General features: G+C 63.9%; 98 protein-coding genes, 1 tRNA gene and 1 pseudogene (1 of these 100 only partly in view). 57 read left to right on the plus strand and 43 right to left on the minus strand.

The window, feature by feature from the left end:
* On the plus strand, positions 1–636 hold the 3' portion of the coding sequence (locus PD284_RS10120; protein WP_274630599.1) for a L,D-transpeptidase. It extends 18 nt beyond the left edge of the window; 636 of the gene's 654 nt are visible here — the last part of the coding sequence; the start codon falls outside the window, past its left edge; it ends in the stop codon at positions 634–636.
* Positions 637–684: 48 nt separating this feature from the next.
* On the plus strand, positions 685–1,017 hold the full coding sequence (locus tag PD284_RS10125) for a hypothetical protein (RefSeq protein ID WP_274628073.1): 333 nt from the start codon (positions 685–687) through the stop codon (positions 1,015–1,017).
* 203 nt (positions 1,018–1,220) lie between these two features.
* Here the strand turns inward: PD284_RS10125 and PD284_RS10130 are convergent, their stop codons facing one another.
* Positions 1,221–1,442 carry a cysteine rich repeat-containing protein gene (locus PD284_RS10130; RefSeq protein WP_274628074.1) on the minus strand — a complete coding sequence of 74 codons (222 nt, stop codon included), beginning with the start codon at positions 1,440–1,442 and terminating at the stop codon, positions 1,221–1,223.
* Positions 1,443–1,535: 93 nt separating this feature from the next.
* Here PD284_RS10130 and PD284_RS10135 point away from each other — a divergent pair, with 93 nt between their 5' ends.
* The 3 genes from PD284_RS10135 to PD284_RS10145 all read left to right on the plus strand — a co-directional run bounded on the left by PD284_RS10135 (position 1,536) and on the right by PD284_RS10145 (position 10,243).
* Positions 1,536–2,708, plus strand: coding sequence for an efflux RND transporter periplasmic adaptor subunit (locus tag PD284_RS10135; RefSeq protein WP_274628075.1), 1,173 nt, complete (start codon positions 1,536–1,538; stop codon positions 2,706–2,708).
* Entirely contained in the window at positions 2,705–5,860 is a 3,156-nt protein-coding gene (locus PD284_RS10140) for an efflux RND transporter permease subunit (RefSeq protein WP_274628076.1), read from the plus strand. Before PD284_RS10135 ends, PD284_RS10140 begins: the two co-directional genes overlap by 4 nt.
* Positions 5,861–6,250: 390 nt before the next feature.
* The gene (locus PD284_RS10145; protein ID WP_274628077.1) at positions 6,251–10,243 is read left to right on the plus strand and encodes an NACHT domain-containing protein; all 3,993 of its coding nucleotides are present in this window, start codon (positions 6,251–6,253) and stop codon (positions 10,241–10,243) included.
* A gap of 417 nt (positions 10,244–10,660) precedes the next feature.
* On the opposite strand, the gene PD284_RS10150 is transcribed toward PD284_RS10145, so the two are convergent.
* From PD284_RS10150 to PD284_RS10175, 6 genes are all read right to left on the minus strand, one after another.
* On the minus strand, positions 10,661–12,559 hold the full coding sequence (locus PD284_RS10150; RefSeq protein ID WP_274628078.1) for a CHASE2 domain-containing protein: 1,899 nt from the start codon (positions 12,557–12,559) through the stop codon (positions 10,661–10,663).
* Positions 12,560–12,565: 6 nt separating this feature from the next.
* Entirely contained in the window at positions 12,566–13,099 is a 534-nt protein-coding gene (locus PD284_RS10155) for a FecR domain-containing protein (RefSeq protein WP_274628079.1), read from the minus strand.
* A 126-nt stretch (positions 13,100–13,225) separates the two neighbouring features.
* Complete coding sequence (locus PD284_RS10160; RefSeq protein ID WP_274628080.1) at positions 13,226–13,825, minus strand: DUF6969 family protein; 600 nt, start codon at positions 13,823–13,825, stop codon at positions 13,226–13,228.
* A 381-nt stretch (positions 13,826–14,206) separates the two neighbouring features.
* Positions 14,207–15,421 (minus strand): YeeE/YedE family protein, encoded by a 1,215-nt coding sequence (locus PD284_RS10165; protein WP_274628081.1) that lies wholly within the window; start codon positions 15,419–15,421, stop codon positions 14,207–14,209.
* A 125-nt stretch (positions 15,422–15,546) separates the two neighbouring features.
* The gene (locus tag PD284_RS10170; protein ID WP_274628082.1) at positions 15,547–16,467 is read right to left on the minus strand and encodes a sulfurtransferase; all 921 of its coding nucleotides are present in this window, start codon (positions 16,465–16,467) and stop codon (positions 15,547–15,549) included.
* Positions 16,468–16,641: 174 nt separating this feature from the next.
* Complete coding sequence (locus PD284_RS10175; protein WP_274628083.1) at positions 16,642–17,217, minus strand: nitroreductase family protein; 576 nt, start codon at positions 17,215–17,217, stop codon at positions 16,642–16,644.
* 161 nt (positions 17,218–17,378) lie between these two features.
* On the opposite strand from PD284_RS10175, the gene PD284_RS10180 reads away from it, so the two are divergent.
* Positions 17,379–17,993 (plus strand): hypothetical protein, encoded by a 615-nt coding sequence (locus tag PD284_RS10180; protein ID WP_274628084.1) that lies wholly within the window; start codon positions 17,379–17,381, stop codon positions 17,991–17,993.
* A 74-nt stretch (positions 17,994–18,067) separates the two neighbouring features.
* On the opposite strand, the gene PD284_RS10185 is transcribed toward PD284_RS10180, so the two are convergent.
* Entirely contained in the window at positions 18,068–19,231 is a 1,164-nt protein-coding gene (locus tag PD284_RS10185) for a porin (RefSeq protein WP_274628085.1), read from the minus strand.
* Between the two features lie 337 nt (positions 19,232–19,568).
* On the opposite strand from PD284_RS10185, the gene PD284_RS10190 reads away from it, so the two are divergent.
* A complete protein-coding gene (locus PD284_RS10190) occupies positions 19,569–19,757 on the plus strand; it encodes a hypothetical protein (RefSeq protein WP_274628086.1) in 189 nt (62 codons plus the stop codon).
* A gap of 127 nt (positions 19,758–19,884) precedes the next feature.
* A complete protein-coding gene (ypfJ, locus tag PD284_RS10195) occupies positions 19,885–20,811 on the plus strand; it encodes a KPN_02809 family neutral zinc metallopeptidase (protein WP_274628087.1) in 927 nt (308 codons plus the stop codon).
* 265 nt (positions 20,812–21,076) lie between these two features.
* Here ypfJ and PD284_RS10200 read toward each other — a convergent pair whose 3' ends face one another.
* The gene (locus PD284_RS10200; RefSeq protein WP_274628088.1) at positions 21,077–22,687 is read right to left on the minus strand and encodes an ABC-F family ATP-binding cassette domain-containing protein; all 1,611 of its coding nucleotides are present in this window, start codon (positions 22,685–22,687) and stop codon (positions 21,077–21,079) included.
* Between the two features lie 251 nt (positions 22,688–22,938).
* Here PD284_RS10200 and PD284_RS10205 point away from each other — a divergent pair, with 251 nt between their 5' ends.
* Positions 22,939–23,931, plus strand: coding sequence for a YihY/virulence factor BrkB family protein (locus PD284_RS10205; RefSeq protein ID WP_274628089.1), 993 nt, complete (start codon positions 22,939–22,941; stop codon positions 23,929–23,931).
* 75 nt (positions 23,932–24,006) lie between these two features.
* Here PD284_RS10205 and carA read toward each other — a convergent pair whose 3' ends face one another.
* Positions 24,007–25,209, minus strand: coding sequence for a glutamine-hydrolyzing carbamoyl-phosphate synthase small subunit (gene carA, locus PD284_RS10210; protein ID WP_274628090.1), 1,203 nt, complete (start codon positions 25,207–25,209; stop codon positions 24,007–24,009).
* A gap of 289 nt (positions 25,210–25,498) precedes the next feature.
* Between carA and PD284_RS10215 the strand changes: the two genes are divergently transcribed.
* From PD284_RS10215 to PD284_RS10225, 3 genes are all read left to right on the plus strand, one after another.
* Complete coding sequence (locus tag PD284_RS10215) at positions 25,499–25,948, plus strand: GatB/YqeY domain-containing protein (protein ID WP_274628091.1); 450 nt, start codon at positions 25,499–25,501, stop codon at positions 25,946–25,948.
* 191 nt (positions 25,949–26,139) lie between these two features.
* Positions 26,140–27,348: an MFS transporter gene (locus tag PD284_RS10220; protein ID WP_274628092.1), complete on the plus strand. Its 1,209-nt coding sequence runs from the start codon at positions 26,140–26,142 to the stop codon at positions 27,346–27,348.
* A gap of 172 nt (positions 27,349–27,520) precedes the next feature.
* Positions 27,521–28,696 (plus strand): AI-2E family transporter, encoded by a 1,176-nt coding sequence (locus PD284_RS10225; RefSeq protein ID WP_274628093.1) that lies wholly within the window; start codon positions 27,521–27,523, stop codon positions 28,694–28,696.
* A gap of 106 nt (positions 28,697–28,802) precedes the next feature.
* On the opposite strand, the gene PD284_RS10230 is transcribed toward PD284_RS10225, so the two are convergent.
* Positions 28,803–30,467, minus strand: a complete 1,665-nt coding sequence (locus tag PD284_RS10230; protein WP_274628094.1) for a Na/Pi cotransporter family protein — start codon at positions 30,465–30,467, stop codon at positions 28,803–28,805.
* A gap of 378 nt (positions 30,468–30,845) precedes the next feature.
* Between PD284_RS10230 and PD284_RS10235 the strand changes: the two genes are divergently transcribed.
* Positions 30,846–31,250 carry an RcnB family protein gene (locus PD284_RS10235; protein WP_274628095.1) on the plus strand — a complete coding sequence of 135 codons (405 nt, stop codon included), beginning with the start codon at positions 30,846–30,848 and terminating at the stop codon, positions 31,248–31,250.
* Positions 31,251–31,303: 53 nt separating this feature from the next.
* Here PD284_RS10235 and PD284_RS10240 read toward each other — a convergent pair whose 3' ends face one another.
* The gene (locus PD284_RS10240; protein ID WP_274628096.1) at positions 31,304–32,512 is read right to left on the minus strand and encodes an MFS transporter; all 1,209 of its coding nucleotides are present in this window, start codon (positions 32,510–32,512) and stop codon (positions 31,304–31,306) included.
* A gap of 612 nt (positions 32,513–33,124) precedes the next feature.
* Here PD284_RS10240 and dnaG point away from each other — a divergent pair.
* From dnaG to PD284_RS10275, 7 genes are all read left to right on the plus strand, one after another.
* Entirely contained in the window at positions 33,125–35,044 is a 1,920-nt protein-coding gene (gene dnaG / locus PD284_RS10245; protein WP_274628097.1) for a DNA primase, read from the plus strand.
* Between the two features lie 431 nt (positions 35,045–35,475).
* Positions 35,476–37,497, plus strand: coding sequence for an RNA polymerase sigma factor RpoD (gene rpoD / locus PD284_RS10250; RefSeq protein WP_274628098.1), 2,022 nt, complete (start codon positions 35,476–35,478; stop codon positions 37,495–37,497).
* A gap of 184 nt (positions 37,498–37,681) precedes the next feature.
* Positions 37,682–37,975 carry a GYD domain-containing protein gene (locus PD284_RS10255; RefSeq protein ID WP_274628099.1) on the plus strand — a complete coding sequence of 98 codons (294 nt, stop codon included), beginning with the start codon at positions 37,682–37,684 and terminating at the stop codon, positions 37,973–37,975.
* Positions 37,976–38,058: 83 nt separating this feature from the next.
* A complete protein-coding gene (locus PD284_RS10260) occupies positions 38,059–38,667 on the plus strand; it encodes a Uma2 family endonuclease (RefSeq protein WP_274628100.1) in 609 nt (202 codons plus the stop codon).
* A 177-nt stretch (positions 38,668–38,844) separates the two neighbouring features.
* The gene (locus PD284_RS10265; RefSeq protein ID WP_274628101.1) at positions 38,845–39,456 is read left to right on the plus strand and encodes a LysE family translocator; all 612 of its coding nucleotides are present in this window, start codon (positions 38,845–38,847) and stop codon (positions 39,454–39,456) included.
* 67 nt (positions 39,457–39,523) lie between these two features.
* Positions 39,524–39,946 (plus strand): secondary thiamine-phosphate synthase enzyme YjbQ, encoded by a 423-nt coding sequence (locus PD284_RS10270; RefSeq protein WP_274628102.1) that lies wholly within the window; start codon positions 39,524–39,526, stop codon positions 39,944–39,946.
* A gap of 71 nt (positions 39,947–40,017) precedes the next feature.
* Positions 40,018–40,320 (plus strand): HlyU family transcriptional regulator, encoded by a 303-nt coding sequence (locus PD284_RS10275; RefSeq protein ID WP_274628103.1) that lies wholly within the window; start codon positions 40,018–40,020, stop codon positions 40,318–40,320.
* 22 nt (positions 40,321–40,342) lie between these two features.
* On the opposite strand, the gene PD284_RS10280 is transcribed toward PD284_RS10275, so the two are convergent.
* The gene (locus PD284_RS10280; protein ID WP_274628104.1) at positions 40,343–40,942 is read right to left on the minus strand and encodes a TetR/AcrR family transcriptional regulator; all 600 of its coding nucleotides are present in this window, start codon (positions 40,940–40,942) and stop codon (positions 40,343–40,345) included.
* Positions 40,943–41,012: 70 nt separating this feature from the next.
* Here PD284_RS10280 and PD284_RS10285 point away from each other — a divergent pair, with 70 nt between their 5' ends.
* Positions 41,013–41,438, plus strand: coding sequence for a VOC family protein (locus PD284_RS10285; RefSeq protein ID WP_274628105.1), 426 nt, complete (start codon positions 41,013–41,015; stop codon positions 41,436–41,438).
* Between the two features lie 30 nt (positions 41,439–41,468).
* Here the strand turns inward: PD284_RS10285 and PD284_RS10290 are convergent, their stop codons facing one another.
* The 3 genes from PD284_RS10290 to PD284_RS10300 form a co-directional block, all read right to left on the minus strand.
* On the minus strand, positions 41,469–41,840 hold the full coding sequence (locus tag PD284_RS10290) for a type II toxin-antitoxin system VapC family toxin (RefSeq protein ID WP_274628106.1): 372 nt from the start codon (positions 41,838–41,840) through the stop codon (positions 41,469–41,471).
* The gene (locus tag PD284_RS10295; RefSeq protein WP_274628107.1) at positions 41,837–42,100 is read right to left on the minus strand and encodes a type II toxin-antitoxin system VapB family antitoxin; all 264 of its coding nucleotides are present in this window, start codon (positions 42,098–42,100) and stop codon (positions 41,837–41,839) included. Before PD284_RS10295 ends, PD284_RS10290 begins: the two co-directional genes overlap by 4 nt.
* A 97-nt stretch (positions 42,101–42,197) precedes the next feature.
* Positions 42,198–43,151, minus strand: coding sequence for a S1C family serine protease (locus PD284_RS10300; protein ID WP_274628108.1), 954 nt, complete (start codon positions 43,149–43,151; stop codon positions 42,198–42,200).
* A 264-nt stretch (positions 43,152–43,415) separates the two neighbouring features.
* On the opposite strand from PD284_RS10300, the gene PD284_RS10305 reads away from it, so the two are divergent.
* From PD284_RS10305 to PD284_RS10315, 3 genes are all read left to right on the plus strand, one after another.
* Positions 43,416–44,285: a S1C family serine protease gene (locus tag PD284_RS10305; RefSeq protein ID WP_274628109.1), complete on the plus strand. Its 870-nt coding sequence runs from the start codon at positions 43,416–43,418 to the stop codon at positions 44,283–44,285.
* Between the two features lie 7 nt (positions 44,286–44,292).
* The gene (locus tag PD284_RS10310; protein WP_274628110.1) at positions 44,293–44,850 is read left to right on the plus strand and encodes a helix-turn-helix transcriptional regulator; all 558 of its coding nucleotides are present in this window, start codon (positions 44,293–44,295) and stop codon (positions 44,848–44,850) included.
* Between the two features lie 81 nt (positions 44,851–44,931).
* Entirely contained in the window at positions 44,932–45,798 is an 867-nt protein-coding gene (locus PD284_RS10315; RefSeq protein WP_274628111.1) for an SDR family oxidoreductase, read from the plus strand.
* Positions 45,799–45,843: 45 nt separating this feature from the next.
* Here the strand turns inward: PD284_RS10315 and PD284_RS10320 are convergent, their stop codons facing one another.
* Together PD284_RS10320 and PD284_RS10325 are read right to left on the minus strand one after the other, a co-directional pair.
* Positions 45,844–46,377, minus strand: coding sequence for a TIGR00645 family protein (locus PD284_RS10320; RefSeq protein WP_274628112.1), 534 nt, complete (start codon positions 46,375–46,377; stop codon positions 45,844–45,846).
* 158 nt (positions 46,378–46,535) lie between these two features.
* Positions 46,536–48,506, minus strand: a complete 1,971-nt coding sequence (locus tag PD284_RS10325; protein ID WP_274628113.1) for an OmpA family protein — start codon at positions 48,504–48,506, stop codon at positions 46,536–46,538.
* 193 nt (positions 48,507–48,699) lie between these two features.
* Here PD284_RS10325 and PD284_RS10330 point away from each other — a divergent pair, with 193 nt between their 5' ends.
* From PD284_RS10330 to PD284_RS10340, 3 genes are all read left to right on the plus strand, one after another.
* Entirely contained in the window at positions 48,700–49,146 is a 447-nt protein-coding gene (locus PD284_RS10330) for a YcgN family cysteine cluster protein (protein WP_274628114.1), read from the plus strand.
* Between the two features lie 137 nt (positions 49,147–49,283).
* On the plus strand, positions 49,284–49,655 hold the full coding sequence (locus PD284_RS10335; RefSeq protein ID WP_274628115.1) for a hypothetical protein: 372 nt from the start codon (positions 49,284–49,286) through the stop codon (positions 49,653–49,655).
* A 221-nt stretch (positions 49,656–49,876) separates the two neighbouring features.
* Positions 49,877–50,206: a helix-turn-helix domain-containing protein gene (locus tag PD284_RS10340; RefSeq protein WP_274628116.1), complete on the plus strand. Its 330-nt coding sequence runs from the start codon at positions 49,877–49,879 to the stop codon at positions 50,204–50,206.
* 365 nt (positions 50,207–50,571) lie between these two features.
* Here the strand turns inward: PD284_RS10340 and PD284_RS10345 are convergent, their stop codons facing one another.
* The gene (locus PD284_RS10345; RefSeq protein WP_274628117.1) at positions 50,572–51,282 is read right to left on the minus strand and encodes an SIMPL domain-containing protein; all 711 of its coding nucleotides are present in this window, start codon (positions 51,280–51,282) and stop codon (positions 50,572–50,574) included.
* A 131-nt stretch (positions 51,283–51,413) separates the two neighbouring features.
* Between PD284_RS10345 and PD284_RS10350 the strand changes: the two genes are divergently transcribed.
* Positions 51,414–51,489, plus strand: a tRNA-Ile gene (locus PD284_RS10350).
* 93 nt (positions 51,490–51,582) lie between these two features.
* Here PD284_RS10350 and PD284_RS10355 read toward each other — a convergent pair.
* Genes PD284_RS10355 through PD284_RS10365 form a run of 3 tightly spaced genes read right to left on the minus strand, consistent with a single transcriptional unit; the run spans position 51,583 to position 53,562 of the window.
* On the minus strand, positions 51,583–52,620 hold the full coding sequence (locus PD284_RS10355) for a tyrosine-type recombinase/integrase (protein ID WP_274628118.1): 1,038 nt from the start codon (positions 52,618–52,620) through the stop codon (positions 51,583–51,585).
* Complete coding sequence (locus PD284_RS10360) at positions 52,613–52,819, minus strand: hypothetical protein (RefSeq protein ID WP_274628119.1); 207 nt, start codon at positions 52,817–52,819, stop codon at positions 52,613–52,615. The genes PD284_RS10355 and PD284_RS10360 overlap by 8 nt, the downstream gene beginning before the upstream one ends.
* Positions 52,819–53,562: a hypothetical protein gene (locus PD284_RS10365; protein ID WP_274628120.1), complete on the minus strand. Its 744-nt coding sequence runs from the start codon at positions 53,560–53,562 to the stop codon at positions 52,819–52,821. The genes PD284_RS10360 and PD284_RS10365 overlap by 1 nt, the downstream gene beginning before the upstream one ends.
* 73 nt (positions 53,563–53,635) lie before the next feature.
* On the opposite strand from PD284_RS10365, the gene PD284_RS10370 reads away from it, so the two are divergent.
* On the plus strand, positions 53,636–54,013 hold the full coding sequence (locus PD284_RS10370; protein ID WP_274628121.1) for an Arc family DNA-binding protein: 378 nt from the start codon (positions 53,636–53,638) through the stop codon (positions 54,011–54,013).
* A 218-nt stretch (positions 54,014–54,231) separates the two neighbouring features.
* Positions 54,232–54,885, plus strand: a complete 654-nt coding sequence (locus tag PD284_RS10375; RefSeq protein WP_274628122.1) for a hypothetical protein — start codon at positions 54,232–54,234, stop codon at positions 54,883–54,885.
* 55 nt (positions 54,886–54,940) lie between these two features.
* Here PD284_RS10375 and PD284_RS10380 read toward each other — a convergent pair whose 3' ends face one another.
* The 4 genes from PD284_RS10380 to PD284_RS10395 form a co-directional block, all read right to left on the minus strand.
* Positions 54,941–55,891, minus strand: coding sequence for a hypothetical protein (locus PD284_RS10380; protein ID WP_274628123.1), 951 nt, complete (start codon positions 55,889–55,891; stop codon positions 54,941–54,943).
* 16 nt (positions 55,892–55,907) lie between these two features.
* The gene (locus tag PD284_RS10385; RefSeq protein WP_274628124.1) at positions 55,908–56,804 is read right to left on the minus strand and encodes a hypothetical protein; all 897 of its coding nucleotides are present in this window, start codon (positions 56,802–56,804) and stop codon (positions 55,908–55,910) included.
* A 232-nt stretch (positions 56,805–57,036) separates the two neighbouring features.
* On the minus strand, positions 57,037–57,570 hold the full coding sequence (locus PD284_RS10390; RefSeq protein ID WP_274628125.1) for a hypothetical protein: 534 nt from the start codon (positions 57,568–57,570) through the stop codon (positions 57,037–57,039).
* Between the two features lies 1 nt (position 57,571).
* Positions 57,572–58,387 carry a hypothetical protein gene (locus PD284_RS10395; RefSeq protein ID WP_274628126.1) on the minus strand — a complete coding sequence of 272 codons (816 nt, stop codon included), beginning with the start codon at positions 58,385–58,387 and terminating at the stop codon, positions 57,572–57,574.
* A gap of 297 nt (positions 58,388–58,684) precedes the next feature.
* On the opposite strand from PD284_RS10395, the gene PD284_RS10400 reads away from it, so the two are divergent.
* Positions 58,685–59,836: an MrcB family domain-containing protein gene (locus PD284_RS10400; protein ID WP_274628127.1), complete on the plus strand. Its 1,152-nt coding sequence runs from the start codon at positions 58,685–58,687 to the stop codon at positions 59,834–59,836.
* On the opposite strand, the gene PD284_RS10405 is transcribed toward PD284_RS10400, so the two are convergent.
* Positions 59,831–60,787, minus strand: coding sequence for a site-specific integrase (locus PD284_RS10405; RefSeq protein ID WP_274628128.1), 957 nt, complete (start codon positions 60,785–60,787; stop codon positions 59,831–59,833). The two genes, PD284_RS10400 and PD284_RS10405, sit on opposite strands and share 6 nt — an antisense overlap.
* Positions 60,777–61,847 carry a hypothetical protein gene (locus PD284_RS10410; RefSeq protein ID WP_274628129.1) on the minus strand — a complete coding sequence of 357 codons (1,071 nt, stop codon included), beginning with the start codon at positions 61,845–61,847 and terminating at the stop codon, positions 60,777–60,779. Before PD284_RS10410 ends, PD284_RS10405 begins: the two co-directional genes overlap by 11 nt.
* 283 nt (positions 61,848–62,130) lie before the next feature.
* Here PD284_RS10410 and PD284_RS10415 point away from each other — a divergent pair, with 283 nt between their 5' ends.
* Together PD284_RS10415 and PD284_RS10420 are read left to right on the plus strand one after the other, a co-directional pair.
* Positions 62,131–62,451 carry a hypothetical protein gene (locus PD284_RS10415; protein ID WP_274628130.1) on the plus strand — a complete coding sequence of 107 codons (321 nt, stop codon included), beginning with the start codon at positions 62,131–62,133 and terminating at the stop codon, positions 62,449–62,451.
* Between the two features lie 346 nt (positions 62,452–62,797).
* Positions 62,798–63,376, plus strand: a complete 579-nt coding sequence (locus tag PD284_RS10420; protein WP_274628131.1) for a hypothetical protein — start codon at positions 62,798–62,800, stop codon at positions 63,374–63,376.
* Between the two features lie 368 nt (positions 63,377–63,744).
* Here the strand turns inward: PD284_RS10420 and PD284_RS10425 are convergent, their stop codons facing one another.
* Positions 63,745–64,881, minus strand: coding sequence for a hypothetical protein (locus tag PD284_RS10425; protein ID WP_274628132.1), 1,137 nt, complete (start codon positions 64,879–64,881; stop codon positions 63,745–63,747).
* Between the two features lie 1,074 nt (positions 64,882–65,955).
* On the opposite strand from PD284_RS10425, the gene PD284_RS10430 reads away from it, so the two are divergent.
* Entirely contained in the window at positions 65,956–66,759 is an 804-nt protein-coding gene (locus tag PD284_RS10430; protein WP_274628133.1) for a MipA/OmpV family protein, read from the plus strand.
* A gap of 517 nt (positions 66,760–67,276) precedes the next feature.
* Complete coding sequence (locus tag PD284_RS10435) at positions 67,277–68,734, plus strand: amidase (protein ID WP_274628134.1); 1,458 nt, start codon at positions 67,277–67,279, stop codon at positions 68,732–68,734.
* Here PD284_RS10435 and PD284_RS10440 read toward each other — a convergent pair.
* The gene (locus PD284_RS10440) at positions 68,713–70,383 is read right to left on the minus strand and encodes an amidohydrolase (protein ID WP_274628135.1); all 1,671 of its coding nucleotides are present in this window, start codon (positions 70,381–70,383) and stop codon (positions 68,713–68,715) included. The two genes, PD284_RS10435 and PD284_RS10440, sit on opposite strands and share 22 nt — an antisense overlap.
* Before the next feature lie 140 nt (positions 70,384–70,523).
* On the opposite strand from PD284_RS10440, the gene PD284_RS10445 reads away from it, so the two are divergent.
* From PD284_RS10445 to PD284_RS10460, 4 genes are read left to right on the plus strand one after another with little or no spacing between them, the layout of a single operon-like run.
* Positions 70,524–71,630 carry an ABC transporter ATP-binding protein gene (locus tag PD284_RS10445; RefSeq protein WP_274628136.1) on the plus strand — a complete coding sequence of 369 codons (1,107 nt, stop codon included), beginning with the start codon at positions 70,524–70,526 and terminating at the stop codon, positions 71,628–71,630.
* A 2-nt stretch (positions 71,631–71,632) separates the two neighbouring features.
* The gene (locus tag PD284_RS10450) at positions 71,633–72,556 is read left to right on the plus strand and encodes an ABC transporter permease (RefSeq protein ID WP_274628137.1); all 924 of its coding nucleotides are present in this window, start codon (positions 71,633–71,635) and stop codon (positions 72,554–72,556) included.
* Positions 72,549–73,352 (plus strand): ABC transporter permease, encoded by an 804-nt coding sequence (locus PD284_RS10455; protein ID WP_274628138.1) that lies wholly within the window; start codon positions 72,549–72,551, stop codon positions 73,350–73,352. Before PD284_RS10450 ends, PD284_RS10455 begins: the two co-directional genes overlap by 8 nt.
* Before the next feature lie 23 nt (positions 73,353–73,375).
* Complete coding sequence (locus PD284_RS10460) at positions 73,376–74,410, plus strand: extracellular solute-binding protein (RefSeq protein ID WP_274628139.1); 1,035 nt, start codon at positions 73,376–73,378, stop codon at positions 74,408–74,410.
* 120 nt (positions 74,411–74,530) lie between these two features.
* Here the strand turns inward: PD284_RS10460 and PD284_RS10465 are convergent, their stop codons facing one another.
* Positions 74,531–75,607: a vanadium-dependent haloperoxidase gene (locus PD284_RS10465; RefSeq protein ID WP_274628140.1), complete on the minus strand. Its 1,077-nt coding sequence runs from the start codon at positions 75,605–75,607 to the stop codon at positions 74,531–74,533.
* A 351-nt stretch (positions 75,608–75,958) separates the two neighbouring features.
* On the opposite strand from PD284_RS10465, the gene PD284_RS10470 reads away from it, so the two are divergent.
* Entirely contained in the window at positions 75,959–79,096 is a 3,138-nt protein-coding gene (locus PD284_RS10470) for an ATP-binding protein (RefSeq protein WP_274628141.1), read from the plus strand.
* 42 nt (positions 79,097–79,138) lie between these two features.
* Here the strand turns inward: PD284_RS10470 and PD284_RS10475 are convergent, their stop codons facing one another.
* Together PD284_RS10475 and PD284_RS10480 are read right to left on the minus strand one after the other, a co-directional pair.
* Positions 79,139–80,083, minus strand: a complete 945-nt coding sequence (locus PD284_RS10475; RefSeq protein ID WP_274628142.1) for a hypothetical protein — start codon at positions 80,081–80,083, stop codon at positions 79,139–79,141.
* Positions 80,084–81,152: 1,069 nt separating this feature from the next.
* Positions 81,153–81,368: pseudogene (locus PD284_RS10480) on the minus strand (tyrosine-type recombinase/integrase); the annotation flags it as partial.
* 156 nt (positions 81,369–81,524) lie between these two features.
* Between PD284_RS10480 and PD284_RS10485 the strand changes: the two are divergent.
* Entirely contained in the window at positions 81,525–82,217 is a 693-nt protein-coding gene (locus PD284_RS10485; RefSeq protein WP_274628143.1) for a class I SAM-dependent methyltransferase, read from the plus strand.
* A gap of 208 nt (positions 82,218–82,425) precedes the next feature.
* Here the strand turns inward: PD284_RS10485 and PD284_RS10490 are convergent, their stop codons facing one another.
* Positions 82,426–86,016 (minus strand): beta strand repeat-containing protein, encoded by a 3,591-nt coding sequence (locus PD284_RS10490; protein ID WP_274628144.1) that lies wholly within the window; start codon positions 86,014–86,016, stop codon positions 82,426–82,428.
* Between the two features lie 327 nt (positions 86,017–86,343).
* Between PD284_RS10490 and PD284_RS26880 the strand changes: the two genes are divergently transcribed.
* From PD284_RS26880 to PD284_RS10510, 4 genes are all read left to right on the plus strand, one after another.
* Positions 86,344–86,508 (plus strand): hypothetical protein, encoded by a 165-nt coding sequence (locus PD284_RS26880; protein ID WP_338036646.1) that lies wholly within the window; start codon positions 86,344–86,346, stop codon positions 86,506–86,508.
* A 694-nt stretch (positions 86,509–87,202) separates the two neighbouring features.
* Positions 87,203–88,753: an AbgT family transporter gene (locus tag PD284_RS10500; RefSeq protein ID WP_274628145.1), complete on the plus strand. Its 1,551-nt coding sequence runs from the start codon at positions 87,203–87,205 to the stop codon at positions 88,751–88,753.
* A 46-nt stretch (positions 88,754–88,799) separates the two neighbouring features.
* Positions 88,800–90,002, plus strand: a complete 1,203-nt coding sequence (locus PD284_RS10505; protein WP_411956192.1) for a M20/M25/M40 family metallo-hydrolase — start codon at positions 88,800–88,802, stop codon at positions 90,000–90,002.
* A 118-nt stretch (positions 90,003–90,120) separates the two neighbouring features.
* Positions 90,121–91,950, plus strand: a complete 1,830-nt coding sequence (locus PD284_RS10510; RefSeq protein ID WP_274628147.1) for an SLC13 family permease — start codon at positions 90,121–90,123, stop codon at positions 91,948–91,950.
* Between the two features lie 190 nt (positions 91,951–92,140).
* On the opposite strand, the gene PD284_RS10515 is transcribed toward PD284_RS10510, so the two are convergent.
* The gene (locus tag PD284_RS10515; protein WP_274628148.1) at positions 92,141–92,638 is read right to left on the minus strand and encodes a MarR family winged helix-turn-helix transcriptional regulator; all 498 of its coding nucleotides are present in this window, start codon (positions 92,636–92,638) and stop codon (positions 92,141–92,143) included.
* A gap of 44 nt (positions 92,639–92,682) precedes the next feature.
* Here PD284_RS10515 and PD284_RS10520 point away from each other — a divergent pair, with 44 nt between their 5' ends.
* The 12 genes from PD284_RS10520 to PD284_RS10575 all read left to right on the plus strand — a co-directional run bounded on the left by PD284_RS10520 (position 92,683) and on the right by PD284_RS10575 (position 106,723).
* A complete protein-coding gene (locus PD284_RS10520; RefSeq protein ID WP_274628149.1) occupies positions 92,683–94,203 on the plus strand; it encodes an FAD-dependent oxidoreductase in 1,521 nt (506 codons plus the stop codon).
* Between the two features lie 8 nt (positions 94,204–94,211).
* Entirely contained in the window at positions 94,212–95,453 is a 1,242-nt protein-coding gene (locus PD284_RS10525; protein ID WP_274628150.1) for an MFS transporter, read from the plus strand.
* 306 nt (positions 95,454–95,759) lie between these two features.
* On the plus strand, positions 95,760–97,340 hold the full coding sequence (locus PD284_RS10530) for an arylsulfatase (RefSeq protein ID WP_411956193.1): 1,581 nt from the start codon (positions 95,760–95,762) through the stop codon (positions 97,338–97,340).
* A gap of 105 nt (positions 97,341–97,445) precedes the next feature.
* Positions 97,446–97,715 carry a hypothetical protein gene (locus tag PD284_RS10535; RefSeq protein WP_274628151.1) on the plus strand — a complete coding sequence of 90 codons (270 nt, stop codon included), beginning with the start codon at positions 97,446–97,448 and terminating at the stop codon, positions 97,713–97,715.
* Positions 97,716–97,718: 3 nt separating this feature from the next.
* Entirely contained in the window at positions 97,719–98,627 is a 909-nt protein-coding gene (locus tag PD284_RS10540) for a polyphosphate kinase 2 family protein (RefSeq protein WP_274628152.1), read from the plus strand.
* 36 nt (positions 98,628–98,663) lie between these two features.
* On the plus strand, positions 98,664–99,641 hold the full coding sequence (locus PD284_RS10545) for an AAA family ATPase (protein WP_274628153.1): 978 nt from the start codon (positions 98,664–98,666) through the stop codon (positions 99,639–99,641).
* Between the two features lie 11 nt (positions 99,642–99,652).
* A complete protein-coding gene (locus PD284_RS10550; RefSeq protein ID WP_274628154.1) occupies positions 99,653–100,654 on the plus strand; it encodes a DUF58 domain-containing protein in 1,002 nt (333 codons plus the stop codon).
* A gap of 3 nt (positions 100,655–100,657) precedes the next feature.
* On the plus strand, positions 100,658–101,176 hold the full coding sequence (locus PD284_RS10555; protein WP_274628155.1) for a DUF4381 domain-containing protein: 519 nt from the start codon (positions 100,658–100,660) through the stop codon (positions 101,174–101,176).
* On the plus strand, positions 101,163–102,164 hold the full coding sequence (locus PD284_RS10560) for a vWA domain-containing protein (RefSeq protein ID WP_274628156.1): 1,002 nt from the start codon (positions 101,163–101,165) through the stop codon (positions 102,162–102,164). Before PD284_RS10555 ends, PD284_RS10560 begins: the two co-directional genes overlap by 14 nt.
* Positions 102,161–103,732 (plus strand): VWA domain-containing protein, encoded by a 1,572-nt coding sequence (locus PD284_RS10565; protein ID WP_274628157.1) that lies wholly within the window; start codon positions 102,161–102,163, stop codon positions 103,730–103,732. Before PD284_RS10560 ends, PD284_RS10565 begins: the two co-directional genes overlap by 4 nt.
* Positions 103,729–105,057: a BatD family protein gene (locus PD284_RS10570; RefSeq protein WP_274628158.1), complete on the plus strand. Its 1,329-nt coding sequence runs from the start codon at positions 103,729–103,731 to the stop codon at positions 105,055–105,057. The genes PD284_RS10565 and PD284_RS10570 overlap by 4 nt, the downstream gene beginning before the upstream one ends.
* Before the next feature lie 22 nt (positions 105,058–105,079).
* Positions 105,080–106,723, plus strand: coding sequence for a GGDEF domain-containing protein (locus PD284_RS10575; RefSeq protein WP_274628159.1), 1,644 nt, complete (start codon positions 105,080–105,082; stop codon positions 106,721–106,723).
* 120 nt (positions 106,724–106,843) lie between these two features.
* Here PD284_RS10575 and PD284_RS10580 read toward each other — a convergent pair whose 3' ends face one another.
* From PD284_RS10580 to PD284_RS10615, 8 genes are read right to left on the minus strand one after another with little or no spacing between them, the layout of a single operon-like run.
* Positions 106,844–107,974: a P1 family peptidase gene (locus PD284_RS10580; protein ID WP_274628160.1), complete on the minus strand. Its 1,131-nt coding sequence runs from the start codon at positions 107,972–107,974 to the stop codon at positions 106,844–106,846.
* A 49-nt stretch (positions 107,975–108,023) separates the two neighbouring features.
* Positions 108,024–109,400: an amidase gene (locus PD284_RS10585; protein WP_274628161.1), complete on the minus strand. Its 1,377-nt coding sequence runs from the start codon at positions 109,398–109,400 to the stop codon at positions 108,024–108,026.
* 11 nt (positions 109,401–109,411) lie between these two features.
* Complete coding sequence (locus tag PD284_RS10590) at positions 109,412–110,167, minus strand: SDR family NAD(P)-dependent oxidoreductase (RefSeq protein ID WP_274628162.1); 756 nt, start codon at positions 110,165–110,167, stop codon at positions 109,412–109,414.
* An 11-nt stretch (positions 110,168–110,178) separates the two neighbouring features.
* Positions 110,179–110,931, minus strand: coding sequence for an SDR family NAD(P)-dependent oxidoreductase (locus PD284_RS10595; protein ID WP_274628163.1), 753 nt, complete (start codon positions 110,929–110,931; stop codon positions 110,179–110,181).
* Positions 110,928–111,749: a polysaccharide deacetylase family protein gene (locus PD284_RS10600; RefSeq protein WP_274628164.1), complete on the minus strand. Its 822-nt coding sequence runs from the start codon at positions 111,747–111,749 to the stop codon at positions 110,928–110,930. The genes PD284_RS10595 and PD284_RS10600 overlap by 4 nt, the downstream gene beginning before the upstream one ends.
* A gap of 11 nt (positions 111,750–111,760) precedes the next feature.
* A complete protein-coding gene (locus tag PD284_RS10605) occupies positions 111,761–112,549 on the minus strand; it encodes an ABC transporter permease (protein ID WP_274628165.1) in 789 nt (262 codons plus the stop codon).
* Positions 112,546–113,397 (minus strand): ABC transporter permease, encoded by an 852-nt coding sequence (locus PD284_RS10610; RefSeq protein WP_274628166.1) that lies wholly within the window; start codon positions 113,395–113,397, stop codon positions 112,546–112,548. The genes PD284_RS10605 and PD284_RS10610 overlap by 4 nt, the downstream gene beginning before the upstream one ends.
* Positions 113,394–114,461 carry an ABC transporter ATP-binding protein gene (locus PD284_RS10615; RefSeq protein WP_274628167.1) on the minus strand — a complete coding sequence of 356 codons (1,068 nt, stop codon included), beginning with the start codon at positions 114,459–114,461 and terminating at the stop codon, positions 113,394–113,396. Before PD284_RS10615 ends, PD284_RS10610 begins: the two co-directional genes overlap by 4 nt.
* Between the last annotated feature and the right edge of the window lie 108 nt (positions 114,462–114,569).

Consider the following 114,569-nt stretch of genomic DNA (forward strand, 5'->3'; position numbering starts at 1 on the left):
GCGCTGCTCGCCCTCAGCCTCGCCGCCTCGACGATCGCGGCGCTGGCCGCGGGCACGCAGGTGTACGATCCGAAGACCCGCAAGTGGATCGACTACGACCGCACCAAGGCCTACCAGTACTACCGCAAGAACAAGCAGGTGCCGGAATCCTTCCGCAGGCAGGTGGTGAAATTCCGCACCGCGGAACGGCCGGGCACGATCATCATCGACGGCAACCAGCACTTTCTCTATCTCGTGCAGCCGGGTCAGACGGCGATCCGCTATGGCATCGGCGTGGGCCGCGAGGGATTCGGCTGGGCCGGCATCGTGCGCGTGGGGCGCACGGCGGAATGGCCGACCTGGACGCCGCCGGCGGAAATGGTCGCCCGGGATCCGAACGCACGCAAGTGGGCCGGCGGCCAGCCCGGCGGGCCCGACAACCCGCTCGGCGCAAGGGCGCTCTACCTCTACGAAGGCGACCAGGACACGATCTACCGCATCCATGGCACGCCCGAGCCGTGGACGATCGGGCTCAACGTGTCGTCCGGCTGCATCCGGATGAACAACGACGATATCGTCGACCTCGCCTCGCGCATCGAGATCGGGGCCAAGGTGATCGTGCTCATGCAGGGCGCTGCTCTTTACAAAGGCGTTTGATTTTCCGGGCGGACGCCATCGTCCGCCGACAATCGGAGAGGGTGGAACATGCACAGGGACAACGCGCCTGCCGCTCGCGGCGGGAAGGGTCTTGCGGTGACGGCCATTCTGCTTGCAACGGGGCTGGCCGCGTGCAGCAGCACGTCGCCAACGCAGGACCAGATGTCGAGGACGACACTGGAGACGGCTCCTGCCGACCTGCAGCTCATCTGCGCAGGACAGGCGGCGAAGACGAGCGGCGTCGAGAGCGCCAAGGTGCTGCCGACAAGCTCGCGCAAGCTCGACGCCAGGAACTATCAGGTGGACCTCAACGCCGGCGGAACCGCAATGCGCTGCGTGGTGGACGCGGACGGCAAGATCGTCTCCGTCCAGGCGGCGTAAGCCAGGCGCCGGCTGCCGGCTAGCGGAGGTGGCGCGCCAGCGCCGGTCGTCTAATCCCTGCTTGTACCTGACCCGTAGGGGGAACCTGCACTCCGGATAACCGTGTCCGTCGCGGCGGACCGACGTATGGCCGTCATGCGCCGCGGCCGTGCCCGGCAGCGGGCAGGCGCGGGCGGCGCAAGCCGACGGGGCGGCCCGATGACCTACTTCGGCATGTGCGCCTTGACGACTTTCTGGCAGTCCGGCGTGAGATCGTTCAAGTGTTTGGAAAGACACTCGATGATGCGGCCGCCGCCTGCCTGCACGCCGGGGCAGAACTTCTCAAAGTCGGCCTGGCATGCGGCGCGATCCGCGGCTGTCTGTGCTGCCGCGATGTCGATGAGTGGCAAGGTCGCAAGGAAAGCTATGCTCAGCACGGCGCGCATGAAGAATCCTCCGATTGTATCGGACCAAAGTATCTCCGCGCTTCCACGATAGCATGATCTGAACTATGGTTTCAGCCGTACGGAGGGGTCCAGATGCGGTTTGTATCGGGTACGTCCTGGGCGGTCGCCTGCGTGTTCGCTATTGCAGCATTGCTGTCGGCATGCAGCAAGGAGAACTCCTATGTACCGCCGCCGCCTCCAAAAGTGGAAGTTGCGCTGCCGCTCAAGGAGACGGTGACGCCCTATCTCTACGCGACCGGCAACACGACTGCGGTGAACTCGACGCCGCTCGTGGCCCGGGTGTCGGGCTTTATCCAGGAGATCGACTACAAGGACGGCGCAGCGGTCAAGGCCGGCACCCGGCTGTTCCTGATCGAGCCTGAGCCCTACGAGCTGGCGCTGGAGCAGGCCGAGGCCGGGCAGGCTTCGTCCGCCGCATCGGCCAAGCAGTCCGCCACCGAGATGAAGCGGCAGCAGGACCTGCTCGCGCAGAAAGTGGTCTCCGCGTCGAGCTTCGACCAGGCCTCCGCCGCAGCCGCGGTCGACGTCGCCAAGCAGCAGCAGTCGGCCGTCGACGTCAAGCAGGCCCAACTCAATTTGAGCTACACCGAGGTGAAGGCGCCGTTCGACGGCATCGTCACGGCCCGCCAGGTGTCGATCGGACAGCTGGTCGGCGGGGCCGATCCCACCACGCTCGCAACGATCGTCCAGCTCGATCCGATCTACGTCAACTTCAACGTCAGCGAACAGGACGTGCTGCGCGTGCGCGCCGACCTCGCCAAGCGAGGGCTCGCCATGCCCGACCTGACCAAGACAAAGGTCGACGTCGAGGTGGGACTGCAGACCGAGACCGGATTTCCGCACAAGGGAACGCTGGACTACGCCGCGCCAGAGGTAAACGCGTCCACCGGCACGCTGGCCGTGCGCGCGGTGTTCGAGAACGCGGCTCGCATGCTCCTGCCGGGCTATTTCGTCCGCGTGCGGGTGCCGCTGCTCAAGGAGCCGGACATGCTGCTCGTCCCCGACCGGGCGATCGGCAGCGACCAGAGCGGCCGCTACGTGCTGGTGGCCGGCAAGGACGACGTCGTCGAGCAGCGCACCGTCGAGATCGGCCAGCTCGTCGGCAACCTCAGGGTGATCATGTCGGGCATCAAGGAGGACGACCGCGTGGTCATCTCCGGACTGCTCACCGCCGTGCCCGGCCAGAAGATCGAGCCGCAGACGAAGACGCTCGAGACGGCCGCCGCGGACGGCGCCGCGCAATGATCTCCAAATTCTTCATCGAGCGTCCCGTCCTGGCGAACGTCATCGCCATCCTGATGGTCGTCATCGGCATCGTATCGCTGATTTCGCTACCGGTGGCGCAGTATCCGAACGTCGTGCCGCCGACCGTCTCGGTGACCACCCGCTATCCGGGGGCCAGCGCGCGCACCGTGATCGACACCGTCGCGCTGCCGATCGAGCAGCAGGTCAACGGCGTCGAGGACATGATCTACATGCAGTCGTTCGGCGCGTCGGACGGCAGCTACAGCCTGACCGTGACCTTCGCCATCGGCACCGACCTCGACAAGGCCCAGGTGCTGGTGCAGAACCGGGTGTCCGCCGCCATGGCGGGATTGCCGCAATCCGTGCAGGTGCAGGGCGTCAACGTCCAGAAGCGATCGAACGCGATCCTGGAAATCGTGACGCTGACCTCGCCGGACGGGAAGTATGACAGTCTCTATCTCAGCAACTACGCGACGATACGCCTGAAGGACGAGATCGCGCGCGTGCCGGGCGTCGGCAGCGTCACGGTGTTCGGCGCCGGGCAGTATTCGATGCGCATCTGGCTCGACCCGGAGAAGATGCAGGCGCGCGGGCTCACCGTGCAGGACGTGATGCAGGCGCTGAGCCAGCAGAGCGAGCAGGTGACCGCAGGGCAGGTCGGGGCGCCGCCGACGCCGAACGGCCAGTCGTTCCAGTACACGATCGAGGTTTCGAGCCGGCTCGACGACCCCGAACAGTTCAGCAACGTGATCGTGAAGACCGGCGCGGACGGCGCGCTGACGCGCGTGCGCGACGTCGGCCGCGTGGAACTTGGCGCGCAGACCTACGGGCAGTACTTCAACCTCGACGGCCAGCAGGCGGCGGGCATGGCCATTTTCCTCGCGCCGGGGGCCAATGCGCTGGAGGTGGCGGAAAGGGTCGCGGCGCGAATGGAGCCGCTGGCGCGCGAGTTCCCGCAGGGCGTGACCTACTCGATCCCGTTCGACACCACGATCTTCGTCGGCCAGGCGATCCACGAGGTCTACAAGACGCTGATCGAAGCGGCCGTGCTGGTGCTGATCGTCATCCTCGTCTTCCTGCAGGACTGGCGGGCGATGCTGGTGCCGGCGACGACGGTGCCGGTGACCATCATCGGCGCGTTCGCCGCGATGGCCGCACTCGGGTTCTCGGTCAACCTGTCGACCCTGTTCGCCATCGTGCTCGCCATCGGCATCGTCGTCGACGACGCCATCGTGGTGGTCGAGGGCGCCGCCCACAACATGGAAAAGGGCATGTCCGGCCACGACGCCGCGATCGCCGCCATGAACGTGCTGTTCGGGCCGATCGTCGGCATCACGCTGGTGCTGATGGCGGTGTTCCTGCCGGCCGCCTTCCTGCCCGGCCTGACGGGCCAGATGTATGCGCAGTTTGCGCTGGTGATCGCCGCGACCGCACTGATCAGCGCCATCAACGCGGCGACGCTGAAGCCGACGCAATGCGCGATGTGGCTGCGGCCGCCCGTGCCGCCTGACCAGCGCAACATCTTCTCGCGCGGCTTCAATGCCGTCTACCAGCGCTGCGAGAACGGCTATGCGCGGCTGATCGGGGCGATGGTGCGCCGCAGCGGCGTCATGGTCCTGATCGCGCTGGCGATCATCGGCGCGGCCGGCTACGGCATATCGCGCGTGCCGACCGGCTTCATCCCGGTCGAGGACCAGGGATATATGCTCGCCACCGTCCAGCTGCCGGACGCCGCCGCGCTGGAGCGCACGCAGGCGACGCTGCAGGAGGTGACGAAGATCGCCAAGGCGACGCCGGGGGTCGACCAGGTGGTGACGATCGCCGGCGTCTCGCCGCTCGACAACAACGCGCCGCTGGCCAACGCGGGCGTCGCCTACATCGTCCTCAAGGACTGGTCGGAGCGCGGCGAGGGCGAGGACCTGCTGTCGCTCTATACGGCGCTGAACAGGAGCATGTCCGACCTGCCGGACGGGCGCGTGCTGGTGCTGCCGCCGCCGCCGATCCAGGGCATCGGCAACGCCGCCGGCTTCTCGATGGTGATCGAGGTGCGCGACGGCAGCTTCGATCTCGCCAAGCTGCAGAGCGCGGTCAACGCGGTGGTGAAGACGGCCGAGACGCAGTCGGGCATCCAGCGCGTGTCGGCTCCGTTCCGCGCCGGCGTCCCGCAATACCAGGTCGAGATCGATCGCGAAAAGGTCCAGCGCGTCGGCCTCACCACGGACGAGGTGTTCCAGACCCTGGCCGGCTATCTGGGCTCCAGCTATGTCAGCCAGTTCAACAAGTTCGGGCGCGTGTTCCAGATCTATGTGCAGGGCGACGCCCAGTTCCGCCTGACGCCCGACGACATCACCCGTCTCACCGTGCGCAACCAGAACGGCGACATGATCCCGCTCGGGACGCTGCTGACGATCACCCCGGCGGTCGGGCCATCGGTGATCAGCCTTTACAACCTCTACCCATCGGCTTCGATCAGCGGCGTGCAGTCAGCCGGGTTTTCCTCGGGCGACGCGATCAAGCTGATGGAGGAGGTGGCGGACGACGTGCTGCCGCCCGGAACCGGCTTCGACTGGACGGCGCTGACTTTTCAGGAAAAACTCGTCGCCAACCAGATCTACTTCGTGTTCGGCATGGCGTTGCTGCTCGTCTACCTGGTGCTGGCCGGGCAATACGAGAGCTGGCTCGCCCCGATCTCGATCCTGCTTGCGGCGCCGCTTTCGCTGGTCGGGCCGACGCTGGTGCTCACCGGGGTGGGCCTCGACAACAACCTCTATGTCCAGATCGGCCTCATCCTGCTCATCGCCCTGTCGGCGAAGAACGCCATCCTCATCGTCGAGGTGGCGCGCGAGATGCGCGCCGCCGGCAAGCCGATCATCGAGTCGGCGATCGAGGCGGCGCGCTCCCGCTTCCGGCCGATCCTGATGACCTCGTTCGCCTTCATCCTCGGCGTCTTTCCGCTGGTGGTGGCGACGGGCGCCGGCGCCAGCGCCCGCAAGTCGATCGGCGTCACGGTGTTTTCCGGCATGATCGCCTCGACCTGCCTCGCCGTGCTGTTCGTGCCGTCGTTCTTCGTCGTCATGCAGCGCTTCGAGGAGTGGCGCGCGGAGCGAGCCGGAAAGCGGAAAGCCGCGGGCGCGATGCCTCCTGCAGAATAGGCCGTAAACTCCCTAATGCGGAATGACCAGGATGGGGTGGGAAGCGGGCTGGCAGGTTCGGGCGGCTGAGTTGGGAACCGGCCATTTAGGTGGCCGCCGCACTTGGACCGCAACGCGCCCCCATTCCGGTCGTTGCTAGGCAGACTGATCGCTCTCGAAACGTGCCGTTCATTCACCTGCCCGGTGAACTCTCCCGATCGTACAACATAGCCCGTTTGAGACCATCTCGACACTGGCGCTGGATGATTTGGGTGCCCAGATGGGAAACTAAGAAGCCGCTTGAGGCCCATCGCGCCCATTGGTGGCGTGATGTCATCCCATCCGAAAATGCTCGGGAAAAGCTGAGTTACCTGTGGAGACGCCCCGTTACCGCATTTATGCTTTTCCACCATGGAGCAAGGCTACATAGAGCGCAGTCTACAACTCGGTGACACGATCATCTCCGAGGAAGATTTGCTGTCGAAATACGAAATCGTCCTTGTCCTGGCCGAGCCTGGTGCCGGGAAATCCGAGCTTCTCCGCAGCCTAGCAGCCCGAACGGGCACCGCGCCAATCCGGGCGAGTTTGTTTCGGCACCGCGAAATTCTGGCGGGCGTCCCTGCACTCGTGATCGATGCCCTCGACGAACTCGCAAAGATCGATCAATCGGCCATCGATCAGGTAATCGAGAAAGCCCGGGCGACAGGTGGCAGCCGCGTTGTCATGGCCTCACGGTCGAGCGAGTGGGACACGCAGCGCACGCACCTTCTCAAGGAAGCCTTTGGCATAGAACCTGCCGTCATCCGGCTACAGCCATTCACACGAGAAGAGCAAAAAGCCCTCTTCGGGCAGCACGTTCCCGGAGAGGACTTTGCCTGTTTTAGCGAGGAAGTCGAGCGGTTCGAGTTGTCGCCGCTCTTGGGCAACCCGCAGTTTTTGAAGCTGTTCGCAGATGCCTATGTCAGGCGCGGGAGACAGCTCGTCTCTAAACGGCAAATCTTTGTGGACGCCATCGAGAAGCTCGCATCCGAGTCCAGCTCGTCGGAATGGCAAAGAAGCCGTCCACCTATCGAAAACATCCTCACCATCGCCGAGGAACTCTTTGCGAAGACGATGCTCGCTGGAGCCAGCGGACTCTCCGTTGCAGACAGCAATGATCGGGATTTTCCCTACCTGTTTTCGCTCAGCGCGGCAAATACAGGTACGGTGACTCTCGCACTCAATACGCGCCTCTTCAAACCCACAAACGAAGTGACCAACCACGAGCCGGTGCACCGGATCGTCGCCGAATACTGCGCCGCCAGATATCTGGTCCGCCGCGCAGAGGATAAGGCCGACAATCTCATGCTCAGCCGCGTCTTGTCAGTCGTTGCTCCCAGCAATGTCGTCCGTGACGAACTTCGCGGACTGCTTGGTTGGATGGCCTCGCTCGGCAATCCGCAGACACAGGAAGCCTGCATACGGATCGACCCCTATGCGGTGTTGGCCAACGGGGACCCGTCGCAGCTTTCCTCCTCCTCTAAACGCCTTTTGCTGAAGGAGCTTCAGGAACTGTCCGAAGTCGACCCGTATTTTCGGCGAAGTGACGCATGGCGTCGTTTCAGCGTGGCCGGACTGCTTACCCCGGAAATCGTGGTGGACGTTCGAACGGCACTGTCGGGGAGTGGAACTTCATCGGATCTTCGCAACCTCCTTCTGGAGTTGCTGGACGGATCGGCGATTGCATCGCAATTGGCCGATACCCTTCGCGATATCGTTCTTGATCCGAGCATGAACGTATACACCCGCATCAGGGCGCAGCGTATCCTGGTCGGTTTTGAATCCTACAACCACACCTCGCTTACCGAGGCGCTGGTGGGCAAAGGCGATTCCCCCTCGCTGCGCATCGCTGTCGAAAGCGTCGAAATTCTCTGGAAATCGATTGAACTGCCGACGATCATCGCCCTCCTGAGGGGGGTCGGTAAAAAGACATCCAAGAGGACGCACGAGGACAGCGACTCCCGATTCAACCTTCGCTATCAGACGAAGCAGATGATAGCCGGGTTTGATCTGGCGACCACAGTCGCGCTACTCGATGACCTGACGAACGATCTGCAATGCACATGCGGCAAGTCGCGATCTTACCAATGCGAGTGCCGACCTGGCCCGAGCAAGATCGTCGGATCGCTGCTCGATCGATATTTCGAGTTGGCTGACGGCCCCTACGATCCACAGCGTGTGTGGCGCTGGACGCAGCACCTCATCTTTCCCGATCACCAGTCGCCCGAGAATTGCACTGCGATCAAGCGCCTTCAGGAGGAGGACGGGTTGCGACGCGCCATCTACCTTATCGCGATGACCGAACTCCCCGACAAACAAGCGGTTTGGGAGGCGCGCACGCGCTTTTGGAGCAACGTTGGCCATGCCGGACTCCGGATGAAATCGGAAGACCTGTTTGCGATCACGTCGGAAGCATTTGCGGCCGGAAATCTGGCTCTCTGGGCTGGTTTCTACGCAAGTCACAATGCCTGGTCGGAAAACAAGGAACCCGATCCACTTAGGGCTCATCTGCGCAATCACGCACGCAGCGATCCGCGATTCTTAAGAATCTGGGCGGACCTTGAAAGATGCTCACGCAAGCATCGTTCCGAGCAGCAGGATCGATGGCCCCGTCGGCAGCGTCGCTGGCAACTTCGGGAAAGCGCCGCGAAAGAAAACAGGGCCAACTTCTTCCGCGAAAACAGAGCGCGTATCGAAGCCGGACAGCATTGGGGCGCGCTTCGTGACATCGCCGATTGCTACATGCTCGAACCGGACAAGCTGGCAGAGTTTCTCGATGATGCTGGAACGGCGGATATTGCGCTTTGCAACGCGTTTCCCCTGTTGGCTCCGGATACGCCAACCCTGGCGACGCTCAGTGCAGACCGACTGGTGGTGACACGCGTGCTTCATGCTGCGTGCCTTGCGACTTTCCGCAGAGACCGGACTTTGGAACGCGTCGATCTCGATGGCCTGAGGGCAGTCAAAACTGATGTGGGCGGTTATCAGGGCTATCGCGATGGCGAGGGCGATGCGTTCGAGGCTGAAATCGATCGCCTGATATTTTCAGGCGATGGCGATGTAGAGGCGTTTGTGCGCGCCTTCATCGAGCCCCAGCTATCACATTCACCGGATGCCGCCACGGATGTTGGCTGGCTGAACCACAAAGCGGCATTCCGAACGCTCCGATCGTATTTGCCGCTTGAGTGGCTGACGCGATTTCCGTCCATGCCGCACAACGCACGCGACACGTTATTTAATCTTGCCGCCGAGCATGGCGACCGAGTTGCTCTCAACGCGCTTATTTTGTCGCGATGTGAAGAGGTTCAGTTAGAGCATCGCGATGAGAACGGCGACCGCCACGGACCCAGCGCATTCTGGTTGCTGCGAGGCTTCTTCTTCCTCTCTGATCCTCCCGAGCCAATCTGGGCATATATGAGGAGCGACCCCAATGTCCTCCTGTCCATCGAGCACTTCGCCGGACGAATGTCACGCGACGAGCATCGCGGCTGGCCGACGCTCTCGGCGAACAAGGTATTCGGCATCCTTGATATCTTTATCGCTGCGTGGCCCAAGGTGCATCTGCCCAGCAGTTGGGGTTCTTGCTCGCCGGACGGAGAAAGAGCATATCGCTTTCTCACTGAAGTGATCTATACCATCAGCCGCGACGAACCGCAGAACGCGCTTGCCGCGCTCGACGGAATTCTGGCTGATCCAAGATTCACGGCATTTCATGCCGAGGCGAAAAGCCTTAAGGCCGCCGCCCTGCGCAAGAGAGCACTCCAGGCCTTCGAGCCACCTTCGGTCGCTGCGGTGAATGAGTTGCTCAATCATAATCGCATCGCAACTGTGGAGGACCTTAGGACGGTGCTCGGGGAGGATTTTTCAGATTATCAGGCATGGCTTCGGCATGCTGAAACTAATCCACTTTCCGTGTTTCATCCGGGGGGAAACCGACTTGACGAGAACGGCTGCCGCGATCGTATCGTAGACCACCTCAATGCCCAGATGCGCGCGCGGAATCTGTCGGTGGTGATCGAGCAGCATTTCGCGGATTCAAACAGATGCGACATTACGGCGGCTGCGATGATCGATGGAGCGCGGCACTTGCTCGTTGTCGAGGTCAAAGGTCAATGGCATCGCGAACTCTTCACCGCTGCGTCGGCGCAACTGCATGAGCGCTACAGCAGCCATCCCGATGCCGCACAACAGGGCATCTATCTCGTGCTGTGGTTCGGGCCTGCGGAATCCTTGGCGGGTCGTCAGACGCACGAAGTGAAATCACCGGCCGAACTGAAGGACATTATCGAGGAGAGAATTCCGCTCGACATCCGAGCTCTAATCGATGTGGTCGTGCTCGACCTTTCACTAAAATCACGGGCTTAATTCTGCTGGGCCGCTGATACAAACGCAGGCAGAACGATGATATATCCCTAGCACAATATTCGCCCCTAAACGCGAAGAGCACTACCGCTCCAGTGACAGAAACGACGCACTTTCCCGCGAGGCCGTCCGGCAGTTGCGAGCCTCTGACAAATTTTCTCTGGCGAGAAAGAAGCTGTGATTCAAGCAGCATCTTGATAGCGACGGCAGGTTTCAGCTTCCGGCACAATCGAACGAACGGCGGGGTGGGGGCGAAAGCAGACCAGGGAAACTTTGCCCGATCACGCAGATCCAGAATCTGATTCAGCGTTGGCATGAGCCGATATGATCTGGCTGACGTCGAATGGTGAGCGATCCAGCCGATATGGCCCAAGCAAAATGGTCCAGCGGGCCTCGGGATCGCGACACCGGCAGACCTGCTCAGGCAGGCGGAAGATCTGCACCCGACGGCTGCGGCGAGGCGGGGCAGGCGCTCCAGAGCCAGACGGAAAGGGAGCCGGAGCGGCCGCGGATGTCGGTCTCGACCGGACCTTGCAGGCGACCCGCCGCGAACCGGGGCGCGTCGCATCCCGTCGCCTGGAACATCTCGTCGCTCATCGCCATGTCCGCCCCATGCGCGGCGGCGATCTCCATCAGGCGGCTGGCGACGTTGACGGTGTCGCCGGTCGCGGTGACGTGCTGGTGCGTGGCGCCGCCGAGCCGCGAGGCAACGATCGTTCCGTAGTGGGCTCCGATCTTGAACCCCAGCCGCGACGACACGGATGCCGGCCACGCGGCCAGCCAGTCCCGGGTTCGGTCCGCGAGCTTCATGCCGCACTCCGCCGCGCTGCAGGCGTCCTTCTCGGCGGGCTCCGGCAACCCGAACAGGATCATGGCTCCGTCGCCCATGAAGCTGCAGACGATGCCGCCGCAACGCGTGACCTCCTCGTCGACCAGCCGGTGAAAGCTGCTCAACATCTCGCGCGTAGGGCCCGGTCCCAGGGCTTCGCTGATGCCGGTGAAGCCCGACAGGTCGATGAAGACGACGGCGGCGTTCTCCTCGACGGGTTCGGCGAGGAAGTCGCGATGCCCGGCCAGCCAGGCGCCCAGGCCCGGGGCCTGCACACGCTGGAGCAACTCGCTCTCGGTGGCGAAACGGCGGGCGCGATTGCGGTCGAGCCACATTTGCGCTGCTCCGAACAGGATCGCCGGCGGGGCCGCGGCCGCTACGGGCAACGTCGCGCTGAGCCAGATGCCGTTCGCGAAAGCAACGACGTTGAGAACGAGCCATCCCGCCACCACGGCGACCACGGCAGCGAGGCCGAGCGCGCTGCGCCGCCATGCGATCAGCGCCACGATGACCATCGGCAGGACGACGGCGATGCCGGCATCGGCAAGACGGGTGCGGCGGTCGCGCACCAGCCCGCCGTCGGTCATCAGGTTCGAGATCGAGGTGGCGACGACCTCGACGCCGGGCAGCACCGCGTCGAAGGGCGTGGGAAACACGTCGCCGCCGCCCGTCACCGTGGAGCCGATGACGACGACGTGGTTGCGCAGGGGATCGGCTTCCATGCGGCCGGACAGGAGTGTCGCCGCACTGACGGTCCGGATCGTGCCGCTCGGCCCGTAGAAATCGATCGGAAGAAGATGGCCGCGGTCGGTGGCGATGGTCCGGCCGGCGAGCGTGAGGCGATTGGGCTCGATCTGCGGGTCGGCGCCGCTCGCCATGGCGGCGACGCGCAGGGGGAGGGAGGCTTCCAGCCGGTCGCCGGCCCGAAAGAACAGGGGCAGGAACCTGGGCGTTCCGGTCGGGTCCGTCGCCACATTGACGACGCCGACGGCGGCGGAAGCGGAGAAGATGTCGAGCGGCAGCAGGAACCGCTCTGCTTCCGGAAGTTCTGAAGTGAGATCGTCCACGTCGGCGGACACCGCCTCGGTTCCGCCGGCAAAGACGGCTGCCGCCGCGATGACGGCGGGGCTCCCGGCCAGCGCCCTCGCAAGCTCGGCGTCCTTCCCATCCGCGCCTGAATCGAGCAGCAAGAGATCCACGGCGATCGCCTTTGGCGCCTGCCGATCGATCTCCGCCACCAGCCGGGCAAGCACGCCCCGCGGAAGCGGATACTGCCCCGCCTTGCCGGCGGTGTCGTCATCTATGGCGACGATGGTGACGAATTGCGGGGGCGGCTTAGGACCGCGGATCACCGTGCGCACGTCGGCCATGGCCGCCTCGACGCGGTCGAGAAAGCCAAGCTCGCCGCGCAGATACAGCACGCCCAGAGCGACGCCCCACACGCCCGCCAGCAAAAGGGCGGCAAGCGTCTGGAGCGCCCGGCTGGCCATCGCCGATCACTGGCCGAACCGGGCCAGCAATGCGGAGACGCGCGGCTGCGGCCAGCGCTTCACGACGAGGGGGGCGGCGTCCATCTCGACATCGACGCCCTGGCCCGGGCCAAGCGAGACGCCGGCTCCCGTGCCCGGCCGGCCGACATCCACCCGGCCGTTGACGACGAAGACAGAGGTCCTGCGGGCCTGCGCATCGACCGCCCACTTCGTGCCGCGCACCGCGGCAATGGCCTGGGGCGTGACGACGACGAAGCCGGAACCGGAGAGCGTGCGCGACACGTCGAGCAGCAACGCCTTGCGCCTCAGGCGGACGCCGTCAGCGATGCTGTCCCGATCGCGGTCGAGCAGCGAGTATCGGGCGCCGTTCTCGACGATGATCGTCACGCCTCTCTGGCAGCGCAGCACCTGTTGCGTTCCGCCCGAGGCCCGCTGCATCGTGCAGCCGTATCCGGCGGTCTGCGATGTTGCAGAATTCGGCCAGAACAGGATGACAGAAGCGATTGCGGCAGAAATCAGCGATCTGGAGATTTCATGCATGGAACTCTCCCTCATCTGCGCGAGATGCTTCTTTTTCTTAACAGCAGACAAGATGTTCGTGAACCGTGCAGGCTCACGCGGAGAAGCATCTCTTCGGGACGAGCAATCGCCGCCGAGAGGCGAAAGTCACGCGACGCCGGCTTCGGCCTGGCGGATGAGCAGTTCGGAGGTGACCTCGAGCCCGTGGTCGTCGCGCGCGGCGGGGAGCCCGGCGGGGTGCGCGGCAAGCGTCAAGTCGCGGGCGCGGATCAGCTGGGCGATCTCGGTTTCGTATGCGGCGAAAACCGCAGTCAGCCAGCGGTTGACGAGGTAGGACGGGCGCGGCATCTCGACGTCGAAGCGGGGCAGCAGCGCGATCGTCGCCTCGGCGTCCAGCCAGTCGTCGCCGACCACCCACTGGTTGACCGTAAAGAGCCGCGTGATCCCGCCATAGGCGTCGACGCCGATGGCCGCGAGGTGGTGGATGGGACCGTCCGGGCCTTCGGGCCGCAGGAAGCAGTGGAAGTGGCCATGCTCCGGCGCGTCCTCCTCGGCCGGATGGCAATGATAGAACCATTGCGCCCCGCTCGCCGGATCGAAGATGTCGCCGGCCGGGTAGTGGTCCCACGCCTTGATCTCGGCAGTGTCGCGGAACGTCTCCGACAGGACGTTCAGCCCGGCCTTGCGCAACACGTTCTCGCAGAATGCGATCTCGGCCAGCGCTCGGCTCCTGGCGTCCTCGGCCATCGGGCTACCCCTGTCCCTCGGGCCGCTGCTTCGGCGGCGGCGGCGGCGCGAGCTTCGGCTTTGCCGGCGGCGGAGGCGGCGCGAGCTTTGCCGGGGCAGCGGCCGCGCAGGGCGCGCCGGCGGCGCATGGGGCTGCAGCGGGCGGTGGCGGCGGGGCAAGTTTCGCCGGAGTGGCAGCGCACGGAGCGCCGGCTGCGCAGGGCGCCGCCGCGGGGGCGGCGGCCGCGCAGGGCGCTGCAGCGGCACAGGGCGCGCTGCCCCCTGAAGCGGGGGCGGCAGCCTGCGACGCCGGGCGCGGGACCGGATGGTGGTAGTGGTCGACGGCGACCGCGGCCGTTGCTGCGGCGAGTGCTGCGCCGAACAGGAAGGTGTTGCGCGCGCTCATTTCTTTGCGAATCCGTCGAGGCCGAAGAAGGGACGCAGCCAGATGCCGGCCAGCGAGCCGACGAAGGCGGCGGCAAACCACAGCCAGCCATGCAGGCTGCCCGAGGCGATGCCCGAGAACAGCGCGCCGATGTTGCAGCCGAAGGAGAGGCGCGCGCCGTAACCCATCAGGATGCCGCCGACGGCGGCCGCGAGCAGCGAGCCGAGCGGCAGCGCTGCCTTGGGCGCGAATTTCCCGGCGAGGCTGGCGGCCAGGCCGGCGCCGAGGATGATGCCGAAATTCATGACCGAGGTGACGTCGGCGAGCACGCTGGAGTTCAGCGCCTTCTGCGGGCCGGGCCAGTTCCAGAAGGCCCAGGTCTCGACCGGGATGCCGGCGACCTGCGCAGCCTTTGCGCCCCACAGGCCGAAGCCGAAGGTGACGGACCAGGGATGGCCGGCAAGGAGCAGCGTGGCGATGTTGAGGATCGCCATGAGCAGGCCTGCGCCGACCAGCGGCCAGGGGCCGTAGAGGAGCCAGCTCCAGCCCGGGCGCTTCGGCGCGGGCTCGGTCTCGAGGTCGCCGTGGACACGCCGTTCGATCAGTGCGGTGACCAGGGCGACGAGGCCGAGGGCGGCGATCGTCGCCAGGAGGGCAGCGGGCACGCCAAGCTCGCGGCCGAGGTCGATGGAGGGCAAGGAGGGCAGCGCGAGCCACCAGGGCAGGTGGGCGGTGCCGATGACGGCGCCGACGATGAAGAAGAGCAGCGTCACCAGCATGCGCGAGGAACCGCCGCCAACCGTAAAGAGTGTGCCCGATCCGCAGCCGCCTCCGAGCTGCATGCCGAGGCCGAAGATTGCCGCGCCGACGAGCACCGAGACGCCGACCGGGGCGAGCGCGCCCACCAGCGCCTGGCCGCCGAGGCTGCCGGCCGCCAGCAACGGGATCATGGCGATTGCGGCGACGCCGATCATCAGCATCTGGGCGCGGATGCCGCGGCCGCGCTTCTCGACGGCCATGCGACGCCAGCCGCCGGTGAAGCCGAAGGAGCCGTGATGGAGGGCTGCGCCGAGCAACCCGCCGACGAGGAAGAGGGCGGCCTGGCGGAGATCGACCAGGCCGGCGATGACGAGGAAGCCGACGACGAGCGCGCCGCCGGCGACGAGGGCCGGCGCGCGGTCCGTCGCGACGGGCGGCAGGTAGTTCGGTCTTGGAAGGGTCAGGTCAGTCATTGCCGGATTTCGAGGCCGCAAGGCGCGCCTTTTGGAGTTTCAGTTGGATGTCCGAAAACGAGGATGCCCGGAAGGGTTTCCGGACATCCTCGGCTCGGGAGATGCGGGGCCCGTGCCCCGGAGGATCAGGTGCCCGAACGGTTCTCGATCGGGCGCGCCGGGTCGGCCGCCCACTCGGCCATCGAGCCGTCGTACATGCTCGTCTTCTTGTTGCCGAGGACCTCGCTCAAGCCGAACCAGGCGACGGAAGCCCAATGGCCGGTGTTGCAGAAGGCGATGTTCTCCTGATCGGCGGCAAGGCCGACCGCCTCCGACAGGGCTTTCACCGTCTCGGGTCGGGCGAAGGATGCGTACTCGCCGCTGTAGAGGTCGCTGTGCTTGATGTTCACGGCGCCGGGGATGGTGCCTTCGACGCGCACGACGGGGCTCTTCGACTTGCCCTCGAATTGCTCCGCAGGGCGGCCGTCGACGAGCTTGACGCCTGATTTCAGCGCCGCCTCGACCTCGGCCGTCGTCGCAAGCAGGTCTTCCTGAAGCTCATAGGCGAAGGTCGCCGGCTCCGGCTTGGCCGGCTCCGCCACGCGCTCGCCGCCCGCGGCGTCGTACTGGCGCCAGCCGCCATCGAGGATCGAGACCTCGTCGTGGCCGAGATACTTGAACGTCCAGTAGACGCGGGTGGCGCCGCCGAACTCGGAGGAGTCTGTGCCCCAAGGCACGATGACGACGTGGTCGTCATTGTCGATGCCGAGGTCGGCGATCAGCTTGGTGATCTGCTCCAGCGGCGGCAGCATGCCGGGAATGCCCTTCACCTCCGTGCGCCAGCCGGCCGTCGCATAGGGCGCGACCACAGATCCGGTGATGTAGGGCTTGTCGCCGAGATCGGTCTCCGCAATCTTGTCGCGGATGTCGAGGACGACGACGTTCTCCTTGCCGAGGTTGGACTTCACCCACTCCGCGTCGACGAGTGGCGTGATGTCGGCCGACTGGGCGAAAGCCGGCGCGGCAATGCTCGCCGCCAGCGCGAATGCAATGTGCGCGATGCGCATGTTGGACTGCTCCCTGCTCGAATATTCTGCCGTGTTTCTAGCCTTCCGGGCGGGAACAGTCACAGCATGCCGGCCCGGGCGGGGAGAGCTGAATAGAAAAGTGTTCCGATATCCGGTCGTATCGCAGAAAAGGATTTCAATCGGGTCTGAACTCGGGCGGGGACGATCGCGACCTCAACGCGGCGCGACGCTCCCGCCTGTCCAAACGATTTTTGGCCGAGCGCGCGCGCGACCATCGCCGACGGCAGCGGGATAGCCGAGCGTCAACACTGCGAATGGGTCGTAGCCATCGGGCATGCCGAGCAGCTCTCTCGCCGTCTCACTGCGGACCCACAGCATCGGCGCGCCGACCCAGCATGCGCCAAGCCTCCGCGCATGCGCGGAGAGCATGAGATTCTGCCCGGCGCGCGTGCAATCCTGCAGGGCCTGGCCGTGGCTGTCGATCCACCCGCAGACCACTACGACAACGGGGGCATTGAAGAAGACCGAGAAACCGGGCCGGTCCACCCAATCGTAGCCGGGGCCGGGCGGACGGTGATCCTTGGCGTACTGGAGGGCGCTTGCGCCGTAGCCGGCGATCCGTTCGGCCCCTTCGACGACAACGAAGGCAAAAGGCTCTTCGCCACTGGCAGGGGTGGTGGGCGCCTGCGCCGCGTCCCACAGGATGTCTTCCACGAGGCTGCGCTCGACAGTTCGAGGCAGGTAGTCACGGATCGAGCGCCGCGTGTGTATCGCCGTGATGGCGTCCATGATCCTGATCCCGAACCGCCGGCGCGATGATAGCACGGGAAATGCGGAGGGATGAGGAACTGCCGGACCCGCGCGACGCCTTTCTGGTGCTCGTCCCGGCGCGTCCAATTGTCGGGCATCGCGCAGTGTGACAAAACAGGCGCGAAAAGGAGGCGGCGCCAATGCGGCGCTTCGCACTTCATACGCTGCTTGCAGCGGTCACCGTTTTCGCAGGCGGACCTGCCGCAGCCTGGCGCATCTATCCGCCCGACGACCGGCCGGACGAACTCATCGTCGAACTGGACTGGGCCGTCGCGGAGACCGTGCCCCTGAAGTCGCTGCCGGGGCCGTTTGACCGCGCGCTGCGCGATGCGGCCGTGGCGCAAAAACTCTCCTATCGATGGCGATACGACAAGGACGCCGAGGGGCGGGCGGCGTTGGTCGTGGACGCGGCGGGCAGGGCGGCGATCCGGTTCGACTTCGCGGCAAGGGAGCCGTTGGACGGACTGCGCTACGGCGCGGCGGTGGTGCTGATGGGCAGCGACAGCCAGCCGCTCCACACCTTCTATGCGCGTGCGGACACGATGGCGCCGGAGGCGCACAGCCGCTACCTTCAGCGAAGCGTGACGCTCGACCTCGCCCGTGCGCCTGCCTGGTGGCGGGACGTCTCCGCGATCGCCTTTTTTCGTATGAGCTACCACCCCTCGCAGAAGCTTGACGACCGCGAGGTGTGGGACGCCATGCGACGGGCCGTCTGGCATCTGACCAAGGGGCGCGGCAGCGAGCAGAGAGGGTAGGCGTTCCGCGAGGCAGGCACAAAAAAAACCCGGCGGTTGCCCGCCGGGTTCTCACTAACGATCAGCTCAGCCGATCAGAAGCTGCGCTGGAAGCGGACGATACCGCCGAAAGCGTCGTCGCCGGCGCCGTTGTCGTAGTAGTTGACTTCAGGCGTGACCTTGAAGCCCGGGACCAGCTCGTAAGCGACGTTGGCCGCAGCGGCGAAAGCCTCGGAGTCGTCGTAGGCGAGCTGCACGTTGACAGCAGCCTTGTCGGAGACCTGAGCGGTCATGCCGCCCCAGATCGCCCACTCGCCGCCCCACGGCTTGTAGAAGTTGGCGCCCGTCGTGGCGACCAGCAGGTTGCCGGCCGCATCGCGACCGACGACCTCGTCGGCGCTGTCGTCGCCGTAGCCGGCCATGACGAAGAACGTCAGCGAGTCGGTGGCCTTGACGTCCAGGCGAGCCTTGACGGACCAAGCCTCGTGGATGCTGTCGTAGCCGCCGACGAGGCCGACGCTGCCCCAGCCCTGCGTGAACTTCGCACCGGCAACCACGTGCGGGACGTAGCTGTCGATCGAGTAGTCATGGCCGAAGGAATCGTCCGAGCCGGTTTCGAGGGCGACGAGGGCCGAGAAGCCGTTGCCGCCGTTGAAGGTGTAGCTGATCAGGTTCGTGTCGTAGGGAGCGAAGCCGATCATGTCGTCGGCGATGACGCCGCCGGCGTAGTCGAGGAAGGTCGCGAAGGCCGACTCGTCCTTGCCGACGCGGAAGCCGCCGAGCTCGACCCAGGCGAAGTTCAGCGAGACGGAGGTGCCGTCATAGCCGTTGCTGCCGCCGGGCACCAGGTTACCGTTGCCGTCCGGGAAGATCGCCGGGCCGCTCGTGCCGCCGTTGCCCCAGGTGAAGCGGGTCTCGGTGAACGTGCGGAGGGTGCCGAGCTCAGTCTCGGTGCCGGTCCAGGTCTGCAGCGACAGACGCGCGTACTTGTCCCAGGTCTGGCCTGCGGAACCGTCCTTGTGCTCGACCGTGGAACGCTCCCAGAGGTCGCCGCCGGCGGCCTGGTAACGGACGTAGCCGCCGATGCGCAGGCAGGTCTCGGTGCCCGGGATGTAGAAGTAGCCGCTGCCGTACACGTCGCAAACGCGAACGTATTCAACGGGCTCCGGCTCGGCGATGACGATTGCGTCTGCAGCGCGCGCGCCGGACACTGCCACGAGAGCCGCGGCTGAGCCGAGAAGAAGGCTCTTGATGTTCATTCTCTGGGATCTCCTAAAACTATGCATGCTTGCAGGCGCCTGTCTTCGCCTCCTCCCAAGAATGACGAATCAAATCCTACGTGCGACTAACCCCGCACGGGCCGACTAGCAGCCTTGAGCGGGGAGCGGGCAACAAATCGGTGCCCGGCGGTCAGGTTTTCGTGTGCCGTGGCCAAAGGGGCACAGTGTTCATATCGCTTGAGCGATGACGCCGCCGGAGGGTTGAAGGGCCTGCTGCATGCCCCTGCGCGATGCGCAAAATCGGCAGTTCCGGGGAACGGCGGCACTTCGACTGCGTTGTTGAGCACACACATCCATCCGAGAGCGGAGACACGCCATGGGCATCGAGCAGGCACCGACGAAGACGGGCAAGGAGGCGGCCCGGGACCTCAGGAAGTCGACCGCGCAAGAGGAGCGGAAGGTGGAAGCCCGGAAGGGCAGCGACCTGAAGAAAGGGGAACAGCGCTTCGAGGAGCGCGCGAAGAGTTCGGACGGCCGCAGCGCGGGCGCCAAACAGCGCGACTAGCGAGCCGACTGCCCGGGTTCGGTCTCATACCAGTTTTCCTGTGACTTGATCCGACCCATCCTGTATTTATCGGGCATTCGTGCCGGCGAACCGCCGGCCGAATGCCAGCGTTTTGAGGGATGCTACGATGCTTTGGAAGGGTCGCCGTCAGAGTTCCAACATCGAGGACCAGCGTGGCCGGAGCGGTGGCGGTTTTCCCGGGGGGTTCCCCGGCGGCGGGCCGGGCAGGGTGCGCATCCCGATCGGGCGCAGCGCCGGAGGCGGCGGACTCGGCACCATCGTCATCCTGGTCGTCCTGTTCTTTGCCCTGCGCGCCTGCGGCATAGATCCCCTCGACATGCTGGCTGGCGGCGGTGCGCCTGGCGGCGGCGGGCAGATAACGGATAACCGGACAAGTCCCGGCGGGACGCAAAGCGCCGACGAGATGAAGCAGTTCGTGTCGACGGTGCTGGCCGAGACGGAAGACGTCTGGAACGGCATCTTCCAGGCCGAAGGCGAAACCTACCGCGAGCCCACGCTGACGCTGTTTTCGGACCAAATCCGCTCGGCTTGCGGCTTCGCGTCGTCCGCGTCGGGGCCGTTCTACTGCCCTGGCGACCAGAAGGTCTATCTCGACACCAGCTTCTTCGCCCAGCTCGACCAGCAGTTCGGCGCGTCCGGCGACTTCGCGCAGGCCTACGTCATTGCGCACGAGGTGGGCCACCACGTGCAGAACCTGATCGGCGTGCTGCCCAAGTTCAACCAGATGCGGCAAAGCATGAACGAGGTCGAGGCCAACCAGATGTCGATGCGCGTCGAGCTGCAGGCAGACTGCTTCGCGGGCGTCTGGGGCCACTTCACGGCGCAGAAGGGTCTGCTCGAAGAGGGTGACGTCGAAGAGGCGCTGAACGCCGCCCAGCAGATCGGCGACGACACGCTGCAGAAGCGCACGCAGGGCTATGTCGTGCCGGAGAGCTTCAATCACGGCACATCCGAGCAGCGCCAGACCTGGTTCGCGCGCGGCTTCAGGAGCGGCAAGCTCGCCGACTGCGATACGTTCAACAACCCGATCTGATGGATTCGCATGAGGCCGGTCTGCAAATGGCGTCGTCCTGTGGTCCGGTGCTCACGGACCTGATGTCCGCTCCGCTCCGGTCCTCGAACGCCACCATTTTCGACACGGCCTGATGCGAATCCGCGTCGCGCCCGGCGGTCTGCAAATGGCGTCGTCCTGCGGTCCGGTGCTCACGGACCTGATGTCCGCTCCGCTCCGGTCCTCGAACGCCACCATTTTCGACGCGGCCTGATGCGAATCCGCGTCGCGCCGGGCGGTCTGCCGATCAAGTTGCCGGCCTCGCTCCATATCCGGACAATGGCAGTTCCAGACGGCGCGTGATGCCGATGGCCTGCAGGAACGCCTCGTCATGGCTGACGGCCAGGAGGGCGCCGTCATAGGCTCTCAGCCCTGCCTCGACTGCTTCGATCGCATCGATGTCGAGGTGGTTCGTGGGCTCGTCCAGGACAAGCAGTTTCGGCGGCGCGGCTCCGCCGATCACGCAGGCGAGTGCTGCGCGCAGCAACTGTCCGCCGCTGAGCGTCGAGACAGTCTGAAGCGCTGCGTCGGCGCGGAACATGAAGCGGGCAAGAGCGGCCCGGCAGTCATTTTCGCTCGCACCAGGGTTCAGGCGAAGGAAATTGTCACGGATTGTGGACGCGGACTCGAGCAAGCTCGCGCGCTGGTCGAGCATGGCGAACGGCACGCCGCGCCGGATGGAGCCCGACCAGGGCTGCAACTGACCGGTCGCCAGCGCGAGCAGCGTGGTCTTGCCCGAACCATTGGGGCCGATGACCGCGACTCGTTCGGGACCGGTTATCGTGAAGGACAGGTCGCGAAGGATCGGCCGGCGGGGCTCGTAGCCCGCGGTCACGGTGTCGAAGGCAAGCACCATCCTGCCGGCCGGGAGATCGGTCGGCGGCAACGCGAACGACAGCGGCTGGAGGACCTCGATGCGTCGGCGCGCGGCTTCCGCCGCTTCCATCGCCTGGTTGCGCCTGTCTTCGGCCAGCCGGGCGCTGGCGCCGCTCGTATTCTCGCTGCGGTTCTTCAGCCCGCCGATCATGATGCGGGGAATGTCGCCCTTGCGTGCCTTCCTCTGGCCGGCTGCGTCGTTGCGGGCCTTGCGTTCCGCCCTCTGCTGCGCGCTGCGCTGAACCTCTGCGACCTGTCGCTCCGCATCCGACAAGTCGTGCCGTGCAGCGGCGAGCTCCAGCGCCTTGCGTTCTCGGTAGCAGCTCCAGTTGCCGCCGTAACGCGTGGCGCCGAGCGTCGTCAGCTCGACGATGGCATCCATCGTGTCGAGCAGATCGCGGTCATGGCTGACGACGATGGCGCCGGCGCGCCAGCCTGCGAGAAGCTCGATCACGGCCTGCCGGCCCTCGCGGTCGAGATTGTTGGTCGGCTCGTCGAGCAGCAGGAAATCGGGTTCGGAGAAGACGAGTGCGGCCAGGCCCGCGCGCGTGCGCTGGCCGCCGGAGAGTTCGATCAGCGGCGTCTCGGGGCGAACGTCAAGGCCGAGGCGGGCCAGCGCGGCGGCAAGGCGCGTCTCGAGCGTCCAGTCGGCATGTGAAAGTTCGTCCAAGGTTGCTTCGCCGCTGTCGGCACGGCGCAGGAGCGCCAAGCCTTCGACAACGCCGAAAAGATCGGCGACGGTCTCGTCCGGCTCGACCTGCACGGTCTGGCGCAAAACGCCCAGCGTAGCGTCCGTGGAGACCGCCCCGGAGAGCGGCGCCAACTCGCCCGCGATGATCCTGAGGAGTGTCGTCTTGCCGACGCCGTTGCGTCCGACGAGTCCCGCGCGTTCGCGGCCGAAGCTCAGGTCGAGATTGGAGAAGAGGGGGCGGCCCTCAGGCGTGGACCAGGCAAGACTGGAAAGGGTGATGGAAGCAGGCATGGATATGGAGTTCCCCGGCGGCAAGGCGAAGTGGCGTTGCGGTCGGGTTGAAATCCATTGCTGTGCGCATCCTGTTGGTCTGGCTGTTCGGCGAGATAAAGGCTCGAAGCCCGAATTTCAACCGTCGGCTGTTCTGCCGCCGAGGCGGGCGCTGGAACACGGTGGTCGCCGGCAGTGCGGGCTCCGGCTTCCGTCTTGAACCAAATGCGCACGCCGGCGTTCGTGTCAAAGAGCGAGCATGGGCAGCGGCAATGGACGAGAAAAAGACGATCGATCCCAGAACGTCGCGTGTGGATTGGGGCGATGGCGCGCCAGGGCGGAAGGCGCGGCGGCCGGGGGAACTGTCGGGGCGCGCCTGGTGGCGCATCCTGAAACGGGTCTGGAACGAGGTGAATGACGACCGCGTGCTGTTGATCGCAGCGGGCGCCACCTACTATCTGCTGCTTGCCCTGTTTCCGGCGCTGGCGGCTTTCGTGTCGATCTACGGATTCGTCGCGGATCCGCGCACCATCGCGGAGCATGTCGCCTTCCTGGGAGGCATGCTGCCGCGCGGCGGACTGGACATCATCAGCAACCAGCTCAACGCACTGGCTTCACAGGACCGGGAGGCGCTCAGCATCGGCTTTGTCAGCGGTCTCGTCATCGCGCTGTGGAGCGCCAACAGCGGCGTGAAGGCGCTCTTCGACGCGATGAACATCGCCTATGACGAAACCGAGAAGCGCGGGTTCATCCGGCTGAATCTCTGGTCGGGCTTCTTCACGCTCGGCGCGATCCTCATTGGCGTGGTGCTGATGGTCTCGGTCGGCGTGGTGCCTGCGGTGCTCGCGCTGCTCAGGCTCGGTCCCTGGACCGAAACGATCATCTCGCTGGCGCGGTGGCCGCTGATGCTCGTCTTCATCTGGCTCGGCATCGCGCTGATGTACCGGTACGGCCCCTCGCGGGAGCGGGCCAAGTGGCGTTGGCTCACCTGGGGCGCGACGCTCGCCACGGTCGTCTGGGTGGTCGTGTCGGCGGGCTTTTCCTACTACCTGCAGAACTTTGCGGACTACAACGCCACCTACGGATCGCTGGGGGCCGTCATCGGCTTCATGATCTGGGTGTGGCTGTCGGTCACCATCCTCATCGTGGGCGCGGAGCTGAACTCCGAGATGGAGCACCAGACCGCGGTCGATTCCACCACGGGCCCGCCGCAGCCGATGGGCGAGCGGGGCGCGCACATGGCGGATCATGTGGCGAAGAGTTGACGACAGCGTGCGCGACGACGCATTCCGACCGGCGGCATCAGCGCCGGTCAGGAGACGGGCATGCGGCGCCGGAGACTACCGCTCGGCCAGTGCGGGCTCGCCCTTCTTCTCGCGGATGAGATTGACGAAACGCTTGAAGAGGTAGTGCGAATCCTGGGGGCCGGGCGAAGCCTCGGGATGGTGCTGGACCGAGAAGACGGGCCTGCCCTTGAGCGCGATACCGCAATTCGAGCCGTCGAACAGCGAAACGTGAGTCTCCTCAACGCCTTCCGGCAGCGATTTCGAGTCCACCGCGAAGCCGTGGTTCATCGAGACGATCTCGACCTTGCCGGTGGTGTGGTCCTTCACCGGATGGTTGGCGCCGTGATGACCCTGGTGCATCTTCACCGTCTTGCCGCCGAGCGCCCGCGCCAGCATCTGGTGGCCGAGGCAGATGCCGAAGACGGGGATGTCGGTCTTGAGCAGGTCCTTGATCACCGGCTCGGCATATTCGCCGGTGGCGGCCGGGTCGCCGGGGCCGTTGGACAGGAAGATGCCGTCGGGCTGCATGGCGAGGATCTGGTCAGCGCCGGTGCTGGCCGGGACCACGGTCACCTTGGCGCCAAGGCCGGTGAGCAGGCGCAGGATGTTGCGCTTGACGCCATAGTCGATCGCCACGACGTGCATGGAAGCCTGTTCCTGCGTGGAGTAGCCCTCGTTCCAGACCCATGGCGTTTCCGTCCACTGCGAGGACTGGCCGGACGTGACCTCCTTGGCCAGGTCGAGGCCGACGAGGCCCGACCAGGCTTTCGCCTGGCGCTTCAGGTCCTCGACATCGAACTTGCCGTCGGGCGCATGCGCGATGACGGCATTCGCCGCGCCCTTCTCGCGGATCAGGGCGGTCAGCGCGCGCGTGTCGATGCCCGACATGGCGATGACGCCGCGGCGCTTCAGCCACTGGTCCAGGTGGCCGGCGGCGCGGTAGTTCGACGGGTCGGTGACGTTCGCCTTGAACACGGCGCCGACGGCGCCGAAGCGCGCGGCGGGCGTCAGGTCCTCGATGTCCTCGTCATTGGCGCCGACATTGCCGATGTGGGGAAAGGTGAAGGTGACGATCTGGCCTGCATAGGACGGGTCGGTCAGGATTTCCTGATACCCGGTCAGCGCCGTGTTGAAGCAAACCTCGGCCACGGCCGTTCCCGCAGCGCCAAGTCCGCGCCCCTCGATGACCGTGCCGTCAGCCAGGACCAGCAGTGCGGTCGGCTTCTCGATCTCCCAGGCGGGTGTCTTAGCGGTCAAGGTCGTGCTCCATCGGTGGCGCGCCGCGCCCCTTGAACACAGGTCCGTCCAGGGCCATATGGCGCAGCGAAAAGCACGGGTTGCCGCCATCCGGCGACCTCCCATGCGCGAAAACATAGTCCATGCAAGGCGCGGAACATAGGGTATGGCCGGTGACGGGTCAACTGTCCCATCGTCTCCGCAGGCAAAATAGTTTCATCAACGAATCCAATGGCTTGAAGTCGGGCAGCCGAATTGCTTCGGCAGTGCGGCAAGGCTATTCTGATAGACGCTGCGACAGGAGACCAAGATGCGCGAGCAAATTTCCGAGGCCTTGAAGACGGCCATCCGGACACAGGACAAGAAACGGACAGGGACGCTGCGGCTGATCAATGCCGCAATCCAGGACCGCGACATCGCCAATCGCGGGCAGGGAAAGGACCAGGTCAACGACGACGAGATCCTGCAGATCCTGACCAAGATGGTGAAGCAGCGCGAGGAATCCGCCAAGGCCTTCGAAGAGGGCAACCGCGTCGAACTCGCCGAACAGGAGCGCGACGAGATCGCGATCATCCGCGACTTCATGCCGAAGCAGCTCGGCGACGACCAGGTGCGCAACGCCTGCCAGCAGGTGATCAAGGAAGTCGGCGCCGACGGCCTGCGCGACATGGGCAAATGCATGAACGCGCTGAAGGAAAAGTTTCCCGGCCAGATGGATTTCGGCAAGGCGAGCGGCATCGTGAAGGGAATGCTCCAGTAGAGTCCGGGTACATTCCCAGAGCAGTCTGAGGCGACGTTCGGCGGGGTTCCGATGGTCGGGGTGGACGTGAATCGCATCTTGATTGGAACGGGCGCCGGCCCGGACGGCCCGGGCTGGGGCGCAATTAGCCTCCGGCCCGAGCCGCCAGTCGAATCCGCCATCGCCAGGGCCGCGCGCCGCCAGAGTGCAGCGTGAAGCCTGCCGCAGGGGGCGGGGGCTGGTTCATAAGCGCCCTTGGCGCAGCGCAGCTATGCTCGTGGGGGACGCTGTTCTACGGCTTTCCCCTGATCGCCGAGGCGATGCGTGCGGAGCTCGGCTGGTCGAAGGCGACGCTCTACGGGGCGGCGACGCTCGGCATGCTTCTGGCCGGCCTTGCGGCATATCCAGTAGGGGCGGCGATCGACCGGGGCCATGGTCGGATCTTGATGTCGGGCGCATCCGTGCTTGCAGGCCTGCTACTCGTCGCCTGGTCGCAGGTCGATGGCCTGGTCTCCTTCTATGCGGTTCTGGCTGTCCTCGGCTGCATGCAAGCTGCCACACTCTACGAGCCGGCCTTCGCCGTCGTCGCCCGTCGCGTGGGGGCCGCCAATGCGCGCCGCGGCATCACGGCGCTGACGCTGTGGGGCGGCTTCGCCAGCACAGTCTTCATTCCGATCATCCAGTTCCTGATCGAAACCCAGGGGTGGCGCGGGGCGCTGCTGGCCATGGCGGCCGTCAATGTGATCGTCTGCGGCGGCCTGAACTTCCTCGCCATCGATCAGCCTCGTGATGTCCCCGTCCGCGCTGCGGAGCCCGGCGAGCCGCTGCCGGTCGCCGGCCGCGCGGCAGTCGCAGCTGCCATGCGCAGACCGTCCTTCTGGGGCCTGATGCTGGCCTTCGTCTCCTACGCATTCGCGTTCTCGTCGCTGACGTATCATTTCTTCCCGCTGCTGCTCGAGCGGGGCCTCGATTCGACGGGCGCGGTCGCGGTGCTGACCGTCATCGGGCCGGCGCAGGTGGCAGGCCGCTTCCTGATCGGGGCTTTCGCCCCGGACGCGCCCCTGCGTTGGTTGGGATCGGCCATCGTCGTGGTGTTTCCGTTTGCCGTGATCGGCTTTGCTCTGGCGCCACCCGACGTGCTGGTGATCGCCGCCGTCGCGGTGTTCTACGGGGCGGCCAACGGCATGATCACCATCGTGCGCGGCATGGCCGTGCCCGAAATGGTGTCGCGCGACGGCTATGGGGCGATCAACGGGTCGCTCGTCGCCCCGATGAACGTGATGACGGCGCTGGCGCCGCTGGGGGCCGCGCTGCTTTGGCAGGCGAGTGGCGGCTACGGCGCGGTGCTCGGCGCCATCTTCGCCGGATCGCTGACGCTTTGCGCCGGTTTCTGGTTTGCGGCGTGGAAGGCGAGAGTGTGAGGCGCGGAAGCATGCCCAGCCTGCCGAAAGTCGCCGACCGACGCTGCGGCAAGGGGGCTTGAACTCGAAGATGGCAAAACAAGACGCCACGGCAACCATTGCGCACCGCGCAAAGTTCTTGCCAATATTCGGGTGCGGGGCGTAGTCACTCCGCAACAGTCGAGGACCGCAGTTGAACGAAATCGAGCGACCCAAGAAGCGTGCGCCGCAGTGGCTGGGCAATTCCGCGCCCGGCACGGCGCTCATATCGCCCGTTTCAGCGGCGCGATGGCTGCTCGTCCTCGTCTTCGCAGCGGGCATCTATTTCTTCCACGGCTTCCTGGTGCCTGTTCTGGCGGCGCTGGTCATCGCCTTCGCCAGCTGGCCGATCTACCAGGACCTCCTGCGCCGCGTCGGCGGCAACCGGACCACCGCCGCATCGGTCGCCATCCTCCTGATCCTCGGCTTCCTCGTCCTGCCGGTCATCGTCGCCGTCAGCTATACGGTCGACGAGATCACCCAGTGGTTCAACTGGGCCGTGGAGACCAATCGTACCGGCGCGATCACGCCTGACTGGATCACAGCGCTGCCGATCGTGGGGACGTGGCTCGACGAACAGTGGCTGCGCTACATCGGGCATCCCGGCGCGGTCGGGGAACTCGTGCAACTGATCAGCGGCGCCAATATCGGCAGCATCTACCGCGGGCTGCTGGCGGCGGGCACAGGCGTCTTCGACCTATTCCTGACCCTGCTGTTCATGCTGATCGCGCTGTTCTTCGTCTATCGCGACGGCGCCGGCTTCGCCGCGCAGATCGACACGATCGGCGAGCGCGTGTTCCCGGAGCGTTGGGAGCGCATCTCCCGCATCGTGCCGGCGACCATCAGCTCGACCGTCATGGGCATGACGCTGATCGCCATCGGCGAGGGCATCGTGCTCGGCGTCGCCTACTGGATCGCCGGCGTGCCGTCACCAGTGACGCTCGGGGTGCTGACGGGCATCATGGCGCTGATACCGGGCGGCGCGCCGCTGTCCTTCAGCCTTGTCTCGGTCTATCTCATCGCCAGCGGGTCGCCGATCGCCGGCATCGGCCTGTTCGCCTGGGGCTCGATCGAGCTTTTCATCGTCGACAAGACGCTGCGGCCGAGGCTGGTCGGCGGTCCCATTAAACTGCCCTTCCTGCCGACCTTCTTCGGGCTCATCGGCGGGGTGAAGACCATGGGCTTCCTGGGATTGTTCGTCGGACCGGTGCTGATGGCGCTGCTCGTCGCGATCTGGCGGGAATGGGTGCGTGAAGTCGATCAGTCGAACCAGGCGCTCGCGGCAGCGGCGCTGCCGGGGCGCGAGGGCAATCTTCCACGCCAGCGCTGACCTGGAGCCGCGGTCTGTCGAATGCCAGTCCGCCGCTCCATCTGTTCTACAGTCGCATTTGTGCGACGCCAGACGGTTTCGTCTGGCTGCAAAATGCTCGAAGGGCTCACTCCGCCTGGAGCCGCGACCCGCGCAGCAGGCCCTGCTGCTCGAGAACCGGGTACGCGATGGAGGCGAGCAGGGAATTTATCTGCTTGAGATCGCGAATGGTGTCGAGATGGATCGAGCTTGTCTCGACGCTCCTCTCCGAGCCTTCGCCGAGGCGGGAGAAGTGGCTGCGGCTCGCTGCCTTCTCGAGGTCGCGCAGGCGATCCTTCTCCTGGACGAGCAGGCGCGCCGCGCCGGTATCGCGTGAAACGACCACGTTGAAGGCAAGACGCGCGTTGGCGAGAACCGCCGCGTGGAAGGCCGACAGTTCGCGCCAGCCCTGGTCGGTGAAGGTGAGGCCGCGCTTCAGCTTCTTGCGGACGTGGACGAGCATGTTGCGGACGATGATGTCGCCGACCTGCTCGAGCTTCACACATGCGTCGATCAGTTCGAGGCAGCGGACCGCGTCATCCTCCGACAGCGCGTTCTGGTTGATCTTGGCAAGGTAGAGCTTGATGGCCGCATACAGGCGGTCGACCCGGTCGTCCAGCGCCGCCAGCGCCTTGATCCTGTCCTCGTCCGCGCTCTCGTACAGCTCCATGATGCGGCTCAGCATGATCTCGATGGTCTCGCAGACGCGCACGACCTCGCGCGTGGCGTTGGCGAGCGCGAGGGTGGGAGTCCCCAGGGCGCCCGGGTCGAGGGCGCTGAGTTCGGCAGTCTCGAGGGATTCCGATGTGGATGCGGGGCCGCCGAGCGCCACGGCCTTTTCTGCCAGGCGGCTGACCAGGCCGGCGAGCGGGATGCCTATCACGGCAAGAGCGACGTTGAACGCGATATGCGCATGGACGATCTGGAGCGCGGGCGAGGTACCGAGCAAGGTGGCGTCGGGGGCAAGGAAGACGAAGGCGATCAGGGCGATGATCGCGCCGCTGCCGCGCAGGATGAGGTTGCCGAGAGGGACGGTGCGCGCCATCGGCGGCATGGTGCGTGACAGCATGACGGCGATGAGCGCGCCGCCGATGTTGGCACCGAGGACAAGCACGATGCCAAGCTCCGCCGGAACGAGGCCCCGGGCTGCAAGCGCGACGACGAGCAGGATGGCCGCGACGCTGGAGTGGAACAGCCAGGTCATGATCGCGGCGACCAGGAAGGCCGTTGCCGGATCCCCCGCCAGATAGTTCACGATGACCGGCAGAAGCCGGCTTTCGCGAAGCGGTTCAGAGGCTTCGCCGATAAGGCGCAGAGACAGAATCAACAGGCCGATGCCGATGAGGATGCGGCCGACTTGCAACAGGTCGCGGCGGCTGGTCGACATGAAGAGGATGGTGCCGGCGACGAGGCAGACAGGAACCAGCAGGCTGAGGTTGAAACTGAGCAGCTTGACGACAAGCGCTGAGCCGACGTCGGCGCCCAGTACGGCGAGAAGGCCAGCCTGTCCGCTGACGATACCGGACCCGGCGAAGGAGCCGACGATCAGCGCCACTGCCGTCGCGCTCTGCAGGGCGATGGCGAGGGCCGCTCCGGCTCCGACCGCCATCAGCGGATTCCTGAGGATCGAGCGGAGCTTCAGCCGGAGCACGTCGCCATAGGCGCGCTCGACACCGGTGCGCACCATGCGGGTGGCGAACAGCAGCAGGGCGACTGCGCCGGCAAGGTTGAGCAGGACGATGGAGCCGCTCATCGCGAGGCCGCCAAAGCGCTGCCGGGACCGCATGCGCGCGATCGCCGGGGCACAAAATCAGGGGTGCGAATCAGGTTCATTTGGATCGGAGTATCTTAGCCGGATAATGTTTCGGGTCCATGCCGCGCGCGGTCCCCCGAGCGAAGGGCAGGGTCGGCGGACGTGTCTTCCGCAGCGCCCGAGAGTGCACGGGGCGCCACGCCATCAATATAGGTACTCGGGCGTGCAAAGGAGCGGGCTGCTTTGCACGACGATTCCGGCGTTCATCAATCAACCGTCGCAAGATGCTGGAATCATTACGCAACGTTAATGTCGACGTTCAGCTTCGGTTCACATCGCGAACGATACTCCTCAGGCGTCAGAACGAAGGAGTATTTCATGAAACGTCTCGCTCTCGTTGCCGTCGCGCTTTCCATGCTGGCGCCCGCGGTGCAGGCGCAAGCCGCGCCCTCCCATGCGCCGCAGGCCAGCGTCGAATATGTCTCCGACAGGCACGGGCCGCAGCGGCACGACTCCCGCAGGCACGAGCGCCGGGAGTACGACGCCCGGGATCGCCGCCATCAGAGCAAAAAGTATGAAACGCGCCGGGACTACGAACGCAGGCACCACTGGAAGCGCGGCCACAAGTATTCGGACTGGAAGCGCCATCGCGCGGTGCGAAACTGGCACCATCACGGCCTGAGGCGGCCGGGACACGGCCAGCACTGGATCAAGGTCGACAACGACTATCTGCTGGTCGGGATCGCCTCGGGCCTGATCGCCGGCATCGTCGCCGGACGCTAAGCCGAGTTGAAACCGGGAATGCGAAGGCGGCCAGAACTGGCCGCCTTCTTCATTCATGCAGCCTGGGCGCATCGGTTGGATCGCGCCATGTCCAGGCGCGGCGGCACGGCGCCGCTACGGCGCTCGAAGTGATAGGAGAGCAGGGCGACGAGCGACGCCAGCAGCATCGCGCCGACGCCGAGCAGCGGAAGGCTGCGATAGCCGTGGCCTGCGTTGAGGATCATCGCGCCGACCGATGCGGCCAGGGCGATGCCGATATTGAAGCCCGACGGGATCATCGAGGATGCGAGGTTGGGGGCGTCGGCGGTCCAGCGGAGAATGCGGGTCTGGACGGGCGTGCCGATGGCGAAGCTGAGGCAGCCCCAGACCGAAATCACGCCGACCATGGGAATCGGGTAGGGGCTCGCCAGATACATCGCCGCAAGCACGACCGCCTGCATCGCCGTCAGAGCAATGAGGGAGGGCATAAGCTTCCAGTCTGCAAGCTTTCCGCCAAGGAAGACACCCAGCGTCGCGCCGACGCCGTTGAGCAGCAGCACCCACGGCACGAACGCGGCATCGAGCCCGGTGACCTCCTGAAGCATGGGGGCGATATAGGTGAACGGCACGAACTGGCCGATCATCAGCATCAGCATGAGGATGAGGGAGGTCCAGACCTGCTGGCGGCCGAGGACGCGCACCTCGCGTCTGAAGCCGGCAGGACGGTCCGACGATCCCGTGTTGCGGGGCAGGAGAAGCAGCATGGCGGCAGTGGCAAGAAGGCCGAGGCCGAACATCGCCCAGAACGTGGCGCGCCAACTCCAGAGATTGCCGATTGCAGTGCCGGCGGGGACGCCGACGATGTTGGAGATGGTCAGGCCGGCGAGGACCAGCGCGACGGCCGTGCCGCGCTGGTCCTCGCGCACCAGCCCCACGGCCACCACCATGGCCACGCCGAAATAAGCGCCGTGCGCGATCGCCACGGCGACGCGGATCGCCAGCATGGACGCGAAGTCGGGCGCAAGCGCGCAGGCGAGCTGGCCGAGGGTGAAGGCGATCGCCAGCCCGACCAGCAGCGTCTTGCGCGAAAGCCGTGCGGTCGCGAGCGTCAGCAGCGGGCCGCCCACGGCGATGCCGATCGCATAGCCGGAGACGAGATAGCCCGCCGTGGGGATGGACACGTCGAGGCCTTGCGCCACCTGCGGCAGGACGCCGGCGATGACGAACTCCGTGGTGCCGAAGGCGAAGGCGGCGATGAACAGGGCGAGAAGCGGGAGAGACATGGGCCGACCGGTGAGTTGGGTGGCCGTCAAATCATGGGTCGCGCGATACGGCAACCGAGAGTTTGTGAGGCGGGGTTCAGCTTTTCTTGATGCCAGCCGAGAGTTGCACGGCTCGCGCGCTTGGTCGTGAACTGCGGCCGGGCCGTGACATTGCGCGTTCGCGCAAGTTGAGACGAACGCGTGCGGCCATCAGAATGCAAGGCGAAGGCGGAAGCAGCAAGCGCGGAGCCAGCCCGCGCCATCGGAGGGGATCGGCCGCTCCGACCGTGGCGACGGCCTCGCCTTCAACGGAGGTAGTGCTATGTGGCGATCGCCATTCGGCATTACCCTTAGAATCACAAGGACCCGGACGGGCTGGACAATCTCGTTCCGGGTCCAAGTGATCATCTAAGGAAAGGATCGGCGGAGCAATCCGCCGATCCGCTCCGGAAACATAGGCGATTTCCGAGGTTTTTCCAATATGCCTGCTACAGGCGCGTCGTACAGCCGGCGCGCCTGCCCTCGCTTTCAGCAAAAACTCGACGGGCCTGTGAATCGCGGGTATGCGTGCCCTGCACCGGTCGCGCGCCAGGCACTCCGCGCCTATATGTATCGGCAACCGACAGCGAGGCCATGCGCTTTTCACCCAACTTCCTTGACGAGATTCGCGACCGCGTGCCGATTTCATCGGTCATCGGCGCGCGCGTGTCGTGGGATCGCAGGAAGACCAATGCCGCCAAGGGCGACTGGTGGGCGTGTTGCCCGTTCCACGGCGAGAAGAGCCCGAGCTTCCACTGCGAGGACAAGAAGGGCCGCTACCATTGCTTCGGCTGCGGCGTTTCGGGTGACCATTTCCGGTTCCTGACAGAGCTGGATGGCCTGAGCTTCCCGGAAGCCGTGGAGCGGATGGCCGACATGGCCGGAGTGCCGATGCCGGCGCGAGACGTTCATGAGGAAAGGCGCGAGAAGGAGCGCGCCAGCCTGCATGACGTCATGGAGCTGGCGACGCAGTTCTTCGAGCAGAAGCTGCAGACCGCGGAAGGGGCAAAGGCGCGCTCCTATCTGCGCGAGCGCGGGCTGGCGCCAACGACGCAGCAGGCGTTCCGGATCGGCTATGCGCTGGACAGCCGCAACGCGCTGAAGGAGTTCCTGGCCGGGAAGGGCGTCGAGAAGGCGCAGATGGAAGCCTGCGGCCTGACCGTCTTCGAGGACGTGCCGGTCTCCTACGACCGATTCCGCGACCGCATCATGTTTCCGATTCCGGATTCGCGCGGGCGCATCATCGCCTTCGGCGGACGCGCGATGGCGAGCGATGCGCTGGCCAAGTATCTCAACTCGCCGGAGACCGAGCTCTTCCACAAGGGCAACGTCCTCTACAATTTCGCCCGCGCCCGCAAGGCCCTGCACAAGACCGAGACGGTGATCGCGGTCGAAGGCTACATGGACGTGATCGCGCTGGCGCAGGCGGGCTTCGAGAACGTCGTGGCGCCGCTCGGCACCGCCTTGACGGAAAACCAGCTTGAACTCCTCTGGCGCATGGCGCCGGAGCCCTTGCTCTGTTTCGACGGCGATCAGGCCGGCCTCAAGGCCGCCTGGCGGGCGGCCGACCTGGCGCTGCCGGTCGTCGAGGCGGGCCGCACCGTCCGATTTGCCCTGCTGCCGGAAGGCAAGGATCCGGATGACCTGGTGCGCAGCGACGGGCGCGAGGCGTTCAGCGCAGTGCTTGGCGAGGCCCGGCCGCTGGTCGACCTCCTGTGGTCGCGCGAGACGTCCGGCCGGACCTTCGAGACGCCGGAGCGGCGCGCCGATCTCGAGAAATCGCTGCGCGAACTGACGTCGCGCATCAAGGACGAGAGCCTGCGCTATCACTATCAACAGGAGATGCGCGATCGCATGCTCCGCTTCTTCGGCTCGACGAGACCTGCGCGCCGCGGTCCGCCAGGAGGAGGGGGCGCCAAGGACCGTCAGGCGGGTCCCTGGGCTTCCCGGGGCGGCGGCAATCCGATCACCGAAAGCCTCGGGCGCTCGGCCCTGCTCAAGCGCAGCGGCGACGTGATGCCGTTGCGCGAGGCGACCCTGGTCGTCGCCATCGTCAACCACCCGGCGCTGGTCGAGGAGTATTTCGAGCATGTCGAATTCCTCGACCTGACGAACGCCGAGCTGCGCCGCCTTCACGCGGTGCTGCTCGACACCTTGGCCCACGACGTGAACGCGGATCGTGACGCGGTGATCCACGGCATAGCGGAAGCCGGCATTACGGAAATCTGGGAAAGGGCGGTGGAACTGGTCAAAAGGGCGCGCCAGTGGCCGGCCCTGGCGGAGGCCGCCGCAGAGGATGCGCGCGACGCATTCGCGCAGGCGCTCCACTTGCACGTCTCCACCCGCACCTTACATAGGGAGCTGAAAGCGGCGGAAACGGCGCTTGCGACCGATCCGTCGGACGAGAACTACCTGCATCTCGTAGAGGTCAAGGCACAAATGCGCGACGCGCAGGCAGCCGAGGCGCTGATCGAGGGGTTTGGGGTTTCGTCGGGGCGCAGCGGCATGAGTTGAGCCAAGTCGTGCTTCACACCATGCAGCCAACGATGGCGATTTTCTGCGAATTCGATGCCGAGGGCGGGCAATGCGCCCTTCGCTTCGATCGAGAGATCGCTTGAGCGTGGCGTCGTGTGGAACCGATGCAGCCGTCGGGTTCTGCGGCAATTGATTCGCTTTTTTAACGCGAATCATGCCAGAGGCGCTTGACGACCCATGGGAATGTCGGAATCAGGACGATTCGGGAAGCGAGCGTGCGGTATAGGCCGCGTAACATCAACAGTGTGTAGCGCTGATGGACTGGACGGGGAACGCGCCCCGCCCCAGATATCGGCGTTAGCACAGGCATAGGGCGCCCGGTACTCGCGGGCCCTTTCGGCGTCAGGTCCATAAGGACACAAGGATGCCGCCAGACGCAACGCAGCGCGGCGGCTCGGAGAAAGCAAGGCATGGCGACAAAGGAAAAGGAAGAGGTCGAGACCGAACGCGAGGGCACGACCGACGGCCCTCTGCTGGACCTTTCCGACGATGCAGTCAAGAAGATGATCAAGGCCGCCAAGAAGCGCGGCTATGTGACGATGGACGAGCTGAACTCGGTCCTGCCCTCGGAGGAGGTGACCTCCGAGCAGATCGAGGACACGATGGCGATGCTGTCCGACATGGGCATCAACGTCGTCGAGGATGACGAGCGCGGCGAGGAAGCCGAGGCCGAGGGCGACGCCGAGGAAGAGGCGACCGAACTGGCCGAGCAGACCGGCACGGCGGTTGCCGCCACCACGACCAAGAAAGAGCCGACCGACCGGACCGACGATCCCGTGCGCATGTACCTGCGCGAGATGGGATCGGTCGAGCTCTTGTCGCGCGAGGGCGAAATCGCCATCGCCAAGCGCATCGAGGCGGGCCGCGAAACGATGATCGCGGGTCTTTGCGAGAGCCCGCTGACCTTCCAGGCGATCATCATCTGGCGCGACGAACTCAACGAGGCGAAGATCCTGCTGCGCGAGATCATCGATCTCGAGGCGACCTATGCCGGCCCCGAGGCCAAGCAGGCGCCGATCGTCGAGCGCACGGAAGAGAACGACAAGCCGAAGGAAGAGGCGCGCGGCGGCGCGCGCCGCGGCCGCGACGAGGAAGACGACGTCACCAATGTCGGCGGCGAGAACCGCGGCGAGGACGACGAGGACGACGAGGACGAGCAGAACCTGTCGCTGGCGGCGATGGAGGCCGAGCTTCGCCCGCAGGTGATGGAGACGCTCGACGTCATCGCCGACACCTACAAGAAGCTGCGCAAGCTGCAGGACCAGCAGGTCGAGAACCGGCTGGCCGCGGCGGGCACGCTCTCGCCCAGCCAGGACCGTCGCCTGAAGGAGCTGAAGGACCAGCTCATCAAGGCGGTGAAGTCGCTGTCGCTCAACCAGGCGCGCATCGAGGCGCTGGTCGAACAGCTCTACGACATCAACAAGCGGCTCGTGCAGAACGAGGGCAAGCTCCTGCGCCTGGCCGAAAGCTATGGCGTGCGCCGCGACGAGTTCCTGAGGGAATACCAGGGCTCCGAGCTCGATCCGAACTGGATGAAGTCGATCTCGAACCTCACCAGCCGCGGCTGGAAGGAGTTCACCAGGAACGAGAAGGACACGATCCGCGACCTGCGCTCCGAGATCCAGAGCCTGGCGACCGAGACGGCCATCTCGATCGCCGAGTTCCGCAAGATCGTGAACCAGGTGCAGAAGGGCGAGCGCGAGGCGGCGATCGCCAAGACCGAGATGGTGGAGGCGAACCTGCGCCTCGTGATCTCGATCGCCAAGAAGTACACGAACCGCGGCCTGCAGTTCCTCGACCTCATCCAGGAAGGCAACATCGGCCTGATGAAGGCGGTCGACAAGTTCGAATACCGCCGCGGCTACAAGTTCTCGACCTATGCGACGTGGTGGATCCGGCAGGCGATCACCCGCTCGATCGCCGACCAGGCGCGCACCATCCGCATCCCGGTGCACATGATCGAGACGATCAACAAGATCGTCCGCACGTCGCGCCAGATGCTGCACGAGATCGGTCGCGAGCCCACGCCGGAGGAACTGGCCGAAAAGCTCGCCATGCCGCTCGAGAAGGTGCGCAAGGTGCTGAAGATCGCCAAGGAGCCGATCTCGCTCGAAACGCCGGTTGGCGACGAGGAGGACAGCCACCTCGGCGACTTCATCGAGGACAAGAACGCCATCCTGCCGATAGACGCGGCGATCCAGGCGAACCTGCGCGAGACGACCACGCGCGTGCTCGCCTCGCTCACGCCCCGCGAGGAGCGCGTGCTGCGCATGCGCTTCGGCATCGGCATGAACACCGACCATACGCTCGAAGAGGTCGGCCAGCAGTTCTCGGTGACGCGCGAGCGCATCCGTCAGATCGAGGCCAAGGCGCTCAGGAAGCTGAAGCACCCGTCGCGGTCGCGCAAGCTCAGGAGCTTCCTGGACAGCTAGGCCGTCCAGCAGCGCATTCATGAAACTTCTGAAAGGGGCGGCTTCGGTCGCCCTTCTCTTTTTCCCGACCGCAGGATCGCTTGCCGCCCGGGAGCGGCGGGATCATAGTTTCGGTCGCGGTGGGCGAACGGACCGGCGTTGGCCATCCTGATCCGATGCTGCACGGCGCCGGAGGGAGGTTGCGATGACCACCTACATCCTGCTGATCAACTGGACCGAGCAAGGTATCAAGGCCGTGAGGGAGTCGCCAAAGCGGCTCGACGCCGTGAGGAAGGAGCTTGCCGACATGGGCGGCGAGTTCCGCGAATTCTACCTGACGATGGGCAAGTATGACATGGTCGCCGTGTGCGAGGCGCCGGACGACGCCGTGATGGCGCGGCTCGCGCTGCGCGTCGGCATGGGCGGGAACGTGCGCACCCAAACCATGAAGGCGTTTTCGGAAAAGGCCTATCGCGAGATCATCAACTCGCTTGGGTGACACCCCGATAGGATCAGAGCAGTCGGTTTCGACCGTGACGCGCGCACGTGCAGTGCAGGCGAACCTCTGCTAGGATCGCCGGCATGAACGAGCACGCAATCCGGTTTGGTTCGATGCCCGGGACCACACAAGCGGCCGACGGGATGCCGCGGCGTGCGTGGACCGTCGCGGAAATCGAGGCGATGGTGCGGGCCGGCATCATTGGGGAGGACGAACGGTTCGAGCTCATCGGGGGGGAGGTGGTGCCGATGCTGCCCAAAGGCGGTCGCCACGAAATGGTGAAGATCGAACTGAACAGGCATTTCCAGAGGAGCGTGGCGGACGATCTCTCGATCGCTCCGGAAACCACGCTCCGACTGGACGACACCAGTTTCCTCGAGCCGGACTTCTGCGTGTTTCCCCGATCAATCTTTCCCGGGGACATGCGCGGATACCATGTGCTGCTGGCGATCGAGGTGGCGGATACGAGCCTTTTCTACGACCTTGGACGCAAGCGCGGCGTCTATGCCGCCTTCGGCATTCCAGAGGTCTGGGTGATCGACGCCAACACGCTGGTCACCCATGTCCACCGGCAGCTCGGCCCGAACGGCTATGCCGACATCCTGGAGATGAGCAGCACGGATACGCTGACCGCGACCAGGGCGCCTTCGGTGTCGATGTGCCTGGAGCAACTGAAACTCGCGCCCCTCTGAGAAAACTCCCTTTTGGGGCAGCTTCCACCCCGGCCCGACCTGAACAGAGCGGCAGGCATTCTGACGAATGCAAATCCGCCGCTCCTCCTGTTTTTGAGCCGCATTCGTGCGACGCCAGACGATTCCGTCTGGCTGCAAAATGCTTTATCGTCGCGCCGGCCATGGAGGTCCCAACTGATGTCGATCGAGTTCCTGCTGACCACCCTGATCATCGTGGCGTCTCCCGGCACCGGCGTGATTTACACGCTTGCGGCGGGACTCGCGCGCGGTGGCCGGGCGAGCCTGCTCGCGGCATTCGCCTGCACGCTGGGCATCGTGCCGCATCTCGTCGCCGCCATGATGGGCATCGCAGCGCTCCTCCACGCCAGCGCGCTGCTCTACGGGATCGTGAAGTATGCCGGCGTCGTCTACCTGCTCTACATGGCCTGGCAGACGCTGCGCGAGAACAGGGCGCTCAAGGTGGAAGCGAAGGCCGATACGCGCTCGGCCTGGCGGATCGTGACCGACGGCGTGCTGGTCAACATCCTCAATCCGAAGCTGTCGATCTTCTTCGTCGCCTTCCTGCCGCAATTCATCCCGGCCGGGGAGTCCAACCCGCTGATGCGGATGCTCGAACTGTCCGGCGTGTTCATGGCCGCCACCTTCATCGTCTTCGCCATCTACGGGCTGTTCGCGGCCGCCATGCGCGATCAGGTGGTGGGCAGGCCGTCGGTGATGGCGTGGCTGCGGCGCACGTTCGCGGCCGCGTTCGTGGCGCTCGGCGCAAAACTCGCACTCTCCGAAAAATAGTCTACAGGCAGGGCGGGCACATCATGAGCGGTCGCAGCCCTGCGGTTCGGCGCATGCGAGGACAGGAATGAGCCAGACAACCCTTGTCATCCAGACGTCGGGTCCGGGTCTCTATGAGTTCACCGACCGCGCGCACGCCTTCGTGCGCGAGATGATGGCGACTATCGGCCTGCTGACCGTTTTCGTCCGCCACACGTCATGTTCCCTGCTGATCCAGGAGAATGCCGACCCGGACGTGCGTCGCGACCTGGAGGCGTTCTTCCGAAGGCTGGTTCCCCCGGCGGACGATCCATCCATGGATTATCTGGAGCACCGCCTGGAAGGCGCCGACGACATGCCGGCGCATATCAAATCGGCGCTCACAGCGGTGTCGGTCAGCATTCCGATCACCGCCGGACGTCTGGCGCTCGGGCCGTGGCAGGGACTCTACCTGTTCGAGCACCGCCTGCCGCCGCATCGTCGCGAAGTGCTGTTGCACCTGAGTGCCTGATATCCTGCAATCGCTCGACGGCATGGCCTCGATTGGCTACGGTGCAAACACATTCATTCGAGGGCCTAGCGATGTCGTTCCTGAAGCGTTTGTTTGGACTTGGGGGCGATGCGTCCGAAGGCGAGGGCGCCTCGACCGGCGGCAAAGTCGCCAAGGAAGTCGAGCACAAGGGGTTTGTCGTGCGCGCAACCCCGTTCAAGGAAGGCGGTCAGTTCCAGACCTGCGGCACCGTCTCCAAGGAGGTTGGCGGCGTCGTGAAGGAGCACAGGTTCGTGCGGGCAGATCGCTTCGCGGGCCTGGAGGATGCCGTCGAAGTATCGATTCGAAAGGGCATTCAACTCATCGACGAGCAGGGCGAGCGACTGTTCAACTGACCGGCCAGGCGGCGATCCTGCGTCATTTCCGATTTGCCAGGCCGTCGATCAGGGCGGCGAGCACGGCGCGGTAGTCAGCAGCGTCGCCCCCGGTTTCGATCGCCAGGGCCGCGCGGTCGAAGGCGGCTGACAGGAGAAGCGTGGTCGCCTCGACCGGCAGGTTCCGGGGCAAGGCTCCCGACTTCACGGCAAAGCCTATGCCCGCCCGCAGGGAGCGGGTAGCGTGGCGGTCGTCGATCTCGTCCATGCCGGCGCGGCCGAGCACGGCGGGGCCGTCGATCAGCAGAAGCCGCGTTCGGCCTGGCAGCGCCATGGCTTGCAGATAGGCGTCGCCGCCCTTGATCAGCGCCTCGCCGGCCGGCAAATCGTCGGGCGCGGCCCGGTCGATCTCGTCGGCGACCAGCGCGGCCTCGTTCTCGACCACAGCGCGAAACAGCGCCTGCTTGTCTGCGAAGTGGTGGTAGAGCGCGCCCCGCGTGACATTCGCGGCCGCCACGATCTCCGGCGTGCCGGTGTCGGCATAACCCTTTTCAATGAAGAGCTGCCTTGCAGCGCCCAGAAGGGCGGCGCGCGTGGCCTGCGTGCGTTCCTTGTTCGAGCGCCGTCCGGATTCCTGTTGCATACATGCAGCCTGTATGTTAATCACGAGAAACATGCAGACTGTATGTCCATGAAGGAGGAAAGGGAACCCCATGAAAACAACCAGCTACTACCCGGTCCTGATGAGCGACGACGTTGCGGGACAGGCGGCCTTCTACAAGCGGCATTTTGCATTTGAGGCGCTGTTCGAGAACGACTGGTATGCGCATCTGCGTTCGACCGAGGACATGAGCGTCAACCTCGGCATCGTGCGCTGGGACCACGAGACGATCCCGGCAGGCAACCGGGCCAAGACGCAGGGCTTGCTGATCAATTTCGAGGTAAAGGACCCGGATGCCGTCTACGAGCGCGTACGGGCAGCCGGCTTGCCCATCCTGCTTTCGCTGCGCGACGAGGAATTTGGGCAGCGCCATTTCATCACGCGCGATCCGTGCGGCGTGCTGATCGACGTCATCAAGCCGATCAAGCCGAGCGCTGAGTTTTTGGCGCAGTATCAGGAGGGAACGGCGGCAGAGTAGGAAACGCGGGCCGGCAGGATGGAAGGCGCGTCATGCCGCTCGCGCGACGTCGCCCTTGAACAGGAGGGGCATCGCTTCGAGCTTGGAAACAGCATAGGCGATGCAGTCGCCAAAGTTGAGGGCTGCCGGGTGGCGGCCCTTGCCGTAGCGCAGGAATGCGGCTCGGGCGACCGCTGCATGGTCGGCCGTGAAAGGCAGGACAACCATGGACGTTCGGTTCAGGAACGCCTCCAGTTCGTCGAGGATTTCCGGAGATCCTGAGCCCACCAGCACCATGCTGGTTTCAAGGTGAGATGGCGCGGCAACGAAGCGCTGCTCCGCAGCGACGATTGCGTTGAGATAAATCATGCGGTCGGGTTCGGCGCGAAGGATCGCCACCAACGCCGAGGTGTCGACGATCATCTGGTCGGAGCCCCGAACTCGTCATAGCCGAGGATCTCGTCGTCGCTGAGATTCGAGGGGCGCACCAAAGCTGACGCGCGGTCGCTGATCTCCACGAGTTCGGCCAACAGGTCGCCGTCAGACTTTCTCGGAACCAGACGCTCGCGCTCCACTTCGCGGCGAAGGCTTTGGCGGATCGCCTCGGTTATGGACACCTGCCGGCGGCCCGCAAGCTCGCGCGCAAGCGCTTCCACTTCGTCATTCTTAATGGAAATGCCCATTCTAGAAAACTCCGAGCAGTATAGAAGATAGGCGCGCTCTGAGTTGCTGTAAATGGTCACGCGAGCGACTAGGCCCGCGGCCGCGTGGCGGTAGCCCTCAAGCGGTCCGCGCCTCCGGCACCACGGTCAGTTCGACTGCGGTTGAGCGGCGCAGGACCAGGCAACGCGTGTCGCGGCCGATGCGCGAGCCGTCGAGCAGGCGCACGAGGTCGTCGACGCCGGTCACGGGCTGACCGTCGATGGCGGCGATCACGTCGCCCTCATTGAGGCCGGCGCGGTCGGCGGGACTGCCTGGCTCTACCTTGCGCAGGCGGACTGCCGAGGTGGTGGCAAGGCCGGACATGAGGGCGGCGCGGCGGGGCAGGGCGACGGTGTCGGCCGAGACGCCGATGAAGGCGCGCCGTACCTTGCCGAAGCGGATGATCTCGGAGATGACGAAATTCGCCGTGTTGGAGGCGACCGCGAAGGCGATGCCCTGCGCGCCGCGGATGACCGCGGTGTTGACGCCGATCACCTCGCCGGCGGACGAGACGAGAGGGCCGCCGGAATTGCCGGGATTGAGGGCGGCGTCGGTCTGGATGACGTCGTCGATCAGGCGGCCGGTGGCGGAGCGCATGGAGCGGCCGAGAGCCGAGACGACGCCGGCGGTGACGGTCCATTCGAAGCCGAGCGGGTTGCCGATGGCGATGGCGATCTGGCCGCGGCGCAGGAGTTTTGAATTGCCGAGCGGCGCAAAGTCCGGAAAGCTTGCATGGGAGCGGACGAGGGCGAGGTCGGTGTCGGGATCGCGCCCAAGAACGCGGCCCTCGGCATGGACGCCGTTCGGTATCGCGATGCGCACCGAGGTTGCATCGCCGACTACATGGCTGTTGGTCACGATCAGGCCGTCCGGCGAGATGATGAAGCCGGACCCCTGGCCGGCGCGCGGCTGCGAAATCTCGATGCGGCAGACGGCGGGACCGATGCGGTCGACGGCGTCCGCGACGCTGGCGGAGTAGGCGTCGAGAAGCGCTGCGTCGTCCGACGTCATTTTTTCGGCGGCGACACTCATCCCTGTCTCTCCTTGGGTGGCGGCGTTGCGAGATTGAATCGCGTAGCGCGTCCATCCCCTTGTTTAGCCGCGCGAATTTCCCTGTCGCCCGACCGTGGCGGTCGTGGGTGCGGCAGCGCGCGGCGATGCCTATATGTGGAGAGCCGTCGGGCCTGGCTGCGACCTCGCCAGATGGGCAGCCGCACGCTCGACTAGCCGTCAGGCGAGTAGGAAGCGACGACAGAAACCGCAATATCCGGGCATGCAGCAACCCGGGAGAGTTTCATGAGCGCCCTTGATCTCAGCGCCTTTTCGGATGCCGTCGCAGACATCGCCGAGAAGGCCGCCGCAGCCACCGCCAGTCTTGCGCGCGGGCACCACACGGCCAGCGCCTTTCACTGGCGCGACGGACTTTTCGTGACCGCCGAGGAGGCGGTCGAAGACGACGAAACGCTCGATCTCATCCTGGCGTCGGGCGCGCAGGTCAAGGCGGAGCTTGCCGGTCGCGATCCCTCCACCGGCGTAGCGCTGATCCGCACGACAGGCAGCGATGGCATCCCGACATTCGAGATGGCGGGTCCGCCGCGCGTGGGTTCGCTGGCGATCGCCGTCGGGCAGGCCTGGGACGCACGGCTGGCAAGCCTCGGGACCGTCGGTCTCGTCGGGCCCGCATGGCGGTCGATGCGCGGCGGGGAGATCGCGCGCCGCATCAATCTTTCGGTGACGGCCGGCGGACGGTTTGAGGGCGGGCCGGTGCTGGATGCGAGGGGGGCGCTGCTCGGCATGCTCCTGTTCGGTCCGCGGCGGCGCGTGCTGGTCATGCCGCACGAGAACATCGCAAATGCGGTCGCGGCCCTCGACAGCAAGGGACACGTGGCGCGGGGCTATCTTGGGGCCAGCCTGCATCCGATGCGCGGCGCCGGCATGCAGGGCGCGATGGTGATGAGCCTCGACGACGACGGGCCGGCCAAGGCTGCCGGCATCCAGCTCGGCGATATCATCGTGGCCTGGGACGGCGAGGAGGTGAGCGGGCCGCGCGAGCTGCTGCGGCGTCTGGGGCCGCCAAGCGCCGGCAGGACGGTGACGCTCGGCATCGTGCGGGGCGGGGAGCCGCGCGACGTGACAGTCGCGGTCGGCGAGAAACCGCTGGCGTGAGCGCTGAATGCCGGACCGCACCATCGTTCTTCTCGCAATTCAGGACAGCGTCCGCGCCGAACGGCTGGCTGCGGCGATGGAAGCGGACGGCGACTTTCTGACGACGGTCGATGCAATCGCCGACAGCGCCGACGTGATCGTCATGGAAGCCGTCGAGGATGGGTCGCTGCGCATCTCGGCCGGAGCGGACGGCGGGGAGGGCGAGGCGGAGGCGGTGCTGCCCGCCAGGGTCGAGGATGCGGTTGTCGTCGCGGCGGTGCGGCTGGTGGCGGCAGGTTTTGACGTGTCCCCGGCCGCAAGGCGCAATGGACCGGATGACGGGCCGCTGGCCATGGCGGTCGACAATGCCGGATCCACGCGGCCGCGGACGGCGCTCTCGGCGCGCGAACTCGAAGTGCTGGCGCTGCTCGCCGACGGTGCGCCCAACAAGGTGATCGCCCGCCGGCTCGACATCTCGGTCCACACGGCGAAGTTCCATGTCGCGTCCCTGCTGACGAAGCTCGGCGCGGTTAACCGGACCGACGCCATCGTCATCGCGATGCGGGAGGGGCTGGTGCCGGTGTGATCGCGTTGCGTCCCCCATACCCAACTTGAATCCCGACCTGTGACAGGCGAGGATCGCCAAAAGTCATGAGAGAGGGCTGCCATGTCGCTCAAGGGCAAAACGCTTTTCATTTCCGGAGGCTCGCGCGGCATCGGTCTCGCCATCGCGCTGCGGGCTGCGCGCGACGGCGCAAACGTCACCATCGCGGCCAAGACGGCGGAGCCTCACCCGAAGCTGCCGGGCACGATCTACACTGCGGCCGAGGAGATCGAGAAAGCCGGCGGCAAGGCGCTGCCGGTGCTCTGCGACATCCGCGAGGAGGGCCAGGTGGCCGAGGCGGTGGAGAAGACCGTAGCCGCGTTCGGCGGCATCGACGTCTGCGTCAACAACGCCAGCGCCATCCAACTGACCGGCACCCTGCAGACCGACATGAAGCGTTTCGACCTGATGCACCAGATCAATACGCGCGGAACGTTCCTCGTCTCCAAAATGTGCATTTCACACCTGAAGTTGGCGGAAAATCCTCACATTTTGAATCTGGCGCCGCCGCTCGACATGGAGGCCAAGTGGTTCAAGCACCACGTCGCCTACACCATGGCGAAGTTCGGCATGTCGATGTGCACGCTGGGCATGAGCGCCGAGTTCGCCAAGGACGGCATCGCCGTCAACTCGCTGTGGCCGCTGACAGCGATCGATACGGCGGCGGTCCGCAACCTTCTGGGCGGCGACGCGGTGGCGGCGCAGAGCCGTTCGGCCGACATCATGGCCGATGCCGCCCATGCGATCGTGAGCCGGCCATCCCGAGAGGCGACCGGCAATTTCTATATCGACGAAGAGGTGCTGCGCGCCGAGGGCGTCACCGATTTTTCGAAGTACGCGCCAGGCGCAACGGGTCCGCTCGCCGGGGATTTTTTCGTGCCGGACGAGGTGTTTGCGCGCAGCGGGACACAGGTGAAAGGGCTGTTCTAGGAGGCCGCCCCCAGGATGCGGGGAGTCTGCGTCTGAACGGACAGCCTACAGGCCCGGCTCCTGAGCCTCTTTCTCCTTGCCGGCCTTGCTGAGGCCGGTGACGCGGTCGATGTAGGCGAGGATCAGCGCCGACACGACGAAGGCAAGATGCATGATGGTCATCCACATCAGCTGCGCGTCGGTATAGGTGTTGGCGTTCAGGAACACCTGCAGCAGGTGGATCGAGGAGATCGCCACGATGGTGGAGGCGACCTTCACCTTCAGCGACCCCACATCGATCGTCCCCAGCCAGTGGATCTCGCCATCGTGGTTGTCGAAGCGGCTGACGAAATTCTCGTAGCCCGAGATGATGACCATCACCACCAGTGACGCGACCAGCGCGGCGTCGATCAGGCCGAGCATCTTCAGGATGGTGTCGGTGTCGTCGAGGATGAGAACCGTGGTGGCGAACTCGACAAGCTTCTTGCCGAAGGAGAGGCCGTAGATCGCCAGCGCCACGCCAAGCCCCACATAGAAGACGACCAGCAGCCAGCGCGAGGCGAGAATGACGGATTCGATGGCGAGTTCGAGGCGCTTCATACAATCTCCACAGGGCGATTCCGCCGGCGTTCTTCCATCGGGAATGTGATTTTTCAAGAGAGGCGGACAACAAAAACCGGTCGGCAGGCCGCCGACCGGTTGGTTTTTCGAGCCTTTGCGCGGAGCCGGTCTAATGCCGGCAGGCGCGGGCGCCAGCGTTAGTCCGCCTTCGCCACGGGCGCGACGAGCGGCGTGATGCGCCGGATGGCCACGCGCCGGTTCTCCCGCTCCTGTGCCTGCGTGCGCACCTTGAGATACTGCTCGCCATAGCCCTGCGTCGCCAGGTTCTCCGGCGGGATGCCGAAGACATTGGTCAGCGCCTCGGCGACGGCCTCCGCGCGCCGGTCTGACAGCGCAAGGTTGGCGAGGTCGCTGCCGACCGCGTCGGTGTGGCCCTCGACCAGGAAGGTCTCCGCAGGGCTATCCTTAAGCATTCGTTCCATTGCCTGCGCGACGCCCTCAAGCCTCTGCACCTCGCTCTCCGCGATCGACGCCGAGCCGAACTCGAAGGTGATGGTGTCGAGGTCGACACGCCGCGTCTTGTCGCGCACGCGTGCCGAGCGCTTCACTTCCTCGATGGAATAGAGACGCTCGACGCGTTCCACCGGGGGCTGATCGAGGAACTCGTAGTAGCGGTCGGGATCCTCGACGCCGCCGGCGTCGAGAATGTATTCCTCGACGGGGATGACAAGCTGCATCGGCGGCAGATCGAGGCCCGGATCATGCCAGATGCCGTCGTCCTCGTAGCGGTCGTCGTCGACATAGGCGAGGACGTATTCGGTGCCGTCGGGCGCGATCCGTGAGCGACGGACGACGTCGCCATAGCGGTTGCGGATGGTCACAACCTGGAAGCCGTTTTCGCGGACCACCGTCTCACGGGTGCGGCCGCGCGGCAGATCCTCATAGTAGACCTCGCGCGCGCCGCGCGTCAGACGCGGCCGGTCGTTGCTTTCCACGATGACCTGGTTGTTGACCTCGATGACGACGCGGTCGCCGATCTCCCGCACCACCTCGACGCCCTGACGCCGCTCCTGTGCGCGGAAGTCCGGCGCGCGCTCGATGCGCGTTCCTTCTTCCGCGGTGACGGGGCGGATCTCGATGGGGGCTACCTGCTGTTGGGCTGCCCGATCGTCGGCCGGCGGCGGACCGGCAGGCTCGGCAGGAACAGGATGTGCCGCTTGCGTGCCGTCCGGCTGGGCCGGCTGTTGCGGCTGCGCGGCCTGACCCGGCTGCTGAGCGCCTTCCGTCGGAGCGCCCTCTGTCGGAGCCGGCGCCGGCTGCTGCTTCTGGCTGTCCAGGACCGGAGCAGCGTTTTCGGGCAGAGGCGCCTGACCGGACTGATCGCCAGGGGCGGGCGCCTGGTCGGAAGCGGGAGGCTGCCCCTCGGCGGGAGCCTGTTCAGGTGTTGGCGCTGCCTCGGTGGGCGGCTGCTCCGGCGCGGGCGCGTTCTCGGGAGCCTGAGGCTGCTCTGCCTCTGCCGGCGCCTGCTCCTCGGCGGGCGGCTGCCCCGGCGCAGGCGCGTTCTCGGGAGCCTGAGGCTGTTCGGCCTCCGCCGGAGCCTGCTCCTCGGCGGGTGCCTGCTCTGGCGCAGGCGCGTTCTCGGGAGCCTGAGGCTGCTCGGCCTCTGCCGGAGCCTGCTGCTCGGCGGGCGGCTGCTCGGGCGCAGGAATTTCCTCGGGAGCCTGAGGCTGCTCGGCCTCTGTCGGAGCCTGCTGCTCGGCGGGTGCCTGCTCTGGCGAAGGCGCGTTCTCGGGCGCCTGAGGCTGTTCGGCCTCTGCGGGAGCCTGCTCTTCCGCCGGAGCCCGCTCCGGGGCGGGCGCTTCCTCGGGAACTGGAGGTTGCTCGGCCTGCGGCTGCTGCGCCGGGGCCTGCTCCTCGGCTGGAGGCTGTTCGGGCGCGGGCGCTTCGGCAGGGGGTGCTTCCTGCTGCTCCTCTTCCTGCTGCTGTTGCTTGCGTTTCAGCAGTTCTTCCTCGGTGGGCTGATCCTGCGCAAGGATGACGGGCGCACGCGCCGCTGCCTCTTGCTCGGGCAGCACGCGCTGCTGGAAGGCCCCGGCGCTGCCGAGCGGCATGGACGCCATCAGCAGTGCAAGAGCGGTTCCTGCCCAGATCTTGGGGTGGCCTGTCATCCAATTCTCCTGTCATTCCAATCAGTCCCATCCGGCACGCAAACTTCCCTCGCAGGGGTTTGGTTCCGATCGGGGAGGATTGTCCGCCCAGGTGGCGTTTGCCCGGCGGCATCGTGTCGGGAAGATGACGCGGGGGTTCTATCCCCGGTGCATGGGCATTGACGCGAGCGCCCGGGAGGTCCAGAGCACGCCGATGAGCCAGCCCTTCTGGAAGACGAAATCACTGGAGGAGATGTCCGCCGCCGAGTGGGAATCGCTTTGCGACGGCTGCGGCAAATGCTGCCTCGCCAAGCTGGAGGACGAGGATACCGGCGAGATCCACTGGACCAGCGTCGCCTGCCGGCTGTTCAATCCCAAGACCTGCCGCTGCCGCGACTACCAGAACCGCCTGGCGAAGGTGTCGGACTGCGTGCAGCTGACGCCCGAGAACGTGCGCACGCTGACCTGGCTGCCTTCGACCTGCGCCTACCGGCTGGTCGCGCATGGCGAGGATCTGCCCGATTGGCATCCGCTGGTGTCGGGCGATCGTCAAAGCGTGCACCGGGCGGGGATTTCGGTGAAGGGCAGGATCACCGCCAGCGAGTCCGACCTGGACGAGCCGGAAGACTATTTCGACCACATGCTCGAGCGCGAGCCCTAGAGCTTCCCGCGCCCGATCTGCAGCTCTCCTGAACCGTACATGAACGCGCGGTTGGCCACGCGTTCAGGCGGAACGTCCTAGTTTCCCCTCATCGCTTCGGCGACGACAGGACCAACCGCCCCCGGAAGGAAGAAACGATGTTCAGAACCTTCAAGACCCTCGCGCTCTCGGCCATGATCGGCCTCGGCGGCCTGGCCGCCATGCCCGCCGCCGCGCAGGCCGACGGCGTCTACCTCAACTTCGGCGGACAGCAGGACGCCCGCTTCGGCGTCTATGTCGGCGATCGCGACGGCCGCCATAACCGGTGGGACAGGCATGACCGCCGGGACCGCCACTGGCGCGCCTGCACGCCGGAGCGCGCTCTCGACAAGGCCGAACGCATCGGCCTTCGCCGCGTGGCGGTTCGCGACGTGACCCGCAACACCATTCGCGTCAGCGGCCGCGACCGCGGCGAACGCGTGGTGGTGACCTTCGGTCGCGGGAGAAACTGCCCGATCATTCGCTACTGAGCGAAAACGGATGACTGAACGAAAGCCGGGGCCGCCGCCCCGGCTTTCTGCATTTTCGGCGTCAGCTGCGCATGGCGCTCTGCTCTGAAAAAGGAAATTTTCTATCATAAGTTGTCTGGTTGTACTAAGGTGCGTGGTGGATGTTTAACTGTTGAATCTCCTAATCTTTTGTGCGATTTCTCACCGTCAATCATCGAAGGGTGTTAACAACGCTATACAAAATGTTCAGCAACATACAAAATTTACATGATCCAGACGTCAAGAAACTCCGAAAGTCAGGCGGACTGTGGTTGAAGAATTTGCGAGAAGAGGCAAATCTTACTCAACGTCAGTTCGCTGAATTGGTTGGATGCGAATACTATACATTCGTATCTCAGATCGAGAATGGAAGGGGCCGTGTTCCACCTGAGCGTTACCGTGAGTGGGCAAAGCATCTCGGTGTCGCGCCCAAAGAATTCGTGAAGGGAATCATGCGTTATTATGATCCGATCACGTATGCCATTCTCTTTGGCGAGCCGGTCTCGCCGCCAATAGCGGCGGTGAATTACTGACGAAGGATGTCGTCGGTCGAGCATCTCGACCGGCGCAGTGAGTGAACCCATCCTGGGTTTGACGCACCAGAAGACGCCGACAGGGGGGCGTCGGCACCGGTGCGATGCGCATGCCGCCGGGGAAACCGGCCGGCGATCGTCGGGCGCGCGCCGATTCCATCGAAATCGTAATCACGCGCTGCCGCAAAGTGCCGGCAGGCGCATCGTGAGCGGCCTGCCGAAGCGCGAGACGGCGCAGGCGAGGGCAGGCGGAACGGGCGCAAACGCAGAGTGCCTCAGGCATCACATCGCGACGCCGGAAGGAAGGATCGGCGGGGATCCAGTGTTCCCCGCCTTTCTGGCAGGCCCAGCTGCGGCCGAGGCCTCTATTTCAGTTCGAAGGTGACGTTGACCTGAACCTTGTAGGCATTCTCGCCGGCCTGGATGGGGACGGCGCGGGCAAGGGCTGCGTCGAACGATTTCGCTTCGATCGGCATGGGCATCGGCGCATAAGACATCTCCGACATCTCGATGACCTTGCCGACGCCGACGCCGGCGGCTTCGGCGAGCGTCTTGGCCTTGGCCATGGCGTCGCCCACGGCGCGCTTGCGGGCTTCGGTGATGGTGGCGGACGGATTGTCGTTGGTGAAGGTGATGTTGCCGCCCTGGTTGACGCCGAGCGTCACCGCCTGGTCGATCAGTTCGCCGGTCTTGGCGATGTCGCGCACCCTGATGGAGAGGGTGTTGGTCACCTGGTAGGCGACGAGCTTGGCTTCCTGGGTGCCGTCCGGCTTGGGCGTGTAGTCGTAGCGCGGGTTGATCTGGAGGTTCGAGGTCTGCAGATCGCGATCGGCGACGCCGGCGTTCTTCATCGCGGCGATGACGGCTGCGGTGGCGCCGTTGTTGGCGTCGAGCGCCTCGCGCGCCGTCTTGGCCTCGCGCATGACGCTGAGCGAAAGCAGGGCCATGTCGGGCGCGACCGTCATCTCGCCTTCGCCGACTACCATGATGCGCGGCGGCGTCGGTTCGGCGGCGAGCGCGGCGGCGGGCAGCGCGATGGAGGCGGCGAGGGCCGCGGCTAGCAGGCGATTCGGCATGATGGTCTCCGTTGGATCTGTTCCGTGTGCTGCGCTACGCGGCGAATATGGGGCGATTGCGGCAGGGACCATATGACCGGGTGGAAAGTCTTGTGTCGCCGAAGAAAAATCACTAAGCCAGCACCCGGGTGGGGCCTGTAGCTCAATGGTTAGAGCCGGCGGCTCATAACCGCTTGGTTGGGGGTTCGAGTCCCTCCGGGCCCACCATCCCCATGCTTGCCTCCAATGAAATCAAGCGTTTGTAGGCGATTTGTGCTAACCGGGTCATGCGGTTAGCAGATTTATGTTCTCGCGCCGTTCTCACGATGCACCGTAAGCCTTGCTGATGGCGCTGTCCGCCAGCTTCTTCTTGTTGGCATCGCGCACATAGGTCTCCACTTCCGCAAGGTTCCGGTGGCCGGTGATGGACATGATTTCCGACGCGCTACAACCGGCTTCTGCGAGGCGACGGCAGGCGGCTTTCCGCAGCCCGTGGGGTGATCTATGCGCGGCCAGTCCGGCTTCACGGGCAGCTTCGATGATCCAATTGGTGAAAGCCTTCTCGGACCGCGCCGCGCCGTAGGCGGTGACGATGAACACAAGATGCTCGTGATTGATCATGTCCAGCACTGCGCGGAACTCCGGGTGGATCGGGATTGAGAGTTCGGTCCCGGTCTTGCGGGCCTTGATCTCAATTCGGTCGCCCTGAATGTGCTGTCGCCCGATGCGTACAGCATCGGAGCGACGAAGGCCGGTGAACAACAGGATTTCAACGGCGGTGCGCTGGGGCGTCCCTTCCTTCCAATGGGCGCGAAACTTGGTGATGTCAGCTTCCGTCCACGGCTCGTAGCCGGTGGTTTTGTGCTCGACACGCTCCGCATTCAGCATCGGGTTATCGTCACGATAGTCCCATTTGACCGCCAGTCTGAATAGTGTCGTGAGCCGCTTTTTCAGCTTGTGCGCCTGTGCGGTGGACTTCTTGGCCACGTCGCCAAGAATGGCGTCAATGTGCTTCGTCTTGATCTCTCTTACGGGACCGTCGCCATGCTCCTTGCGGAAGGCTTCAAGCTGGTTCTTGTAGGTTGATCGTGTCGTCTCGGCTTTCGACGTGAACGCAGACGAGTTGTAGTATTCCGCGATCAGAGCATTCATCGTCCCCGCAACGGTCTTCGACGCGCCGACGCTCGGCTTTTCCGGGTTGCCAGCAAGGGCTTTGTGATAGTCTGTCCAGAACGCTTCGCTGTAGATCGGACCCGGCAAGGCGATCTTTGGTATGCCGGGTCGATTGAAATAGACACGCTCCTTCCCATGCCGGTCCTGATAGGAATGGATGTATTTGGGGCGCTTGTGCCTAACCATGGTGAAGCACCTTGTCCCAATAGGTGCCGGAAACCGTTTCCGCATTCGGCTTTGTGATCTCCGCGTGCTTCGCGGTCATGATACGGAACGTGCCGTCCGGGTGATACTTCACTGAGACGGGTTCCAGCCCCATCTTCTGCATCAAATCCCACATGGCGCGGACATCGGTGCGGCTGTGCGCGATCTTCTTCCGAGGCATCACGCGGCTCCCTTCACGGTGTTGTTCAACATGATAGTGAACTCGCGTCCGGCCTCGCGCACCAGCGCCATAAACCCGGTGAAGTCGCCAATGTCCTCTTGAAGAATGCTCATCGCCTTCGCCGCTGCGGTCCTACGGATTTCGGCCTTGTCAATGCTGGCAGGGTCTTCGTCGCCGTCCCCGATTGGGGCTTTAGGCTGTGAAATCAATTTCTCGACTTCTGAAACAGGGAGAGGATTGCCGTCTTTGGCTGCTTCCAGCACCGCGCTTCTGGCATCGTCCAAGCCCTTGCCGCTGGCGAGGGGATAGAGCATTTGCGAAGGGATGTAGGTCAGAAGATGATAGTCGTCTCCGAACTCGCGGGCGACGGCCATGTAGTTGAGGGCGGTCTTGTAGGAGAAAGGACACGCAGCCTCGATCCAGTCGCCGAACAACCTACCCTTGCTCTTGATGGCTTCCTTAAACGCTATCAGCGTCCGCCCGGTGTCGAGCACCTTGCTTTCGATAGTGCGGTTGTTCTCCGCGATGCGCTTCGCTGCCTCCTGCGCCATCTGCCGCAGTTTCGGTTCCAGAATGCTGTTGTAGTCGAAGCCTATGATGACCTCGCCTTCCGAGACCTCCGTGTCGGGTTTGACGAGTTTAGTTTTCAGACTGGCCTTGGCCTTGGCAGGAAGACCCTTCTTGAGATGGGAGGCCTTCGGGGGCTTCCCGGCGTGCCCTGTCGTTCCCACTGCGATACCCATTTCACTGTTACTCCTTACCTGTTGACCGGCACGCGACATTGCGATACCAATATACCTACTATACACCTACTAGGTGGATAGAGCAAACCTTACTGATACCTATGAGGTAGATGGCGTGAGTGATGGTAAACGCAAGCAGGCCGGGCATCAGATGCAAATCCGCTTTCCCGAGGGGTCGGACCTGCGTGAGCGGCTGATGGAAAGGGCGAAGGCGAACAACCGTTCGCTGACTGCGGAGATCATGTGGCGGCTTGAGATCAGCCTAGACGCCAACGCAAACGTTCTTCCGGTCACGGACATTCATGACATGATCTTGACCGATCACAACGAGAAGCTGGAAGCGGCGTGGCAAAGGCTCGACTGGCTGGACGATCACTTCAAGGTGGACAGTCGCCCCGAGTGGATGAAGGCGAAGCCTAAGCGCAGAGAGAAGGCCCGATCCAATTCGTAAGTGACTTACGATTTTGTCTGGCTTCTCCACCCGCGACATTTCTTCCCGGCCCCTACAGCTACATGTTCCGGCGCTAGGGCGGCATCGAGCAAGGCCAAGAAAATCTGCTGACGTACTGATCAAAAAGGAACAGTTTTCTCTTTTGACTTACCAGTTCTTTTAGCGACTGCTGGTAGCATCGAGGATGTCTTCGACCAACATCTCGGTGTTGAACGCTCATGGGCCGCGTCAAGCAGAGATACAATCGCCGCGCTGCTGAGAAGCGTTTCGAGCACGTCTACCAACCAGTCGCAGGAGACAGGTGCATCTATTGTGGAATGCCGAACGACGGGAAGCTCGATCACCAGCCGCCCGTTTACATCCTGCACAGGTTCGCCGATGGCGGACTGGTGACGAAGAAGGCCATTCGCGAACGGTTCGGGGAGTGCAGGCTCGTGCCCTGCTGCACAATCTGTAACATGGGGCTGGGTGCCTTTCACGGTCGCGACGACAATGAACGGAGACGAGAGATTGCCAACTGGTTCCTCGTGGATGAGCGATACCCAGAAGATGCACTTGTCGTCGAAGTGGGACGCCAGTTGATCGAAAGTCGGCTCGATGGAAGCCGTGGAACCGAGGTTTACGATTTCCCCGGCGTCGGTCGGGTGATCTACATTCATGCCCTTTTCGGCTTCATGGAAGGCGAGTTCAACGCTCCCGACGAGTTTCCCGACTGGTTGCGGGTAACGCAATCCGAACTGGCGGAATGGCTCCGAGCAGAGCCTAAACGAAAGTCCAAGTACTTCTTGGATATGGCAAAACTCGTCAGCTACGATCTTCTACCTCATGCCCGTGACGATCCTCGCGGACAGCTCAAGACTTTACATGCATAGGCAGTTCGGGAAATCGACAGACGGACGCAACATTTGCTGCGTCGCAAGTAGTGACCTATTTGTCTCCCGGTCGTTCCAGCTTCATGAGCGGAGCCGTGGGGATGATACATTCATCACCGCCGTCCCCACCTTCCCGCGTGATCAGTTCGTCGGATTGGTCCAACTCACGCTCTCCCACGGGAACAGGCTTGCCCGTCCAACCGCACTCGTCACAAACCGGACGTTCCCAAGCGACTTCGGGCAGGTCTTCAAGCCAACCTTTTTCCGGTGACAGGTGAGGCGAACCACACTTCGGGCATTGATCCGGTACTTCACGAATGTGCCGAAGGACGAGCGACGTAGCGATGCCAAGGGCATGTTCTGTCGTGGTGATTGCCACTTCTGCATCGTGCCAGGTAGCGGACTGAGCATGTGTCAGCCAATTCGCGAAAGTCCAGATGTCGCCCATCATGGACTTCAAAAGATGACGCCGCTCCTTTTGACTGGGCCCTGAAAGGGCGACATTGCAGATGAGTTCGTTCCAAGCACGAAAGTCGGCGCGTTTCGGCGTGGCGTCCGTGCTCCATCCGGTGACGTCTTGTGCAGCGGCCACGAAGGCAAGTAGCGCCTCGCGACTGCGCATGCCGATAGCCTGATAGTCCGCTACGCTTTGCGCCTGCCCAAGGGCGTCGGATGCATTCTGGAGCTTGACGAAAACTTCCCCGAAAGGCCGCACCCGCACATCCGAAAGTTTTTGCTTCTGAGTGCGTGGAATGCGCAGGCACAAGCCCATGTGGAAGGTGACGGCTAAATCCATATTCGGGAACTGGTCTTGGGAGTATAGGTTCGTTGGATTTGTGATGACCCACCACCGTCCATCGCTGGCATGGACATCCCAAACGTCATGCTTGTGACCGATCACAGCTTCCGAATAGACCTTCTGTAGGAAATTGACTTTCGCGCCCGGCGATTGTGAGAGATAGTAGGCTGTAACGCCCTCCTTTTCTTCGTCCGTGGCTGTCAACATCTTCAATTTCCGTCGGTCATTGCGGTTTTAGAGCCTCTATCTGATTGCGAAAGCTGCTGGAAAGGAACCCAAACGCTTCTTCGTTGATGCGCTTGAACTCCGCGTCCACGATGTCCTTGCCTTCAACGATTTGAGACATTCTCGGCTTTTCAAGTCGAGGGAGTGTTACCCCAAGAAGCGTTTCACAGTCGCCGGACGTATTGTTCCGTGCTATCTCGAAAAACTCTTCTGTTGTGAAATTGAGACTTAGCTGATTGATGCGGCAACCAGTAGCCTCATAGGGAACCGCGTCGATCTGATTGTTTTCCCAGCGGGTGATCCGATAGGTTTCATCAGCGATCTGGCCAATATGGTACGACTGCGTCCAAGAGTTCTCATCGGGCAATGTCAACGCGATCTGGCGATAGCTGCACCTGCTGGCGGCACGTTCGCATTCGATCACCACATGGTTGACGGGATATGCGATCCTCTCATCAAGTATTTTGACAGTCCCCTCCACCGATGCCCAAACATTGTTGATCACCCCTCCAAAGTCGAAGGGGAAGAAGCTGACATAGGTTAGATTTACACGGGAGGCACGATAGCCAAGGGTGTGGATTTGGCTGACTGTCAGTTCACCAGTAGGTTCTTCTCCGAGGTCGGACTGAAAGGCCTTCTTTGAGGCTTCGTAGTCTGCCAAGCCACTATACATCAACGTGTTCAGGTTTGCCTGCATCACGACATCGCCCCCTTGCGACACCGCTAGATTTGCAGCGCCAGTATACATCATCGGCACGGAACTCGAGCGTTCCTTTTCCGGCAGAGCTAGGAGTTCACGCGGGAGATAGTTCTTGTAGCGTGCCACGGCGTCATCGGCGGCGTATGAATATCCGCACCAAACCAGTGCAATAAAGAATGCAGCGATCCTGACCATCTTGCCCGCCCTCCACAACGGGCAAGGTTTCTCATATCGTCGCTTTGGTCAACTGAATGGGTTGCCCCCACACGGGTGTCGCTTGCTGTAGGTGTTGTCCCGTCACTTCGCGGGACCACGGTGGGTGGGCTGTAGCCGCCGACGGTTGCCGGGGACAAAATCGGCTGGCCCTAGTGGCTACCCGCCACGGCTTTGACGGGGCATCGCTTGAAGGAACAGAAATCCGCCATGCTCAGGCCCCTCGCTTTCGAGCAATCGCTTTCGCGTCCTTTACTGCCTGTGGTTTGGTGCTCTCCAGAGCAGCTTCGTAGCGCTCCATTTGGATCTTCATCAATGATCCCGGAAGAGCGAATGACGCCAAGAACACAAAGGTTGCGAGGCCGAGAAAGCAGGTTTGAAGCCACCACAGTGTTTCCATGTGAGCCTTCGGCACAAGGAACATGGCAAGCGCAATGCCCAATGTGACGAGATATAAAAAGAACAGCGCCTTCTGCCGGAACAACTGCCGCTGGATGGTCGCCTTCATCAACTGCAACTCCTGCCAGTCTTTTGCCCGGCTCAGCGTCGGTTCGGCGATAAACGTGATGACCGCGATGAGGAACCCTGCGAGTATTGAAAAGATGGTGACAACGGTATTCACCGCCTCAGGACTGTTAGCGATTGAGGGCTGAAACCAATACCCGACGAACGCAGACACTATCACCGCCAGAACGATTTTCGTCGCTCTGATCCAGTCGATGCTCGGGCGTTCGCGACGAAGTTGCACTTCAAGCCTCCAACTGGCCGTTTGCGGCCAGTTCCTCCATATAGTGGCGCATCTTCGTCCACGTTTCGTCCGCGCTCACGGAATTCGCCACCGCGTCGATGCTAACCCGTTTCCGGACTGCTACCTCGTCCGGCCTGATGGTTTGGCCATCCCGGAGCTTGATCAGAAAGTCGCTCGCATCTTCATCTTCCGCAACTTCTTGACCTAGATGATCAAGACCCGCCTTCGCAGCGAGAAGATCGCCCTTCTTGATGTTGATGGAGACCGTGACCCTCCCTGCCTCCGCTTCACGAATATGGGCAAGCTGGTCGTCCTGCGCGATGAGAGCGCCTAAAGTAGAGGCGGCGGCTCGTTTCGCACGGTTCCACATGGTGTCGGGACCAGCGCCATCTACGAGTTCGACAGCCGTGGCCTCCGCGATGTCTACGCTTAGTTCAACGGTCTTCACGCCGACGTTCTCGATCATAGCCAAGGCGTTTAGATCACCCACGCGAGCCAGTTCGAACTGGGTCGTATGGTTTGGCAGGCCCGCTGCGCCGAGAAGACCACGCAGATAGTTGGCGAGGGCGGCAGCGTTTCTGCCAGCATTCATCGCAATGACGTGGTTGCCGTGGAAGAACGCCATAAAGTCTGCATTGAGGAAATTTTCCTCAGCATCGGGATGACGCTCTCCGATTTCCGCGTCCGGCACAGGGACCATCGAAAGCACCCCTATCGACTGATTTGCGGTGTATTTCGCGCACTGTATGGCAAAGCCACCGCCTTCGTAGTTTCTAGCTCGAACCCCGCAAACGGACGAGCCATCGGTCTTGATCACTGTTCGGTCGTTCTGAGTGGGAAGCTGACCCCACGCCTGCCGCAGCAACGCCTCTAGACTGTGGCCCGGTGCTAACCATCGCACCCGACGATACTCTAGCGTTCTTCCAACTTTGGGCATTCCCTTCCCCCCTGCTTCGCGCTGAGTTTGGTGCTGGATTGTCTGAACTGCAACACTTGCTTGCAAAGCGTCTGTGGGCGAAACAAAGATGGCCGTAGAAATCGGTAGTGGCGCGACGGGAAGCGCGGCACGGACCAGATTTCTAGGCTACTAAATGTAAAGTGTTTCGGAGGTTAGGTGCTGCGCCTGATCAGGCTGGCGCGAGCTGAGGGGGACGCCGTGCACGAGGCACTTGAACGTATCTGCCAACTTCAGCCGGAATACTCGGCAGCAAACACACCAGCGATGCAGGAGCGCGGTCGCTTGGTGCGAAGTGATCTCAGAGCAGAGGTCGAAAAGCTCGGTCCACGTCTAGCTGCGGCGTTGGGCGCATTCGGTGACGATCTCCTCGTAGATGCTTCGGATGGCATCGGGCGGAAGACAGAGCTTCCTTGGGTAAGGTTCTGCTCACGCAGCATGTCGCCAAACCCGACCGAAGGCTTCTACTGCGTGACGCACTTCTCGACCGACGGGTCGGCAGTGCACGTCACGGTCGGTTGCGGCTCTTCCCGCTTCCACAAAGGAAGCTCAGTCCCGCTCCCAGATCATGAACTGGACGCACAGACTGCTTGGGCGCGACAGGTTGTGGTCGAGGAGTTCGGAACCTTGGTGCCGTTCGATGATCCAGCGGACTTTGGGGCGCGACGCCCGCTGCCGATTTCATTCCAGCGAGCGACAGCCATTTCTCATCGCGTCGCCTACAGTGACATCCGCACCACGGACTTTGGCAGGCTGTTCGAGAAAGCTGCACAACGTCTTCGGCCCATTTACGCGGCCCAAGCCACAGGACGCAATCTCACCGATGCCGATCAGCGCGAGCTTGAAATCGAAGCCGCGCTCAATCCGCTAAATCGGCCCTCCAGACGACAGGGCTATGGGCTGTCTGCACCGGCTCGAAGGGCGGTCGAGAAGCGAGCGATGGATGTCGCTTCGCAGTTTTTGCGCGACAACGGATATGCGGTGCGGGACACATCAGCCACAAGTCCTTTCGACATCGAGGCAACGTTGAAGGGGACGCAAATAAAGGTTGAGGTCAAAGGCACGACGAGCGACCGGGCCGATGGCATTCTGATGACCGCGAACGAAGTCGCACTTCATCGGAGTGAGAAGGGAAACACTGCTCTCATCATTGTATCGAGCATTCGGCTGTCTGAGCAAAACGGAGCCTATTCCTGCTCTGGCGGCAACGTAGAATGGTTGCTTGGATGGGACATTGATGAGTGGTTTCACGAGGCGACCGCGTTCCGTGTCACCCGTCCGGCGATGACGAAGAACCATGCCGCATCATAGAATAGCCCCTGCGGCGTTGTCAGTGAACATATCGCCGACACGAACGTAACGGGCGAGCATGGCCTCGGATGCGTGACGTGTGGTGCGTCGGATGGATAGCGTGCTGACACCCGCAATCACGGCGCTCGTGGCGAGACCCGCACGGAGGCTGTGCCCGCTGTAGGCGTTGGGGTCGAAGCCCGCTGCCGCTGCCCTTTCCTTCACGATGATCGAAACGGCCTCGCCGGAAAGGCGCTGATCGGCAACATGACCGTGGCGATTGATACCACGGAAGATCGGCCCGGCTTCGATCTTTGCATGATCCAGCCAGTCGGCCAGATGCTTGACGGGGCACCAGCGTGAGCGACCGAAGGGGATACCGATCTTGCAGCCCCGCGCCTCCTGATCGGTCTTCGACCTGGGCAGCGTCACGACAATGCCTTGCCGCACATGCTCTATGTCGGCCACATCGAGGCCAATCGCCTCACTTCGACGGAAGGCTCCTGCGAACCCGAGCAGGAGTAGCGCCTTGTCGCGCATGTCCTTGGTGCTGTTGCCCATGCACTCCAGCATCTGAAACAGGTCTTCCCGCAACACTGGCTTCGCTTCCCTGCTTGCGGTGCCGAGTGTTCTCTTTATCCCCCGCATTGTGGCCCGCACGATTTCGGGTTTCGTCGGGTTCGGTGCTCCGATGGCCTCATGCGCCTTTGACAGCGCCGTGACGCGCCGCACGATGGTTGCAGTTTTGTGGGTGCTGGACAGGTGCGCAAGGTAGGCGGCGATGATCTCGGGAGAGGTCGGGATGGTCCCGCCCCACGCCTCGAATTGTGCAATGTCGTGCTGGTATCCACGCTTCGTCCCATCGGACAGTGACGCGCTGATCAACCGTTGCACATCTACCGGCAGGATGCTCGGCGTCATGTTGCCGGTCGGGACCACGGTAACGGCGGCGCTGTTGTGCTCAACGAACATTTGCACGCTCCATGTCAATCGTCGGGAGGTCGGCTCGGATCATATCGAGAAACCCGGCAGGATCGGAGAGCTTCATGTTGTGGTAGCCGCTGTCCGCGAGCCAGCGCAGCGTCATGGCGCAAGGCCACTCGACACGCTGCCTGACCAGACCACCCTCGATCCTGAAAAGCCCACCGGCCAGAACGGTGAGACGGCGCTCGGCAGGAAAGTATCTGCGCAACCAGCGCCCGGTTCTCGTATTCCGTTTCAGGAACCGAGAGAGTGCCGACTTCCCTTCCCACGAGAACGCATCGTAGCAGTAGGTCGGGATGCCCGAGGGCCCGATCACCACAGGAGGAAACTCGTCGTCTTGGGCAGGAAGAACGCCGGACGGCAAGGCAAGGGTCAGCAGCGGTAGCAAGAGCGGAAGGGCTTCCCTCGTGCGGCGAAAGCCCTGCTCGGCCAGCGCCACTATGTCATGCTCGACACCCGCCTCACGCATCGCCGCGAATGTTGCACCGGCATCTGCGGCTTTCCCCTCGACCCTTCCTGTCCACCGGACGCCACTGGCGTTCAGGGCGGCTCCAGCGAGGCCCAGAAGCGCGCCGCGCTCCCGGATGCGGGAAAGGTGCTCCGAGAGGTCAGCGCCCTCCTGCGAGGCCCGTAGCTCGTCAAGCTCATGATGGTGACTGATGGTCAGGAACATGTCGTCGGTCGCCCTGCACTTCCTCGCCTCACACATTCGCGTAACGACCCGAGCAGCTACCGGCCACTCACCACCGTGCTGCTGTCGGACGGACTTGCCCGAGGCCGCCATGACCAGCCTGACGCAATCAAGATCGCCAAGGCCGACATCCTCGAACACGATCCCGGCCAATCGCCTCCACAGCTTTGCCGGGTCGGACTTCAAGAGGGTTGCGGCGGCGCGTAGCCCGAAAATGATGTCGCCGCGCCGCACCGACTTTTGCAGGACGCTCGCCGCCACCCACGACGACACCGGCAGAGGCTCGACGGTCGGAACCTCATAGTCGGAGACCAGAGGTTGGAGGGCGGGGTCGGTGGTGATCAGATCGAAGTGCATGGCGTAGCTCCCGAGGACTGGGAGGGCCGAACATCGACCCCGCTTGAAAGCGTGGGGAGCAACGCGAGTGCATGCGAACAATAAAAATCAGCGTCGCGGCGCTATCCGCTTGATTGGTTAACCTTGGATCGACTTTTGCGGATTGGGCGGAACGCTTGTGCCAGTGCCGTTTACGCGGACTTCACCCGCAGCGTGTTTCCGTCAGACCAGCATAAACTTTTCGGAAATGGTCATGCCTCGAACAGTATCGCCACTTTTGGTCACAGCCATCGCGCCGGGTACCATGAAACTCATATACGCAGTCATGGCCCTGCTGGCGGTCGCTCCCGCATGGGCAAGCGACATCCCACGCTATGACCCGCCAAGATACTGCAAATCCGTTTCCGACTTTGGCGGCGGCGGCGCGATGATCTACAACGGATGCATCCAGATGGAACAAGAGGCTTACGATAGCCTCAAGCGCATCTGGAATGGATTGCCTTCAAAGACAAAGCACTACTGCGATGAGGTCGCCCGTTTTGGCGACCGTTCCTATGCCATTCTAAAAGGCTGCATCGACATGGAAAGTGATGCGGCCTCCAGCACGCCGGGGTTTAGGTTCTGATGATACGCATGCTCGCAGCCATCCCGTTCCTGCTCACCCCCTTGGTTGCTGGAGCGAGTGAACCCGTGGTCGTCAGCTGCAACTTCGAGCGAATGCCCCCGATGCTTTTGACGTTTCGTGGAGGTATGGGAGCCAACGACAATACACTCCAGATTGGTCAGACACCCCCAGTTCCCCTGAGCGTCGGTTCGAGCATGATGCTCGCTTCCTACGGAGCGCAGGAGTTCTCGTTCTCCCTACGTCTCCCTGCCAACGTCTCGGTAAGCGCGCCCGGCCAAGACACCAAGACATTTTACGGAGAGTGCATCAGTTCGTTGCAACCCGGGTGAGCGGAACAAGGACTTCGATGCCGAACGTCAAGATCACAGAAAAGCAACTCGACATCGCCTTCGCGGACATGCTGAACGGGAATGAGGCATTTCGCGACTGGGTGCTGTCAGGATCGAAATTCGCGCATCTGCGTCCCAACCTTCGGCTGCTAACGGAGGAACTGAGCAAGTCCCGCCGAATGCCTGCTCACAGTTGGCGGCACGTCTGGTGCGTCATGCCCGATGGCACAGAAGGCGAGACCGACATCTTCACGGTCTTCGAGGCAAGCGACGGCTACAGGTTCGCTCTGCACTTCGAGAACAAGCCCCCTCACGGCATTCTGCGACCCAATCAGGGCGACGCCTACCCGAAGCGGGCCGAGTTCCTGTCCGGCCATCCTAGATACCTGCGCTACGAAGGATGGGAGACGGCGATCATCGCTCCACAGGCGTTCATCAGCCGCTACGCCGACGAGTGCCGTCCTTTCGACCGGACGATCACCTATGAGGCCATAGCCGAGTGGATACCGCTGTTCGGGCAAGCTCTGGCTGGAGCGGGCGCGTCATCTCGCCCCGCCATCGCTACGGGCGCGTCTATTGTCAGCCTCCCAAGCTAGGTGGTCTTCGAGCGCGGCATTTTCCGCAAGGAAGATCACGAGCCGGTAGATTGGATCAGCTTGTGAAATTGATTTCACAACTGGGTTAGGATCATTTGCGGGAGAGCTATCGCCGAAGGGCAGCATCAATTGCTGCTTGCTGTCTCCAGCCTGCAAATGTCGCTCGTGAGCGTACCTGTCTTTCATGGACAAGGACATGCTATTCGGGACGATCGCCATCGAGCGCAAGCCCTTGTTCTCTTAAGGGTTGCGTATTTAGTCTACTATCGAAGCCCGTATCGGCGGCCATGTCGTTTCTGTCGTTGCGTGTCTCCGCTACAGCCCGCCTTGTCCCGCGAAGCCGTGGACGCTGACTTGTCTGGTCCGGCCTACATCTGGTCGCCAAGTTGATCTTTGAGGGTGGCAGCGGCCTTAGCTTCCACCGCGCTTTGAACTTCCAGTTTGTGGAACCGCTGCTCCATCTTCTCCACCCATTCGCGATCATGGTCCCGGACTATCTCGCGAAGGTGCTGGGGGAGGTTCGGGAAATAGAAATGCGGATTGCGCGTGACCACTCGAACGAAATGCCGCTCGTCGCCATCATCTTCGAGACCAGCGACCAGATGGCCGTCTCCGTCTTCCAGCAAAGACCGGATCAACTCCCCCTTTGTCGCGGGAATATGCTCGCCGTCACCATACTGCCGCTCATGCTGGTAGTAGCGTGCGTCTTGGGAAAAACGGTGATCGTCCATCGTCGGGTTGCAGATGCGGTGACGCTGTTTCGCGGTGTAGATGCCAGCCGGGAAATCCAATTGTGGATAGCCCCATAGCGAGGAGACCGAGAAGGCAATGAAGTTCGCATGAAGGTTCTTCACCGACGGTGCGGGGATGTAGCCCTGCGACATCAGCGCGGGAGAGACGGAACCGGAGTGAAACCGATTTCCCGCGATGATCTCGTCATCCGACCACCCGTTGGGTCTGCGCTTACGTATCGCGCTGAGAGAAACGCCTTGCTGCTTCGCCAGTTGCGCGGTGGAGTAGGTCTGCCCCGTCTTCGAGCAGATGTAGATGAGACTGTCCGACTTGTTGGAGTTCTGGGTTGCCTTGTCTGCCCATCGCACCTTGTGCCGCGCATACTCGGGGTCGGTGTTGTCGATCCTATCGACCGTCATTCCTTTCTGGGGCATCGGTCCCATGATGGACAGGAAGCTGTCGAACTTTTTGAACTCGGGGTGGACAACCGCCCCCTTCGCCTTCACCCGGCTGAGCATGTTCTTGTGGCAGCTTTCCTCGGCTTTGTATTTGGTCCGGAGCTGCGTCTTCGTCAGGGTCTGGAGGTCGGCGATGAAATCGTCACTGTGTGCAGCGTTGGGGATTTTCGCAGGAGCGGGAATAGGATTGACGGGGCTACTCCTGAGGGGGAATTCCGCCTTGTGAGAAAACGTGCCGCACTCGGTGTTTGCTGATTTCGACATGGCGCATTCGATCCTTTCGAGTTGTGATCGGATGCGAAATGCGGTATCCATAGACCCGCTCGTAGCTGAGCATCCAACCAGTTTGACCGTCACCCTTTGCCGAGGGGGACGGTCTTTCATTTTAGGGGTGGGGTGCGGTTAACTTACAAGCGTCGAACGTTCGGGCGGGGCAGCTAGTAGCCCGGTAGCATCTGTGCAAGAACGCTCCGATGGTAGGTCGCGAGCGGCGCTTGCGGTTAGCAGACGCTAGAAAATCCCTTGTGGGTTCAATGAGGGGTTTTAGTTCGGTTAGCAGGTGTAAGGGGTTGAGTTCTCTGGATTGTGCCCGATCCTCCGGGCCCACCAGTTTCACAATTCGTGACCGCGCCCTGTTCGATCTCGCAATCGACAGCAAGCTTCGCGGCTACGACCTGGTCAAGATCGGTGACGCTGCCCCCAGTTTCTATCCAGTTCTGAGTTCGTTTTCCGCGATGGTTTTGGCCTGTTCGGCGGGTGAAGCGACGGGTGAGACGCTCTACGTCGACGGGGCCACCGCATCATGGACGAGCAAGCGCCGGCGATGGTCGCCGTGCTTGAACGTCCGTTCCTGAAGTTTCAGGAGCGGGAAGCTGACGGTCGGCTCACGGCCCCAAGGCTGCCGGGCCTCAATGCGCCCGTTAACTGCCGGGTGCGTTTTCGGGCGAGACGTGACAAAACCGGACGTGGAGCGCGGGATGACTTTTTGGGCCGGGTTCTCCCCATGGCCTATAGACGATTATCGAGACGTCGCCGCGAGGTTCGCGGGCGACCTCCTAGGCTGCGAGGTGGACTTGCTCATGCCGTGAAACATCCGCCGCCGCACCGTCGCTCGCTCATCGGCCTCACTCCCGGCCTCACTCCCGGCCTCAAGAGCACGCTCGAAGCCATAGGGTTGCGAACCGTTGCGTCGTGCGCGTCGCCAGCTTTGCCGAGCCCGACCCATCAATGTTGCGCGGGAAGGACACTTCGGTTGGACGAGCAGGTGGTGACAAATCGGCCACACGACGCGGTTGCTTGTATTCACTACGTCAGTATCGCTTGCAGCATCTTGGGTCATACTTCACTTTGAAGGTGATCGGTATCTCAGATCCGAAAGGACTGGAAGCTTTGATCAAGATTGGCCTCAGCTTGGCTGCTGCAACCGTGTTGCTTGCGACGCGCGCCTGGTCAGCCGACGATTTGCGGGTGGATCAGGCGCCGCCGACCGACGTCGACGTTGTCATCGAACTCGGCCTCGGCGGCATCATTCGGCCTGAATATGAAGGCTCGGAGGATTATGAGGTCTTTCCGTGGCCATTGATCGGCTTCGGCTATCTCGTCATCCCCGGCCTGTTTGCAATCGGCAGCCCAGAGGCTCAGGCTGGCGGATTCGCGGTCGGCCCCTCCTTCAACTACAGCTCTGATCGGGACTTCAACGATGATCCCGACCTGGTCGGGCTTGATGATGTTGACGCTGCATTCGAAGCTGGTTTGCGGGCCAGCTATGAATGGACCAATGCCGAGATTTGGGGCGAGGCTCGCTATGCTTTCGGCGGCGCTGAAGGCGTCGTCGGTGAGTTCGGCGTCAACGCGGTAGCCCGACCCACACCCGAGCTCGAGCTGAAACTAGGGCCTTTCGCGACAGCTGCCTCGGCCGACTATCTGGGCACCTATTTCGGAGTTTCGGCTCAAGAATCGGCAAACACAGGCTTCAGAGTTGACGCCTTTGATCCAGACGGTGGTTTCAAGAGCGTGGGCATCAAAGGAGTTGCAAGATACGAGTTTCGGCCGACCTGGTTTTTGAACGCCGAGGCAACGTACAGTCGGCTTGTGGGAGACGCTGCTGATTCGCCGATTGTCAAGGCTGGCACAGAAGACCAATTCAGTTTCGGGTTGGGTATCTCGAAGAGGTTTTCGTTCGATCTGTTCTAAGCCTTGTCCCGCAGGCCTGCTGTGTAAAATGGCGCTGGCGACGCGTCGTTGCGGAACAGTGCAAATCCGCTCCCGAGAGCTGAAATCCGGAGACTCTGCTCCGGCGGGCTGAGAGGCTGTAATCCGTATCCATGAACCTCATGCAGGCCGCCGTCGGCTTGCTCTGGAAAATGCGACCGACCCGACGCTGCAGCCAAGTGTCTGCTTCTGAACAACGGCAACGAACGTCATGGCGTTCGACTTGAGGTCGGCGACGGAACGGTCGCTTCTCAAAATATGACCCCGTAAGCTGCCCGTTCGTTCTCGGCCCCATCTTGGACGACTAGCCTTGTTTTGCCGACGCCCGGAAGCAGACATTAGGGCCAACCTAAGGGTGCGTTCCGGAGCGGACATTGGTGACCGTCCCGGTCCGACACAGACATTGCCTTGCTAACAAGGTTCCTGAAGGAATAGGTTGCTCTGACAAAATATTGTCGGTCGCGATATTCCTCCGGCTCCCGCCTCTGTTCGTTCTCAAATGACCACCAGTCCTTATGAAACATGCGATGCGGTCGCGCTCGCCGAAAGCGTTGCCCGAGGCGACGTCACGCCAGGCGAGTTGCTCGACGAAGCCCTGAAGCGCGTGGAGGCGTTGAACCCCGCAATCAACGCCGTCACCATGCTGCAGGAAGGCGTCGCGCGCCGCCTGATCGCGGACGGCCTCCCCGACGGCCCGCTGAAGGGCGTTCCGTTCCTGCTGAAAGACCTCGGCGCCGAGGCCGTCGACTTTCCGTCGAACAACGGCTCCCGACTTTTCGCCGACACGCGATACGGCCTGGACTCGTCGATCTATGCGCGGCTGAAGTCGGCCGGCCTTGTCACCTTCGGCCGCACCACTTCGCCCGAGGGCGGCGTCGGGCCGGTTACCGAAGCCGCGGTCTATGGCGGCCCGACGCGCAATCCGTGGAACCTCGAACGCACGCCGGGCGGCTCTTCCGGCGGCGCCGGCGCCGCGGTGGCAGCAGGCATCGTGCCTGCTGCACACGGATCGGACGGCGGCGGCTCCGTGCGGATCCCGGCATCGTCCTGCGGCCTGTTCGGCTTCAAGCCGACACGCGCCCGCCTGCCTGACGGGCCCTATGCCGGCGAGGGCTGGGCAGGCATGGCGATCGACGGTTTCCTCACCCGCTCGGTGCGCGACACCGCGGTCCTGCTCGATGCCACGCAGGGCTCGGATCTCGGCTCGCCCTACATGGCGCCGCCGCTGGAGGAGAGTTTCATCGCGGCCCTCGCACGGTCCCCCAAGGGCCTGCGGGTCGCCTTCGCCGCCACCTCGCTCACCGGCCAGCCGATCGACCCGGAGTGCCGGGCCGGCGTCGAACAGGCCGCGAGGCTGCTCGAAAGCCTCGGCCACCATGTCGAGGAAGCACTGCCCCAGGCCGACACGCGCGGCATGATGGAAGCCTGGACGAAGATCGTTGCGTGCGGAACCGCTTTGTCCGTCGAGTCCGCCGTCAGGAAGCGCGGACGGCCGCTCGCCGATGGCGAGATCGAGGGCATCGCCAGGGGCGCCATCGAATATGCGAGGAACCTGAGCGGCGCGGATTACCTGGAGGCGGTCGGCAAGGTTCATGCCTACGGGCGCGAGATGGCGGCCTTCTTCGAGCGATACGACATCCTGCTCACCGCGACGCTTGCCGAACCCCCCGCAAAAATCGGCCGTTTCGACCACCAGCCGGAGGACTACGTCGACTATCGAATGGGGCCGGGGCGCGTGTTCGACTATTCGCCCTACACCGCCGCCTTCAACGCGTCGGGCCAGCCAGCGGCGTCGCTGCCGCTGCACTGGACGGCGGATGGACTGCCGGTCGGCATCCACCTTGCCGCCGCCTTCGGCAAGGACGAACTGCTGATGGGGCTCTGCGCGCGCATCGAGGAAGCGGCGCCCTGGTTCGGACGCCGGCCGCCGCTGCGCTACGGCATGCCGCGCTCGTAGATGAAGCGGCCGCCGCAGATCGTCGCCTGCACCCTCAACGCGTCGATCTGCTCGGGCGCGGCGTCCTCGATGTCTCCCGAGAGGATGACGAGGTCCGCCATCGCGCCCGCTCTCAGCACACCCTTGCGGCCCTCGGCGAATTCCGCGAAGGCGCCGTCGCTGGTGAATCCGGCAATCGAATCCGCCAGCGACTGGCGCTCGTCCGGCGCGCCCTCGAAGGCGGGCGTGCGCGTCATCGCGGTCTTGATGCCGAACAGCGGGTCGAGCGGCGCGACGGGCCAGTCGCTCGCAAAAACCACGCGCGCCCCGCTCTCGCGGATCGTCTGCCAGGCATAGCCGGTCTTCATACGTTCGTGCCCGACCATCGACAGGATAGGCTCGACCGGATAGGCGCCGCCCGGCGCATGGGTGGGCTGGATCGACGCGAGCACTCCGAGCTGCGCGAAGCGCGGCAAGTCGGAGGGCCTCAGCATCTCGATGTGCTCGATGCGGTGGCGGCTGTCGCGCGCCCCGTTGGCACGCCGCGCCGCCTCGTAGCCATTCAGCGTCCGGTTGACCGCCGCGTCGCCGATCGCGTGCACGGCAATCTGCAGGCCGTGCCGGTCCGCCTCGACGCAGATCGCGTCGAACTCGTCCTGCTCGAAGAAGGAGAAGCCGCTGACGCCCGGCGCGGTGTCGTAGTCCTCGAACATGTCGGCGGTCGTCGACTCGATCACGCCGTCCATGAACAGTTTCACGAAATCCGCCTTGAGCCGGTCCGAATGCCAGCGGCGGCGCATTTCCAGTGCCTTGTCGAGCTCAGATATCGCCATGCCCGGCAGCATACGGAACGGGATGCGCCCGCGCACGCCGAGCCCTTCCGCCTGGTCAATCTCCTGCAAGAGTTCGAGCTGGTAGAAATTGCCGTCCATGTTGTGGAAGCTGGTGATGCCGAGCGAGGCGCAGTAGGCGAGACCGCGCCGCAAAATGCCGAGGTCCACCGCCCGCTGACCGGCCGTCGGGGCAGATTTCGGCTCGTGGCCCTGCAGGCCGAGCATCTCGCGCCCGCCGGTTGGCGTCAGGTCGGAGATCGGCGCGAAACCCTCGAACTCGCGCAGTTCGCCGGTCGCCAGCCCGTCCTCGCCCATCACGATCTCGTTGCCGGGCGGTACTTCACGCCCGTGCAGGATGCCGGCCGCCTCTAGGGCGGGGGTGTTCGCCCACATCGTGTGGTGGTCGCTGGCGAACAGCGCGAGCGGAACATCCGGCAGGATGCGGTCGAGAATGTGACGCGTGATCGGCTCGTTCCCGCCGAACATGAAATAGGCGGCCTGCTCGGCGACCAACACGCCGGGATCGATGTTTTTCGCCGCGCGCTCGCGGATCATGGCGGCGATGGTGTCGAAACCAGTGACGCCGCCGAGCGACAGGCTCGAAAGCTGCGCGCCGCCGGCGAAGAGGTGGATGTGGCTGTCGATGAAGCCCGGCAGTACCGAGGCGCCGCCGGCATCGATCCTGCGGGTCGACCCGCCGGCAAGCTCGCCGACCTCCGTCCGGTCGCCAACGGCGAGGACAGCGCCATCTTTCAGTGCGATCGCCTGCGCCCGGGGACGATCGGGATCCATCGTTAGAATCCGCGCGTTTTCGATGATGATGTCGGCTGTCGTCATTGTCGATGTTCCTCCGAAACCTTCCTACCGAGCCACCTTGCCGGAAGCCAAGTCGTCAAATACGCTGCCTTAAACAGAATGCTGACGCCAGGGTCCTGTACCCATGCCGAGGCACGGGGAACGACAGCAGGTGTGACAGTATGCCGGAGGTTGCCGGGGCTTGCGACAAGCGCGTAGCGATTGAAGCAAGGGGCATCGTCAAGGCCTTCGGGCAGGGGCGTACCGCGCTGCGCGCCCTCGACAACGTGTCGGTCGCCATCCGCGAGAACGAGTTCTTCACGCTTCTGGGGCCTTCTGGCTGCGGCAAGACCACCCTACTCAGGCTGATCGCCGGCTTCGAATATCCGACTGAAGGCGTCATCCTGCTGCACGGCGAGGACATCGCCGGCCTGCCGCCCTTCAAGCGCCCGGTCAACACCGTCTTCCAGAGCTACGCGCTGTTTCCGCATCTCACGGTCGCCGAGAACGTCGCCTTCGGGCTGCAGATGCTCGGCCGGCCGAAGCCCGAGATCGCCGGCCGCGTTTCGGAAATGTTGAAGCTGGTGCATATGGAAGAGCTTGGCGACCGACGCACGGACCAGATCTCCGGCGGCCAGGCGCAGCGCGTCGCGCTCGCGCGGGCGCTCGCGCCGGGCCCGAAGGTGCTGCTGCTCGACGAGCCGCTTTCGGCGCTCGACTACAAGCTGCGCAAGGAGATGCAGATCGAACTCAAGCGCATGCAGAGCGAAACCGGCATCACTTTCGTCTTCGTCACCCACGACCAGGAAGAGGCGCTGACGATGTCGGACCGCATCGCGGTGATGTCCAAGGGCAAGATCCTGCAGATCGGGTCGCCCTGGGACATCTATGACAAGCCTGCCGACCGGTTCGTCGCCGACTTCATCGGCGAGACCAATTTCCTGGCGGCGACGCTGATCGAGACGCGGCACGGGAAGGCGCGGGTCCGGCTGGCATCCGGGGCGGAGATCGAGGCCAGCGTGGCCGAAGGCGTGAAGCCGGGCGGGGAGGTCACCGTCGTGGTCAGGCCGGAGCACGCCCGCGTCGTAACCGAAGGCGGCCAGCTCACGGGGACGGTCGAGAACGTCGTCTATTTCGGGACGGACACGCATATCCACGTCAGGCTCGACGACGGCAGCACCTTCATCGTGCGGCAGCAGAACGCGCGCGCCGAGCCCTGCGGCTTCGCGGTCGGCGACAGGGCAGGCATCGAGATCGCGGCCGACGCCGCCCAGGTGCTGAGGGATTAAAGATGGCGACCGCGGCCGAGATCGCCAGGGCAGGACAGCGGAGGGACATCCGCTCACGCTGGCTGCTCTCGGCGCCGGCGCTCTTCATCATCTTCGTCGCCGCTATCGGCCCGCTGTTCGTCATGCTCGCCTATTCCTTCATGGTAAAGGGCGACTACGGCGACGTGAAGTTCGGGCAGTATTCGCTGGACGGCTGGTTTTCCGTGCTGTTCCAGCGCGACATCTTCGACGACACGCTTGGCCTCGCCGACGCGCACCTGTCGATCCTCTGGCGCTCGATACGGCTTTCCTTCATCACCACGGTGGCGACGCTGCTGCTCGGCTTTCCGACCGCCTACTTCATCGCAACCCGTCCCCGTCATACGCGCGAAATCTGGGTTTTCCTGGTCACCATCCCGTTCTGGACCAACCTCCTGATCCGCACCTTCGCGATGCAGCAGGTGCTCCGCAACGAAGGCGTCCTCAACACCGCGCTGCGCGCCACGGGCATGATCGACCAGCCGCTGCAGATCATGCACACCGACTGGGCCATCCTCTTCGGTATGGTCTATGTCTATCTGCCGCTGATGGTGCTGCCGCTCTATGCCAGCATGGAGAAGCTCGACTTCCGCCTGGTCGAGGCGGGCTACGACCTCTATGCCGGTCGGCTCAGCGTGCTCTGGCGCATCATCATCCCGCTGGTGAAGCCGGGCATCATCGCCGGCTCCATCCTGGTCTTCATCCCCTCGCTCGGCGCCTATGTCATCCCGCGCGTGCTGGGCGGCGGCAAGAACATGATGCTGGGCAACCTGATCGAGATGCAGTTCGGCGCCGGCCGCAACTGGCCGCTCGGGGCGGCGCTGTCCATTACTCTGATGGCGCTGGTGATGGTCGCGCTGCTGTTCTACGTGCGCAACGCCTCCCGTTCGGGAGTGCAGCATGGCTAGCCGGTATTTCGACGTCCGCGCCCAGCCCGGCTTCGGCGTCATCGCGCTGTTCACCTTCGCCGCGCTCTATCTGCCGATCATCACGCTCGTCGCCTACGCCTTCAACGCCAGCGACTCCGTCAGTGTCTGGGGCGGTTTTTCGCTGCGCTGGTTCGTCGAGGCGTCGCGCAACGTCGCCGTGCAGGATGCCGCTTGGCGCTCCTTCGTCATCGCCGTCTGCGCCGCCACTTTTGCGAGCATCGCCGCCACCATGGCCGCCATCGCCACGACGCGCACGGCGCCCTATCGCGGCCTCGGCTTCAAGTACGCCTTCATCAACCAGCCGCTGATGGTGCCGGAGATCGTCACGGCGGTCGCGCTGCTCATCGTCTTCTCGCGCATCAAGGTGTGGACCGGCTATTCCGGCCTCGGCTACCTCGTGCTGGCGCACACCGCCTTCTGCATCCCCTTCGCCTATCTGCCGATCCGCGCCAGGCTGGAGAGCATGGACCTGACGCTCGAGCGTGCGGCGGCCGACCTCTATGCAACGCCTTGGATGACGTTCCGGCACGTCACCCTGCCGTTGCTCAGGCCCGGCATCATCGCCGGCTTCATGCTCGCCTTCGTCATCTCGCTCGACGACGTCGTCATCACCGAATTCGTCAAGTCGGGCGGCCAGGATACCCTGCCGACCTACATGCTCGGCCAGATCCGCCGGACGGTCACGCCTGAGGTGAACGCCATCGCGACCGCGTTCCTGGCGCTGTCGATCGTGCTGGTTACCGCCTTCTTCTTCATCAACCGGAAGAAAACCTGAAACCAACACAAGGGGAATAGCGCATGACCTGGAAACTCAAGGCCGCAACAGCGGCGGCATCGTTGTTCGTGTTCGCGGGCGCCGCCTCCGCGGAGGGCGAGCTCAACATCTTCAACTGGGGCGACTACACCAATCCCGAGCTGATCAAGAAGTTCGAGGAGGCCTACAAGGTCAAGGTGACGGTTACCGACTACGATTCCAATGACACCGCGCTCGCCAAGGTGCGCGCCGGCGGCCACGGCTACGACATCGTCGTTCCTTCCGCCAACTACGTGCCGATCTGGGTCAACGAAGGCCTGCTGCTGGAGGCGCGGCCCGACCAGATGGAGAATTTCAAGAATGTCGACGAGCGCTGGGTGAACGTCCCCTGGGACGAGGGCCGCCGCTACACCGTTCCGTGGCAGTGGGGCGTGTCCGGCATCGGCGTCAACAGCAAGGTCTATGGCGGCGACATCAACACCTCGGCGATCTGGCTCGACCCGCCGGCCGAGCTGGTCGGCAAGATCAACGTCGAGCCGGAAATGACCGACGTGCTGTTCGCCACCATCCGCTATTTCGGCGGCGAGTGGTGCACCGACGACAAGGAACTGCTGAAGAAGGTCCGCGACAAGCTGGTCGAGGCCAAGCCGAAGTGGCTCGCCATGGACTACAGCGTCACCGAAAAACTGCCTGCCGGCGACTATTCGGCGGTCTATTACTGGAACGGCGCCATCCTGCGCTCGCGCATCGCCAATCCGGACATCAAGTTCGGCTATCCGAAGGAAGGCTACCCGATCTTCATGGACAGCGTGGCGATCCTTGCCGACGCCAAGAACGTCGAGAACGCAAAACTGTTCATGAACTTCATCATGGATCCCGAAAACGCCGCGCTGATCTCGGCCTTCGCCAAATACGCCAACGGCATCAAGGGCTCCGACGCGTTCATGCCCGCCGACATGAAGGGTGCGCGGGAACTCATCGTTCCCGACGAGTTCAAGGATGCGGGCCAGTTCCTGACCACCTGCTCGCCGGAGGTCAACGAGCTCTACACGCGCATCTGGACCGACGTGAACAAGTAACGCGTCTGCGCGGGCGGGCTCCGCCCGCGCCATCCCGCATGTCAGACCCGGCCGCACTCGAAGCGGAACAACAGCCCGCCTTGCTGAGCTTGCCCAACACGCTGGCTGGGAATGCCTTAACTATGGGAGTTCAAGCTGATTGATGAGAGACCGCTCCGGATCAAGTTCGCGCACGACCTCAATCGCCACGCGTTTTCCTTGAACGATACCCGCCTCAATGTCGGCCAAATAATGGATACCCGCCAAAAAGCGAGATCGTCCCGCTTGTTGAGCCATCATCTCGAGCGTGACTGCCCTCTTTGGCAGGTAGGACGCGAGCACGTAGGATGCTGCAGTCGAAATGACTGAGTGGCCCGATGGATAAGAGGGGAAGTTGGGATTTGGAATTACTGGCTCTATTTTGCTGTAGACCTGAGACGGTCGCGGTACTCCAAACGTATATTTATCCCGCCAGCAGGCGATCACAGCGTCATTGACGGCAATCATCGTCGCCCCAACGACGAACAGCTTTTGACCGAGGTCAAGATCGCTGGCGTCCAACTCGTTCAGTGCGATTTGAGCCCAATGTCCCGGGGGCGTAAATGTGCCGATGCCGTCAGCCCAGTAGAGCACTTGCGCTCTTTCTGCCGGCGATAGATTGGAGACTGCATTCCACACCAGCTGGGCCTGGCGGTCGAGGCTCCCGTAAGCGTCGGGTTTCTTCGATTGAAACCTCTCTGGGTCTCCGATGAGAAGCGGGCGGACATCGCCCCAATCGGGCCGCAAGGGGTCTGATCCTGGATCAGGATACCACTGACCTGAAGGCGGCGGGAGGCCGACGCCGACGCCGTTCCGCTTCCACAGTCCGTCAAGGAGCCGTGTGACGTCTCTCAGGACTACGAGCATATCCAGCTCAACTTTTGGTCCGGCTGTCGCGCACGAAACCGCCAAGACCGGATACGGCGCCCAGAGCAGCGTGCGGCTGGTTTGCTCTTTCGCCAATCCTAGGAAAAGATCGGGCACTATTCTCGCCGCTTCTTCTGACCCAAATTTCAACGCCGCATGCCGATATATCGCGTCGCTTCCGACGGCGAATGCCGCATAGAGACGACTGGCAAGGGGTGGATCGAGCCGATTGCGGGCAACGAACTGGAATACGGCGTTCCATCCGCATCGGTCGAGACGGAAATCCGCACGGGCGGGGGCGATCGCTGCCACGATCGCGGCACACAGAACCCACAATCCAATTGGGAAGACAAGACAAAATCGTCGAACGAAGGACCGTCCAACTAGACTATTGCTGCCTCCCCTTGCAGCATCAGAGATGCTTCTTGGAATGGACATCTGCCTACCTATACTTGTTGAGGTCTAGATAAGCAACGAAAGCTTGGACTATCCGACTAGATTCGTCGCCGCTGAGGCCAAATGGATTGCGTCAGAGAAACCCACTCCTGCCGACCGCAGTGACTGTCCGAAGCGCAGACAGACCGATTGTTGCTTTTTCGGAGCGCAGAGTCGCCGTACGATCGGCAGTAGCTCTCCGTGCGTCAAGTTTGGGAGTGCGAGAACGTGACTGGCCTTAGAGAATGGTTGACCTCGCTGCAGCTAGAGAACCATTTTGAGAAACTCGTCGAGCAGCGCGTAGATCTCGACGTGCTCCCAGACTTGACCGAAGCAGATCTCGCTGACCTCGGCGTGCCCCTCGGCGACCGCAAGCGCATGATGCGCGGCATCCAAGCGCTGCGTCAGGGCGAGGAGACTGGACCTGCGCGCGGGGCGGCATCAGCGGAGCCTCGCGAGTTTGGCCATGCTCGATCAGATCTACCTCTACTCTATCCAAAAGAGGAATTGCGCCAGCTGACCCTGCTCTTTGCCGACCTCGTGGGCTCGACCCAGTTGGCCAAGAACCTCGACCTCGAGAGCTATCGCGACGCGATCCGCAGTTATCAGCTCTGTTGCTCCGATCTGGTTCGCACACATTTCGGCTTCGTCGCCCAATTCCTGGGCGATGGTGTACTCGCCTATTTTGGCTATCCGAACGCCGAGGAGGATGACGCCGAGCGTGCAGTGGCTGCCGGGCTGCAGATAACGCGGGACGTAGCGCGCCTCGAGCGGGCCGGTCATGTGCCGCTCGCTGCCCATGTCGGCATCGCCACGGGAGAGGTGCTGGTGAGCGATCTCGTCGCGGGCCGGTTGACGATCAAGGGGGCGGTTCTCGGCGACACGCCCAATCTTGCCGCTCGACTCCAGGTTGTGGCGAAGCCGGGCCAGGTCATTGTGGCCAAAAGCACCCGGCGCCTACTTGGTAACCAGTTCGATTGTTCCTTCCTCGGCAATCAGCGGATCAAGGGATTCGATAGGCCGCAGGAGGTCTGGCTCGTCCGTGGCATGAAGGCGAGTACGTCACGTTTTGCCGCGCGGTCACGAGGTCGGATGACTCCGTTGATTGGTCGGGAGGAGGAACGCGAAATCCTGCAGCATCGCTGGGACACGGCGCGCGCGGGCGAAGGACAGGTGGTGCTTGTCTCTGGCGAGGCCGGGATCGGCAAGTCGCGGCTGGGCGAGTGGCTGCACGATGGCATTGCCGCTGAGGCGCATTACCGCTTGAACTATCAATGCTCGCCCTATCACAGCGGCAGCCCCTTCTTTCCGATCATGATGCAACTCGTTCACGCCGCCGGGCTTGGTGACGGCGACAGCGTTGACGAGCGGCTCGACAAACTTGAGCATCTCCTCGCGAAAGCGACCCAGGATGTCATGAGTGTCGCGCCGCTGTTCGCGCACTTGCTTTCGATCCCGTTCGAACACCGCTACGGGCCGCTCGATCAGCCGCCCGAGACGATCAAGGAGCGTACGGTGCTCGCGCTGCTCGAGCAGCTGTTTGGGCTGGCGGCGCGCCAACCCGTGCTGGTCTGTTTCGAAGATCTGCATTGGGTCGATCCCTCCACCGAGGAGCTGCTCGATGTGCTGGTCGAACGGATCGATGGAAAGCCGGTCTTGCTGCTGTGCACATTCCGGCCGGGTTACGAGGCGCCCTGGATCGGACGTGCCGGGGTGACGCACCTGGCGCTCTCGCGGCTTGACCGGAGGCGCTCGCTGGACCTCGTCATGTGGATCGCCTCGCACGAGGACCTACCCGAGGACCTGGTCGAACAGATCGTCGTCAGGACCGAGGGCGTGCCGCTCTTTCTCGAGGAGATGACCAAGTCTGTCATCGAGCACCGACAGCTTTCAGTCGACGGCGCTCCGTTCGAAATCATGCTTCCCGCATCGCTCAAGGAGTTGCTCATGGCCAAGCTCGACAGCCTGTCGAGCGCCCGCGAGGTTGTGCCGCTTTGCGCCGCGATTGGTAGGAGCTTCTCGTATCGGCTGCTGCTGGCAGTCTCGCAGCTTTCGGAGAACGCGCTGCGGCCGATCCTCGACCAGCTGACGCAGTCGCACATCCTGCTGCACCGGGGCGAGTACCCCGACACAACCTTCACCTTCCGCCATGCGCTGATCCAGGAGGCGGCGTATGAGACGATGCTGGCGAGCCGAGCGCGCGCACTCCATGATCAGATCGCCGATGTGTTGAGCACACAATTTGCCGAGATTGCAGAGACCCGGCCGGAAGTGGTGGCTCAGCATCTGAGCCGCGCCGGTCGCGCCGCCAATGCACGCGATCGATGGAGGGCGGCCGCCGCACTTGCGATAGCCAGCTCGGCTAATAATGAGGCGTGCGCGCACCTGAACCAGGCCCTGGGCGAGAACGCGAAACTTGCGCAAAGTCCGGAACGCACAACGGCGGAGATTGCACTGCGCGAAATGATGCGCGAGCCCATCGAGCTTTGTGGTTGGGGGTCCGAAGATATCGAGCTGAATCTTCGCCGGCTCTACGAGCTACGCGAGGAGCATGGCGACAGAGATGAATTGTTCTCGGCAATCTACGGCAGCTGCGGCACGCATTTGCTGGCCGGCCGCATCCGCGCGGCCGAGGCTGACGCCGATCGCATGGCTGCGCTCTCCGAAGAAACAGGGGATCCGGCGCACGGTCTTCTCACCGTCCATACTCGAGCTCTCCTGGCGTTCCTCTCCGGCCGCTTTCCGGTGGCGGTTGACGGCTTCGACCGCGAGATCTGCACTCTCCTCCCTGAGCACGCCGCCCGAATCCGGCGACACTACGTCGCCGACCCCGCAATCGTGGCTCGGGTCATGCAGGCGTGGGCTCTGACGCTTTCAGGCGACGACGCAGGTGCAGCTGCGCGCATAGCCGAGGCCGAGCGGCTGATCGGGATGCAAGGGCAGAGCTTCAGCCGAATCTACGGGCTGACGATCATCGCCTCTATCCGGCAGACCCGCGGCGAAGCCCGGGCGGCCCTAGAGTTGGCCACCGCCGCCTGGCGAATGGCGCATGAGGAGCGGGTGCCGTACTGGGAGGCCTGGGCGGACGTGGTGCGCGGATGGGCGATGACGGCGACCGGCGACGTTGATGAAGGGCTGGCCACGCTGCGCGAAGGCCTTACCGCCTACGCCCGCACCGGCGCGCGCCAGATGCTTCCCTACGGCCGGACGCTTCTCGCCGACGCCTTCCTCAAGGCGGGGCGGATCCAGGATGGACTGGCGGTAATCGAACAGCTTGAGCAAGAGGACGCGGCCAACGAGGTCCGATTCTTCGACGCCGAGCGGTTGAGGGTAGCCGAGGCGCTGCGACCCCAGGCCGGCGCGTAAAGCCGCGCAAGTTCGTGGAGGACGCCAGCATGGCAGGTCACGTTACTTGGTGTTGATCAGCGGCGGATTTTTGCATCGACCGAGGCAGTAGTAGGGCGGTGCGGCCCCGGGCGGCAGGGTCTCTGGGGGATAGAACAAGAACATCATGTCGATGCACGCTTCCGGGTCCGGCAGCAGAAGATGCCGGTAGTTGTCTCTCCAATCGCCATGATCGCGCATCATGACGCGCTCGTTCGGCTCAAAGAAGCCGTCATCATCGTGGTCCACCCACAGTCTTTCCACCTTGATCAGCACCCCCTTGGCCCAAAGTTTGTAGTTGAAAGGAGCCGCCGTCTGAACGTCGACCGGAATGTCACTATCGGGGAACACGTCGTTTGGATCCGCGGTGTTCTTTGCGAGCACCTGGAATACGTTGTCGCCGATCCAGACTTCGTATCTGAACCGGTCGATGTCGACGGTGCCGTTGGGCATCCCGATGGTGATCTGCGTCGTAACGTTGAGGTAACCGCCCTTGTCTTGATGGTCAAAGAAATAGCCGTCGATGTGACCTCGCGCGTCTATGACGATCTTGAGGTCAGGTTCGAACATGCCGGCGGGCGACTTGGCCTCTGCGGCCCTGAGTAAGGCATGCCCGAAGATGCCGCCGAGACCGGTGAGGCCGCGCGATATGATCTCTCGGCTCCTCCCATCGCCTTGCCGGATCTGGTCGATCAACTGTCCGATCGGGAGGTTCCCAATCAAGTCGTCGCGCATACTCCTTAGGATTTGGAGAAGCTTTGTTTCGTCGTCGATTGCCTGCTGAAAACTGTACATGGGCAACGGCGTCGGCGTCTTATCCGCCTGCGCGGCTTGCGGGGACATCGACTCGACGTCCCCCGTCATCAGTCGGGTCGGTTCGTAATAGCCGTTCTGGGCAGCAACCGCCGAAGCAGCTAGCGCGGCCATGGTAGTCAGCCCGAGCAGGAGCATCATCTGGTTGGGCCGCATAGTGGATCCTCCTAGGACCCGTGGCAACGAGAGAGACGCTTGCCCCGGGCAGGAAATTACGCTTGCAAAGCGCTGGCCCCCTTCACGCACGCTCTACCCTAACAATTCAGGAAAAGAGCGTCAATTTTCACTGGAGTCTTCTTTGTTTCCTGAAGACATTCGGCAAGACGTAGGGAGAATTTAAGCAAACAATCCGACAACTACACGCTCAGCTAAACGGGCACTCGTATCACATCCCGACAGCCCGTAGAGACGTTTGTTTTATAGCCGGCTCTGAAGTCCGATACGCGTCGGGCGGGTGTGGCTGCCAATGAATTGGCATGGCTCCCAGCCGTCCTCCGCTCCCGCTGCGCTTAAAATCGAGCCGGCGACCTGTTGCGGTAGCCAGGACCTCACTAATATTTTGCCGACTGGGGGTGGCAGACTCAGGAAGCTCCGCGAACGAACCGAACCCTGCGCCGCGAGCTGGAGAAGTCGCAGAGGCAGACGGACGAGCTCAGGTCGCTCTTCGACGCGATACTCACCCGGATCCGGAGGGCGCACCTCAAGGAAGGACTCACGTTCGACGGGTGGTTCGAGACAGAGCTTGGGCCAGGCATCGTTCCCGCGGATACGATCGGCGCTCACGATGCGTTCGGCGACTCTCGCACCGGCTAATGGCTATCCTTCAGGGTATGGCCAGCTATCCGGCGCGGGCGGATGAATCACTTGGATTCCCCGTTCTGGAAGAACTGACAATCCGCGCGGAGGCCAGACGCAAGATCGACGAGGAGCGTGAGGCGGAGCGAAATGCGTACCAATGCGTGCCAATCCCTTGATGGGTGTGCCCGCCGCTGGAGTCGTCCGATTGCAACTTATGATCAAGATGGTCGAACGATCTGACCGACCTCTAGACGTGCTCTACATAAACTCGATGCCGCGATGCTGAAAAGGGCTTCCTCGTTCTGATCGATCAGTAGATCCAATTCCGACAATGTGGTCACGGCGATTTCCCTATAGGTGTCTTTACCTGAAGGCAGCCGATGTACGATCGTCGAGGCAGAATTATCAATACTGTACGTGCATTTCATTAATGCGATGCGGCGAGCCGTTTCCTGCTGGCCCGGCGCGTGTAGAGCGTCGTCTGCTGCTTCGCCGTCCAACCGAAAATTGCCATGAGCTCGTCGTCGGTCGCGCCGTTCTCGGCGGCGATCGTGGCGGCTGCCTTCCGCAGCCCATGCATCGTGCAGTGGATCAACTCGGCCTTATCGCACCACCGGCGCATCGTGTTTCCGAGACCGTCGGCAGAAAAAGGCCGATCCGTTCATGGGGCGCTGGCACTGCGCGAAAAAATTTGACCGTGCCCATGGGCGCTCTATCTGGTTTCGCACCGGTCCGGGGCTTGGTGACAGGCAGATGAAGGTGGAGAATTTCCCTTCCTGCCCACCCGGAGAGCGGGCTCATGGCCGAACCCTTCGACGAATACTCATCCAGCTACGGCGAGACCGTCGCCGAATCGATCCGCTTCTCTGGTCTCGGCCACGACTTCTTCCTGAAGGCCAAAGCCAATCTGTTGCGGCGGCTTATCCATGAGCGAGGCCTGCGGCGGCAGGGAAGGAGCCTCAACCTGCTGGATATTGGCTGCGGGGTCGGTTCGCTGCATCGGCATCTGGAGGGAATGGTCGACAGCCTGAACGGCTGCGACGTATCCGAACAATCCATCGATCGCGCTCAGCGCGATCATCCCGAAAACGTGTACACACTCTGCACGTCGTCTCGGCTCCCCTATGCCAACTCGACGTTCGACCTCGCGTTGGCGAGTTGCGTTCTGCACCACGTACCGCCGGCGGCCTGGCCAGCATTTCTCGACGAAACGCGGCGCGTGCTGCGTCTGGGCGGAGTTGCCTGCATTATCGAGCACAATCCGTTCAATCCCTTGACGCGCCTCGCGGTCTTCCGATGCCCCTTTGACAAGGGGGCGGTCCTGCTTACTGCCCGCAAGGCAAAGGCGCTCGCTCGTGGTGCGGGCTTCAAGGAGCTCCGCGTCGAGCATTTCCTGCTGCTGCCCACAGCCGGTTATCTTGCTCAAAGGGTCGAACAGAAACTATCCGCTTTCCCCCTCGGAGCCCAATATGCGTGCAGCGGGCGCGCCTGAGTCCCTGCGTGCGTTCGGCGGCCGAGCACGTGATGCGCTTTGGCCTCGTTGGCGCTTTCTCCGCGGTTCTCTTTGCAGCATTGGCGACCGTCGGCTTTCCTGACGGATGCGCGGCCGTTTGTTGTTGGCGCGCTCCTTCCGCTTGGCAGAATGCTCGGACAAAAAAACGGGGGCCCGAAGGCCCCCGCCCAATTGACGTATCGATCAATTACACGATGGACGTGAAGTCGATCTGTGCCAGCGAGGTGTTCGCCAAGCGAACGACCTCATCTGCCAAGCCGCCACCGTTCTGGTCAAAGAAGACGTAGACATCAGCACCGACCTGTTCTGCGAAGTAGAGTACTGTTGCGTTGAATGCCGCGCTTGCGTTGGCATACGCGGCCGCATAGTCCGCCGCTCCAACACCCTCAGCGTAGTTCGCGACGCTACCAGCAGGGCCGGCAGTCGGACCGCCGGTAAAGTCCAACGTGTCGACGCCGAAGTCGTTGAAGTCCGTGATGGTGTCAATGGTCGAAGCCGCCAGCGCTGCCTGAGCGTCCGTGTCATCCTCATTGATGATGACAACGTCGTCGCCAGCTCCGAGGGTGATGGTATCCGCACCGGCCCCACCAATGACGACGTCGTTGCCGCCACCGGCATTGATCGAGTCATTGCCTTCACCACCGTCGATCGTATCAGCACCGGCACCGCCAGTGATCGTGTCGGCCGATCCGCCACCGGTCACGTTGAGAGACAGGTAGGCGTTGGTGATCTGCGACGCGTCGAGGTTCAGAACCGTGTCAGCACCTGCAACCAGCGGGTTGTCGTGCGCAGAGACGTTCAGGGTCTCGACGCCGGTCGTTGCGGAGGCTTCCTGCGTGCTGTTGACCAGGCGATCGACAGTCGCGTTGTCGAGTTCGAGAACGGCAGTCTGCGTCGCAGCCTGGTCGTTGGTGAACTCGATGGTGCCGACGTTCGACACGCCAGCCAGGTCGCCGATGGTCACGACGGCCGAGTTGCGGACTTCGAGAACGTCGGAGTTGCCCGCGTTGCTCAGCGCAGCCGCGCCACCGTCGATCTGCGCCAGGCCGTTCATGTTGGCGTCGGCCATGATGAAGCGGTCCGCCGTCTCGCCGAAGAACTCTTCGCCGTCATAGCTGAAGTTCGACTGCGCGTTGAGGCTGCGTGCATCGATGGTCACGCCCTCGTTGGCGGAGCCCGAGCCGTCGTTCTCCGGATCGTTGTCGTTGACGATCTGGATCAGACGGCCGCCGGTGACCGCCACGCCGTTGCTGGCGATCAGGTCGTTGGTCAGCGTCAGGTTGTAGCTGTTCTTGCCGTAGGCGTCGTTGGCGCCCGGCGCGGTGGCCAGATTGGTGCCGCCGCCGCCCTGGCCGACGAGGTGGATGGTCTCGATGTTGGAGACGTTGGTCCACTCCGACGCGCTGACGTTGATCAGCTTGCCGTCACCGTCGAGGTAGAGCGTGTCGTCACCATCGCCACCGTTCACCTTATCGCTGATCGACAGACCGGCGGTGGTGTTGTTGAGGGCGTCGAAGATGATGTGGTCGTCGCCCGAGCCGCCCAGGATGGTCTGCCCGCCATTGGCGACGGCCGCATTGTTCGACACGCGGACGATCAGGTCGCCCGTGTAGGCCGAGGCATCGACCTTTTCTCCGCTGAAGCGATCCGCAGCGCCGTTGCCAGCGTCCCAGATGCCCGTGCCGTCCGAATCACCGCCGCTCTGGTCAAGATCCAGCATGTTCCACGTCGAGTCGAGGTTGAGGAACTTGCCGGCCTGGTTCTCACCGAGCACCGTGATCGTGCCCTTGACGTCGGCGATCGAGGCGATCCTGACGCTGTTGGACTCCGAGTCGTTGTCGGTGAGGGTGACGTTCTCGACCTTGGCCGCGTTCAGCGTGAAGTTGAAGCGCGGATCGATGTTGATGCCGCGGACTTCGCCGTCAGCCTGGTCGACGATGGTCACGCCGACGAGGTCGGACGCGGTGTCGGCTGCCAGGTTAGCGGTGATCGTGTTCTGCCCCACGCCGTTGCTGCCGGTCGTGCTGTGCTGGATGACCAGATCAGCCGCAACCTCGGCGGACAGCTTGTTGAGGACGAAGTTGACGTCGCCCGGGGATACGTTGCCGAAGGCGCTCGACTCATTGCGCAGGATCACGCTCTCGAGGTCGGTGAACAGCGACGTGTCGACCGTGACGGTGTGGAGGCCGAATGCTCCATTGCCGCGGATATCGAGGTTCTCGACCGCCGTGACCGAACCCTTGGTGACGCTTGCGAACACCTGGACGGTGTCGTTGCCGTCGCCGCCGTCGATCTTGTCGTTGGCGCTGTCCATGCCGTTCAGCAGACGGATGGTGTCGTCATGCTTGGTGCCGGTGAACGAGAAGTCCACCTCGGTGCCCGAAGTGCCGTCCTGGTCGGCAATGACTTCGTCGCCGAGATTGATCTCGATAGCGGCGTCAAGGCCGGAGGCGTCAAGCGTCGTGAACGAGCCCGCAACGTTCTCGAACGCTTCGTCGTAAACGAACGCCTCGACCTGATCGCTTCCGCGAGTGACATCGAAGCTCTCGCCAAGCGACAGTTCAGCATCGCCGGTGATGGTCAGAGTCTCGAGTTCCTCGAGATACATGTCGTGGACATCGTTGCCGTCGCCGGTCGAGACCAGGTTGAGCTTCTCGATGCCCTGCGAGCCGTCGTTGCTCTGCAGGTAAAGCTCGTCGATGGTCACGGTGTCGAGGGTGAGGCTGACCTCATCCGCATCGCCGCTGACGGCCTTGTTCACAAAGAAGAAGCCGACATCACTGTTCTCGTCGTTGGAGTTCGACACGCTGATGGCGAGGTCCGCGGCCGACTGGATGTTGTAAGCCTCGAACCAGTTGCCGTCGACGCCGTCGACGTTGAGGTTCTTCAGGCCGGTGGTGTCCTGCAGATCCAGGTAGCCATCACCATCGAGACGCACGTTGACGTTGATCTCGTTGATGTTGTTGAGCGTCGCGTTGATGTCGTTGTCGCCGGTGTCGGCGTCGTTGACGAAGGTGAAGTTGAGCACGTTGTGGGCGCCCGTGCCGGTCAGCACGTCGTCGTCGTTCAGCGTGTTCATCTGGTCGGTGCCGCCCGGCGTGAAGGCGCGCGGCGCGTTGAACACCTCGCCCGACAGCGTGTCGGCGTTGACGGTCAGCGTCTTGCCGGGAGCCGGGTCGTCGTTGTCGTACTTGGCGCCGTCGGCGGTCTCGATCGGGATGAAGACGTCGCTGGTCTCCGGCAGGTTGGCCGAGCCGTCATTGATGGCGGCCTTCAGGTCGTTGATGGCATCGCCGACGCCCTGGTCGTTGGCGACCAGCATCTTGAGCAGCGAGGCCAGCCCCACGACGGCAGCGCCGTCTTCGCCGGCGACGCCGCGCTCGGCAGCCACGCCCGTGAAGAACGCCTGGGCTTCCGCACGGGTGAAGAAGGCAAGGCCTTCCGCCGTCTGGTGCTCGGCCGGCACATAGGCCTCGTAGATGGCGACGAGCTGGTCCTGCAGGGTGGCGGCGCCGGCGGTGATGGCGTCGAACTTCGCCTCTGCGGCCGGGTTGCCCTGGAACAGCGCGTTGACGCTGTTGATGAAGATATTTTCCGTGTTGAACACGATGTTCGGGTTGTTGGACCCGTAATTCGTCTCAAGCGCGTTGTTGATCAGGAACATGAAGCCGTCGACGCTGGGAACGCCGCCCAGCAAGACTTCGTAAGCGGCTGCGATGCCGGCAAAGGCATCGGGATTGCCATCAATGAGGGCATCCAATTCGGCCAGAGTTGCCATGATTTCTCCTCGAGAAGGTTACAACCGGACCGATTAGGGTCCGATCCGGTCGACTCCTTTACGCTCAACCGAAGGTAACTGTCAATTACACTGTACAAGTAAATTGCAGGGTGATAGCAAACGATCGTAGGTTGAAAATGAGTGCAGGGGGAGGCGTTGCAGATGAGCATCAACACGCAGAGCGTCGAACATCTACTTCGCCGTGATGGTGGGGCGTGGCTTAGGAGTCTGCGTGAGCAATAGGGGCTTACCCAGCGCGCTTTCGCAATAACGGTAGGAACAGACTACTACACCTTCATTTCGCAGATAGAAAACGGCAGGGGCCGGGTGCCACCTGACCGCTACAAGCTTTGGGCCGAGGTGCTGAAGGTCGATCCGAAGGAGTTCATGCAGGGGCTCATGCGCTACTATGATCCCTATGGATATGAGATGTTGTTCGGAGAGTTTCCGCAACCTCGGGGTGTCGGGAACGACAACCGGGACGTCGCCTGAGCCAAGCGGGTTTCCACAACCTCGCATAGCTTGCTCGCGCGCGGCCAAGATTTCCGGCTACAACCGCCTGGTGAAAAGGCGCTGATCTGCTGACTGCTTCGATCGCCCTCGCAGGCCGGTCGAACGCCGCGCTGCTGCACACATTCATCCGCGGCCAGAGACCCCATTTCGAGGAAGCGGGTTACGTCGCCTATAGCGCTTGTGCGGCAAGTCGCTGAGGAAATTGAACGCCGCTACCAACTCCCGGAGCTTGACCGCCGCGACCTCACGCATCGCCTCTTCGTCCAGTGGCTCGCGAGGCGATGTACTCTGCGGTCCCGGGTCCGTCGGATCGCTCAGGCGATCGGGCAGAGCCCGTCAAGAATGTTGGCGGTCGTTACCGTTACATTACTTCTAATGAAGGGAAGCGCGTGGGAAAATCGGCGCTTCGGTCTTCAGGAGGACGCCTCCATGTTCCGAGTGACCGTCGCTGGGGCCGCGATAGACGATTGCGAAAACGGAGCTTGCGGAAGCACCCACTTCCAAACTGATTGCAAACAAAGCCGGGCAGGGCGCGCCTTGGTGTGCCCATTGGCACCGGCGAACTCTTTAGGCGCCGTGGCCGTGGCGAAGCACCGTGATCACGGGTTCGTCGGGAGGCCCCTTTCTCCTTAGTGCGTTGCGCAGGGATATTTTTAGCAAGGGGAGATCGGAAATGACAACCGCGAACGCCTTGCCCAAGACTGCCATGCAGCGCTTCCTCGACGGCGTCGAGAAAGTGGGAAACATGGTTCCCCATCCGGTGATCATCTTTCTCATCCTCATCGCCATAGTGATCGTGCTGTCGGCGTTGCTGGGCGCGTTCGGCGCGTCGATCACCTATGAAGTCATCAATCCCGAGACGCATGAGATCGAGGAGGCGAGCACGGAGGTCCGCAGCCTGCTCACCGCCGAGGGCATTCGCTTCATCTATGCGTCGCTCGTTCCAAACTTCATGGCCTTCACCGCCGTAGGCCTCATGATCGCCGCCATGATCGGCGCGGGCGTCGCCGAAGCGTCGGGCCTGGTCACGGCGCTGATCCACAAGCTTGTCGCCGTTTCGCCGCGCTGGGCGCTGACCTACATCCTCGCATTTGTCGGCATCCTCTCCAGCATTGCAGCGGATGCGGGCTATCTCGTCCTTATCCCTCTCGCGGGCATTGCCTACCTGGCCGTCGGGCGGCATCCGCTTGCCGGCTTGGCCCTAGGCTTCGCCGCCGTCGCCTCCGCCTTCAGCGTCAACATGCTGATCAAGCCACTCGATGCGGTTCTGGTCGAGTTCACCAATGATGCGGCCCGTCTCGTCGACCCGGACAGGTCGATTGGACTTGCGTCGAATGTCTGGTTCTCCTTCGCGTCCGTGCTGTTCCTGACGCTCATCGTCGCCGTCATCACCGACCGCATGATCGCGCCCCGGCTCGGAGCCTATGATCCCAAGAATGCCGCCGAGGGCACCACGACCGATCAGAGCGACATGCTCGGCGAGCAGGAGTCGCGCGGCTTGCGCTTTGCCGGATACAGCCTGCTCGGCCTGGTCGCGGTCTTCTGTCTCCTGACGATCCCGTCCTGGGGCCCGCTGCGCAATCCGACGACCGGCGAGCTGATCGGCAATTCACCCTTCATGAACGGCCTCATAACCCTGGTCGTGTTGATGTTCCTGGTGACAGGCTGGGCGTACGGCATCGGCGCCGGCACCCTGCGGACCCTTTCCGAGGTGATCGCGGCGATCGAGAAGTCGATCAAAAGCATGGGCGGAACGATCTTCCTTTTCTTCGTGCTCAGCCAGTTCGTCGCCTACTTCACCTTCACCAACATCGGCACGGTAATGGCGCTCAGCCTGTCGAACATCCTGCAGGCCGCCAACATCGGTGCGCTGCCGCTGCTGCTCGGGTTCATCGTGGTGGTGGCGATCATCGACCTGCTGCTGACCGGAGCGATCGCCAAATGGGCGATCTTCGCACCCGTCTTCGTCCCACTCCTCATGCAACTTGGCGTCGAGCCGGAGGCCGTTCTTGCGGCCTATCGCGTCGGCGATTCTCCGATGAACGCGATCACGCCGCTCAATGCCTACTTCGCGCTCGTGGTCGGATTTGCCCAGAAGTACGACAGGACCGCCGGTGTCGGCACCATCGTTTCGCTGATGCTTCCCTATGTCGTGTGGATGTTCGTGTTGTGGACCGCCCTGTTCGCCTTGTGGAAGGCCCTGGGCTTACCATGGGGACTGTGACGGCAGCGGCCGAAAGGCCGACCCAACTGCAAGAGGGATGGATGTCATGAGTCAGAACTCACCCCCACTGGATATCGCGGCTGCGGAAGAGCATCTGATCAATTTCCTCTCGGTCGAGGGCGTGACCGGCCAGGAGGCCAACATTGCGGCCGCGGTCAGCAACGCCCTGAAGGATGCCGGGGTGCCAGCCTCGGCCATTCGGTTCGATGACGCCAACAAGCGCATCCCCTTGCCGACCGAAACCGGCAACCTCATCGTGAACCTGCCGGGCACGCGTCCGGGGCCGCACCTGCTGTTTTCCACCCATCTCGACACCGTAGCACTCTGTGCCGGCGCCAAGCCGCGACGCGAGGGTGACCGGATCGTCTCCGACGGCACGACGGCGCTCGGCGGCGATGCCCGCACTGGCGTCGCCCTCCTGGTCGTGCTTGCCGAGACGCTCATCAAGAACAACATTGCACACCCCCCGATCACGCTGCTTTTTACAGTGCGTGAGGAGAGCGGCCTCCACGGCGCCCGGGAGCTCAATCCGTCGGAGCTGGGCGGCCCGGTCATGTGCATAAATGTGGATGGGCAGCTTGCCTCGGATCTGATCGTGGGAGCGGTCGGGCAGGAGAACTGGGAAGTCCAGATAACGGGTCGCGCGTCCCACGCCGGAGTCGCGCCGGAGAAAGGGATTTCGGCGACAATGGTCGGCGCGGTCGCCCTTGTCGAAGCCAGACGCGACGGCTGGTTCGGCAAGGTGGTGAAGCCGGATGGACACGGTACCAGCAATGTCGGGATTTTCGGCGGCGAGGACGGCAAGCCCGCGGGCGACGCCACCAATGTCGTCACCGACTACGCCTTCATCAAAGGCGAGGCGCGCAGCCCGGACGCTGCCTTCGCCATCAGGATCGCCAATGGCTACAAGGACGCCTTCGCTCGGGCGCAGGCCGAGGTGAAAGACGACAACGGCGCCACCGCGAAGGTGACGTTCCTCCAGCAGACCTCCTATCCGCCCTTCGAATTGGCGCACGACTCCCCGGTCGTCCAGCGCGCCAAAAAGGCGGTTGAGATGCTCGGGATGGAACCCAACCTCCTGTTTTCCAACGGGGGGCTGGATGCGAACTGGCTCGACAAACACGGCATCCCGACCGTCACGATTGGAGCCGGCCAGGCGGAGATCCACACGGTCAAGGAATATGTGAACCTCGCCGAGTACGAGAAAGGCTGCCGCCTCGGCCTTCTTTTGGCGACCATGGAGGACTGAAGGCGATCGGCCCGTGGGTGACCTCGAGCGCGGAGGCGCCGCGCTGGAATTCATCGGAAACCTATTGCTGGGTGACCATCATTTCAGACCTGGGCTGGGTATGTGAGGAGCCGAGCGATTGAGTCCGATAGCCTACACCGCCGCCATCATCGCCACCATCATCGTCCTTTTCGTCTGGAACAGGCTGCCTGTCGTCGTCATCGCCATGGCGACCGCGCTGGCGCTATGGGCGACCGGTGTCCTGACACTTGGCCAATCGCTCGGCGGCTTCGGAGACCCCGCCGTCATCTTCATTGCGACGCTTTTCGTGGTGAGCGCCGCCCTCGAGGCCACCGGCGTGACAGCGTGGGCCGGCCAGCTCCTGATCGCAGGAGCCGGGGAACAAAGCCGGACGCGGCTATTGCTGCTGACCATGAGCCTGGTTGCGCTGCTCACGGCCTTGATCAGCGTCAACGGCGCCGTTGCCGCGCTGCTCCCGGTGGTGGTCGTCATCGCTGTCCGGCTCAGGTGGAATTCCTCGCAGCTGCTCATGCCGCTGGTCTTCGCCGCACATGCGGGCTCGAAGCTCGCATTGACGGGCTCTCCGGTGAACGTGCTGGTCTCCGACGCCGCCAGCGACGCCGGGGTGGGCGCATTCGCCTTCTTCGAGTTCGCGCTGGCAGGCGTGCCGGCGCTGGCCGGCACCATGGCCATCATCCTGTTCTTTGGAAAGCGGCTCCTGCCTGAACGCAACGGGGCCACGATGCCGGCAGATTTCAGCCGCCATGCCAAGACGCTGGTCGAGCAGTACGGTCTCGCCACCGGCATCTACCGCGTGCGGGTGCGCCGAACCTCCCCGCTTGCCGGTTCTCCTCCCTCGGCAATTGATCTCGCCGATTATCCCGAGCTGAAACTGGTCGCCGTGCAGGAGGGGGATTCAGCTGCTCCGCTACGCAGGCCGATCGTTGCCGAAGGCGACTATCTGCTGCTCCGCGGCGATAGCGTGTCGGCCGCAGCCTTCGCTGGCGAGAAACATCTCGCATTTCGGGAAGAGGCCAAGTCAGCCGGCGAAGAGACATTGTTCAATCAGAGTTCCGGCCTCGCTGAAGTCGTCATTCCGCCGCGATCGGGGCTGATCGGCCATAGCGTTTTTCCCGGCATGGTCACCGAAAGCGGGGACCTCATCATCCTGGCCGTGCAGCGCGGCGGCGCGGACATCGAATCCGATGCCAGCAAGCAGCGGGGCGGAATCGAGCTGCAAGCGGGAGACACCATGCTCCTGCAGGGGACATGGAAGGCTCTCGACAACCATCTCGCCGATCCCGACGTGCTGGTCGTCAATTCGCCGGATCTCGTGCGCAGGCAGGCCGTGCCGATGGGGCCGGGCGCACGCCAGGCAACCGCCATCCTGCTGGCGATGGTAGTTCTCCTTGCCACGGGGATCGTTCCGCCGGCAGTAGCGGGTCTGCTTGCGGCGGGGGCCATCATCCTGTCGGGCATCATGACGGTCCAGCAGTCCTACCGGGCCATAGACTGGACGACGGTGATCCTCGTCGGAGCGATGATGCCGCTATCCACAGCCATGATGGAGACTGGAGCCGCAAAGCTCCTGGCCGACGGGCTTGTGGAGATTGTCGGCGACGCCGGTCCGATTGCGCTACTTGCGGGCCTGTTCGTGCTGACAGCCTTGTTGGGGCAACTCATAAGCAACACGGCAACGGCGCTGATCGTCATACCGGTCGCGGTTGCTGCCGCCACCACGATGGGGGTCTCGCCGCGGCCCGTGCTGATGAGCACGGCAGTGGCGGCGGCCGCTGCTTTCCTCACGCCGATCGCCACACCGACGAACCTGATGGTGATGGGCCCGGGCGGCTATCGGTTCGGAGACTACTGGAAACTCGGATTGCCGCTCTTGATCTGGTTCTTTGTCGTGGCCGTCTTCGTGGTGCCGCTGATCTGGCGATTCTGACCCGCGGTAAGATCGTGGAGTCCGCTCATCTCATCCCCCACCGGCTCGTTGAAACGCGGCTCGCCGTTGCGCCGCTTTTCCAATCGAGAGTCAGGTTCAACAGGGAGCGAAGTTCGCGCCAGGCCAAATACTAACCTAACCGCCCGCACCTGCGCGAAGCTCCCTTCCGCAAAGTGAGTTGGGCGACAATTCAGGGTGCGGCGGGGCTTTCCGGTTCGTCTTTTGCGGCCTCAGCGAACTTGCGCATGAGCCGCACGAGCTCGTCGATGTCGTGGGCATCCCAGTTGGCGAAGATGGCGCGGGCGCTTCTCTCGCGGGCGGCGTCGATCTTGTCGGTCATCGCCTTGCCCTTCGGCGTGACCACGGCCTCATTCACGCGGCGGTCGGCCGTGCTCTGCCGGCGCTCGACCAGGCCGAGGCTTTCCAGCTTTGCCACCTGACGGCTGACGGTGGTGTAGTCGCGGCCGGCGCGGTCGGCGAGCTCCACGATGCCGATCGGCCCCACGCGCTCTATGCCGACCAGAAGGGGAAACAGGGCGCGGTCGAGGGAGATGCCGGCTTCGCGCACAAGGCTTTCGTCGCGCTGGGGCCGGTTCATGAGGCTGACGATGTCGATCAGCGCAGCGTGAAGCGCACGAATTTGACGGCTCTCGATATGTGTATTTTTCACATTTTTTCTTGACGGCATTCCGACTCTCCTACTATGTGCATATTACACATAAGGAGGCGGCCATGACAAACGGTTTCACGGCGGATGTGCTCATATGCGGGGCGGGCGCATCCGGCCTGACGCTGGCGATCGAGCTTGCGCGGCGCGGCGTGTCTTTCCGGCTGATCGAGAAGCGGGAAGGGCCTTTCCGGGGCTCGCGCGGAAAGGGCATCCAGCCGAGGACGCAGGAGATCTTCGAGGACCTCGGCATTCTCGACAAGGTCGTCGCCGCCGGCGGCATCTATCCGCCGGTGCGCGCCTATGGCGATGACGGCAGCCATGCCGAGAAGGACATCGGCGAGCGGCCGGATCCGACTCCGGCGGAGCCCTACTACATCGCGCTGATGATCCCGCAATTCCGCACCGAGGAGATCATGCGGGAGCGGCTGGCCGAACTCGGCCACGAGGTCGAATTCGGATGCGAGCTGGTCGACTTCGAGCAAAACGAGGACGGCGTCATGGCCCGCCTTGCGGGACCGGATGGCGGGCAAACCGTCCGCGCCCGCTATCTCGTCGGGGCCGACGGCGGGCGCAGCTTCGTACGCGACGCGCTCTGCGTCGGTTTCCCCGGCAAGACGCTGGGCGTGCGGGCGATCGTGGCGGATGTGGCGCTGACCGGGCTGGAGCGCGATGCGTGGCACGAGTTCAACGATGGCGACATGGAGCGCATGGTCGTGATCTGCCCGCTGGCCAGAACCGATCTCTTCCAGCTTCAGGCGCCCATTCCGCCGGACGGCGACGTGGACCTCTCGGCCGAAGGGCTGGGACGGATGATCGGCGAGCGGACGGGGCGGAGCGACATCCAGGTGCATTGGGTCTCCTGGGCTTCGGCCTATGCGATGAACGCGCGGCTTGCCGATAGCTACCGGGTCGGTCGGGTGTTCCTCGTCGGCGACGCTGCCCATATCCATCCGCCGACAGGCGGACAGGGCCTGAATACCAGTGTGCAGGATGCCTACAATCTCGGCTGGAAACTCGCCGCCGTGCTCGGCGGCGGCGAGGATCTCCTGCTCGACACCTATGAGTTCGAGCGGCGACCGGTGGCGGAATGGGTGCTCGGCCTTTCGTCCAGGCTGCTCGATGCGCAGAGAGCGGGGGAAATGCGCCGGGGCCGCGAGGTGCGCCAGCTCGATATCGGCTATCCGGACTCGCCGCTTTCCAGGCAGCTGGCCGAGCGCAGCGGCAGGCTGCGTCCCGGCGACCGTGCGCCGGACGCCCCGGTCATGGGCGCGGCTGGCCAGCCGTCGCGGCTGTTCCAGCTGTTCAGGGGGACGCACTGGACGCTGCTCATCCATGAGGCGGGAGGGGAGACGGTCGGGCCCAGGCCTGGGCTGCATGTCCGCCACATCGGCGCGCAGGGCGACGTCATCGACGCCTGGGGACACGTCCGCGATGCCTACGAACTGGCGCCGGGCGAGGGCGTGCTGATCCGCCCGGACGGCTATATCGGAGCGTTCCTGATGCTCGGCGCAGAGCGGACGATGAAGCTCGAAAGATATCTGGGCCATCTGGGCGTCGGTCGGCTCGAAGAGGAATCGAAGTGAGCGCCGGGATGTGTTCGAAGCACGAGGCCGGCGCGTCGGACAGGCTCGACTGGCGGCTGATGCTGCCGCTGTTTGCCATCGTCGCCCTCTATGCCGCGGGCATCGGGGCGGTTCTGCCCGTCCTGCCATTCCATCTTCGCGAGATGGGGGCGAGTCCGCTGGTCTTCGGCGTCGTGCTTGCCACGGAAGCGCTCAGCCTGTCCGCCGCGTCGCCCTTGCTCGGCCAGCTCTCCGACCGTTTCGGACGCCGGCGGGTTCTTCTCGCCAGCCAGATCGTGGCGGTCGTCAGCCTGCTGCTGCTCGCCCTTGCGCAGAGCATCTTCACGGTCCTCCTGGCGCGCTTCCTGTTCGGACTGACGGCGGGCAACTTCTCGGCCGCGGCCGCCTATGCCGCAGACAACAGTTCGCCGGCGACCCGACGCCAGGCGATCGGCGTCGTCAACGCCGGATTGGGTCTCGGTGCGATTGTGGGCGCAGGCCTTTCAAGCGTTCTCTCCGATATCTCGCTGACCGCCCCGATCTACATGGCGCTGGCCCTGTCGGCTTCCGGAATCGTCGTGACCGCCTTCGGCCTGAGAGGCGGCAAGGTGGCAGGACAGGCTGCACGCGAAGGCGACCGCGAACGGATTTCGATGCGGGCGATCACCGGCCACCCGGTCATCCGCGTGCTCGTCATCGTCATGCTGTGCCATTTCTTGGCTTATGGAATGTATACCTCGCAGCTTCCGATCTTCCTTGCCGACAGGTTTGTCTGGAACGGCCACTCCCTCGGGCCGCGCGAGTTCAGCTACATCATCGCGGCGGACGGGGTCATCAACCTCTTCGTCCAGCTTTTCCTGCTCGGATGGCTCGGCAGGTTCTTCTCGGAACGCCGGCTGATCGTGCTGATCTTCGGCCTCCTCTGCGCAGGCTTCCTCAGCGCCGGACTGGCGAGCACCATTCCCGTCCTCGCCTTCGCCGTGCTCTGCATCAGCACCGCAGACGCCCTTGCAAAGCCAACCTATCTCGCGGCGTTGTCGGTCCATGTCCCGTCGGAGCGGCAAGGGGTGGTGATGGGAACGGGCCAGGCGCTGGTTGCGGTGACGGATATCGCTTCGCCGCTCATGGCGGGCTTCATCGTCGGGCTGGGCCTCTATGGGGCGTGGATCGGCGCGGTGGTGACAATCGCGATCACCGGAGCCGTGATCGCGGCGAGCCGGCTTCCCCGCCAGGGCGACGCCCAGACCGCTGCGGTTGCGCCGCGAGGATGACCAGGCATCGCCGGTCCCCGCCGGCCGTGCGGCGGCCATCGTGCACCGGCCGACCGAAGGAAGATTGGGCACTCCGCTTCTTCCTCGATCACGAAGGCCGCACGCGAGATCGTCCTCTATTCGATCTGGCTGTCTTACAAGGACAAGCGACGCCCGCGACAGCGCGCCAAGCGACGACATCGGCCAAAACTGCGGCCGTTGTTACCGTTACACAACTTTCGGCTCAGCCTCTGATCGATAGACTGTGGACGCTGCGGAACATGCTCCGGGCACGATCCACGGCGCAGGGATTGCAGGGAGATTCATATGCGGATGATATCCAAGATCGGCGCAATTCTGCTTGCGGCGAGCGCTTTGACTTCAACGGCGCCCTCGTGGGCCCAGGACCAGACGAAGCCGAACATCCTCGTCATCTTCGGCGATGATGTCGGCCAGACCAACATCTCGGCCTACAGTTTCGGCCTGATGGGCTACCGCACTCCCAATATCGATCGGCTGGCCAAGGAAGGCATGATGTTCACGGACTACTATGCCGAGAACAGCTGCACGGCAGGTCGCTCGACTTTCATCACCGGGCAGGTCTGCCTGCGTACGGGTCTGTGCAAGGTCGGCGCTCCCGGCGCCACCGTCGGCCTGCAGGACCGAGACATCACGATTGCCCAGGCGCTCAAGCCGCTGGGCTATGCCACCGGGCAGTTCGGCAAGAACCATCTCGGCGACCGCGACGAGTATCTGCCGACCAAGCATGGCTTCGACGAGTTCTTCGGCAACCTCTATCACCTAAACGCCGAGGAAGAGCCCGAGCAAGCGAACTGGCCGAAGGACGATCCGGAGTTCCTGAAGGCATACAACCCGCGCGGCGTGCTGCACAGCTTCGCCGACGGCAAGGTCGAGGATACCGGCCCTCTCACCGTCAAGCGGATGGAAACGATCGACGACGAAACGACCGATGCGGCGATCGGCTTTATCAAGAAACAGGCCGATGCCAAGAAGCCGTTTTTCGTGTGGATGAACACGACGCGCATGCATGTGTTCACGCATGTCCGCGACTCGATGAAGGGCCAGAGCGGCATGCCCGGGAACGAATATGCCGACGGTATGATCGAGCATGACGACGACGTCGGAAAGCTGCTGAAAGAACTGGACGATCTCGGCATCACCGACGACACGATCGTCGTCTACACGACCGACAACGGTCCGAACCAGTGGTCTTGGCCGGATGCGGCTACCACCGCCTTCAGGAGCGAGAAGGACACCAACTGGGAAGGCGCCTTCCGCGTGCCAGCATTCGTACGCTGGCCTGGGCGCATCCCGCCCGGCTCAATCTCCAACGATATGTTTTCGGGCCTTGATTGGTTTCCCACTCTGGTTGCCGCCGCCGGCAATGCCGACATCACGGACCAGCTTCTGAAAGGCACGGAGATCGATGGCAAGCAGTTCAAGGTGCATCTCGACGGCTTCAACCAGCTCGACTACCTGACAGGCAAATCGCCAAAGAGCGCACGGACCAACTTCTATTACTTCAATGACGATGGCGATCTCGTCGCCACTCGTTTTGACAACTGGAAGATTGTCTTCGAAGAACAGCGCTTGCCTGGCGGCTTCGACGTATGGGCCAATCCGTTCACGTCGCTGCGCGTTCCAAAGATATTCAATCTGCGCATGGACCCCTATGAGCGGGCCGATATCGTTTCGGACCAATATAACGACTGGCGGGTCAGGAACGACTTCCTGTTTGTAAAGGGGATACTGCACTCCGCAGCATTCCTGCAGACCTTCGTCGACTATCCGCCCAGCCAGCGGCCGGCGAGCTTCAGCATCGACCAGATCCGCGAGGAGGTGGACAAGTCGATCGAGAAGCACTTCGAGGAGATGGGTCAGCAGTGACCGTGACAGTTGCGCGGCGTGCCAGTCGACAGCGCGTCTGACGGCAGGGCGAAGGTTATCGCCCTGCCTCCGTCTCGGAGAGACCGGACAAAGTGGAGGCTTTGGATGACGAGAAGAGCCGTTACGCGATATCTCCCCGCTGGCTTTCCCATCATGGGATGGTCTTGCGGCGATGCGGCAAGCACGGCGCTTGAGGATCCGCGCCCCTCGAGGAACGAAGAGGCAGCAAAGACTGCTATCGTCGACTTCGTCGCCGAAGTGACCAATGAACGCGGACCGGCATCCGTCACGCCGGCGGAGCGTATGGCCGTCTTCGCCAACGACGGCACGCTGCGGGCCGAGCAGTCCTTCTACTTTTATCCTGCGGGGAATTAGAGGATGCTCTCGGGCGATGTCGTCAAGCGCTTCAGGATAAGTGACGGCGACGATTTTCGCCTGTCCGACATCGATCCTGGCGACACGCTGGGCCTCGACCTGGAGAAGGACGAGGCCAAGGAATTGCTGGCCGCCGGCACCAAGCGCCTCGCCGACCTGCAGGAGCGGCTTTACGCCGAAAGCCGGTGGTCGCTGCTGATCATCCTGCAGGCAATGGACGCAGCCGGCAAGGACAGCGCGATCGAGCATGTGATGTCCGGCGTCAACCCGCAGGGCTGTGCGGTTACGTCCTTCAAGGCGCCGAGCACCACCGAACTCAAGCATGATTTCCTCTGGCGCGCGACCTTGCCGCTGCCTGGGCGAGGGCAGATCGGAATCTTCAACCGCTCCTACTACGAAGAAGTTCTGGTCGTGCGCGTTCATCGCGACCTCCTGGATAAGCAGGGCCTGCCTGACAAGCTGGTCGGCGACGATCTTTGGAGAGACCGTTTCGACAGCATCCGCGATTTTGAGCGCCATCTGGCGCGCAACGGTACGGCGATCCTGAAGTTCTTCCTGCACGTGTCGCGGGACGAGCAACGCAAGCGTTTTCTGGAGCGTATCGACGAGCCGGACAAACGCTGGAAATTCGCGCTCGGGGACGTGGCGGAACGCCAGCTTTGGCCGAAATACATGGACGCGTACGAGGATGCGATCCGCAACACCGCAACCAAGCACGCGCCATGGCATGTGGTGCCGGCCGACAACAAGTGGTTCACGCGATTGGTGGTGGCCGCGACCATCGTCGAAAAGCTGGAGGAAATCGACCCCAACTATCCAAAGGTCGACAGCGCGGCGCTTTCTGCAATGGTCGAAGCGCGCGAGAAGCTGGTCGCGGAACCGTCAGACAGCAAGAGTGGGAAGAGCAACTGACTTTGGCGGGAATCCGCAGAAGGCGGCTAGGCAACCATGACTTCACGTGACGATATCGCTGCGCTCGGCAAGCGCATCAACCAGTCGATCGTCGGCCAGGAGGCGATGGTCGAACGCATGCTGCTCGGCCTCCTGAGCAACGGTCACCTGCTGATCGAGGGACTGCCGGGGCTCGCCAAGACCCGCGCCATCAAGGCGCTCGCCAAGAACCTCGACGCGAAGCTGTCGCGCGTCCAGTTCACGCCGGACCTTCTGCCGTCGGACATCACCGGCTCGGAAGTCTATCTGGCCGAAGGCGGCAAGGGCATTTTCAAGTTCCAGGGCGGCCCGATCTTTGCCAATCTCGTCCTCGCCGACGAGATCAATCGTGCGCCGGCAAAGGTGCAGTCGGCGCTGCTCGAGGCGATGGAGGAACGGCAGGTGACGGTGGGCGGCGAAAGCCGTGCGCTGCCGGAGCTGTTCCTCGTCATGGCAACACAGAATCCGATCGAGCAGGAGGGCACCTATCCCTTGCCCGAGGCGCAACTCGACCGATTCCTGATGCATGTGCAGGTCGGCTACCCCGACGAAAACGCAGAAGGCGACATCATGCGCCTGGTGCGCAACGAGGAGAAGGAAGCGTCCTCCTCCAAGACGGCCGCAAAGCATGAAGTGCTGGCCCAGCAGGCGGTCTTCGACGCGCGCAAGGAGATCACGGCCGTCACCGTCTCAGAGCCGGTGGAGAAGTACATCGTCGCGCTGGTCTATGGGACCCGCACCCCGGCCAAGCTCGACGCCGACCTTGCCAAGTGGATCGAGGTCGGGGTGAGCCCGCGCGCCTCGCTGGCGCTCGACAAGGTGTCGCGGTCCCATGCCTGGCTGAAAACCCGCGACTACGTCACGCCCGACGATGTGCGGGCAATCGTCCACGACGTGTTCCGGCACCGGCTGATCCTCTCCTACGAGGCGCATGCGTCCGGCATGACGGCGGACCAGGTGATCGACCGCCTCGTTGAACGTGTCGCGGTGTCCTGAGGGAGGTGGTGATGGCGCTCTCCCAGTCCGCGCTCGGCAGATCGACAGGCGTGGCGCGGCCCCGCCGCACCGAGGATGGCGAGGCCGGCGCATATGTCTGCGTTGCCGACCTCGTTGCGCTCGAAGCTGCCGTGCGTGCCCCGGGGCTGTGGGCCAGGCAGCCGGGGCACCAGCTGCTCGCCGGTCGTCACGCGTCGCGCGTACGCGGACGCGGCCTCTCCTTCGAGGAACTGCGCGAATATGTGGCCGGCGACGACATCCGCAGCATGGACTGGCGAGTGACGGCGCGTGCGGGAAAACCCTTCGTCCGCGTTTTCACGGAGGAGAAGGACCGGCCGGCGCTGATCGTGATCGACCAGCGCATGAACATGTTCTTCGGGAGCAAGCGGTCGATGAAGTCGGTGGCGGCGGCGGAGGCCGCTGCGCTGTCGGCCTGGCGCGTGCTGTCGGTCGGGGATCGGGTCGGCGGGATCGTTTTCAACGACAATGAGGTCGTGCAGGTCCGGCCGCATCGCAGCCGCGCCGCGGTGATCGATTTTCTCACCGAAGTCGTCCGGCAGAACCGGGAGTTGCACGCCGAGGCTCCCGACCTGCGAGGCCGCGCGCAGCTCAACGTCGCCTTGCGGGCGGCAGCAAGCCAGGCCGAGCACGACCATCTGGTGATCGTCATCTCCGACTTCGATGGACATGATGCCGAGACGCGCGACATGTTGCTCCGGTTGACCAGGAGCAACGACGTGCTGGCGGTGCTGGTCTACGATCCGTTCCTGCTGCAGTTGCCCGAGAGCGGCGCGATGGTGGTGAGCGGCGGCGCCCTGCAGGCCGAGCTACCGTTCGGCCACGGCGACATGCGCGCCAGGATCATCGAATTCGCCAGGGAGCGCGGAAAAGAGCTGCTCCGATGGCAGCAGGAGCTCGGCTTGCCGATGATGCCGGTTTCCGCGGCCGAGGAGACGGCGCCGCAGATGCGGCGCATGATGGCCGAGCTGTCGTGGCGCACCCGGAGGCGCTAGGCCATGGAAGGAACATCGCCTGCCGATCTCGAAACGCGCCAGGCCTTGCAATCGCTGGCCGACATCGTGCTGCCGCAACCGGTTGCCTGGTGGCCGCAGACATGGGGATGGGCTCTGCTTGCGCTGGTGGTCGCCGCACTGATCGTCCTCGCCGTCTGGCGCTGGCTGCATCATAGGCGGATAAATCGCTATCGCCGCGAGGCGCTGGCGCTGCTGGCGGACCTGGAGCAGACCGGGCACGGCGGGCAGCCGGGCTCCGTGCAGGCCGTTGCAGAACTGTTGAAGCGCGTTGTGCTCGCAGCGTGGCCTCGAGAGGAGGTAGCGCGCGTCAGCGGCGCGGCGTGGGTGAAGTTCCTCCGCGATCACGCGGGCGGCGCGATGATCGCCGACGAAGCGGCGGCGCTGTTGGCCGACGGCGAGTATCGTGCCGCGCCGCCGCGGGACAGGCTTTCAGAGCAACAGTTTCGCGCCCTGATCGACACCGCCCGGGCATGGATCGAGAAGCACCGTGTACCAGCTTGAGTATCCCTGGCTGCTCGCCCTGCTGCCACTGCCCGTGCTCGTCTGGTGGTTGCTGCCGCCTTACCGGCAAGAGACCGCGTCGGTCCGCATCCCCTTCTTCGGCGAAGTGGCGCGGGCAGCGGGTGTTTCCCCATCTACCGGCTCCATCGTGCCGAGGATGAACCGGGCGCAACGAATACTGGCGCCCGTCTGCTGGGCGCTGGTTCTGCTTGCGCTTGCGCGCCCGCAATTCATCGAACCGCCGATCGAGAAGGTCGAGCCGCAGCGCGACCTGATGCTGGCCCTCGATCTCTCGCAATCCATGGATACGGCGGATTTCCGCGACCCGTCCGGTAAGGTCGAGCCCCGTGTCGATGCGGTGCGACAGGTCGTGGCGGAATTCGTGAAGCGACGCAGCGGCGACCGCATCGGCCTGATCGCATTCGGCGACGCCCCTTATCCGCTCGTGCCTTTCACGCAGGACCACAGCACCGTGCAGACGATGATCTCCGGAATCCTGCCCGGGATCGCCGGGCCGCGCACGGCGCTCGGCGATGCGCTCGGTTTGGCGATCAAGATGTTCCAGGCGAGTCTCGCACCTGACAAGGTGCTGATCGTGCTGACCGACGGCAACGATACGGCGAGCAAGATGCCGCCCGACAGGGCCGCCGAGATCGCCGGCCGGAACCATATCGTCGTGCACGCAGTCGGCATCGGCGATCCGAACGCCACCGGCGAGGACAAGCTCGATACCGCCGCCTTGCAGAAGATCGCCAGTGCGACCGGCGGGCAGTATTATTTCGGACAGGACCAGAGCCAGCTCGAAGAGATCTACCAGACGCTCGATCGGATCACGCCAGTGAATCAGAAGACGCTGTCGTGGCGACCCAGAATCGAGCTCTTCCACTATCCGCTCGGCGCCGCGCTGCTCATCCTGATCCTCTATCACCTCTCCGCCTGGCTGCTGACGAGCATGCACGGCAAGGCCGGAAGGGAAACCGCCGAATGATCGCGGATTTCCACTTCCTCCGCCCCTGGTGGCTGCTGGCGATCGTCGCCGCACTCGCGCTGGCCTGGCTGGTGTCGCGGCGCGAAGACGTACGCAGCCGTTGGCGCGACATCATCGCGCCCAGGCTCCTCGATCACCTCATCCTCGATGGGGGCGGTGCGGGCTGGTTCCGGCCCGTCTATCTCGTGAGCGCTGCGATCATACTGGGCGCGATCTCAGCTGCAGGCCCGACCTTCGACCGAGAGCGCTCGCCCTTCGTCGACGACAAGGCTCCGCTCGCCATGGTCATCGACCTCTCGCAGACCATGGACGCGACCGACATATCGCCGACCCGCCTCGAACGCGCCAAACTCAAGGTGCAGGATCTGCTCAAGCGCCGCCCCGGCGCCCGGACGGCCGTCTTCGCCTATGCCGGCAGCGCCCATATGGTGCTGCCGTTGACCGACGATGCGTCGCTGGTCCAGACCTACGTCAACGCACTGGCGACGCATATCATGCCGGTGGCGGGAAAGGACACGCGCAGGGCCCTGGAAACGGTGGAGTCGGCCCTCGCCTCGGAGGATACGCCCGGCACTATCCTGTTCATGACCGACGGCGTCGAGGCCGGTGCGGCAGACGCATTCGCAAAGAATGCCGGCGACGACGAGATCATGATCTTGGGCATCGGCACCGCCGCGGGCGGGCCGGTCAAGACCGGCGAAGGACGCTACCTGACCGATTCGTCCGGTGCACGTGTCATCGCCAAGCTCGACGTCGACCAACTCGAAGAGTTGCGAAGCGCAAGCAGCGTACAGGTCGCGACCGTGACACTGGACGACAGCGACGTCGACTGGATCGAGCGCCGCATCCGCACCCATCTCGAGCAGAAGCAGGCCGAGGGGCAGACGCGCTGGCGCGACCTCGGCTGGTGGTTGACGATCCCGGTCGCTGCGATCGCCGCGCTTTGGTTCCGGCGCGGCTGGTCCGTGCACTGGGCGGGTGGCGTGTTGTTTGTCCTGGCGCTCGCCGTACCTGACCACTCGAATGCGCAAACCTCGCCTGTGATGGATATGTGGCTGACGCACGACCAGCAGGGGCGCCTCGCCTTCGACAGGGGAGACTATCCCGCGGCTGCTGCGCTCTTCGACGACCCGATGTGGCGCGGCGTGGCCTACTATCGCTCCGGCGACTTCGCCAAGGCGGTGGATGCCTTTGCCCAGGTCCAGAGCGCCGAAAGCTACTACAACCAGGGCAACGCGCTGGCCCATCTGGACCGGCTGCCGGACGCCGTCTCGAGCTACCGGCAAGCGCTGAAGCTGCGGGCCGGCTGGCAGCAGGCCGAGGCCAATCTCGCGGCCATCGAGAAGCTGATCGCCGACCGCAAGAAGGATGAGGAGGATCAGCAGCCACAGGATCCGAACCAGGCGCCCGACCAGGTGCAGTTCGACGACAAGGGCAAGAAGGGCAAGGAAGGCACGGTCGACGCCGCCCAGCAATCGGCAGAGATGTGGATGCGTACCATCCAGGTCACGCCGACCGACCTGCTGGCGCGCAGGTTCGCCATCGAGTCGAAGGAACCGGACAAATGACGTGCCTCAGGGCGACAGTGCTACTGTTCGCCGCGTTGCTGGCGTTAATGCCGGTCGCGGCGCGCGCGGCCGATCCACTCGCGCGTGCGCAGGTGGAAACCCAGGGGCAAATCGTCGTTGGCCAACAGGTAACCCTCAGAGTCGACGTGCTGGTTCCGAACTTCTTCATGTCGTCACCAGGATTTCCGGAGCTCGACCTGCCAAATGCGGTGGTGACACTGCAGGACGGCGCGCAGAACCTGGTCGAGACTATCGACGGCGCCGCCTATGCCGGCATCCGCCGCACCTACCTCATAACGCCGCAGGCAGCGGGCGAGTATACGCTGCCCGAGGTCCAGATCACCTTCACCTACGCCGCCGTGCCCGGCCAGCCGCCGGCCAATGGTTCGGTGACGCTGCCGACGATCACGTTCACCGTCGGCGGCGCGCCGGGTTCCGGATCCGGTGGTGCGGTCGCGGCCAGGGTCACGATCAATCAGTTCGTCGAGGGTGACCTCAAGAACCTGAAGGTCGGCGACGCCATCGTTCGGACGGTGACCGTAACGGCCGAGGGCATCCAGGCGATGATGATCCCGCCGCCCGACTTCGAAGCTCCCGAGGGAGTTCGGCTGTATCGACAGGACCCGGTGCTCGCGAACGACACCGACCCAAGGCAAGGCCCCGCGACGGCAAGCCGGATCGATCGCGTCACCTACACCTTCGAGAAGGCGGGCGCCTTCACCCTGCCCGCGGTCGAGATCGGCTGGTACGATCCGGCGAGCGCCAAGAACGAGGTGGCAAGCGCTCACGAGATCGCCGTCGACGTGGCCGCGCAACAGGCATTCGAGCCGGCCATAGCGCCGCCGGCCGAGGCCCCGGCACAGCCGGCGAGCCGGCGCGATTGGCTGTGGCCCGCGATCTGGATCGCCGCCGCGCTTCTCGGCGCGACACTGCTGGCATGGGCGGCTGCGCGGCTTTGGCCGCGGCTCGACGCGTGGCGCCGCGAGCGACGCTCGGAGCACGAGAATTCCGAAGCCGCCTATTTCCAGAGGTTCCGAAGAGCCTGCGCTGCCGGCAACGCGAAAGCCGCATTCGCGGCTGTCGACGCGTGGTCGAGGCGCGCGGGAACAGCTCCGTTGCCCCAGTGGCTGCAGCATTTCGGCGATCCGTCGGTGCAGCACCAATATGAGCGCCTCGAACGAGTGCTTTTCGCTTCCGGCGCGAAGGAGACGTCAACTGATCTGCCGGGATTGGGCCGCGGGATCTCATCCGCCAGGCACAGATGGAGAAGACGAGGGAATGTCTCAGCGCCGAGATTGCCTGCACTCCCGGAGCTCAATCCCTGAGACTGAGTGGTCTGCAAGGGCAATGTCGGCGCGTGAGGATCCGCAGGCCGAAGCTGCCCGTATTCTCGGCCCCCTTATGGAGAGCGGTCCACCGCAGCAACAGCGGACGGCAGTTTCCGGGCTACGGACGCCCCCGAGCCCTGCGGGCCGCGTGCTGATCGTCGGGGGCGGCGTCTCGGGACGGCGCACCGCCGCAGAGTTCGCCAAACGGTGGGCCAAGGCGGTGCTCCCTATTTACCGAAGCTTAGCTCCATCAAGCTACAGGCCTGCCCGGGGGGCTCTCCTTCAGGCTCGCGAGGAAGCTGCCGCAGATATGGTTGAATTGAGGTACTGGAGTTCAGTTGCACGAGAGCAGCGCGACGACGTCAAGAAGATCCTGGGATCCATCGTGCGCGAACACGTGGACGCGCTCGTTTCCAGCTTCTATGGCGCGTTTCTTCAACATCCCGAGGCATCGTCATTCCTGAGCCATTCGGTGGTCCAGGAGCGCCTCAGTCACTCTCTGCGGGGCTGGCTGCTCAAGCTGCTGGAAGCCGACCTTGAAAACGCCTCCGAGTTCGAGCGCCGGCAGATCCACATCGGCGAGGTTCATGCCAGGATCAAGCTTCCCGTGCATCTCGTGCTGGAAGGGGCCAGCCTGCTGAAGATCGAGATTGGGCGCTGCGTCCTCGACCTGGACATCGATGCGTCGCTGAAGGCCACCGCGCTGCTGATGATGGACGAGATCATCGACTACGCGATGCGTCTCATGAGCGAAGCCTATGTCGCGGGCGCCCGGCAACATGCACACACCGACGAGGCTTTCCGGCTGTTCTCCATCGGTCAGGACATCACGATCGAGCGGGAGACTCAGAGGGCGGCCCTCATGGAATGGTCCCAGGACGTCCTCTTCAGCCTGGTGACCAACGCCGGCTCGATGCGGCTGGAATCCCTGGGAACCTCCCAGTTCGGACTCTGGGTACGCCACCGCGGCGGGCTGCTCTTTCAAGGATCTCCCTTGCTCAAGAGCATCGAAGCGGTGATCACGCGGATCGATACGTCCATTCTGCCCGCCATCGATACAGCCCAGGCGCGCGACCCTTCCGCCGTCGCAAAGCTTATCGGAACACTGCAGGCCGCCATCGAGGAACTGCGCTTCCTGCTGACCGATATCTTTCAGGCGGCCGCGGAACTGGAGGCAGGACGCGATCCGCTCACCCGCACCCTGAACCGGAAATTCCTGCCCTCGGTGCTGGGACGCGAAATCGCCCTTGCCTCGCGCAACGACACCCCGCTTTCCGTGGTCCTGATCGATGTGGACCATTTCAAGGCGATCAACGACCGCTTCGGGCATGCGGGAGGCGATGTCGTCCTCAGACAGGTGGCAGACCTGATACTGGAGACGGTGAGGGGCAGCGACTTCGTCTTCCGGTATGGCGGCGAGGAATTTTTGATCGTTCTGGTCGAAACCTCACTGGAAAACGCGCTCTCCCTGACGGAGAGGGTTCGCAAGCAGTTCAGCGATCACGACATCCTGATGCCGGACCGAAGCCGGATGACGGTCACTGTTTCTGGGGGCGTGGCGTCCTATGACGGCCATCCAGACTACGAGTATCTCATCAAGCGTGCGGACGAGGCCCTCTATCGCTCAAAGGCGGGCGGCAGGAACAGGGTGACCGCGGGATAGGCCGCCTCCCGCTGAGGCCGCCGGAGCGGCGGGCATTCCAACGAATGCAGGTCCGCCGCTCCATCCATTCCTTGAGCCGCATTTGTGCGACGCCAGACGATTCCGCCTGGATGCAAAATGCTAGTCGGCGGCGCACGCGCCGGGGAAGCGGACGCAGTAGGTTTCGCCCAGTTCCGGGTCCGCATTCAGCACGGCGTGGGTGATGGCGCGCGCATAGACGTCGGCGGCCACCGACAGGATGTCGCGGAACTGCGCGGCCTCGACGAAGTTCGACTGCGCGACCGTCGACGGATCGTCGCCGAGCGTCACGGCGAACACCGTGTCGCCGTCGCTGGTGGAGTGGGCCGGGCGGATGGCCCGGGCCATGCCGTCATTGGCGACGATGGCGAGGCGCTCGGTCTGGCCGGCGGTGAGCGGCGCTGACGTCGCGACGACGCCGATGGTGGTGTTTTCGCCGGCCCGGATCAACTCCATGTCCTTGGGCGAGGTCGAGCAGCCCTGCGGGGGCACCTTGATGTCGCCGAACTCGTCGTCAAGCTCGAGCCACAGCGTGTAGAGTTCGCAGTTGGCGTTGACGTTGTAGACGCGGCCGGCCGGATTGACGACGACCAGAGCGCCGACGACGGTGCCGTCCGCCATCACGGCGCTGGCGGTGCCGAGGCCGCTCTTCATGCCGGCAGCGCGCGCGCCGGTGCCGGCGCCGACGCTGCCCTGTTCGACCGGGCCTTCCTTGGCGTTGCTTGCCGCGATGTAGCCATCCTCACAGGGCTTGTCGCCACGACCGGGAGGCGCGTTGACCGAGCCACGGTCGAGGTCGAAGATAATCGCGCCCGGAACGTGGGCGCGGCCGCCGTAGGTCCAGCCTTTCTCGTCAAGGAACTTGACTACGCCGCAGGCGGTGTCGAGGCCGTAGATGCTGCCGCCGCTCAGCGTCAGCCCGTGCATGACCACGCGCTGCGCGTCCTGATGCTGGGCAGTCAAAAGCGCGCCGAGGCGCGTGCCGGGAGCGCCGCCGCTCGGCGACATCCCCATCAGCGCACCTTCCGGGAAGATCAGGGCGGTGGTGCCGGTCGCGGCGTCCTTGCGTGTGCTGTGACCGACGAGAATTCCCGGCACGTCGGTGATCGCGTTGTTTGGACCGGTGCGCAGATCGACCACCGGGATGGGCGCCTGTGCGTGCGCCAGCCCGATGCCTCCCAGCAACAGCGCATTGGCGACGAGCGCCGATTTGAGGGCGTTTTTGAACGACATACTTATCCTCCGTGTTGTCGTTGAAATCTGCCGGCGAGGGGTTCGCCGGTTATGTGAAGAGCGCCTCCGCCTCCCTGGCGACCTGCAGCAAGGCGAGGTCGCGATACCAGGGCGCGCACAGATGCAGGCCGAGCGGCAGGCCGGCTGCGGTCTTGCCGCAGGGAATGGTGATGGCGGGGTGGCCGGACAGGTTCTGCGGGAAGGTGAACGGGTACCAGGCGCCGCGCACAGTGCCGCAATTGACGCCGTCGATCTCGATGTCCCCGATCGGATCCACCGTGATCGGCAGCGGCGGCGCGGTCAGCGTCGGCGAGACGAGAATGTCGAAGCGTTCGAACAGGGCCTGGAATTCGCGGAAGAGCCGCGTGCGCCCCGCCGTCGCGTTGGACAGATCGACCGCGGAGTATCCGTTGCCGAGCGCGATCGTGTCGATCAGGGTCTGACCGGCGAGTTCCTCGCGGCCCTTCATCGCCGGGCCCGTGCGGGCGGCAAGGCCGACGCGCAGGATGGTGAGGAAGACGGGTTCGTACGCCTTGAAGTCGATGAAGGCTTCCTCGACCAGCGCGCCGGCATCCTCCAGCTTCTTCACGGCGGCGGCGGTGATCGCGGCAGTCTCGCGCTCGACGCGCGCGCCGCCCTCTGCGATGTAGCCGATGCGAAGCCCTGCGAGTGAGGCATTACCCTCATGCAGCAGTCTTGCCGCCTGTCCGTAGGTGTCGTGGAAATCCGGGCCGCTGATCGCGTCGAACACGAGCGCGATGTCCTCGACCGTGCGGGCGAGGGGCCCGACATAGGAGTTGGCGCCGAACAGGTCCGGCAGCTGGAGGTGCGGGATCACGCCGAGCGACGGCTTGAAGCCGACGACGCCGCAGCAGGCGGCCGGGATGCGGCTCGATCCGCCGCCATCGGTGCCTAGCGAGATCGGTCCCATGCCCGTGGCGACCGCGACGGCGGACCCGGAGCTGGACGCGCCGGGGGTGACGGACGGATCGATCGGATTGAGCGTGCGACCGAACAGCGGCGAGGTCGCCGCCTGCAGATGGCCGAACTCCGGCGTCGTCGTCTTGCCGACGAGGATCGCGCCTGCCGCCTTCGAACGGGCGACGGAGACGGCGTCGGAAGTCGGCACGTTGTTTTCGAACAGACGCGAACCCATGGTGGTGCGCACGCCGGCGGTGTTGACAAGGTCCTTCACCGAATAGGGCACACCGTGCAGCGGCGGCAGCTCGTCGCTCTTCATCACGCGGTCTTCGGCGGCCCGGGCCTCGGCAAGCGCCTGGTCGCCGGTCACGGTGATGAAGGCGTTGAGGTCGCTGCGATCGTCGATCCGCTGCAGCACCGCTTCGGTCAGTTCGACCGGGGAAACCTCTTTCGCGCGGATAGCGGCGGCCATCGCGGTTGCTGTCATGTCGGCAAGTTCGGACAAGACCGTTCTCCTCAAATCATCCAGCGCCCGCCATCGATCAGCAGGCTCTGGCCGGTGATGAACCGCGCCTCGTCGCTGGCCAGAAACACCACGGCGGCGGCGACGTCCTCCGGCTCGCCGACGATGCCGGCGGGCGTGTTGGTCTTGATGCGGTCGATGACCTCTTTCGGCATGGTGTCGTGGGCGCGGGTGCGGATCGCGCCCGGCGCAACCGCGTTGACGGTGACGCCGAACGGCGCAAGCTCGCGCGCCAAAGAGCGGGTGAAGCCGATCAGGCCCATCTTGGCAGAGGCATAGTCTACCAGGCCCGCATCGCCGACGAAGGCCGCGTCGCTCGACATGTTGACGATGCGGCCGCCGCGCTCGCGCATGGAGGGCGCAACGAGGCGCGACATGCGCATGGTGCTGAACAGGGAAATCTCAAGCACGAAGCGCCAGACGTCTTCGCTGGATTCGTGGAACGCGGCGCTGCGGCTGCGCCCGCTCTGGCCGACATTGTTGACGAGCACGTCGATCGGCCCGAGATCGCCGGCAACCTGTGCGTGGAAGGCTTCGAGCGTCGGGAGGTCCGTGCAGTCGCCCTCGACGGCGAGCAGGCGAGGGGCCTTGTCCGCCTCAAGCTGCGCCTGCAGCGGGCCGGTGTCGAGGTCGAGCACGGCAACCCGAGCGCCCTCGGCAAGCAAACGTGCGGCAATGCCCGCGCCGATGCCGCCGCCGCCGCCCGTCACGATGGCGACCTTGTCGTCGAAGCGGGCGGTATGCAGCATCGGCATCATCCTCAGTGGAAGGTCCGGCCGCCGTCGACGGCAAGCGCCACGCCGGTGACGTAGGAAGACTCCGCGCTCATCAGCCAGGCGATGCCGGCGGCGATCTCGTCGGGGTCGGCAATGCGGCCGAGCGCATAGCGGGCGCGGACGGCGTCGAGCTGCGCCTCGCCGGTTGCGCCCTCGGCGATGGAGGAGCGGAACAGCGGCGTCTCCACCGCGCCCGGGCAGACGACGTTGACGCGGATGCCGGCTTCGGCGACTTCCATCGCCAGCGACTTGGAAAACATCTGCAGGCCGGCCTTCGACGCCGAATAGGCGCTGCGGAACTTCAGCGGGCTGAGCCCGGCGCCGGACGAGACGTTGACGATCGTCCCGCCGCCCGCCGCCTTGAGAAACGGCGCGGCCGCACGGCAGACCTTCATCGGCCCGTTCAGGTTGACGGCCATCAGCCAGTCCCATGCCTCGTCGGTCATGTCCTCGAGGCGGGATTCCAAGTCGACGCCGGCCGAATTGACGACGCCGTCGAGCCCCCCCATCCTTGCCACGGCCACGGCCACGGCCTCCTGCACCGACGCGGTGTCGGTCACGTCTGCGTGGAGGGCGACGACGCCGTGCGCCTGCTCCATCTGCGCCAGCGCCGCCTCGTCCATGTCGAGGCAGGCGACCTTTGCGCCGCCATTCAGGAAGCGCAGGGCAGCGGCCTTGCCGATGCCCTTGCCGCCGCCGGTGACGAGGATGCGGCGACCGGCGAAGGCGGTGCTCACGCGGTGGCTCCGGTCAGGCGCGGACGCATGTCCTCGACCATCTCGTCGCAGCGCCCCATCCAGACATCGCCATGCTCCAGTGCATGCTTGATGAGGCCTTCCAGGACGCCGATGCGCGAGGGCTGGCCGATCATTTCGGGATGCATGCCGACCATCATCATGCGCTTCTCGGCATAGAGGACGTCGAATTCGGCCTTCCACGCCTCAAGCAGCGCCGACGGGGCCTGCATGGTGCGGCCGGGCAGCACGATCGAATACTGGAAGAACGGCGCGTCATCGAGCACCCAGCGGAAGGGCAGCTCGACGATCTTGGTCGGCTTGCCATCAACCGTGTGGATGTAGGGGGAATCGTCGTCGAAGAAGTTGGAGGAATAGTCGAATCCGTACTCGACCATCAGTTGCATGGAGATGTCGCTGAGCTCGGCGGCCGGCGAGCGCCAGCCACGGGGCGCGAGGCCGGAGGCGCGCTTGATCGACTCGAAGCCCTTTTCCATCTCCTCGCGCTCCTGCTCGTGAGTCAGGTTGAGGATCCAGTTGTGGGTGTAGCTGTGGTGGGCGAGCTCGTGTCCGGCTTCGAGGATGCGCTCGATCAGTTCGGGGCGCTGGTCGATGATGAGGCCGGGAACGAAGAAGGTCGACTTGATGCCGTAGCGAGCCAGTAGGTTGAGCACGCGATCGGCGCCCACTTTCCAGCCATAGGCGCCCTGCGACATCAGGATCGGACGCTTGGCATAGTTGGGGTCGCGCGCCGTCCACATCGTCTCGGCGTCGAGATCGAAGGTGAAGAAAAGGGGAAAACCCTTGGTGGTCAGATGCATATTGGTATCCGTCAAACGAAGCGGTGGAAGCCGGTCCAGCGCTCTGCGACGAGCAGCACGATCGCCGTCGCGATGATGAGGAGCGTGGACACGGCGGCCACGCTCGGGTTCACGCCCATCTCCACCGAGGTGAAGATGAGGATGGGGAGGGTCGTGTCCCTCGGTCCGGCCAGGAAGATCGTCACCGGCACGTTTTCCATCGAGGTGACGAAGGAAAACAGCGCGCCTGCGACGAGGCCGGGCTTGATGAGCGGCAAAGTCACCAGCCTGAAGGTGGTGAAGCCGCCCGCGCCGAGAACGCGCGCCGCTTCCTCGACCGACAGGTCGAGGCCCGAGAGGCTCGCCAGGGCGGAGCGCACGATGTAGGGGACGGTGATGATGACGTGGGCGATCAGCAGCACCCAGAAGCTGCCGCGCATGCCCACCAGCGTGAAGTACTGCAGCAGCGCGACGCCGATCACCACTGACGGGATGATCAAAGGCGCCATCAGCAGCGACGTCAGCGCCTCGGAACCGGGCACCATCTTGCGGAAGATGGCATAGGAGGCCGCCACGCCGAGCACCAGCGAAATGAGGGTCGAGCCGACGGCCAGGATGAGGCTGTTCCAGATCGCGCTGAGATAGATGCGGTCGGTCAGCACCGCCGAAAACCATTTCAGCGTCCAGCCCTGCGGCGGAATGGTCAGGTAGGAGGTCTCGCTGAACGAGGCGAGCATGACCACCACCACCGGGATCTGCAGGAACAGGATGACCAGCAGCGCGAGCGACGAGACGGCGAAACCGGGACGTTGTTCGTTCATGCCAGCCCCGCCCAGCGCTTGGTCATCCGGCTCGAAATCCAGATGATGAGGATGGTGGAAATCGCCAGCGCAAACGACAACGCCGAGCCGCTCGGCCAGTCGAGAAGCTGCATGTATTCGTCATAGATCAGCGTCGCCATGACCTGGTAGGTCGGGCCGCCCAGCATGCGCGGGGTGACCAGGGCGCTGATGGTGAGGACGAAAACGAGGATCGACCCGGAAATGATGCCCGGCGCGGTCAGCGGCAGCGTCACCGAGCGGAAGGCATGCAGGCGGCTTGAGCCGAGCGTGGCTGCGGCGGCCTCGACATCGCGGGGCACGTTCTGAAGCGCGGCCACCAGCATCAGCACCATGAAGGGCAGGTAGATGTGAGTGAGGCCGATCATCAGGCCGGTCATGTTGAACATCAGCTTGAGCGGCTTCTCGATGAGGCCGATGTCGATCAAGAGGTTGTTGACGACGCCGCGATTGGTCAGCAGCACGATCCAGCCGAACGAGCGCACGACGAGATTGAGCATCAGCGGGAAGATGACGAGGAGCGTCAGCGCCAGCCGCCAGCGCGGGTTGCCGCGCACGATGAGATAGGCGACCGGATAGCCGAGCAGAAGGCAGCTGAAGGTAACCGCCACGCCAAGGCCGAGCGTGCGCAGAACGACTTCCAGATAGAAATCATCGGTAAAGATGCGGGCATAGTTGGCTATCGTCCACGCATCCGGGACGATGCCGTGGCCGGGCCGGTATTCCTGAAAGCTGGTCGGCACCAGAAGCAGCAACGGCACGACGAAAGCCGCAACCAGCACGAAGAGCAGCGGCGAGAGCAGCAGGGCTCCGGTGCGCAGCGACTTCATGCGCCTTTCCCGCCCGGCAGCGTGATGATGTCTTGCGGCCTGATGTTGAGGAAGACGGCGTCGCCCTGCGCCAGATTTGCAGCGCCGCCCGAGGACGGAACCTCGACGACGATCTCGGACGTCGATCCGAGCCGCACGACGTACTGGACCTGCGCACCCGAAAACGAACGCAGCGCGATCGTGCCGGGGATGGCCTCGCCATCGTTGCCCGCCTCGCGTGAGAGGGTGACGGCTTCCTGGCGGATGAACACCTCGACCGCAGCGCCATCCGTGGCGGAGAGGTCCGTCGGGCGCAACACGAGCCCGCCCGGAAGCTCGACCGCGCCGCCCTTCACCGTCGCGCTCAGACGGTTCGGCTTGCCGATGAAGCCGGCGACGAAGGCGGTGGCGGGGCGGTGGTAGATCTCTTCGGGCGACGCGAACTGCTGGATGACGCCGTCGTTCATGACGCAGACACGATCCGACAGCGACAGGGCCTCGGCCTGGTCGTGGGTGACGAACAGCGTCGTGATCTCGAGCTCGCGCTGCAGCCGCTTGAGTTCGATCTGCATCTCGTCGCGCAGCTTGGCGTCGAGATTGGACAACGGCTCGTCGAACAGGAGCACGCTCGGACGTGGCGCAATGGCGCGCGCCATCGCGACGCGCTGCTGCTGGCCGCCGGAAAGCTGGCGCGGGTAGCGCTCGCCGTAGCCGGCCAGGCGCACGAGCGCCAACGCCTCCTCGACGCGCGCGTTAAGCGCCGAGCCGCTTTCGCCCTTGCGGCGGAGGCCGAAGGCGACGTTCTCGAAGACGGTCATGTGAGGGAACAGCGCATAGGACTGGAACACCAGGCCGACATTGCGCTTGTTGGGAGGCAGGCGGGTGATGTCGCGCCCGCCGACCGTGATGACCCCGTCGGTCGGCTCGATCAAGCCTGCAACCATGCGCAGTATCGTCGTCTTGCCGCAGCCGGAAGGTCCGAGCAGCGACACGAATTCGCCCTGGGCTATTTCCAGCGACACATCCTTGACCACGGACACCTTGCCGTAGCGCTTCACGATATGCCGCAGAGAAACGTTGCTCATTCGACCTCACAAGGATTGCCCGGCGTCCAACACGAGCGTCATGCCGCAGGGGCGGATCCGGTGGCGGCAAAGCGCAAGCCGGGAGCCGGATCGCCTGGAGGCGACCCG

The sequence above is a fragment of the Mesorhizobium shangrilense genome (assembly GCF_028826155.1).
In the GTDB taxonomy this organism is placed as follows: domain Bacteria; phylum Pseudomonadota; class Alphaproteobacteria; order Rhizobiales; family Rhizobiaceae; genus Arvimicrobium; species Arvimicrobium flavum.

What these genes read in the sequence shown, in the direction of transcription:
- PD284_RS10125 (WP_274628073.1), top strand. Translation starts at nt 685, where the DNA reads ATGCACAGGGACAACGCGCCTGCCGCTCGCGGCGGGAAGGGTCTTGCG.
- PD284_RS10130 (WP_274628074.1), bottom strand. Translation starts at nt 1,442, where the DNA reads ATGCGCGCCGTGCTGAGCATAGCTTTCCTTGCGACCTTGCCACTCATC.
- PD284_RS10135 (WP_274628075.1), top strand. Translation starts at nt 1,536, where the DNA reads ATGCGGTTTGTATCGGGTACGTCCTGGGCGGTCGCCTGCGTGTTCGCT.
- PD284_RS10140 (WP_274628076.1), top strand. Translation starts at nt 2,705, where the DNA reads ATGATCTCCAAATTCTTCATCGAGCGTCCCGTCCTGGCGAACGTCATC.
- PD284_RS10145 (WP_274628077.1), top strand. Translation starts at nt 6,251, where the DNA reads ATGGAGCAAGGCTACATAGAGCGCAGTCTACAACTCGGTGACACGATC.
- PD284_RS10150 (WP_274628078.1), bottom strand. Translation starts at nt 12,559, where the DNA reads ATGGCCAGCCGGGCGCTCCAGACGCTTGCCGCCCTTTTGCTGGCGGGC.
- PD284_RS10155 (WP_274628079.1), bottom strand. Translation starts at nt 13,099, where the DNA reads ATGCATGAAATCTCCAGATCGCTGATTTCTGCCGCAATCGCTTCTGTC.
- PD284_RS10160 (WP_274628080.1), bottom strand. Translation starts at nt 13,825, where the DNA reads ATGGCCGAGGACGCCAGGAGCCGAGCGCTGGCCGAGATCGCATTCTGC.
- PD284_RS10165 (WP_274628081.1), bottom strand. Translation starts at nt 15,421, where the DNA reads ATGACTGACCTGACCCTTCCAAGACCGAACTACCTGCCGCCCGTCGCG.
- PD284_RS10170 (WP_274628082.1), bottom strand. Translation starts at nt 16,467, where the DNA reads ATGCGCATCGCGCACATTGCATTCGCGCTGGCGGCGAGCATTGCCGCG.
- PD284_RS10175 (WP_274628083.1), bottom strand. Translation starts at nt 17,217, where the DNA reads ATGGACGCCATCACGGCGATACACACGCGGCGCTCGATCCGTGACTAC.
- PD284_RS10180 (WP_274628084.1), top strand. Translation starts at nt 17,379, where the DNA reads ATGCGGCGCTTCGCACTTCATACGCTGCTTGCAGCGGTCACCGTTTTC.
- PD284_RS10185 (WP_274628085.1), bottom strand. Translation starts at nt 19,231, where the DNA reads ATGAACATCAAGAGCCTTCTTCTCGGCTCAGCCGCGGCTCTCGTGGCA.
- PD284_RS10190 (WP_274628086.1), top strand. Translation starts at nt 19,569, where the DNA reads ATGGGCATCGAGCAGGCACCGACGAAGACGGGCAAGGAGGCGGCCCGG.
- ypfJ (WP_274628087.1), top strand. Translation starts at nt 19,885, where the DNA reads ATGCTTTGGAAGGGTCGCCGTCAGAGTTCCAACATCGAGGACCAGCGT.
- PD284_RS10200 (WP_274628088.1), bottom strand. Translation starts at nt 22,687, where the DNA reads ATGCCTGCTTCCATCACCCTTTCCAGTCTTGCCTGGTCCACGCCTGAG.
- PD284_RS10205 (WP_274628089.1), top strand. Translation starts at nt 22,939, where the DNA reads ATGGACGAGAAAAAGACGATCGATCCCAGAACGTCGCGTGTGGATTGG.
- PD284_RS10215 (WP_274628091.1), top strand. Translation starts at nt 25,499, where the DNA reads ATGCGCGAGCAAATTTCCGAGGCCTTGAAGACGGCCATCCGGACACAG.
- PD284_RS10230 (WP_274628094.1), bottom strand. Translation starts at nt 30,467, where the DNA reads ATGAGCGGCTCCATCGTCCTGCTCAACCTTGCCGGCGCAGTCGCCCTG.
- PD284_RS10235 (WP_274628095.1), top strand. Translation starts at nt 30,846, where the DNA reads ATGAAACGTCTCGCTCTCGTTGCCGTCGCGCTTTCCATGCTGGCGCCC.
- PD284_RS10240 (WP_274628096.1), bottom strand. Translation starts at nt 32,512, where the DNA reads ATGTCTCTCCCGCTTCTCGCCCTGTTCATCGCCGCCTTCGCCTTCGGC.
- dnaG (WP_274628097.1), top strand. Translation starts at nt 33,125, where the DNA reads ATGCGCTTTTCACCCAACTTCCTTGACGAGATTCGCGACCGCGTGCCG.
- rpoD (WP_274628098.1), top strand. Translation starts at nt 35,476, where the DNA reads ATGGCGACAAAGGAAAAGGAAGAGGTCGAGACCGAACGCGAGGGCACG.
- PD284_RS10255 (WP_274628099.1), top strand. Translation starts at nt 37,682, where the DNA reads ATGACCACCTACATCCTGCTGATCAACTGGACCGAGCAAGGTATCAAG.
- PD284_RS10260 (WP_274628100.1), top strand. Translation starts at nt 38,059, where the DNA reads ATGAACGAGCACGCAATCCGGTTTGGTTCGATGCCCGGGACCACACAA.
- PD284_RS10265 (WP_274628101.1), top strand. Translation starts at nt 38,845, where the DNA reads ATGTCGATCGAGTTCCTGCTGACCACCCTGATCATCGTGGCGTCTCCC.
- PD284_RS10270 (WP_274628102.1), top strand. Translation starts at nt 39,524, where the DNA reads ATGAGCCAGACAACCCTTGTCATCCAGACGTCGGGTCCGGGTCTCTAT.
- PD284_RS10275 (WP_274628103.1), top strand. Translation starts at nt 40,018, where the DNA reads ATGTCGTTCCTGAAGCGTTTGTTTGGACTTGGGGGCGATGCGTCCGAA.
- PD284_RS10280 (WP_274628104.1), bottom strand. Translation starts at nt 40,942, where the DNA reads ATGCAACAGGAATCCGGACGGCGCTCGAACAAGGAACGCACGCAGGCC.
- PD284_RS10285 (WP_274628105.1), top strand. Translation starts at nt 41,013, where the DNA reads ATGAAAACAACCAGCTACTACCCGGTCCTGATGAGCGACGACGTTGCG.
- PD284_RS10290 (WP_274628106.1), bottom strand. Translation starts at nt 41,840, where the DNA reads ATGATCGTCGACACCTCGGCGTTGGTGGCGATCCTTCGCGCCGAACCC.
- PD284_RS10295 (WP_274628107.1), bottom strand. Translation starts at nt 42,100, where the DNA reads ATGGGCATTTCCATTAAGAATGACGAAGTGGAAGCGCTTGCGCGCGAG.
- PD284_RS10300 (WP_274628108.1), bottom strand. Translation starts at nt 43,151, where the DNA reads ATGAGTGTCGCCGCCGAAAAAATGACGTCGGACGACGCAGCGCTTCTC.
- PD284_RS10305 (WP_274628109.1), top strand. Translation starts at nt 43,416, where the DNA reads ATGAGCGCCCTTGATCTCAGCGCCTTTTCGGATGCCGTCGCAGACATC.
- PD284_RS10310 (WP_274628110.1), top strand. Translation starts at nt 44,293, where the DNA reads ATGCCGGACCGCACCATCGTTCTTCTCGCAATTCAGGACAGCGTCCGC.
- PD284_RS10315 (WP_274628111.1), top strand. Translation starts at nt 44,932, where the DNA reads ATGTCGCTCAAGGGCAAAACGCTTTTCATTTCCGGAGGCTCGCGCGGC.
- PD284_RS10320 (WP_274628112.1), bottom strand. Translation starts at nt 46,377, where the DNA reads ATGAAGCGCCTCGAACTCGCCATCGAATCCGTCATTCTCGCCTCGCGC.
- PD284_RS10325 (WP_274628113.1), bottom strand. Translation starts at nt 48,506, where the DNA reads ATGACAGGCCACCCCAAGATCTGGGCAGGAACCGCTCTTGCACTGCTG.
- PD284_RS10330 (WP_274628114.1), top strand. Translation starts at nt 48,700, where the DNA reads ATGAGCCAGCCCTTCTGGAAGACGAAATCACTGGAGGAGATGTCCGCC.
- PD284_RS10335 (WP_274628115.1), top strand. Translation starts at nt 49,284, where the DNA reads ATGTTCAGAACCTTCAAGACCCTCGCGCTCTCGGCCATGATCGGCCTC.
- PD284_RS10340 (WP_274628116.1), top strand. Translation starts at nt 49,877, where the DNA reads ATGTTCAGCAACATACAAAATTTACATGATCCAGACGTCAAGAAACTC.
- PD284_RS10345 (WP_274628117.1), bottom strand. Translation starts at nt 51,282, where the DNA reads ATGCCGAATCGCCTGCTAGCCGCGGCCCTCGCCGCCTCCATCGCGCTG.
- PD284_RS10355 (WP_274628118.1), bottom strand. Translation starts at nt 52,620, where the DNA reads ATGGTTAGGCACAAGCGCCCCAAATACATCCATTCCTATCAGGACCGG.
- PD284_RS10360 (WP_274628119.1), bottom strand. Translation starts at nt 52,819, where the DNA reads ATGCCTCGGAAGAAGATCGCGCACAGCCGCACCGATGTCCGCGCCATG.
- PD284_RS10365 (WP_274628120.1), bottom strand. Translation starts at nt 53,562, where the DNA reads ATGGGTATCGCAGTGGGAACGACAGGGCACGCCGGGAAGCCCCCGAAG.
- PD284_RS10375 (WP_274628122.1), top strand. Translation starts at nt 54,232, where the DNA reads ATGGGCCGCGTCAAGCAGAGATACAATCGCCGCGCTGCTGAGAAGCGT.
- PD284_RS10380 (WP_274628123.1), bottom strand. Translation starts at nt 55,891, where the DNA reads ATGTTGACAGCCACGGACGAAGAAAAGGAGGGCGTTACAGCCTACTAT.
- PD284_RS10385 (WP_274628124.1), bottom strand. Translation starts at nt 56,804, where the DNA reads ATGGTCAGGATCGCTGCATTCTTTATTGCACTGGTTTGGTGCGGATAT.
- PD284_RS10405 (WP_274628128.1), bottom strand. Translation starts at nt 60,787, where the DNA reads ATGTTCGTTGAGCACAACAGCGCCGCCGTTACCGTGGTCCCGACCGGC.
- PD284_RS10410 (WP_274628129.1), bottom strand. Translation starts at nt 61,847, where the DNA reads ATGCACTTCGATCTGATCACCACCGACCCCGCCCTCCAACCTCTGGTC.
- PD284_RS10415 (WP_274628130.1), top strand. Translation starts at nt 62,131, where the DNA reads ATGAAACTCATATACGCAGTCATGGCCCTGCTGGCGGTCGCTCCCGCA.
- PD284_RS10420 (WP_274628131.1), top strand. Translation starts at nt 62,798, where the DNA reads ATGCCGAACGTCAAGATCACAGAAAAGCAACTCGACATCGCCTTCGCG.
- PD284_RS10425 (WP_274628132.1), bottom strand. Translation starts at nt 64,881, where the DNA reads ATGGATACCGCATTTCGCATCCGATCACAACTCGAAAGGATCGAATGC.
- PD284_RS10435 (WP_274628134.1), top strand. Translation starts at nt 67,277, where the DNA reads ATGACCACCAGTCCTTATGAAACATGCGATGCGGTCGCGCTCGCCGAA.
- PD284_RS10440 (WP_274628135.1), bottom strand. Translation starts at nt 70,383, where the DNA reads ATGACGACAGCCGACATCATCATCGAAAACGCGCGGATTCTAACGATG.
- PD284_RS10445 (WP_274628136.1), top strand. Translation starts at nt 70,524, where the DNA reads ATGCCGGAGGTTGCCGGGGCTTGCGACAAGCGCGTAGCGATTGAAGCA.
- PD284_RS10450 (WP_274628137.1), top strand. Translation starts at nt 71,633, where the DNA reads ATGGCGACCGCGGCCGAGATCGCCAGGGCAGGACAGCGGAGGGACATC.
- PD284_RS10455 (WP_274628138.1), top strand. Translation starts at nt 72,549, where the DNA reads ATGGCTAGCCGGTATTTCGACGTCCGCGCCCAGCCCGGCTTCGGCGTC.
- PD284_RS10460 (WP_274628139.1), top strand. Translation starts at nt 73,376, where the DNA reads ATGACCTGGAAACTCAAGGCCGCAACAGCGGCGGCATCGTTGTTCGTG.
- PD284_RS10475 (WP_274628142.1), bottom strand. Translation starts at nt 80,083, where the DNA reads ATGCGGCCCAACCAGATGATGCTCCTGCTCGGGCTGACTACCATGGCC.
- PD284_RS10485 (WP_274628143.1), top strand. Translation starts at nt 81,525, where the DNA reads ATGGCCGAACCCTTCGACGAATACTCATCCAGCTACGGCGAGACCGTC.
- PD284_RS10490 (WP_274628144.1), bottom strand. Translation starts at nt 86,016, where the DNA reads ATGGCAACTCTGGCCGAATTGGATGCCCTCATTGATGGCAATCCCGAT.
- PD284_RS10500 (WP_274628145.1), top strand. Translation starts at nt 87,203, where the DNA reads ATGACAACCGCGAACGCCTTGCCCAAGACTGCCATGCAGCGCTTCCTC.
- PD284_RS10505 (WP_411956192.1), top strand. Translation starts at nt 88,800, where the DNA reads ATGAGTCAGAACTCACCCCCACTGGATATCGCGGCTGCGGAAGAGCAT.
- PD284_RS10515 (WP_274628148.1), bottom strand. Translation starts at nt 92,638, where the DNA reads ATGCCGTCAAGAAAAAATGTGAAAAATACACATATCGAGAGCCGTCAA.
- PD284_RS10520 (WP_274628149.1), top strand. Translation starts at nt 92,683, where the DNA reads ATGACAAACGGTTTCACGGCGGATGTGCTCATATGCGGGGCGGGCGCA.
- PD284_RS10525 (WP_274628150.1), top strand. Translation starts at nt 94,212, where the DNA reads ATGTGTTCGAAGCACGAGGCCGGCGCGTCGGACAGGCTCGACTGGCGG.
- PD284_RS10530 (WP_411956193.1), top strand. Translation starts at nt 95,760, where the DNA reads ATGCGGATGATATCCAAGATCGGCGCAATTCTGCTTGCGGCGAGCGCT.
- PD284_RS10535 (WP_274628151.1), top strand. Translation starts at nt 97,446, where the DNA reads ATGACGAGAAGAGCCGTTACGCGATATCTCCCCGCTGGCTTTCCCATC.
- PD284_RS10540 (WP_274628152.1), top strand. Translation starts at nt 97,719, where the DNA reads ATGCTCTCGGGCGATGTCGTCAAGCGCTTCAGGATAAGTGACGGCGAC.
- PD284_RS10545 (WP_274628153.1), top strand. Translation starts at nt 98,664, where the DNA reads ATGACTTCACGTGACGATATCGCTGCGCTCGGCAAGCGCATCAACCAG.
- PD284_RS10550 (WP_274628154.1), top strand. Translation starts at nt 99,653, where the DNA reads ATGGCGCTCTCCCAGTCCGCGCTCGGCAGATCGACAGGCGTGGCGCGG.
- PD284_RS10555 (WP_274628155.1), top strand. Translation starts at nt 100,658, where the DNA reads ATGGAAGGAACATCGCCTGCCGATCTCGAAACGCGCCAGGCCTTGCAA.
- PD284_RS10565 (WP_274628157.1), top strand. Translation starts at nt 102,161, where the DNA reads ATGATCGCGGATTTCCACTTCCTCCGCCCCTGGTGGCTGCTGGCGATC.
- PD284_RS10570 (WP_274628158.1), top strand. Translation starts at nt 103,729, where the DNA reads ATGACGTGCCTCAGGGCGACAGTGCTACTGTTCGCCGCGTTGCTGGCG.
- PD284_RS10575 (WP_274628159.1), top strand. Translation starts at nt 105,080, where the DNA reads ATGTCGGCGCGTGAGGATCCGCAGGCCGAAGCTGCCCGTATTCTCGGC.
- PD284_RS10580 (WP_274628160.1), bottom strand. Translation starts at nt 107,974, where the DNA reads ATGTCGTTCAAAAACGCCCTCAAATCGGCGCTCGTCGCCAATGCGCTG.
- PD284_RS10590 (WP_274628162.1), bottom strand. Translation starts at nt 110,167, where the DNA reads ATGCTGCATACCGCCCGCTTCGACGACAAGGTCGCCATCGTGACGGGC.
- PD284_RS10600 (WP_274628164.1), bottom strand. Translation starts at nt 111,749, where the DNA reads ATGCATCTGACCACCAAGGGTTTTCCCCTTTTCTTCACCTTCGATCTC.
- PD284_RS10605 (WP_274628165.1), bottom strand. Translation starts at nt 112,549, where the DNA reads ATGAACGAACAACGTCCCGGTTTCGCCGTCTCGTCGCTCGCGCTGCTG.
- PD284_RS10610 (WP_274628166.1), bottom strand. Translation starts at nt 113,397, where the DNA reads ATGAAGTCGCTGCGCACCGGAGCCCTGCTGCTCTCGCCGCTGCTCTTC.
- PD284_RS10615 (WP_274628167.1), bottom strand. Translation starts at nt 114,461, where the DNA reads ATGAGCAACGTTTCTCTGCGGCATATCGTGAAGCGCTACGGCAAGGTG.